The following is a 113,708-nucleotide window of genomic DNA, read 5'->3' as shown; positions in this document are numbered from 1 at the left end:
CCGCCAGTGGGCCCGGCGCAGGGGCGACGACGTGCAGAAGTCGCTGGCGACGGACCTCGCCCGCCTGGTCGAGCTGGCCGGATCTAGGTATACCTAGGCCGCCTACGCACCCCTCCTAGACCACCTCTGAGCTGGGAAGATAGGCAATCGCTGCCGATGTGGCAGGGCTCCCGTCAGCCGAAGATGGATACATCACCGGATGACGAAGGAGATAGGCCATGTTGATCCACGCGGACCTGATGCTGACCCTGGCGAACGAGCGGCACCGTGAGCTGATCGCCGAGAACGAGAAGCGGAGCCTGCTGAGCAGCGCCCGCCGGGCCCGCAAGGGCCGGAAAAGCCAAGCGGTGCGGGGACGGCCCACCGGTACGCTGGCGTCGTGCGAGCCATCCGCGGCGGTGCCAGCCCGGTGATGATCGGGAGAGAGAGCGAGCTGCGCCGATTGGCGCGGCTCGCTTCTTCGCGTGAGCCGGCGGTGGCGATCATCGCGGGCGAGCCGGGGATCGGCAAGACCCGGCTGGTGCACGAGCTGCTGGCCACCCTGCCGGCCGAGACCGTGGTGCTGGTCGGGCAGGCCGAGCCCGGGTCGCTCGCCCGGCCGTACGAGGTGCTCCTGGACGCCATCGACGGCCGCCCGGACGTCGACGACGAGCAGCTGGCCGCCCTCACCGACCCGGCGCGCAGCCCGGTCGAGCGCCTGCACACCGGGCTCTCGATCCTGTCCGATCTGGTCGGCGACGCCCGCGCGGTCATCGTCTTCGAGGACCTGCACTGGGCCGACTCGGAAAGCGCCGCGCTGTTCGAGCGCATCGCCGACCAGCGCGGGTCCCGGCTGCTGATCGGGACGTACCGGCCGGACGAAGTGTCCCGCCGCCAGCCGGTGGCCGGCCTGCTGGCGCGCCTGGAACGCCGGCACACCGTCACCCACGTACGGCTGGATCGCCTCACCCCCTCGCAGACCGCGGCCATGCTCGCGGCCGCGACCGGCGCTCCGGCGCCCCTGCGCGCCGCGACGGCGCTGCACCATCGCACCGGCGGCAATCCCTTCTTCCTGGAGGAGCTGCTGCGCGCCCTGCCCGGGTACGACGTGGAGGCGCTGGTCGAGCAGCCGCTGCCCTGGAGCCTCGCCGACGTGCTGCGCCGCCAGGTCGACGACCTCGAGCCGGTCAGCCACCGCGTCGTCGAGGCAGCCGCCGTGCTCGGCCACCGCATCCCGTTCGACCTGCTCGCCGACGTCACCGGCGCGGGCGAGGACGAGCTGATCGCCGTGCTGCGCGACCTGGTCACCCGGGGCGTGCTGGTCGAGTCGGGTGAGGACGAGTTCGCGTTCCGGCACGCGCTGGTGCGCGAGGCGATCGCCGACCAGATGCTCGCCCGGCAGCGCCGCCGGCTGCACGAGGCCGCGCTCGAGGCCCTGCTGCGCGGCGGCGCCTCCGACCCGGCGATGGTGGCGCACCACGCCCGCGGGGCCGGCCGGTACGACGACATGATCGAGGCGGCCCGCCGCGGCGCCGCGCTCTACCTCTCCATCGGCTCCGCCTATCAGGCCCTGCAGCTGGCCGAGATGGGTCTCGACGAGGCGCCCGACGACACCGAGCTGCTCGCCGCGGCCGCGCGGGCGGCGTGGCTGGCCGGCCTGCTCGACGACGCCCTGCGGTACGGCCGGCGCTGGCGGGACCTCGCCACCAGCACGACCGACCGGGCCGAGTCGCTGTACCTTCTCGTCCGCATCGCCTGGGAGTCCCGCGAGACCGACGAGATGCGCGCGCTCACCCACCACATCGAGACCCTGATCGCCCAGCTCCCGCCGGGCGCCGACCAGGCGCGGGCGATGACCGCGATCGCGCAGTCGTCGTACCTGCGCGATGAGTTCGAGGCGGCGCTGCTCTGGTCCGACCGAGCGCTGGCCCTGGCGAGCGAGTTCGACCTGCCGGCCGTGCGCCTGGCCGCCCAGCTGGAGAAGGGCGCGACCCTCAGCGAGCACCCGCAGACCGCCGCCGAGGGCCGGGAGATCCTGTCGGCGCTCGTCGACGAGGCCGAGAAGGCGGGCGAGTGGGTGCTGGCGGCCCACGCCCTCAACCACCTGGTGCAGGGCGAGCCGCCGACCTCGCCGGACGAGCACGCCGCCGCCCTGGAGAGGATGCGCGTCGACGCCGAGCGGGCCGGCTTCGAGTCGCTGGCGGTGGCCACCTACTTCCAGGGCCGGGCCCGGCTCGCGGTGCGCGCCGGCGACCTGCGCGCCGCGATCGCGACCCTGGAGGAGGGCCGCGATCAGGACCGCGGCTTCCAGCGGCGGGGTCGCTGGGCCGACTACCACGGGGTCTTCCTGGCCGGCCTCTATCTGGAGGCGGGCGAGCTGGACCGGGTCGAGGAGCTCATCAACGACCTCGCGCAGCTGACCGACAACCCGGCCACCACGATTCCCGGCCTCTCCTTCCACCTAGCCTGCCGCCGGGGCGACCTGCCCCGCGCGGAGGCGCTGCTGGACGAGCTGCTCGCGGCCCTGGCCGAGGAGAGCTGGCGCAGCGGCGAGCGCGCTCACGACCTGATCTCGGCGGCGCTGGAGATCGGCCTGCCCACGCCGCGGCTCGACCTGATGGCCGCGACGCTGCTCGACGACGACGTGTGGGACGCCTACCGCACCCTCGCCGACTCCCAGCTCGCCGAGGCGCACGGCCGGCACGCCGAGGCGCTGGCCGGCTATCTGTCCATCACCGAGGCCCACGTGCTCGGCCCGGCGACCCGCGGGACCGTACGCGTCGGCGCAGCCCGCTGCCTGCTCGCGGCCGACAAGCGAGTGGAAGCCACGGCCCAGGCGGAGGCGGCGGCGCCGCTGCTCGCCGAGTGGGGCGGCTGGCGGGTGGCCCAGCTCGAACACGTGCGCACCCTGCTGGGCATGGCCCCGGCCGACGCGCCGGCCGCGGTCACCGGCCCGGCCGCGCTGACGCCGCGCGAGCGCGAGGTCGCGATGCTGATCAGCGACGGGCTGACCAACGCGGAGCTGGCCCGGCGGCTCTACATCTCACCGAAGACGGCCGCCGTCCACGTCTCGAACATCCTGCGGAAGCTGGGCGTCGCCTCCCGTACGGAGGTCGGCGACGTCATTGGGTCAGGGCGGGCTCGTACTTGACCCGGACGGGCACCCGCGTCTTCCCGCTCAGGATGGCGAAGTCGACGGCCAGGTGAGGTCCGTCGCCCAGCCCGATCGGGATGTCGTAGGTCCATCCGGGCCCCGCCTCGATCTCGCCCGGCCCCTCAATCACGCCGGACCAGTCGCCGGCCGGCTCGTAGTAACCCACCCACGCGGTCGCCCGCACCGCGATCGTGCCGAGGTCGAGACGCAAAGGGTCGGCACCTCGGTGGAGCAGCCTCGCAACGGAAGGGTCGGCCGGCTCGACCGTCACGGCCGCTCGCGGGAAGTCGGTCAACCGGTCGAGCAGACGCCGGGAGCCGGCGGCGAGACGCGGCCAGTCGCCGGGCCCGTCGCTGATGCCGGCGATCGAGACCGGACCGGTCGCCTCCAGCTCCAGCACCTCGTCGCCCGCGTCGGGTGGCGGCGGCGGAACCGGCGACGGCGCCGGGCCCGCGGCGTCGACGAGCGCGCGGACCTCGGCCAGCTCGCCGGCCGGCAGCTGCCCCGCGAACCAGCCCACCCCGCCGCCGCTCACGCTGCGCCAGCCGGAGATCGTGCCGTCCTCGGCGACCTCGACGCTTTCCGCCACGGCCGGCGACTGGCTGCCGTCCGCGATCACGAGCCGCAGGATCATCGACGCTTCGCCTCCCAGGTGCCGCCCAGTGCCCGGCCGAGAATAGCCATGAACTCGGCGATGTGACGCGGTTGCGCGCCGTGGTCGTGCGGGTCCTTCTCGCGGCCCGGGTCGCCCATGATCGACCCGCTGGAGTAGCTGAAGCGCTGGATGGTCTCGTACCGGTCGTTGTCGTTCGGCAGCGCGGCGTCGAGGTCGCGGAGCAGGTTGCCGGAGAGCGGTATCGCGGGCTGGCCCGGCACCGGCGGCGGCCCGGGCAGCCCCGCCACGGCCGGCACGGTCGCGGTCGGCATCGCCGCGTACGCCGCGACCACCTGCTGGGCGAAGGCGCCCTCCTTGACGCCGGCCCCGACGCTGGCCGCGCGGGCGTTGACGGAGTTGCGGGCCAGCATGGCCGCCTGCAGGTTCGCGGCGATCGTCGCGGCCGGCACGCCCGGCCCGGTCGCGTCGCCGACCGGCGGCTCGTGCCCGGTGACCCGCACGAAGTCGCCGGGGTGCTGCTGGTATTCGTCCTGCAAGCCGATCAGGTGACCGAACTCGTGCGGGATGGTCGTCGCCGCGTTCGGATCGCCCGCGAACCACTTGCCCGCGTTGGCACGCCCGGTGCCGGCCACCACCGAGACCGTGTTCGAGTCGCCGCCGGCCCCGCGCGTCATCTTGAAGTCGATCGGCATCGACTTCTTCGACACCGTGTCCACGCCCATGTACTGGTTCCACACCGACTCCACGTGCCCGAACCACGCGGCCGGCGCGGGCAGCCCGACAAAGTTGATCTTGGCAGTGACGACCATCCGGGTCTTCTGGATCTCCCAGGAGTATCGCGACGCGTTCGCCCCGGTCAGGCCGAACGTGTGACCGCCGACCTCTTCCGTCCACTGCCGCTCGACGGCGCCGGTCATCGAGCCGGGCGCGGCCGCGTCCAGCGCGTCCCACGTCGCCTTGTCGGCCGTGCCGGTCGCCGCCAGCGGCGGCACCCGCCCGCTCTGGAACGCCTGCAACGCGGCCTGCGTCTTGGGCCCGAACGCGCCGTCGTCCTTCAGCGCGGGCGCGGCGCCGGCGCGGTTCAGCTTTTGCTGGAGCTCGTGCACCGCCGGGCCGCTGGTCAGCCCGCCGACACCGGTGACCGGGTGCAGCGAGGTGCCGGCGACCTGGGTGCCCAGCGAGTTGGCCGTCCCGCTGCCGGTGTGCTGCTCGACCGGGGTGGCGCTCGCGCCCTCGGCCGCGACGAAACCGCCCTTCACCTTCGTGTCCAGGTCGGCCCACATGGCGGCGTCGACCGTTCCGGTCGGGAACCGGCTCAGCGTGCCGACCTCGTACTTGAGCACCGCGATCAGCATCGCGCCGTCGAACTGCGCGTTGATCGCCAGCCGCGGGCTCGCGCCGAGGGCGTTGAGCTTCTGCTGGGCGAAACCGACGTCGGCGCCGGCGGAGCCCAGCGAGAGCGGCGTGCGCGCCGGAGGCGGCAGGGCCGCGAACGCCGCGTCGAGCCGGGTCTTGGTGGCGGCGTCGAGCACCCCGGTCGGTGGCGCGATGCCGACGCTGGTCTGGAAGGTGCGCACCGCCGCCTCGGTCAGCGGGCCGAACCGGCCGTCCTCGGTCAGCGGCAACGCGGAGGCCTGCACCCGGCTGAGCTTGATCTGCGCGTCACGGACGCCCTCGCCGTGCGCCCCCGCCGTGAGCGGCCCGGCCGGAGCGCCGCCGCCACCACCCGGCGCGGGCGGGGCGACGAGGCGCGCGACCTGGGCGTTGCCGCTCAACTCGGCCAGGGCGGCCGGGCCGCCCGGCACGCTCTGGAGCAGTCGGGCGAGGGCGGCGTTGCCACCGGCCTGCAGCAGGGCCGGGCCGGCGGTGTCCGTGCCCGGCGCAGGAGTGGCCGGAAGCTTCGGCTCGGCCCGCTGATCCGGGATCGGCCCCTCCGACAGGTCTGACATAGAGCCAGCGTCGACCGCCGTCCCGCTCCCGCCAAGGGCGTTCGGGCGGTCTTTCGAGCATTTCCGGCTTGACCTTGGGCGACGTGGTCGTTTGGCTACCAGGATGACTACGTCCACCGCGCGCCGCCTGTGGTCGCTCTTCGAGCCGCTGCACGCCGTCACCTACTTCACGCCGCAGGCCGCCGAGGCCTTCGAGGCGGCCGGGCTGACCGGCTTCTGGCGCCGCTACTTCGCGGGCCGGGCCGCCGCCCTCGGCCCGATCGGCCCGGGCCCGGTCACCGCCGCGTTCTTCGGCTTCGCGCCGGCGATGGTGACCCGCGCGTTCCCGAGCGTGTGGTCGCGCATCTCGCCCCAGGACGCCGTCACCGCCCGCGCCGCCGGCGCCGCGGCGGCCCTGAACGACCTGTTCACCGACCTGCCACCGTCCGCCGTGGCCGACGCCGCCGACCTGCTGGAGGCCGCGGCACGCTCGGTGGACACGCCCGGTCGCGTGCTCGCCGCCGCCCACGCCGACCTGCCGTGGCCGACGGATCCGGTCGTGCGCCTCTGGCACGCCGCCACGATCCTGCGCGAGCACCGGGGTGACGGGCACGTGGCCGCCCTGCTCACCGCCGGCGTCGGCGGCTGCGAGTCGCTGGTGTGGCGGGTCGGCCTCGACGGCGGCCGCTTGCGCGAGGTGACCCAGCCCGCTCGCGGCTGGACCGACGAGGAGTGGGAGGCCGCCGCGGGGCGGCTGGAGGACCGGGGTTGGCTCACGGCGAGTGGTGAGGTCACGGCCGAGGGTCTTGCCGCGTACGAGGGGGTCGAGGCACTCACCGATCGGCTCGCCGCCGGCCCGTGGCACCGCTTGGGCGAGGCGGACACCGAGCGCTGCGCCGAGTTGCTGGCGCCCTTGACCGCCCGCACCTGGGCCGTCCTCCCGGACGACAACCCGATCCCGCTACGCCGCCCGGTCCCGGGTCAGTGAAACCCGCCGGCCGCCCACACGACGGCCACCAATACACCCACCACCAAGAGCGGCCCCTCGCCGCTCTTCCACCTTGGTCGCGCCTTCGCCGCGGGAGCCGTCGCATGGTCCGTCGTCGCGGCACGGGACGGGTGTTTGCGGTGGGCGCGGCCGGTCGCGCCTGTCGCGTGGTAGCGCCGGGGGTCCCGCTATGTGGCGGCTGCTATCAGTTGTTGGGCGGTCCCGCGTGCTTTACTCGGCCCACCCGGACCAGGGTGGGGTGGTGGGGTGTCGGTTCCGCGATCTACCACAAGTTGACGCGCGGCAAACGAAGGGCAGCGGACTGACGCCGATCAGCGGCGTGAACGGCCGCCGCGTCAGCGGACCTGGGCGCTCTCCTCCCGAGCCACCACCCGCGCTGCCGACCGCCCACTCCGGCGGCGGGACACCGCGACGCCGGCCAGGCACAGCGCGCCGCCGGCGAGGGTGAGCCAGCCGGGCACCTCGCCCAGGAACAGCCAGGACATCAGGACCACGAGCGCCGGCACCACATAGGTCGTCGCGCCCAGTTTGCCGGCGCTGGTGCGGGCCAATGCGTACGCCCAGGTCGTGAACGCGATCGCCGTCGGGCCGACGCCCAGATAGATCATGTTCAGGGTGGCGGACGCCGGCGCGTCGGCGACCTCGTGGAGGAGCACCCCGGAGAACGGGAGCAGGGCGAGCGTGGCGACCAGCGCGGAGTACGTGGTGATCTGCAGGGCGCTGCCGTAGCGCAGCGCGGGCTTCTGCGAGACGACGCCGATCGCGTACGTGATGGCGGCCAGCACGCACAGCAGGACGCCGAGCAGCGAGGAGCTGCCGCCGCTGGACATCGACAGGCCGACGACCGCGGTGCCGGCGAACGACACCGCAATGCCGAGCCACAGCGAGCGCGGCGCCGCCTCGTGCAGCAGGCGCGCGCTGAGCAGGGCGATCAGGATCGGCCCCACGTTGACGATCAGGGCGGCGGTGCCGGCGTCGACCAGGCGCTCGCCCCAGTTGAGGAAGACCATGTAGCCGCCGAACCAGAGCAGGCCGGAGGTCAGGATGCCGGGCCAGGCGCGGCGGTCGGGCCAGCCGACCCGGCGGATCAGGGCGAACGCGCCGAGCAGGACGGCGGCGGTGGCCAGGCGGCCGAGCGCGAGGGCGCCGGGTGAGTAGGCGGCGCCGGCGCTGCGGATGGAGACGAAGGCCGAGGCCCAGAAGATCACGGTCACGGCCGCGGCCACCAAAGCGCTCATGGGAGGAACCTACGGCCCCGAGACTTCGGTCTCTACCGACAAATGCGGTTGGCAATACGATGGGCGCGTGACGACCGAAGACCTGCACGACCTCGACGCCGTGGCCAGCCTCACCGACCGGGTGCGCAGGCAGGCTTATCAGGTGGTGGCGGACGGGACCGGGCCGATCGGGCGGGACGAGGTCGCCGGGGCGCTCGGCGTGGGGCGCACGCTGGCGGCGTTCCACCTGGACAAGCTGGTGGCGGCGGGGCTGCTCGAGGTCTCGTACGCGAGAAGGTCGGGAAAGAGCGGCCCGGGCGCCGGACGTCCCGCCAAGCTGTACCACCTCGCGGCGGCGGAGCACGCGGTCAGCGTGCCGCCGCGTGCCTACCGCGCGGCCGCCGAATTGCTCGCGGAGGCCCTCGAGCAGGCCGGCGCCGAGGAGATGCTCTACAAAGTAGCGCAGCGGCACGCGCGTAATATCCCGAAGAATCCGGACGTAATGGACCTGCTGGCCGAACACGGCTATGTCCCGGTAAAAGGCGCCCCGGACCGGATCGAGCTACGGAACTGCCCTTTCCATCGACTGGCCGAGCAGTTCCCGCCGGTGATCTGCGGCATGAACCTGGCGATGATCGAGGGCCTCCTGGACGGCACGAGCGAGTGGACGGCCCGGATGGACCCGGCGGCGGGGCGATGCTGCGTCACGCTCTCTAAAAAGTAAATCCGTTGACATTAGAGCGGGCACCTGATGAGGTGAGGTCATGAGCGACTTCCACCTGGCCCAGATGAACACGGCCCGCCTCCGAGCCCCGCTGGAAGACCCGTCGATGACCGACTTCGCCGAGGGCATCGCGCTGATGAACGCGCTGGCCGACCGCTCGCCCGGCTTCGTCTGGCGGCTGGTGGGCGACAGTGGCGACGGCACGATCGCCGCGCCCACCGACCCGAGCCGCATCTACACGCTCTCCGTCTGGGAGTCCCCCGAGCACTTGCGGGCGTACGCCTACCAGTCCGAGCACCTCGAGTACCTGCGCCGCCGCCGCGACTGGTTCCACCCGCACGGCGCCCAGGCCGCGCTGGTGCTGTGGTGGATCCCGGCCGGCAAGGTCCCCACCCTGCGTCAGGGCATCTCCCGGCTCGGCCGCCTGCAGGCCGGCGGCCCGACTCCTGACGCCTTCACCTTCCGCCAGTTGTTCCCCGCCCCGGAGCTGAGCCGCCGGTGAAATAGGGTCGCCGGGTGAGCACCGATCTCTCCGTCACTGTCGCGGACGGCGTCGCCCTGCTGGAGATGCGCCGCCCGCCGGCCAATCACGTCGACGAGTCGCTGCTCGGCCGCGTCGCCGATGCCGCCCTGGCCCTCGACGACGACCCCGCCTGCCGGGTGATCGTCCTCGCCTCCGAGGGCAAGCATTTCTGCGCGGGCGCCGATCTAGGAGACACCGATTTCGTACGCGATCGCGCCGCGGCCGCGCAGGGCATCTACCGGCACGCGATCCGGCTCTTCGAGGTGCGCACGCCGATGATCGCGGCCGTGCAGGGCAGCGCCGTCGGCGGCGGGCTCGGCCTGGCCTGCGCGGCCGACTTCCGGGTCGCCGACGCGTCGGCCAAGTTCGTGGCCAACTTCGCACGGCTCGGCTTCCACCAGGGCTTCGGGCTGACCGTCACGCTGCCCGAGCTGGTGGGCCGTCAGTTCGCGGCCGACATGCTGCTGACCGCTCGACGGGTGGGCGCTGACGAAGCCGTACGCGTCGGGCTTGTCGATCGGCTCGCGGAGCCGGGCCTTCTCCGCGAGACCAGCCATGCACTGGCCCTCCAGATCGCCTCGTCGGCGCCCCTGGCCGTGCGTTCCATCCGCACGACGCTGCGGGGCGATCTCGCCGCCCGGGTGCGGCAGGCGCTCGAGCACGAGCTGGCCGAGCAGAGGATGCTGTGGGCGACCCGGGACAGCGCCGAGGGCATCGAAGCCAGCCTGCAGCGACGCGCGCCGGTGTTCCGCGGCGAGTGAGGCCAAGGGGGTTCTGTTGGTACCCCGCACTCCGGCCGCGACGGGCCTAGCGTCGAGGGCATGACCCCAGAACTTGTGCTCAACAACGGCGTCACGATGCCGGCGCTCGGCCTCGGCGTCTTCCAGAGCCCGCCGGAGGAGACCGCAGCCGCGGTCGAGGCGGCGCTGCGCGTGGGCTACCGGCACGTCGACACGGCCGCCGCCTACGGCAACGAGCGTGAGGTGGGCGAGGGGATCCGCCGTTCCGGCGTCGACCCCGCCGACGTGTTCATCGAGACGAAGGTGTGGGTCAGCGACTACGGGTACGACGAGACGCTGCACGCCTTCGAGAAGGCCACCCGCAAGCTCGGCGTCGACCGCCTGGACCTGCTGATCCTGCACCAGCCGGCGCCGGACCGCTTCGACCGCACGGTCGCGGCCTACCAGGCGCTGGAGAAGCTGCTCGCCGACGGCAACGTGCGGGCCATCGGCGTCAGCAACTTCATGCGCCACCACCTCACCGAGCTGCTCGCCCGCACGACCGTGGTGCCCGCGGTCAACCAGATCGAGCTCCACCCCTACTTCAGCCAGCCCGACGTGCAGAAGGCGGATGCCGAGCACGGGATCCTGACCCAGGCGTGGTCGCCGATCGGCGGCATCACGTTCTATCCCGGGTGGGGCGAGGAGCGCCGCAACGTCCTGCAGGATCCGGCGATCGGCGCGATCGCGGCCGCGCACGGCAAGACCCCGGCCCAGGCCATGCTGCGCTGGCAGCTGCAGCACGGCCGGTCGGCCATCCCGAAGTCGACAAACCCCGGCCGGATCGCCGAGAACTTCGACGTGTTCGACTTCGAGCTGACCGGCGAGGAGATGTCCCGCGTCGACAGCCTGGACCTCGGCGTGCGCAACGGCCCCGACCCGGAATTGGAGCGCGACATCTTCGACCGGGCCATTCCCGAGGCCTGATCCGTTTCAGCATCACGTCAGGTTCGTTCCAGAGCCCGGTGCCATCGTCAGCCGCATGTCCGGAAAGGGATACAAGGCCGGCCTCGCCGCGACCGCGGGTCTCGCGCTCGCGGCGGTCGCCGCCACCCCAGCCAGTGCCGCCACCTCGTGGTCCGTGCTGACCACACCCAACCGCGGCACCATCGCCAACGAGCTTTACGGCAGCGCCGCGCTGTCGGCCACCTCCGCGTGGGCGGTCGGCAGCTGGTACGACACCGCCCGTGCGGCGCCGCGCACCCTGATCGAACGCTGGAACGGCACCTCCTGGTCCACCGTCACCAGCCCCAACGCCACCCAGTACTACAACGAGCTGCACGACGTCGACGCCTCCACGGCGACCAACGCGTGGGCGGTCGGATACGCCAACGGGTCGGCCGGCGTGAACGGCGCCCCGCGCAGCGCCCTCGCCATGCGGTGGAACGGCACGTCCTGGTCGGTCGTCACGACACCGCAGCCCGGCGTCAACTTCCGCCAGCTGTACGGCGTGAAGGCCGTCTCCGCCACCGACGCCTGGTCGGTCGGCTGGTACTACGACACCTCGCTGCACGGCGAGGCGCTGATCCTGCACTGGAACGGCACCGCGTGGACGCAGGTCACCGCGCCGGACCCGGGCACCTCCGGCAACACCCTCGAAAGCGTCGCCGGCACCGCGGCCAACGACCTCTGGGCCGTCGGCTACTACTCGAACATCGGCGAGAAGGGCGTGCTCGCCCACCCGCTCGCGGTTCACTACAACGGCACCAACTGGGTCGAGACCGAGCTGCCCGAGTCGGGCACCGGGACGTTCCTGCACTCGGTGACCGCGCTGTCGGCCAACGACGTGTGGGCCGTCGGCTCGAAGAACGGCTACGCGGCGCCGGTCGCGTACCACTGGAACGGCACCGCCTGGAGCGAGGTGCCCACCGCGCCGACCGGCGGTTCCGGCAACAACATCCTGTACGGCGTGTCCGGCGCCGCCGGCAACGTCTGGGCGGTCGGCTACTCCTCGTCCGCCGGCCAGAGCCAGCCGTTGGTGCAGCGCTGGAACGGCACCGCGTTCACCAGCGAGACCGTGCCGCAGCAGCCGATCGGCGGCCTTCTCTACTCGGTCGCGGCCACCGGCGGGCCCACCGCCTTCGCCACCGGCACGCGCTGGGACCTGAACGAGGCCGGCTCGATCAGCGACCGCACGCTCGCGATGCGCGGCAGCGGCGGATAGGAGGAATCCGATGCGACGCACATTCCTGAAAGTGACCGGATCGGCGCTGGTAGGCGGCCTCATCGTCGCCTCCGGCGGGCCGGCCTGGGCGGCGACCGTGACCCAGGTCCCGGCGGGCCAGGCCGGCACGATCGGCGGTTTCGCCGGGGTGGACGCGGTCTCGGCGACCGACGGATGGGCCGTCGGCGGCAACGGCAACGGGATCGTCCAGCGTTTCAACGGTACGAGGTGGAGCATCGTCGCCAGCCCCGACCTGCTCAACGGCGGCGCCAACAGCTGGGCGTTCCTCGCCGACGTGGACGCGACCTCGGCCACCAGCGCGGTGGCGGTGGGCCAGTCCACGGCGGCGTCGGGCGGGGAGAAGACCGCGGTCGCACTGCGCTGGAACGGGTCGGCGTGGAGCAGGCAGGCCGTGCCGAAGCCGGCCGGCACCGACACCGAGCTCACGGCGGCCAAGGCGTTCTCGGCGAGCGACGCGTGGGCGGTCGGCCAGACCGCGTCGGGCGGGTCGACGTTCCGCAAGACGCTGGCGGTGCACTACAACGGCACCACGTGGGTGACCACGCCGACCACGAGCCCGGGCACCCGCACCAACTTCGTCACCGGGGTGGACGGCGTCTCCGGCAATGACGTCTGGATGGCCGGTTACTCGCTGAACCTGCCTTACGGCAACCGGTTCCGGCAGTCGATGATCCAGCATTGGAACGGCTCGGCCTGGATTCAGGTCGCAACCCCCAACAACGGAAGCACTTTCCTGTACGACGTCGCAGCCGTCTCCGCGTCGGACGCGTGGGCGGTGGGCAGCGCTTCGAACGGTGGCGCGTTCGTCATCCGGTGGAACGGCTCCGCCTGGAACACCGTCGCGGCCCCGCCGCTCGCGTCGCTGAACAGCGTCGCGGCCCGGTCCGGCAACGACGTCTGGGTGGCCGGTTCGGACGCCGCCGGCGCGCCCGCGCTGGCGAACTGGAACGGCACGTCCTGGTCGGTCACGCCGGTGCCCACGGGCGGCGGAACGGGCTCGGTCACGCTCGGAGCGGTAGCGCTCGCGAGCCCGTCCACCGAGTGGGCGGTGGGCGCCCGGCAGGACGCCACCACCGGCAACTCGTCCTTCACAGCGTTCCGCATTGCTTAGATTCCGTCCTGGACGGGGAAGGCACTCCCGGCACGAAGTAGTCGCTCTTCTTGGGCTGCTCCGTGCCGGGAGCGCGCCGCTGGCGGGGGATCTTCGCCAGGCGCGGGATGTGCTTCGCGCAGTGGATGTAGGCCTCGTGCACGCGGGTGACCACCCAGAGGCGGGCGCGCTGGCCGGGCGGGATCCCGGCCTGGTCGGCGTCCGGGTCCTCGACGATCTCGGCGGTGCCGTTCACGTGCAGGCCGATGGTCTCGGCGAAGTCGAGGAAGAGGAGCCCGACGCGGGCGTTCTCGGTGATGTTGCCGAGGCTCGCCATCACGCCGTTGCCGCGCAGCTCGGGCCAGCTCAGATGCTCCTCGTCGAGCACCCGGACGAACCCGGGCGGCCCGGCCCGGAAGGTGTTGTCGCAGCCGCCACCGGCGTCCGCGGTGGCCAGGAACATCATCTCCTGCCGGCCGATGAAGCCGCGCATCGCGTCGTTGAGGTGGGACAGGACCTGCCGTGCGTAGAAGGTGTCGGCCCGTTCCCGGGTACCGAGTCGGTCCTGAAGCTCACGCTCACCGTGGTTCATGCTGGGCTCCTCCCGCCGGGTTCCTCCTCCCCGCTGCGGGACAGTGTCACAACGTGACCGCGCCGTCGCATAGCGTTGCAAGTTGCATTGATCAGGCCCTATAACGCCTGCTGCCCAGGTCGGACAGCTCCTGGGGTTGACGATCAGTCGACCCGTCGTCACCCGATCGGGTGACGCTCACGCGTCGTAGAACATCTGCAGGACCGGGCGGATCACCTGGTCGCGGCGCTCGCAGGTGGTCGATCAGGTAGGCCACCTCGCGCGCGACCTCGTAGTTGTCCTCGACGATCAGGTCGACCAGCCGGGCGGCCTCCTCAGCCTGCTCCGGGTCCGGACCGGTCAGCAGGGCCGTCAACTCGGTCATGCGGGCGCGCTGACGAGTCGCACGCAGCAGCGGCCGGGCTGGGGGTCGAGGACGGCGCGGACGCTCGCGGCCGTGCCGGCGGTGACACCCCTGAGCAGCTCCAGGTTCACGCCGCACACCAACTCGGTGTACTGCCGGGCCAGCCGGTGGAACGGGCAGTTGCGCAGCGCCACCGCCCCGGACTCGTCGGTCTCGGGCTCGTAGCCGGCCTCGGTCAGCGCCGCATCGAGGCCGGCGGCCCGTTCGCCGGTCGCGCGGCCGGCCTCGTACGCGGTGCGGCCCAGCACGTCCTGGACCGCGGCGCCGGTGGCGATCGACTCGGAGACGGCGGCGGCCAGCAACTCCCCCACCACGTCGTAGTGCCGCTCGGGCACCGACACGGCCACCTCGTCGTCGGCGCGCCGGTACAGCTTGGCGGGACGGCCGGCGCCGGGGCCGCCTCGGCCGGCCGGGCGGCGGAACTCGTACTCCAGCAGGCCCTGCTCGGCGAGGCGGTCCAGGTGCATGGCGGCGACCCGGCGGCTGACCCCGAGCGCTTCGGCGGCCGCGTCGCGGCCCACCGGCGTCTCCGACCGGGCGACGAGGTCGAACACGGCCTTGCGGATCGGGTCGTCCAGGGCGGCCAGGGCGGCGACGCGGTCGGGCAGCGGGCGAGTGGCCATGATCCCGAGTGTAAAGCACGGCGCTATTGACTTTAGAAGACGAGCTTTCTAGCGTACGGGAAATGGTATTTTAGAAGAACGGAGAAGTTCATGGTCACCGAGAGCCTCCGCACCAGCACCCCGACCCAGCAGGCGTTCGTGCTGCTGCGCACCGTCTTCACGGCCGCCCCGATCCTGTTCGGGCTGGACAAGTTCTTCAATCTGATGACCGACTGGCCGGGATACCTCGCGCCGTGGGTGGACGACCTGATGCCGGGCACGGCGCAGCAGTTCATGTACGTCGTCGGCGTGATCGAGATCGCGGCCGGCGTCCTGGTCGCCCTGCGCCCGCGGATCGGATCGCTGGTGGTCGCGCTCTGGCTGGCCGGCATCATCGTCAACCTGCTGATCGCCGCGAACTACTACGACGTGGCGCTGCGCGACTTCGGGCTGCTGGTCGGCGCGCTCGCCCTCAACCGGCTGGCCACCCCCGATCACCGGGCGGGGTGACCCACCGCCTTCTCGATCGCGACGATGCCGTCGGCGCGCAGGGACCGGACGAAGGCGCCGAAGGCGCCGCGGACGCCGTTGACGCGCAGGCCGAGCGGCGCGTCGATCCGGTCCTTGACCGTACGGGTGAGCGCGGCCAGCTCGTTGGCGATCCGGTGCTTGCACGTGTCGTCCACCGCCCGGTACGCCGCGTCGCCGAGCTGTCCCCAGCGCCACTCAAGCGGGGCACGGCTGCCGTCGCTCGTGGTCAGCGGCGTGTTCGCGCCGGGCCGGGGATCGGCGCGGGGCACGAACGGCTTCGCGGCGAAACCGGCCGGGCCGAGCGCGGCGCGGACCAGGTCGGCCTTGCGCGCGGTCGTGATCGGCGCCGCGCCCTGGCCGACGCCGGCCCCGCGGACCCGCTCCAGATCGCGCAGCGAGCCGATGACCGCGGCGGTGGCCATCGCATTCGTCGTGATGCCCTGGGAATTGCTGCCGAGGTGACCGTCGCCCATCGCGGTCCAGGAGTAGCCGCCCGGCACCGGATGACCGTCCGGCCCGACCTCCGAGATCACCGCCAGCCCCTTGTTGTCGAGGTCGTGCAGGGCGAGCGACACGATGTCGCCGAGCGAGAACGAGCTCATCGCGGTGCCGCCGAGCGCGCGGATCCGGTCCTCCATGACCGACCGCGTCACCCAGCCGAACCACCACAGCAGCTGCGGCATCTGCTGCCGCTCGTCGAGCCGGTCGAAGAGGAACCTCGCCATGTACTCGACGAAGCGGTCGGTGCCCGGGAAGCGCCGCTCGTACCAGGCGCGGATCTCGGCCCGGGGCATCCGCACGTGGCCGGCCGCGAACAGGTCGGTCAGGAAGTGGTCGCCGAACGCCTCCTTGGTCAGCGCGCGACGCCAGATCGCGTCGTCGCCGTTGCGGCCGGCCTCCAGCGCGTCCGTGATCGCCCGGGCATGCCACAGCGAGTACGCCTGCCACCCGGTGCCACCGGCCGAGAAGTGGGAGACGTTGCGGGCCGCGAGCTCGCGATAGCGGTCGACCGCGCGCTTCTTCGCCGCCTCCGGGGCCGGCGGCTCGGGCTCACCGGCCCGTTCCAGGTCGAGGCAGAGCCAGCGGGTCCAGGTCAGCTCGGCCCGGCCGGCCGCGGTGGCGCCGAGATCACGCATTTCCTCGTACGTCCCGAAGTAGTCCCCCGCCATGCTGAGCACATCGCCGAACGTCAGCTGTTGCGGCGGATCGCCGTACGGGATGGTCGTCAGCTCTTTGCCGGAGGCGGTGTCGCCGATGTTCTTGTGCTCGCCGCCGGCGAACTCGGCCGGCTCGTCGTCCCCCTCCTCGACCTCGTCCATCCCGCAGATCTCGGCCACTAGCTCGTCATCCGACTCGCGCGGCGCGGCCGGCGGGTCGTAGAGGTCGTCGATGGCGGCGTGGGCCGGCAGGTAGCCGCCGGTGAGGAAGCTCTTGTACGCGTCGTTGATCGCGTTGTCGTCGGTGATCGTGCGGCGGACCCGGTCGATCTCGTCGGTGAACTTCTTGAGCTGGCCGTCCACCGCTTCCCGGAGCGCGACGAGCCCCTCGCTGTGGTCCTTTTTGGCCCGCTGCGCGAGCCACTGCGAGATTTCCGCGTACGCCTCGCGCTCGTAACGCATCATCCGCGTGTACGTCTTGGGCCGGCCGGTCTTGCGGAACTGCCGGGCGTGCACGGCCTCGTGCCGCAGCACGACCTCGAGCTTGAGCGGATCGTCGGCGGCGCCGGGCGCCAGGTAGATGCGGGTGGCGGAGTTGGTCCACGCGTCGAAGTCGGCCGTGCGCACCGCCGGGGACGGGACATCGGCGATGTCCAGCATCTCGACCTTGCGCAGCACTTCGTCGCCGCCGAAGATGCGCTTCCATTTCTCGCGCGCAGCCACGACATGCGGCGCGTTGGCGTCCTCCGCCGTGGGCTCTTCAATGAGCGGATTGTCCGACCCGCCGCCGTCGGGCAGTCGGTCTCTTTCGCCGGCGTCGGGCAGAGGGCGCAGCAGCAGGCGGCCGGCGGGCCAGCGCTTGTCGGGCGCCTCGGGCGGCTCGTCGAGGACAACGCAGCGGCCGGGGCCAGGCCAACCCAGCGCCACCTCGAGCAGCAGGTCGCCCCGGCGCGGCGCGGTGGCCGGGGTGTGGCCGGGACGGGCCACGATGTCGTAGCGCTCGCCGACCCAGCGGGCCACCGGCCCTCCCGGCCGGTAGAGGCATTCGCGGTATGTGATCGACGGCGCGGCGGGCAGGTAGCTCATGGTCGACTCCTCCGGGCCGGGCGCGACGAGCCGCCGCACCCTCGAGATCAGCTTCGGGACGTTGAGACAGCCGCGGCCGAGCCGGTCGCCGGCCCCGGTCGCGTCGCAGGTGTCCAGCACGGCTTCGCGCAATTGCGAGGCGGTCAGCCGCCGGCCCGCGAGCTCCAGGCACAGCGCCACCGCGCCGGTCACGTGCGGCGCCGCCATGCTCGTGCCGGACTTGCGGACCAGCAGGCCGCCGTTGCGCTCGTCGCCGGCGGCGGACGATCGGGCGGCGAGGACGCCCACGCCGGGTGCGGCCGCATCGGGCTTGCGGCGGCCGTCGCGGGTCGGGCCGGCGCTGGAGAAGGTGGCCGGTGCCCGGCGCGGGTCGTGCCCGTCGTAGGCGCCGACGATCAGCGGGAGGTGCCCGTTGGCGATCGTGCCGGTCGTGCCGTGCCGGACGCTGTCGCGGGTGGCGAACCGCGCCTGGCAGTGCTTGCAGTCGTCGCGCTCCAGCCAGGCGTCGTACCGGCCGTCCACCACCCGCCGGGCCTCCAGCGTGACGGTCCAGGCGCCGGCCAGGCCGGTCGGGTCGAGGAACGCGTCGATGTGCCGGGCGCGGTTGTTCGGGTCGCGCTCGCGGTGGTAGACGCGCCCGATCACCCGGCCGCCGGCGGTCAGCTCCGCCCGCTCGCCGAGCCGGACCGGCCGGCCCCCGGCGCCGCCCGGCGGGTCGATGCGGACCGTGAGCTCGTCGGTGCCGGCGTACCAGATCTCCAGCTCGTTCGGGGTGGGGTCGCCGGCCTGGCTGTCGAAGGTGAAGGTGTGCGTCTCACCCGGACGCAGCACCCCGGCGGTGTGGGTGCGGGCGCGGTAGTAGTTGCCGGTGCTCTGCACGACCAGGCGGCCGGGCGCCTCCGAGAGCAGGGCGTCGAGGGCCAGCTCGGTCAGCGTCGTGCCGTCGTGCGGTCCGCCGTGCCGGCCGACGCTGACGTTGAGCACCCACGGCCGGTCGCCGGCCGTGCGCCGGACGAAGTCCACGCCCTCGAGCAGCCGCACCGAGTCGCCGAGGTTGGCCAGCCCACCGGTGTCACGGTCGGCGAGGTGCACGAAGACCAGGCCGGCCTCGGGGGCGAGACCGGCCGGGCCGCCGCCCCGGCCGTTGCCGGCGGCGATGTCGAGCACGTGGGTGCCGTGGGTGCCGTTGCCCCGGTCGGCGTCGCCAGGGTGATAGCCGAGGCTTTCGTACGGGCGTGGGGTGCGCAGGGCGGCGTCGATGGCGGCGCTGTCGTGGACGGTGCCGTACCCGTATGGATCCGGTCCGTCGCCGTCGCCGCGCTGATCCCAGAGCGCAAGGAACCGGGTGCCGCCGCCGGCCTCCGGCGGCCGCTTGAACGCGGCGGCATCCACATCGGCGCCCCAGTCGAGCGCGGCCACCACGACCCCGGCGCCGGTCACCCCGATTCCGGGCGGCCGACGTTGGTCGCCCGGACGTTCTGGTCCGGCCGCGCGGCGTAGATCGGCGAGCCGCTCTGATCCGGGCGGCCCGGCCGCGGTCCGGACCGGGCCGACGAGGCGGGCCGCCTTGAGGCTGAAGACCTCCGGGTGGTCGTGCACCGCCACGACGTCGCCGGGCGCGATGCGGCAGGTGGCGATCGTGCCGAACCGGGCGACCATCCGCACGCCCGGGATCTCGGCGTCGGGCCGGCGGAGCCGGATGATCGCCTCGATCGCCCGGTCCTCGCCGGCCCCCTCCTCGGCCCGCAGCCGCTCCCACAGCGCCGGGTCCATGGCGAGCCGCTACGCGGTCCCGCCGGCCGAGCGGCCGCTCCGGGCGCGGCCGCCGGAGGCGTCGCCGTCCCCGGTCGCCTGGGCCTGGTAGTTGTTGCCCTTGGCCTGGATGGTCACGAAGAAGCTCTGCCGCACGCCTTTCGCCTCGGCCGTGATCCGGGCGGTTCCCGGCGCGATCGCCTCGAAGTCGCCGTTGGACGCCACCTTGATCAGGTTCGTGTCGGCGCTCGCCCAGGTGATCGTCGTGTCGACGTCCCGGCCCTTGCCGTCCACCGCGACGCCGACGAACCGGCCCTTGTCGCCCACGTTCGGCGGCGCCGGGGTGTTGATCTCGATGTGGTCGACGCCGGAGTTGCGGTTGCGGAAAGCGCCCACGGCCGCGATCCCGGCGACCGCCGCACCGCCGAGCACCCGCGGGTCGAGCAGATAGCCCTCCACCCCCGGGCGGGTCCGCTGCGGCGACAGGAGCAGCAGCGGCGCGACGCGGATGAGGCTGCGGACCAGGTCGTGGCCGTCCAGGTCGTCGGCGAAGGTGTCTAGCGCCTGGTCGACGGCCACGCTGGTCGCGGTCACGTACCCGGCCATCCGGGCCCGGCGGTTGGCCGCCTCCAGGGACTGGCGCAGCTCGTCCTCGCCGACCTTGGTCTTCAGGTCCAGGTTGCGGATCGCCGCGACGGTCGCCCGCGCGGTCGGCGGCCCGGGCCGGGTGACCGGCTGCGGCAGGCGCCGGCGCTGGGCCAGGCGCTGCCGTTCAAGCAGGACGCGGCGGGCGCGCCGGCGGCGGGCTGCATCCGATCGGGTGTCCTCGCCGTCGTAGTCGGCTTCGCTGTCGAAGTCCTCGGCCTCGCTGTCGAAGTCCTCGGTCTCGTAGTTGTCCAGCACGCTGATGCTCATCGATTTCCTCCACTGGTGAGGTCCGCCGCCGACAGCCGCTCCACCGCGGGGCCGACGAACTTCTGGAACAGCGCCACGTCGGGCTCGGTCCAGCCGGCCGAGCCCTCCCCGTGGCAGCTGGGGCAGGTGACCTGGGCGCCCCAGCAGGCGCAGGCGCCCAGGGCCGCGGCGAGGAGCACACTGCTGTCGTCCTGCTTCGGCGCGAAGGAGGCCATGTCGACCACCCGATCGGCCTCCACGTGGCCGGGCTCGGCGCCCTGGGCGAACCGGGCCACGGCCTGCTCGGCCAGCCGCTGGCCGAAGGCGCTCGGATCGGCGATCACCTGCCCGAGCAGGGCCATCACATCGTCGAGCTCCGCCATGATCAGTCCCATTCCTCGTCGAGGGCCTCGGCGAGCTCGAGATGATCGGCGTCGACGAGGCTCGTGTACACGGTCTGCGGCGTCGGCGGCGGTCCGGACCGGAAACTCTCGCCGTCGTCGCCGGGATAGAGGTAGCTCAGCTCGTCGGCGTCCGCGGCCGCCTGCTCGACGAGCCGGCCGAACGAGCTGAGCAGCTGCGCCACCGGGACGCCGCCGACGGTCTGCTTGCCGTACTGGCCGAGCGCGGCCTGCAGCAGGCCCTGCAGCAGGTCACGCTGGTTGGCCATGATGATCGCCTGAGCGGCGGCCGGCGAGCCGCCGGCCACGGCCGAGCCACCCGGCGCGCCCACCACGCCCGGGGCCGCCACCATGCCCGGCGCGGCCATAACTGGTGCCCCCGCGGCCGGGAAAGGCGCGGCCGGGAAAGGCGCGGCCATGACCGGCGCCGCCATGGCTGGGGCCGCCATGACCGGGGCGGCCGGGACCGGGGCGGGACGCGGCGCGGGCCGAGTGGGCAACGCTCCCGCCGCGAGCGACCCCAGCTGGGTGCCGAGCGCCGTACCGACCGGCCCTCCGATCACCGTTCCGAGCGCGCCCCCGGCGATCGGCGCCGCGGTACGCACCACCGACGCGACCGCCGGATCGGACAGCAACTGCCCCGCGCTGTGGCCGATCTGGTTCAGCGCCTTCGCGAAGTTGAACGCCTCCGCGGGATCCATGCCCGCGACCATCTCGGCGAGGGCGTCCTCCAGCTCCTCGTCGTCGGCGTCCGCGAAATCCTCGCGTAGCGCCTGCCGCAGGACATCGGTGTGCAGGCTCATCGGCTCCACCCCCTTTCGGCGCAGGTTAGGAAGGCACCGTCACCGGGTCGTTCCACCGCGGCGGCCGTTATATGGTTCCGACCATGGCGTCGCTCGGCGATCTTGTTGCTGCGTACCTGTCCCCGGCGGTGACGGCCCACCGGGAGAACTCGTCGGTGGAGCCCGTCGTGGACGGGCGCCGCTGGATGCTGCGGATGCGCGAGATGCTGAGTTCGCTCGAGCCGGGCGACGCGGCGTACATCTGCGGTTTGCAGCTGGAACCGGAGATGGACCTGACCGGGAAGCGCAAGGGCGATCCTGGCTATGAGCCGCTCGGCCGGGTGCTGGCCCGGCTCGCGAGCCGCGGGGTCGACGTGCGGGTCCTGCTGGCCGGCGCGGTGGTGAGCAGCAGCATCGCCCGCCCCACGATCGGCCCGTTCCACCAGAACGTGAGCTCGGCGCACCGGCTGCGGCGCTGGCGCGGCGCCAACGGCTCGCCGCCGCCGCTGGCCAACCGCGTGCTGCTCGACTGGTCCGGCTCCGGCATCGGCTCCAACCATCAGAAGGTCACGCTGGTCCGGCGGGGCACCGAGATCACCGCGGCCGTCGGCGGCATCGACTACGTGGCCAACCGGGTCGACGAGACGCCGCACGACCGGCAGTCCGTGCGCGGCGGCCGATGGGGCTGGCACGACGCCGGCGCGATCATCCAGGGCCCGGCCGCCGCCGACGTCTGGAATGTGCTGCGCATGCGGTGGAGCGGCGCGATCAACCTGCCCCGCAAGCGGTACGTCTGGCCGGCGGTGCGCGGCCTGCAAGTGCTCAACCCGTCGAGCATGCCGCCCGAGATCGCCCCGCCACCGGCCCAGCCCGACCACGCGGCGCCCGGCGAGGCCTGCCAGGTCCTGCGGTCGGTCGGCCCCTGGTACATCGACTCGGTGCTGCCCTGGGAGCGGCGGCACTACAGCGACGTGGCCCCCGAGGGCGTGCACGAGGTCTACCTCACGCTGGTGCAGGCGATCAACGCCGCGCGGCGCTACGTCTACATCGAGGACCAGTACTTCCGCGAGTACCCGGGCGGCGACCGGCGCTTCGAGATGTACGCGCACCTGCGCGCGGCCGCGGCCCGCGGGGTGAAGGTGATCCTGCTCGGCTCGGGCAGCCGCGACCCGGCCGAGGGGTCACCGCTGATCAACGGCACGATCAACGCCGACCTGCAGAAGAAGCTTCTCGAGCCGTTGCCGCAGCCGCTGCGCCGCAACGTCGGCCTGTGGCGGGTCGAGCACCTCACGGTCCACTCCAAGATCGTCATCGTGGACGACCGGTTCGCCGCCGTCGGCTCGGCCAACCTGTTCAGCCGCTCGATGGCGGGCGTCGACACCGAGCTGACGGCGGCGCTGGTCAGCACCGGCGACGCCGTCCGCGACCTGCGGGTACGGCTGTGGGCCGAGCACCTGCGCGCGCCGCTCACCGACGACCTGCGCAAGCATCTGGAAGACCTCGACCTGGCCATGGGGATCTTCCGACCGGAGTGGCTGCCCCCGCACGCGCCGGCCGGCTCGTGGCGAACCCCCGGCATGCCGGACGGGTTCGCCCCGCTCGAGTCGGTGCTGACCCTGGTCGGCCCGCCCTAGAAAGCCACGCGCTCGCGCAGCTCGGCCATCAGGCGCAGGTGGCTCTCGATGCCGTCCGGCGCGACGTTGTAGAACAGCACGTGGTCGACGCCGGCCTCGTCGAGCCGCTTGACGTCGCCGGCGATCTCGGCCGGCGAGCCACCGAGGTACGGCCGCCCGTCGCCGAGCGGGTCGGCGGTGATCGGCACGTTCGCGCGGGCGATCACCGGTAGCGCGTCCGCGTCCCGGCCCAGCTCGGCGGCGGCCGTCCGGAACGTCCGCACGGAGGCGACCATCTGCTCGTACGAGAAAGCGTTGGGGTTGACCCCGTCGGCGATCCTTGCCGCCCGGCGCTGGCCGGCCTCGGAGTTGGATCCCATGATGATCGGCAGGTGCGCCTGGACCGGCTTGGGGTTCAGCTCGGACGCCTCGATCGCGTAGAAGCGCCCCTCATAGGAGACCGGATCCGGCCCCCAGCAGGCCCGCATCGCCGCGACCACCTCGTCGAAACCGGCGCCGCGACGCTTCAGTGGCACCTTGGCGGTGGCGAACTCCTGCGGCATCCACCCCTGCCCGATCCCGGCGATGACCCGGCCGCCGCTGAGCTGGTCGAGCGTCGCGTACCGCCGGGCCAGCACCACCGGCACGTGCAGCAGGGCGTCCACGATGCTGGTGCCCAGCCGGATCCGCTCGGTCAGCCCGGCCACGTAGCTCAGCGTCTCGAGTGGCTCGTAGGTCTCGCGATACTCCGCCGGGATGCGCTGCAGATCCCCGTCCGGTCCGGGCAGGATTTTCGCCATCGGCCGGAGCAATCTTTCGTACGTCCAGAGCGCCGCGTACCCGAGGCGCTCGGCTTCCTGGGCCACCCGTTTGATGTTCGGTACCGAAGCCAGCGATCCGGACGTCGGCAATGCCATCCCCAGTTCCACAACCCGCTCCTCTTCCGTTGCCCAGCCGGTCAGGCCGCGGGGCGGAAGCTGGCGAACACCAGGCGCAGATCCTTCTGGGCGGCCGCCCATTCGGCGTCGCTCGTCTGCCAGTAGATGCCGTATGCCTGATGGGCCGACGTCACCACTCCGCGGTTGTTCACATGCTGCCGCACGCCGGAGCGGTCGAAGGTGAACTCCCAGTCGGCCGCCTTGCGGAAGTAACCAACCTCACGGATGTGGATTTCGTGGTAGCCGGGGAAGTCGCCGCGGGCCACGCGGTAGTCGGCCTTGCCGCGCCAGTCGGCGACCGGGTTCCACTGTGGCTGCTTGGTCTGGTCGATCCCGAGCACGCGACCGGCCCCGCGGAAGTAGACCATGCCGTGTTCCTTGCTGCGCTTCCAGCCCGTGGGCACGTAGAGGGAGAAGCCGGTGGGGTCGCGGTAGAGGTTCCAGCCAGCGGGGAGAGCCGGCCGCTCGCCGCCGGAGCCGGAAGCGGCGGCGGAGGTGGCGTTGACGGTCGCGGGTGCGGCGGCCGAGGTGGCGGATGAGGGCGCGGACGAGGACTCGGCCGACGGGGCGGCAGAGGTGACAGGCGGCGCGGAGGCCGGCGGGTCAGCGGTCGGTTTGTCCGCATCGGACCGCAACGCCCACCATGTGACGCCGGCGGCGACGAGCAGGAGCACGATTCCGGCGGCGATCAGCGCCCGCATCAGGCGCCGCCGCCGGGCCGCCAAAGGCGCCGGTGACACGGGCGGCGCGGCCTGCGGGTGCGACGCCGGCGGCCGGGCGACCTCGGGCGACCGGTCCGACACGGGCGGCGCGGGCGACCGGTCCGACACGGGCGGCGCGGGCGACCGGTCCGACACGGGCGGCGCGGGCGACCGGTCCGACACGGGCGGCGCGGTGACCGGGGGCGGCGCCGGCGACGGGGCGGCCGCAGGCGACGGGTCCGGCGCGGGAGGCGCTTCCATCGGTGCTTCGAGCGCCACTCGCAGCCGCTTCTCCGCCTCTTCCGCGTCGATGCGCTCCTTGGGCGACTTCCGCAGCAAGCCCTCCAGCACCGGGAGCAATTCGCCGGCCTGCTGGGCCGGCCGCGGCTCCTCCGCGACGACCGCGGTGATCGTCTCCATGACCGAGCGGCCCGCATAGGGCGGACGGCCCTCCACCGCCGCGTACAGCGTCGCCCCCAGCGACCACAGGTCGCCGGCCGCGCTGGTCTCGCCGTCGCGCACCCGCTCCGGCGCCATGTACCGCGGCGACCCCATCACCAGACCCGAACTCGTCACCAGGCTCTCGCCGTCCACCGCGGCCACGCCGAAATCCGTGAGCACCACCCGCCCGTCGGTGGCGAGCAGCACGTTCGCCGGCTTGACGTCGCGGTGCCGTACCCCGGCCGCGTGCGCCGTCTTCAGCGCGTCCAGCACGGCCAGCCCGATCTCCGCCACCCGCCGCGGCGGCAGCGGGCCCTCCGCGTCGAGCACCTCCTGCAGCGAGCGGGACGGCACGTACTCCATCACGATCCAGGCGCGCCCGTCCGACTCGAAAGCGTCGTAGACCTGGGCGACACCCGGATGCGACAACCGGGCCGCGGCCCGCCCCTCGCGCAGCGTGTGCCGGCGCAGCGCCTCCTGGTCGGCGTCGAGCAGCTCGGGCGGGAGCAGGATCTCCTTGAGCGCCACGTCCCGGTCGAGGATCTCGTCGCGGGCCTGCCAGACACGACCCATGCCGCCCGCGCCCAGCGTGCGGCCCAGGCGGTACCGGTCGTGCACGTGGACCGGTCCGGCAGTCATGCCCGGCGATGTACCCGGCGGGCCCGCAGATCATTCGCCGGGCGGGCGCCCCCGCAGCACGTACTTCTGGATCTTGCCGGTCGAAGTCTTGGGCAGGTCGCCGAACGTCACCGACTTGGGCGCCTTGAAATGGGCTAGCCGGCTCCGGACGTACGAGATGATCTGCTCCTCGGTCGCGCTTGCGCCTTCCTTCAGCGTGACGTACGCGGCCGGGATCTCGCCCCAGTGGTCGTCGGGGACCGCGACCACCGCGACCTCCAGCACCGCCGGATGGTCGGCGATCACCTGCTCGACCTCGACCGACGCGATGTTCTCGCCACCCGAGATGATCACGTCCTTGAGGCGGTCGCGCAGCTCGATGTAGCCGTCGGGGTGCCGGACGCCGAGGTCGCCGGTGCGGAACCAGCCGTCGGGAGCGGCCGCCGCGGTCGCGTCCGGATCCTTGAGGTAGCCCAGCATCACGGTGTTGCCGCGCAGCGCGATCTCGCCCATCGTCCTGCCGTCGGCGGGCACGTCGGCGCCGTCCGCGTCGACGATGCGCGGCGTCAGGTTGACCATGTTCGCCACGCCCTGACGGGCCTTCATGCGGGCCTGGCCGTCGACGTCGAGCGCGTCCCACTCGGGCCGCCAGTCGCAGATCATCGCGGGGCCGAACGTCTCGGTCAGGCCGTAGAGGTGGGTCACGTCGAAGCCCAGCTCGGCCATCCGCCGCAGGATGGCCGGCGACGGCGGCGCTCCCCCGGTGGCGACCCGCACGACCCGGCCGCCGGGCACGCCGTCGCCCGCCTCGGGGGCGTAGGCCAGCATCGACAGCACCGTGGGCGCTCCGTTGAGGTGGGTGACGCGCTCGTCGCGGATCAGCCGCCACACCTCGGCCGGGTCCATCCGGGGCAGGCACACGTGGGTCGCGCCGGCCGCGGTCACCGCCCACGGGAAGCACCAGCCGTTGCAGTGGAACATCGGCAGCGTCCACAGGTGCACCGACGACGGCGACAGTCCGGTGTGGCCGGCCATGGCGACGGCTTGCAGGTACGCGCCGCGGTGGTGGTACATCACGCCCTTGGGCCGGCCGGTCGTGCCCGAGGTGTAGTTGATCGACAGCAGGCCACGCTCGTCGGCCGGCTCGATCACGCGCGGCGTCGCATCGGCCAGCAGCCGCTCGTACTCCTCCCCCGCGCTGATCCTCTCCACGGGTGTCCGCAGCTGGGCCGCGACGTCGTCGAAGTCGTGGATCAGGATCGAGGCCTCGGAGTGCGCGAGGATGTAGTCGATCTCCCCCGCCGACAGCCGGGTGTTCACCGCGACCAGCGGAACCCCCGCCCACGGCACCCCGAAGTTCGCCTCCAGCAGCACGTGGGTGTTGGGCGTCAGCACCGCCACCGGACGCCCTCGCGCCCGCGTGGCCAGGGCGCCGGCCAGGCGGCGGCATCGGTCGCGCATTTCCGCGTACGTCCACCGGCGCGCACCGTCGACGACGGCGATCCGGTCGCCGTGCGCCTCGGCCGAGCGGTCCAGGAACGACACCGGGGACAACGGCTCGAAGGACAGGCTGTGCTTCATCAATCGAATCCCTGCCACCGCTCCGCCGCGTTCCAAATACGCTCGAAGGCCGAGCAATAAAGATCGAATAGTAGACCGCCGTCGATCCGCTGAAGGCGTATCGCGGGGTTCAGGCTGGCCGGACTGCCGTAGACGTGCGGGTTGACGATCAACTGATCGTCGTACCGGAAAAGGCTGTTGTAAAGAGTTGTATTGTGCAGCCTTATCTCGGCGCCCTCGACGCCGACGAGGCTGCGGTAGTAGATCAAACTCGCACGAATGTGCGCCGACAACGTGTTACCCAGGCCTTCTTCCTCGTCGCGCACCGCCACCGCGGCGCAGGCCGGATCACCGAAACAGAGCCTTACGCGTACGCCTTCGCGGGCCCGCTCGGCGAGCTCGTCGGCGATGCGCGGCTGCACCTGCGCGAAGAAGGTGCCGGAGTGCACCAGAACGTCCACATTGGTGGTTGCCTCGCCGAGAAGCCGCAGCCAGGTCTCGCGCGGCACGCTCGCCCGATCGGGGTACAGCTCGATCAGCTCGGACCGGCCGGCGCCCCGGCCCTGGACGCCCCGGGTCAGGATGCTGGGCCAGAGATAGGTCTCGTCGGCGTCCAGCAATTTCGCCGCTGTCCAGCGATTTTGCCGATGCGGCACGCGCCCGTGCGACAGCCAGCGCTCGACGCTTTTCGTGTCGATGGCGCACTTGGCGGCCAACTCCTCGGTGCTTATTCCGCGCTGGAGCATGAGCGCTCGCAGTCGCTCGTTCGGCAGAGGCTTGGTCACATCGACAACCGTGCCGGTACGTACGGGCACTTTTCAAGTTTTTTCTTTGGACATTTCAGCTGGACGGTACGTCTCCGAAAGATCCCTACAGGGCGGGTGAAACGTCCCATCGACGTCCGTCAAACTAGCAGGCGCTTCGAGACGTTGATCAACATCAACGAAATCGTCAACAAAAACGTCGAGAGGAATGGTCCATGCCTATGGCCGTCCGGGACGCCGGGACACCGTACGCGTTCAGCAACGACCGGCCCACCGCCGCGCCGCTGCTGGACGCGCTCGGGCAGATGCACGACCCGTTCACCACCAGCCGGCTCGCCGAGGCGGGGGTCGCCCCGGGCGCACGCTGGCTGGAGATCGGCGCGGGGGCGGGCACGATCGCCGGATGGCTGGCCGACCGGGTCGGGCCGCGGGGCGAGGTGATCGCCACCGACGTGCGCCCGCAGCACATCCGGGAACACTCCGGAGTGACCGTCCTCGAGCACAACATTCTCGTCGACCCCCTGCCGGCGGGCCAGTTCGACGGCATCCACGCCCGCGCGGTCCTGCAGCACCTGCCGGAGCGGCGCGAGATCCTCGCCCGGCTGGCCGGCGCCCTGAAGCCGGGCGGCGTGCTGGTGATCGAGGAGATGGAGACCAACTGGACCCGGGCCGTCCTCACCACGCCCGACCAGCGCTTGCACGAGATCTTCGCGCACTACGAGACGGCCCTTTCCCAGGTGCTGCGCTCGGCCGGGCAGGACCCCACGTGGTGCCGGGGGCTGTTCGGCGCCATGGAGGACGCCGGCCTCGAAGACGTGGACACGCAGAGCTGGCAGGGCTCGTGGCGCGGCGGCACCGGGGCGGCGCTGCTCGCCTGGGCCGGCTCGACCGAGCAGCGCGAGCGCCTGATCGCCGCCGGCATGACCGCCGACGAGCTGGACCTGCTGGCCGAACTGGCACTCGATCCGCGCGTGGTCCTGCGCGGGATTCTCCTGCTGTCGACGATGGGTCGGAGGAAGGCATGATTTCCGTACGACGACGCGCGCTCGCCTTTGTTGCGGCGCTGACCCTGCTGGCCGCGTGCGACGGCGGCAGCGGCACCGAACAGAAGGCCGCCCCCGCGGCGGGCGGTGCGCTGAAGACGGTCACGTACCTGACCGGCGCCGGTGTGCAGGGTCGCGAGGCGTACATCTACGTGGCCATGGAGAAGGGGTTCTTCAAGGAGGCCGGGCTCGACGTCAAGGTGCAGCCCGGCAACGGCACCGAGCAGAACCTGAAGCTCCTGCAGTCCGGCCGGGCCGATTACGCCATCGTGGACATCACCGCAGCGCTCATCGCGTACGGCGAGAAGACGTTCACCGACTTCACCGTGGTCAGCGCCGTCCAGCAGCTGAACCTCTCGTGCATCATGGCGCTCAGCGACAGCGGGATCTCCCGCCCGTCCGACCTGGCCGGCAAGAAGATCGCCTACATCCCCGGTGGCGTCGTCTACACCCTCTTCGGCGCCTACGCCAAACTCGCCGGCGTGGACGCCAGCAAGATCCAATGGGTGCCGATGCCGCCCGCACAGATGGCGCAGAACCTCGCCGCCGGCAGCATCGACGCCGCCACCCAGTTCGCCGTCGGCAAGCCGGCCGTCGAGAACGCCGCCAAGGGCCGCCAGGCCGTGATCATGCCGTTCAGCACCTACCTCACCGACCTGTACGGCAACGGCCTGGCCGTCACCAAGAAGGCCCTCGCCGACGACCCCAAGCAGGTGAAGGCGTTCAACGACGCCATGCTCAAGGGCCTGCAGTACGCGCTGGAGCACCCCGACGAGGCCGGCGAGATCTACGCCAAGTACCAGAAACTCCAGCCCGCCAAGGTCGCCGCGGCCGAGACCACGCTGATGAAGCCGTACGTGCAGAGCGCCAACAGCGGCGGCGCCATCGGCGTCCTCGACCGCCAGCGGGTCGTCCGCAACATCGCCGTGATCCAGAGCGCCGGTATCATCCCCGCGGGCCTCAGCCCCGACGACGTGGTCACGTACGAGATCCCCACAGCCAAGAAGTAGGCAAACCGATCATCACCCGGATCCTTCTGCCCGCGCTCGGCGCGGTGGCGATGATCGCGGCCTGGTGGGCCGCGATCATCGTCCTCGGCATCGAGTCCTACCTGGCCCCCACCCCGCCGCAGGTGGTCACCGCCCTGGTCAACTCGATCGGCTACCTGGCCTCGAACGCGGTGACCACCCTGCTGGAGGTCATCCAGGGCTACCTGATCGCCGTCGGCCTGGGCCTGGCGGTAGGCGGCCTCCTGGCCACCTCGGAGACCATCGAGCGCGCCCTGATGCCCAGCATCGTCGCCGTCAACGCCGTCCCCAAGCTCGCCTTCGCCCCGCTGCTGCTGGTGTGGATGGGCTTCGGCCAAGGCCCCAAGGTGGTCATGGTCGTGCTCCTGTGCACCTTCCCGATCCTGCTGGCCTGCGTGGCCGGCCTCACCCGAACCCCCGCCGAGATGATCGAGCTGGCCCGCTCGCTCCCCGCGTCACGCTGGCAGATCCTCACGCGCTTCCGCTTGCCGGCCGCCATGCCCCAGATCTTCGTAGGTTTGAAGACCGCCATGCCGCTCGCCGTGATCGGCGCTCTGGTCGGCGAGCTCTCCGGTTCCACCGGCGGCCTCGGCTACGTGATCCAGAACGCCGGCGCCGACACCGGCACCGCTTTCGCCGCAATCACTTTGCTGGCCGCGATCAGCGTCGGCTTGTTCTACGTTTTGGTCGCCGCCGAGCGGATCCTCCTGCCCTGGGCCCGCGCCATCACCGACTGAGCGGTCGTCGGTGGCCCGGGCGCGTGCGTGGCTCGGCGTCGTGCGGCCCCTCGCGGTTGTCGCCGGCTGCGCTGGGCTGCCATGGCCCGGGCGCGTGCGTGGCTCGGCGTCGTGCGGCCCGTCGCGGTTGTCGCCGGCTGCGCTGGGCTGCCATGGCCCGGGCGCGTGCGTGGCTCGGCGTCGTGCGGCCCGTCGCGGTTGTCGCCGGCTGCGCGGGGCTGCCATGGCCCGGGCGCGTGCGTGGCTCGGCGTCGTGCGGCCCGTCGCGGTTGTCGCCGGCTGCGCGGGGCTGCCATGGCCCGGGCGCGTGCGTGGCTCGGCGTCGTGCGGCCCGTCGCGGCAATCGGTGGTTGAGCTGGGCTGCCATGGCCCGGGTCGCGGGCGGTTGCGGTGCTGCGGCCCGTCGCGCTCGCGGTTACGTCCCGCGATGTGGCGGCGCCTCTCACCCAGCAGGATCTGGTCCCGCATGCTGGCCCCACGTCCCGCCAACTGGCCGAGCCGTCCACTGTGCGAGATCCCTCCGGCGCCCGCGCCGGAAATATCCGTTTATAGCCACCAGCAGTTGATCGAGCGCCGCCAACGATGATGAGTTCCCGTTCGCCGCTAACAGGTACTCATCAAGATCTCAGCGCGAGGCCGCCAGGCACGAGGTGTGTCGGGCGCTGAGGTGCGCCGGGCGCGAGATGCGAGGGCGCGAGATGCGAGGGCGCGAGATGCGAGGGCGCGAGATGCGAGGGCGCGAGATGCGAGGGCGCGAGATGCGACGGGCGTTGAGGCCGCCGGGCGCTGAGGTGCGCCGGGCGCTGAGGTGCGCCGGGCACTGAGGTGCGCCGGGCACTGAGGTGCGCCGGGCACTGAGGTGCGCCGGGCACTGAGGTGCGCCGGGCACTGAGGTGCGCCGGGCACTGAGGTGCGCCGGGCACTGAGGTGCGCCGGGCACTGAGGTGCACCGGGCGCTGAGGTGGGAGGCAGGCGGCGGGTGACGGGCCGCATGACGGCCGACCACGCACGACCCCGGGCCATGGCGATCCAGCCCGGCCGGCGACAACCGCCACGGGCCCACGAAGCCGCACCACGCGCAACCCGGGCCATGGCAAGCGTCGCGTCTTCGAGAACGACCGCATCTCGCAGTCCCGCTGGATCTGGACCGCCGGTCGACGACAGGTTCATTCGCCGGCTGTGATCGCCGACGCTCCCGGAAGGGACGCCACCCGCGGCGTCTCCGCCTTTCCCGCGTCGCTGCATGCGCTCGCCGGAATGAGATTTTGAGCCTCTGGATTGTCTCATTTCGCCTGGTTACCGTCCGGTAACACTGCGGTAACCCAGGAGGCTGGACATGTCCGTTCGTCTTCGCATACCCGCTGCGCTGCTGGCCGCGACGCTCGCCGGGGCCGGCTTCGCGCCGCTCCCCGCCTCGGCCGCCGTCGTCTCCCGCGGCGTCACCATCCCCGACTTCTACACGCCGCCGGCGACGCTGCCCACGGCCAACGGCGCGCTGATCCGCAGCGAGCCCCTCCCCCTCGCGCTGTCGCTGCCCGGCATCGACTCCCGCCTCCCGGGCACCGCCACCCGGATCATGTACAAGTCCACCGACGCCGGTGGCGGCCCGGTCGCCGTGACCGGCGCCTACGTCGAACCGGCCGCCTCCTGGCGGGGACAGGGCGCACGGCCGCTGGTGGTTCTCGCGCCCGGCACGATGGGCCAGGGTGACCAGTGCTCCACCTCGCTGGCCCTGCAGAAGGGCCTGATCATCGGGACGGAGGACAACCAGACCACCCTGTCGATCGGGTACGAGGTGCTGGCCATGTACCGGCTGCTCGCCAAGGGCATCGCCGTCGTCGAGACCGATTACGCGGGGCTCGGGGCGACCGACCGGCTGCACACCTACGTCAACCGGGTGGACGAGGGCCACGCCGTGCTGGACGCCGCCCGGGCCGCCAAGGCGCTCTCCGGCACCTCGCTCACCGCGAGCTCGGCGGTCGGGCTCTACGGATACAGCCAGGGCGGCGGCGCGGTCGCCTCGGCGGCGGAGCTGCAGTCGTCCTACGCTCCCGACGTCAGGCTCAAGGCCACGTACTCGGGCGCGCCGCCGGCCAACCTGGCCGCGGTCACCGCCGCGATCGACGGCACCGAGCTGGTGGGCGCGCTGGGCTGGGCGGTCAACGGGTTCGCCCAGACCGAGCCGGAGCTGCAGCCGCTGCTCGACAAATACCTCAGCGCCGCCGGCCGCGGCGCGCTGAAGGACCTGACCACCATGTGCGTCGGCGACGCGCTCTTCGGGTACGCCTACCAGCGCAGCTCCTCGTGGACGACGACCGGCCAGTCGCTGTCCCAGATCATCGCGGCCGAGCCCCGCCTCAAGGCCTTCATCGGCGACCAGCTCATCGGCACGAAGAAGCCCACCGGGGTCGTCCGGGTGGCCACCGGCGTGATGGACAACCTCGTGCCGCACGCCCAGGCGCGCACGATGGCCGTGGACTGGTGCCGCCTCGGCGGCGACGTCGTCTACGCCCCGGTGATCCTGCCCAACGCGATCAGCCCGCTGCTCAACCACTTCGGGCCGCTGCTGAGCGACCAGGGCACGGCGGTGGACTGGCTCACCAACCGATTGGCCGGTCTGCCCTCGATCTCCACCTGCGGAATCCTGCCGATCCAGCCGTAGGCCCTGGGAGTCGCCCGGGGTTCCGCCGGACGGCGGCGGAACCCCGGGCCGGCTTGCGTCAGCCGAGCAGTTGCAGCTCGGCCAGCTGGGTCTCGGCGGCGCCGTGGTTGGCGGAGACGACGAGCCGGTAGCGCGAGTACGAAGCGCTGCCGGACACGGCGAACGGCCGGGTCTGGCGCCGGTCGGCGAAGTCGACGTTGGTGCGGGTGTCGACCGTCGTCCAATTTGTACCGTCGTTGGAGCCCTGCAGGGTCCAGTCTCGCGGGTCGCGGGTGGGGAAGTCGTTGGCGGACGTGAGCGTGTACTGCTTGACCGCCACCGCGCCGGTGAGCTGATCGGTGATGGTGGCGGTGTTCGCGAACGTCAGCCACTTGGTCAGCGATGTGTCGTCGGTGAGCGCGGCGCGTGCCTCGTTGGGGGCGTTCTCGCCGCTGACGGTTAGGGTGCCGCCGGTGGCCCGATCGGTCAGCCGCGCCGGCGCGGCCGTGCCGGTGGTCAGCGACGGCGGGATGGCCGCGTCGCCGGTGCCCCAGGAGGACGGGCTCGACCCCATGGTGAAGGTGAGCGTCCCGCCGGCCGTCAGGTCGGCGTGGGTGAGGTAGTTCTTCGTGTAGGCGGCGCCGTTGAGCGTGGCGCTCTGGATGTAGCGGTTGGTGTCGCTCACCCCGGGCGCGCTGACCGTGAGCGTCCGGCCGTTCTCCAGCGTGATCGTGGCTTTCGGGAAGAGCGGCGCCCCGATCGTGTAGTCGGTGCTGCCCATCCGGGCCGGGTAGAAGCCGAGTGCGCTGAAGACGTACCAGGCCGACATCTGGCCGTTGTCCTCGTCGCCGAGGTAGCCGTTGCCGTTGCCCGCGCCCGAGCTGTAGAGCTTGGTGAGGACGTTGCGCACCTGGTTCTGCGTCTTCGACGGGGTGCCGGCGTAGTTGTACATGTAGAGCATGTGGTGGATGGGCTCGTTGGCGTGCGCGTACTGGCCCATGTTGGTGTCGTAGGCCTCGCGCATCTCGTGGATGACCCCGCCGTAGCAGCCGGGGAGGTAGTCGCGGGAGGCTGCGATCACCGAGTCGATCTTCGCGGAGAGCTGGGCGCGCCCGCCGTACAGGTTGGCCATGCCCTGCGGGTCCTGCGGCGCCGGGAGCGCGTAATGCCAGGCATTGCCCTCGGTGTACTCGCAGCCCCACGACTGCGGTTTGAAGTCGGCGTCACTCGTACGCCAATTGCCGTTGCTCTGTTTGCCGCGGAAGAAGCCGACCGATGGCGAATAGAGGTTGGCGTAATCGAGGGTGCGATTGCGGAAGTACGCCGCGTCGTCGGTCTTCCCGAGCGCGGTGGCCATCTGGTAGATCCCGAAATCGCTGGTGGCGTCCTCGATCGTCCAGGAGAGCGAGTCTCCGCGTACGTCCGAGGGCAGGTACCCCTTGAACGGCGAGACCTGCAGCCCGGAGCGGCCGTTGGCGTTGGACGAGTAGACGGTCGCGTTCTTCACCGCCGACGCGTACGCCGCCTGGTAGTCGAAGTTGCGGATGCCTTTCACGTACGCGTCCGCGAACGCCAGATCCTGATTCGTGCCCGGCATGACGGCCTTGTTCCACGGGCCCGACCAGCTCGGCGTCCAACCGGCGGTCTTGTATACGTTGACGAATCCGTCGAGCATCTCGCCGGTCTTCGTCGGCGACAGCAAGGTATACAGCGGCCACACGGCGCGGGCGGTGTCCCAGAAGCCGTTGTTGACGTACATCTGGCCGTCGCGGAGCTGGTTGTCGTAGGGGCTGAAGTACTTGCGGACCCCGCCGACCATCTCGGAGCGGTTGTTCGGGTACATGTAGACGCGGTACAGGTTGGAGTAGAAGGTCACCAGCTGGTCGGTCGTGGCGCCCTCGATGGCCACCTTGCCGAGGACGGCGTTCCACTGGGCGGCCGCTTCATCCCGTACGGAATCAAGGGTTTTCGAACCCACCTCCTGGGTGCGGTTCGCGGCGGCCTGGGCCACGCTGATCCAGGATGTCCCCATCCGCAGGGTGACCTGTTCGTTCGCGGTGGTGGCGAAGCGGATCCAACTGGTGGCGCCGCCGCCGCTGACCTGGCCGGTCGCGGCGATGGCGTGGTCGACGGCGGCCGAGAAGTAGAGCCGTTGCCCGTTCTGGTCGGTGTATCCGGAGATGGTGCGCCCGGCGGTGTCAACGGTGATCGAGCCGCTCGCGCTGTCGATGGTGTCGAAGAGGATCACCGACTCGGAGGCGGAGGGGAACGTGAAGCGCATGACCCCCGCGTGGTCCGTCGGTGCGATCTCGGCCGTGATGCCGTACGTGTCAAGCCTTGTCTTGTAGTAATGGGCCTTTGCGACCTCGTTGGCGTGACTGAACGTGGACTTGCGGGCGTCCGGCGTGGCCTTGATGCTGCCGGTCATCGGCATCACCTGCAGCTGCCCGTAATCGGCGACCCAGGGGCTCGGCTCGTGGCTGATCGCGAAGCCCTGGACGGTCGTCGCGCTGTACTGGTAGAGCCAGCCGTCGCTGTTGCCGCTGGTCACCGGCGTCCAGAAGTTGAAGCCGTTGGGCACGGTCGCGCCGGGGAAGGTGTTGCCGCGCGAGTAGCTGAAGTCGGAGTTCGAACCGCGGCGGGTGTCGACGTAATCGGCGAGGGAGGCGGCCGCGGCGTCGGCGGTGATGCTGATGTCGTCGAAGTAGCCGCGGAACGTGCCGGTCCCCTCGGGCCGGTCGTAGCCGATGAGCACCCGGTCGATCGTCTTGCCGGCGACCGTGGCGCCGATCGCCGAGGTGACGTAGTTCCAGGTGTTGAAGCTCAGCACGCTGCTGCTGCCCTGGAAGCTCGGGTGCACGCGGACGCCGTGCTGGTCGACCGCGCCCGAGTCGCGCAGGAACGTGCCGTCGGTGAACGCCAGGTCCACGGCCACGTCGAGGTTGCCGCCGCTCTGCGGATACACCCAATAGGACAGTGTGGTGGCGGCGGCGACGGGGATGTCGACGTCGAGGATCCGGTTGTACGAGAAGCTCGAGGTGGCGCTGGTATCCGAGCCGGAATACATGAGCGCGGTGGTGCCGGTGTGGGCGGTCTCGGTGCGGGTGCCGCTCTCCATGCCGGTCAGGCCGCAGCAGTAGCCGCCGACACCGGCGCTGCTCTCGACGCTGTTGGTCCAGGTGGGTTGAGTCTGGCCGGACTCGAATCCGGTGACGAGGTCTCCTGCCGCCGCGGCGGCGCTTGCGGGGATGGTGATCGACGCGGCGGTGATCAGGACGGCGACCAACTGTTTGATCATGGGACTCCTTCAAGGGAGTGGGGATGCCCATGACAACGTTGTCGGCCGCCGCCTGACCAGTCAAGACCTTCGATGTCGCTTTCGGCTACTTCACCTGGATGGTCTTCGATGTCGCAACCGGCGCGAGCGAGGCGTCGTCCGTGTACGGCCGCATCGAGTCGTTCGTGACGGTCACCGTGACCTGGCCGCGGCCCAGCGCGGTCAGCTTGCGCGTCACCGGGTCGAGGATCGCCACCTTGCCGCTGTGGCGGGCCTCGGCGATCGCCCGGTCACCGCTGCCGATCGCGAGGTTGCGCGATCCACTCCAGTGCACCGACATCGGGTAGCGCAGCGGCACCACCCGGGTGCCGGTCGACACGCCTTCGGGCTGGACGATGCTGCCGCTGAGCTCTTTCGTAGTGCCCTTTTCGAGCGTCTCCGGCGCGTTCAGCGTGATCGACTGAGCGAAGGCGCGGACGTCGGCCTCCAGCCACTCGTTTTTGTCGCGGGAGACGGACCAGTCGACCCAGCCGGTGAAGCCGCCCCGGTCCGGCGTGCCGTACGGGTCCTTGCCCGACGACGGGTGCACGAAGTACGGGACGCCCTCGATCCGGTGGACGTTCGCGATCTGCGCGTGCGAGCCGAGCATGACCGCGCCCTTGTCGGTCTTGCTGCGGAAGTCGGTGAGCAGCTTCTCGATCAGCGCGACCTCGGTGCGGTCGCCGAGCTGGCTGGACTTCGTCTCGGCCGGGTCGTCCACCGGGTGGTGGGCGGCCACGACCACGTTGCGCACCGACGGGTCGCGCTGCGCGTCGGCGAGGGCCTGCTGGAACATCGGCCACTGATCCCAGGCCGTGCCGCGCAGCGTGCCGAGCGAGCTGGCCAGCAGGATGAAACGGGTGCCCTTGTGGTCGAAGGTCCGGTACGGCCGGCCGAACTCCTTGGTGAAGTTGGTCAGGTCCGACTGGGTGTTGTTGAGCCCGTAGGACTCGTGGTTGCCCGGCACGTAGTAGCAGGGCACCGTGCCGGGTTTGCCAGAAGGCTCCTGGCCGGCCGGGACCAGGTCGCAGCCCGCGTCGGTGAGCACCTGCCGGGCCAGCGAGAGGTCCTGCGGCAGGCCCCGGTCGGTGATGTCGCCGTTGAGGATCACCAGATCGGGCTTGGTGGCCCGGATCCGCCGGATCTCGGCGGTCGCCACCTGGGCCAGGGCCGGGTTGTCGGCGGTGAACTGCACGTCCGACATCGACGCGAAGTTCCACGTGCTCCTCGACGAGGACAGCGTGCCGTCGGCCGAGATCAGCCGGTCGGCGACCAGGGCGGGCTCGGCCGGCAGGTCGATCGAGGTGGGCACGTCGGCCTCGATGCGGTTGAGCACGAACGTGCCCGCCTTCTGGGCGGCCACGCTGGTGTTGATGCCCTGGAAGCTCGAGATCGAGATCGGGAACACCGTGTTGCCGGGCAGCGTGAAGGTGGCGTACTGCCAGTCGGCGCTGGGGACCAGGGCCGTGCCGTACACGCCGGAGGCCTTGCCGTTGCCGTCGTAGTAGCCGACGTAGGTCAGGCCGCTCGGCACGGCGATGCTCGACTTCATCCGTACGCGCAGGCGCAGTGGCTGGCCCGGAACGGTGACCCGGTTGGCGACCGAGGTCGCGGAGATGCCGACGTTGCGCATCGCGGCGAAGTCGATCTTCAGGCCGTCCGGGTCCTTCGAGAAGGTGGTCGCGGCGGTGCTGTTGTTGCGCCAGCGGGCGAGGACGTCGTCGCTGAACTCGTACGCGGTGACGTTCTGCACGCCGATCGTGATCGGCAGCTGGACCGACTTGCCGGCCACCGTGACGGTCAGGATCGTGCCGGCCGCCTTCAGCGGGACGACCTTGAGGTTGCCGCCGACGGACTGGACTTCCACGACGCTGTGGTCGTACGTCAGCTTGAGGTCGGACGGGTCGATCGGGGCGGTGTAGCCCTGGTTGTCGCGCCCGGTGACGCTGACCGTGGCGGCCTGGTCGGCGGTCGCGTCGGCGATGCTGAGCCGCTCGGCGGAGAGTTCCACCTGGTCGAGCGCGCCGAGCACCTCGATCCTCTTCGCGGCGATCTCGTGCCCCTCACTTGCCGTGACGAAGATCTTCTTGCTGCCGGCCCTGACCACGCCGTCTTTGATCGACCCGCCGACGGCGTGCCAGCGCACCGACTTCTGGTTCACCGCGACCGGGGTCTGGTGGTTGTCGACGCCCTTGGCCACGAGCGGCCGGTGCAGGCCGGGGAAGACCTTGTCGCCGGCCGCGGAATCGATCAGCAGGTCGTGCAGCTTGCCGTCGCCCGGGGAGACGAACACGCCGACGCCGTTGGGGTCGTTGCGCTCGTGGCCGTCGGACGGCACATTCCGTACGGTCGCCTCGGTGTCGCCCAGCTCGCGGGCGACCATCGTGCTGGAGCCGCCGCCGTCCAGGTTGACCGCGGTCTGCACGCCGAGCGCGGCGAGGTCGCGCGCCTCCTTGTCGATGCCGACGCCGCCCTTGCCGGTGCCGCCCGGTCCGTCCCAGGTGGCCAGCACCAGCGTGCGGCCGCCGTCCTTGAAGCCCAGCGCGGTGCGCGGCGCGATCGAGGTGTCGAGGCCCGGCACGACCTTGCCGCCGGAGACCACGGTCCCGCCGTTGCCGAGGGCGAACTTCATCGCCTTGGAGGCGTCGTTGGACAGTCCGTACGAGAGCGTGACCGGGTCGCCGGGGGCCAGCGCGCGCAGCGCGGCCGCCGAGGTGCCCCGCCCGGCCAGCACGAAGCCGTCCGCCGGGATCGCGCCCGAGCCGGCCGGGCCGGTCGGCGCCACCGAGACGACCTTGCCGCCGGCCACCACGACTTCGGCCACCTGCGCGACGTCGACGCTCGTGAAGCCGCCGTTGCGGCCGGCCGTGCCCCACCCCGCGGTGAAGGCGACGAGTCCGTCGGCCGGGACGCCGCCGCCGTTGGCCGCGTTGATCGTCAGGACCTTGTGGTCGGTGCCGGCGAACGTCGCCTTGGCGTCGACGGCGAGATCCACAAGCTGCGCTACGCCGTCCTTGCTGACGCCGACGTGCTGGCGGCCGTTGGCGTCGGCCGTCTTCAGCAGCTGGCCGTTCTGGATCTCGCCGCCCAGCGCCGCGTTGGTGTTGCCGATGTCGAAGAACTCGCCGTTCACGCCGGCCACCGCGCCGGCCTTGTTGGCGGCGGTGCTCAATGGGCCGCCGGACGCGACCGGGCCGGAGGTCAGCAGGTCGGTGCTGACCGCGCGGTTGGACAGGTCGACGGTCAGGAAGCGGGCGTCGTACCAGCCGCTCGCGTCGAGCGCCTGCACGTGCTTCAGGTCGATCCCCGGACCGATCCTCTCGGCGGTGTCGATCAGCGGGATCCCACCGGTGGCAGGCGCCGCATTCGCGGGTGCCGGCGACGCGAGCAGCCACGCGGCCGTGGCGAGGGTGCCCGCCAGCAAGGCCTTTGTTCTCATGTGGTTCCTTCGGTTGAGCTCTTGGAACAAACCGAAGCTAGGGATCTTGACCGACGCGGGCGTGAATCGCGCTCGGACTTCCTGTGAACGGTTGAACTGCGCGAGACGCAGGAGTTGTATCGAGATTTATGGATACGTCCGTGTTCCGCCGCAAGCCGGTCGACGACATCGTGAGCGACGAGGAGACCGGCCTCCAACGCTCGCTCGGCCTGTTCCAGCTCACCGCGATCGGCGTGGGCGGCATCATCGGGGCCGGCATCTTCGCGCTCGCCGGCGCGGTGGCCAACAAGACCGCCGGGCCGGCCGTGGTCATCTCGTTCCTGATCGCCGGCGTCGCGTCCGCATGCGCCGCCCTCTCGTACGCGGAGTTCGCCGGCCTGATCCCCCGGGCCGGATCGGCCTACACGTACGGCTACGCGGTCCTCGGCGAGATCGTCGGCTGGTTCATCGGCTGGGACCTGCTGCTGGAGTACACGGCGATCGTCTCGGTGGTGGCGATCGGCATCTCCGGCTACTTCTCGTTCCTGCTCGACGACGTCGGCATCCACCTGCCCGGCTGGATGCTCGGCGCGCCCGGCACCGGCGACGGGCACGTGGTCGACCTGTTCGCGGTGCTGCTGTGCCTGCTCATCGCGTACCTGCTGAACCAGGGCATCCGCACGGCGGCCCGCGCCGAGACCGTGGTCGTCGGGATCAAGGTCGCGGTGGTGCTGCTGGTCATCGTGGTCGGCGCGTTCCACATCAACACCGCGAACTACACGCCGTTCTTCCCGTTCGGCTTCGGCGGCGCGGTCACCGGCGCGGCCACCGTCTTCTTCGCGGTGTTCGGCTACGACGCGATGAGCACCGCCGCCGAGGAGTCCCGCGACGCCCGGCGGCACCTGCCGAAGGCCATCATCTGGTCGCTGGTCATCTCGATGGTGCTGTATGTGCTGGCCTGCCTGGTGCTCACCGGCATGCAGCACTACACGGAGATCGACCCGGAGAGCGGCTTCTCGTCGGCGTTCGCCTCGGTCGGGCTCTCCGGCCTGGCCGACATCATCGCGGTCGGCGCGATCGTCGGCATCCTCACCGTGATGTTCACCTTCATGCTCGGTGTCACCCGCGTCTGGTACTCGATGAGCCGCGACGGGTTGCTGCCGTCCTGGTTCGCCCGCCTGCACCCGCGGCGGCAGGTGCCCAGCCGGGTGACCTGGATCGCCGGCGTCGTCTCGGCGCTGTTCGCCGGGTTCCTGCCGATCGAGGAGGCCGCCGAGCTGACCAACATCGGCATCCTGCTCGCCTTCGTCGTCGTCTGCGTCGCCGTCATCGTGCTCCGCTACCGCCGGCCCGACCTGCCCCGCTCGTTCCGCCTGCCGGCCATGCCCGTGGTCCCGGCGATCGGCGTGATCTTCTCGATCTGGCTGATCACGTTCCTGTCCCCGATCACGTGGCTGCGGTTCGCCGTCTGGTTCGTGCTGGGCATCATCGTGTACGCGTTCTACAGCTACCGCCATTCCGCCCTACGCTCGGACCGTGATCCGAGCAGTGATCGTTGACGTCGACGACACCCTGAGCCTGACCGAAGCCGCCTCGTACGACCTGGAGAACGAGGTGCTCGCCCTGATGGGCCGCGCCCCGATGACCCGGCAGGCGCACCTCGCCACGTGGGGCGAGCCGCTGCTGGACGCCATGCCGCACCGGTCGCCCGGCGTCGACCTGGGCCGGTTCGCCGAGCTGTTCCCGGCCGCGAACCGGCGCTACCTCGCCGAGGGCCGGCTCGACGTGATCCCGCCGGAGAACCTCGCCGCCCTCGACGCGCTGGTCGAGGGCGGCCGCACGGTCCTGCTGCTCACCTCGCGGGCCGAGGCGGAGGTGTTGCACCTGCTCGCGCCCGACCACGCCCTGGCAAGTCGGGTGACCGGCGCCTACCACCAGGGCAACACCCGCTTCCGCAAGCCCGACCCCCGGGTCTTCGACGAGTTGCTCGCCGAGACCGGCTTCCACCCTGGCGAATGCGTCTACGTGGGCGACTCACCGGGCGACGCGGTGGCCGCCGGCGGGGCCGGCATGGCCTTCATCGCCTGCCTGCAGAGCGGCGTACGCCGGCTCGACGAGTTCGAGGCCGCGCACGTCACCGCCGCCGTCGGCACCTTCCCCGAGATCATTTCCGCGATACGAGCGCTTGAGGAACGCGGCGAAGACCAGCCCGAGAACCATGCCGAAGGCGGCGCCCAGCAGCGGTGAATGCGCGAAGGTCGCGCCGCCGAGGCGGCCCAGGCCGATCGCGTACGCGGCCCAGGCGGCACTCGCCAGCCCGCTGAACAGCCGGAACCGTCCGCGAGGCAGCCGCACCGAGCCCGACGTCATGGCGGTGGCGGTCCGGCCGTACGGGAGAAATCGCCCGACCAGGATCGCGACCCCGCCGTGACGCAGGAGCGCAAGCTCCGCCTTTCGCTTCGCCGCGCCCAGCCGCCCCTTGCGGATCCGGCCGCCCGCCTTGCGCCCGAGCAGGTAGGAGACGCGGTCGCCGGCCATCCCGCCCGCCACCACGGCGGCGGCGAGGGCGACGAGGTGGGGGCGGCCGGTCGCCGTGAGAGCACCCAGACCGATCACCACGGTCTCGGACGGCACGATCGGGATGAAGCCGTCGAGGGCCACCGCCGCGAACACGATCAGATAGAGCCAGGGCGACGAAACAAGCGGCATGAGCTGGTCAAGCATGCCTTCGACCGTACGGATCCGAGCGCGCCCGCCACGATGGTGCGACCACGCCGATCAGGGGTGGGCATAACACCACCGTTGATGGGCGTCTTTCATCGCGCGCCTTCCGTCGGCCGCGGTCATCCCGCTCCTGTCGTCGGGCGCCCTCATCGCCCGCCGTCACCGCCCGCCACCGCCGCGCGCCACCGCCGCCGCCGTCACCGCGCGCTGTCACCGCCCGCCGTCACCGCGCGCTGTCATCGAGCCAGGCAGGCGACGGCGAAGACGGCGGCCACCACGCCGTAGAGGTGGACGGTGTGCAGTCGCTCGCGTAACAGCGAGCGGTTGAGCAGCAGCGTGACCGCCGGGTAGAGGGACGCCACCACCGCCGCCGGGGTGAGCGCGGCCGCGGCGGCCGCGAGGAAGGCGGCGTCGGCAGCGGCGTCGGTCGCGCCGACCGCGATGATCGGAGCCCGGAGCAGCGTGCGGTCGCAGCGGCCGAGGGCGAGCGCGAGGATCAGCGCGCCGATGCCCTCGGTGATGCGGGCGATGGCGAGCGCCCAGACCGGGTCGGTCGCGCCCGCTTCGGGCAGGAGCACGAAATAGACGCCGAAGCCGAGCGCCGCCCCGAGCGCACACAGATTCGCCGACCGCTGCATGCGACGCCGCTCGCCGTCAGGTAGGCGTTTCTCGCCACTGGGTAAGTGGCGCTCGCCGCTGGGCACGTGGCGCTCCCCGCTGGGCACCTGCCGCTCGCCACTGGGCACGTGCCGCTCGCCGTTTGGCACCTGCCGCTCGCCGCTGGGCAGGTGGCGGTCGCCGCCGGGCACGTGGCGGTCGCCGCTGGGCACCGGCCAGCTTGCCATTGTGGCGCCGACCAGGCCCATCGTGACTCCCAGGGCGGCGCCTACGCCCAAGCGCTCGCCGTGCAGGAGGCCCCACCCGACCGGGACCACCGCCGCGACCGCGGCGACCGGCGCCACCACGGCCGGGGAACCGTCCCGCATCGCGCGGTAGAGCAGGCCCATCGACGGCAGCCCGACCAGCCCGGCCGCGACCGCCAGCCACAACCGGTTGTCCCAGACCGGCGGTATACCCCGCACGGCCACCACCAGCAGCGCCAGCAACATAGCGGCGATCCGCGACCCGATCAGGATCGTCAGGACCGGCAAGCGGCGCGCCAGCAGGCCGGCGAGGAAGTCGGAGAGCCCCCACGCGGCGGCCGCCCCCGCGGCCGCCGTCATCACCCAACCCATGCCCGTCAGGAGGCTTCGCCGTCGGCACCGGATACACACGAACTCATGCCGGGGATGATGCCGACCACAAAGCCGCAGGTCAGTCGCCCGCACGTGGGCGTCCGACCGGGCTAACCCGATCGGCGGGCGTGTCACAACCGGCGTCACTGCTCGGTCAAGAGGACATGCTGAGTTTCGAGACGGATATTCGTCCGCTCTTCCGGGAGAAGGACCGCAACTCCATGCTCTGGATGTTCGATCTCTGGTCGGCCGCGGACGTCCGACAGCACGCGGAGCGCATCTTCGGCGCCGTCGCCCGCGGTTCGATGCCGTGCGACGGGTCGTGGCCGGAGGAGAGCGCCACCCTGCTGCGGCGCTGGATCGACGAGGGTGGGCAGGACTAGTCGATCACCACGTCGCGGCAGGCGGTGAACCGCACCTCGGCGGTGGCTGTGGTGGTGGCGGTGGCGGGCAGGCTGGCGTTGGCGTGCAGGCGCAGGCCGCTCGTCGCGGTGGCGTCGACTGCCGGGACCCCGTCGAGCTCGAAGCGGTTCTCCTCGATCAGGATGCCGCTGTGCACCGGCTCGTCGACGCGGGGCGCCCGCGGGTCGACGAGGATCGCGGGACCGCCGGGGTCGATGAACTCGTTCGCGCGGATCGTCAAGTCGCGCACCGGGCCGGACTCCCACCACTCGTTGGCGTCGGCGGAGACGTAGATCGCGGCCATCCCGGGGCGCTCGAAGCGGTTGCGCTCGATCCGGATCGGCCGCCGGGTGGTGACCAGCACGGCCCGGGTCGGGGTGTTCCGGAAGACGTTGCCGGTGATCTCGACGCTCGGGGTGCGGGAGACGTTCTCGACGGCGCTGACGCCGGCGAGCCCGGCCGGCAACGGCACGTCGGCGGTGAGGACGATGCTGGTCAGCGGCTCCCCGGGGTCGCCGGGTTGCCGGACGTCGCGCACGCCGGCCTCGGCGACCGGGCGCAGGGTGGCGCGGTCGACCACTTCGAAGCGCTCGCCCGGCGTGAACTGCGCCAGCCCCGCCGTCTCCGGGTGGGCGAACTGCAGCAGCAACGTGTCGGTCCGCGGCTGCTCCGCCACCCGCAGGTAGGTGCCGTGCACGTTGATCGGATCGTCGTGCGAGCCGTCGAAGACGCTGTCGCGCACCACGACCCGGCCCGAGCAGCCGGAGACCTGCAGGAAGTCGGCGAACCCGGCGCTGTGCCGCCGGGTGCCCGGCGGGGGACGGAACTCGCAGTCCTCGACCGTGAGGTCTCGGCTGTGCTGCGCGACCACCCCGAATCCGTGCAGGTAGCGGAACCGCAGCCGGGACAGCGTGACGTCGGCGCTGCCCGTGATGAGCGCGCCGGGATGATCACGCACGGTCCGGCGCATGGCATAAACCAGCCCCATATCGTACGGCTGCGCGCGGTGCCCGTACTCGATCCGCACCTCCCGCTCCCCCACCCGATGCATCGCCGCGACGTCGCGGAACAGCGGGTTGTCCACCCGCCGCGCACGCCCGGCGGCAACGTCGAAGACCTGTGTGTAGTCGAGCCCGTTCCGTCCCCACCAGGCGAAACCACCGGCGGGAGTGGGTTCGCCGTGCCAGAGGACGGACCGCCCGGTGACGGTGAAGCGGGTGACGGCGGGGACCCGGATCAGCCGGAAGCCCGGGCCGGCGTCGGCCACAGTGGCGTCGACGACGGTGGGCACGGCGTAGTCGAACTCGAGTCCCTCGACGCGGACCCGGGCCGAGTCGAGGACCGCGAACGTGGTCTGCAGACCGTGCACGACAAGGCGGGCGCCCTCCCCAGTGAGAAGGAGGTCGTCGATCGACTCGATGAGTATGGCGACTGTCTTGATGCGATGCCGCGGGTCGGCCCCGACGGTGTTGGAGACGTAGAGCTCGCGCCGGTTCTCCTCCTGCGGCCAGACGTGATATTCGCCGGGCGGGAAGCGGAGCACCACCGGGCCCGGGGTGGCCCTCGCGACGCGCAGGGCCGCACGGATGGCGGGCCCGGCATCGTCGAGGGAACCGAAATCGGTGACATCGAGGAGCACCTAGAACGCCTCGAAGGTGAAGCCCATCCGGACCCGCGACGCCCGGAACTCCGCACTCGGACGCACGGCCGGCCCACAGCTCGCCGACCCCAGCCCGGTCACCCCGGCCGCGAGGTGCAGCCAGAGCAGGCTCCCCTCGACGAGCTCGTTGGTGTGCCGAGCCCGCTCCAGCTCCGCGGTCGACCAGGGGCGCACGGCCACCTCGAACGGACTGTCCCCTTCGATGCGCAGCCCACCCTCGGGCGTGGCCAGGCGCAGCGAGCTGACCTCCGAGCGGTTGCCGTTCTCCTGCGGCACCACGTAGGGGGTCTGCGCCTCGCGGACGGTGAGGCTGTGCCGCCCGTGCCAGTTGGCCGAGCGGGAGTCGGGGTAGCTTTCCCCGGGCCCGAGCCCGAACCACTCGAATCGCACGTCGCCGGGCGCGGGAGTGCGCAGGGCGAGCGCCACGCCCAGGCGGGGCAGCGGCAGCCGCCATTCCCCGAGGCGCTCGATCTCGACATCGAGCCGGACCGCGTCGCCGACGGCCGACCAGCCGTAGGTCATCTCGAACCCGCTGTCGAGCCCCGCCGGCAGATATCGGCCCGCCCTCTCCAAAAGACGGTCCAGCCCGGCGGCCCGCCACGTCTTCTCCAGCGAGAACCGGTCGTTCTCGGTAGGCGCCCGCCACGTGTCGAGGGCGATGCTCGCGATCGGGAAGGGACCGAGCCGCTCCGGCTGGATCGAATGCCCGGCCGCCGGGTCAGAACGCCCCCAGCCCGAAAGCTCCGGCGCGGCGCGCTCGTGGGCCGACTGCGCCGTGGCGGCCGGGCGCTTCTGCGCGCGTGAGAGCACGGCCCCCTCGACCGTCGCCGTCACCATGAGCGCGGCCTTCGGCAGGTGGAGCCGGTGCGACGCCAGCGGCGCCACCACGGGAACCTCGAGGACACCGGCGTCGGCCTCACCTGACCACGAGAAGACCACATCCTTGGTGGTGGTGAAGCTCCACCGGTTCTCGACTACCAGATCGTCCCCGTCGATCCGCAAGCGGACCGGAGTCTTCACGGCGGCCAGCTCGGCGAGGCCGGGTGACGGCGTCCGGTCCGGGAAGACCATGCCGTCGATCACGAACGAGCCGTCGTGCACGGCCTCGCCGAAGTCGCCGCCGTAGCGGTAGGCGCCCTCCGAGGCGATGCCGTGGTCGATCCACTCCCAGATGAAGCCGCCGGCCAGCCGCGGGTGCGCGTCGATGATGGCCTCGTAGTCGGCCAGCCCGCCCGGCCCGTTGCCCATCGCGTGCCCGTACTCGCACATGATCATCGGCAGGCCGCGGCGACGCCGGTCTCGCCCGGGGTCGGCGAGCGCCGGCTCGTCGTGCCGGCCGATCGCCTCCAGCTCGTCGTAGCCGGGATACATCCGGCTGTAGACGTCGACGCTCTCGCACTCGGCGTCGCCCTCGTAGTGGATCGGCCGGGTCGTGTCGCGCCCGGCCGTCCAGCGGGCGTTCGCGGCGAGGTTGCGTCCCCAGCCGGCCTCGTTGCCGAGCGACCACATCACGACGCTGGGCGCGTTCTTGTCGCGTTCCACCATGCGCCGCATCCGGTCGAGGTAGACGCCGGCCCAGGCGGGGTCGTCCGACGGGTTGCCCCGCCAGCCGACCAGCGAGAAGCCGTGCGTCTCGATGTCGCACTCCTCGATCACGTAGAGCCCGTGGCGGTCGCAGAGCTCCAGGAAGTACGGGTCCGGCGGGTAGTGGCTCGTCCGTACGGCATTGATGTGATGTTGCTTCATCAGTGCGACGTCGTGTTCCATCCGCTCGCGCGGGACCGCCCGCCCGGTCGCGGGATCGAAGTCGTGCCGGTTGACGCCGCGGAAAGTCAGCGGCGCGCCGTTGAGCGTGAGCCGGTCGCCCTCGATCCGGACCGTGCGGAAGCCGATGTCGAGCGAGACGGTCTCGGCGTCGGTGCGCACGAGCAGGCGGTAGAGGTTTGGCTGCTCCGCCGACCACGGCCGCACCCCCGCGACCCGATCGCCGTCGAGCTCGACGCCGGGGATCTCCCAGCTGACCGGCAGGCTGCTGGACGCCTCGACCCGCAGAATCCCGTCGCCGGTCAGATGGTCGTAATCGGCCACGACCCGTACGTCATCGATGCCGCCGTCCGGGCGGTGCAGCAGCGCGACGGATCGGAAGATGCCGGACAGCCACCATTGGTCCTGGTCTTCGACATAGCTCGCGAAGCTCCACTGCCGCACCCGCACGACCAGTTCGTCTTCGGCGCCGGTCAGCAGCGCGGTGACTTCGAACTCGACGGTCAGCCGACTGCCCGTGGACCGACCCACGAGCGTGCCATTGATCTCGGCCTCGAACCACGAGTCGACGCCGTCGAACCGCAGCAGCACCCGGCCGCCGTCCCAGTCGGCCGGACGCCGCACGGTCCGCCGGTACTCGCCCACCGGGTTGTCCGCCGGAACGTGCGGCGGATCGATCGGGAAGGGGTAACGGACGTTCGTGTACGCGGGCGCGCCGTACCCGTTGAGCTGCCACTGCCCGGGAACCGGCATCTCGCCCCGCGCACCGTCCAGACTGAACTGCCAGACGCCGTCCAGCGACAGCGCGCCGGCCGTGGTCCTCAGCCGGGCCCTCGGCGGCTCGGCCCCGGTCGGCGGTGCGATGGTCTCGTGCGGTGCGGTCATTTCCAGCTCCAAGATTTCCCGGGTACGAGATCCGCGGTCACGCGCCGATCCCCGCAGCTCACCACGATCGACACCGGCCGCCGGGCACGCAACTCGGCCTCGGCCCGCAGTCGTCCGTCGACGGTTGTCCAGGCCCCGCACGGCCAGGTCCGCCGGGGTGGCGTCCCCAGCCGGAGCCCAGAGCCGCAGTTCTTCCCCGGTCATCGACTCTCCGACCGCAGGTGCAGCGTCCGGATCTCCCAAGGCCGCAGCGGCACCCGCCGCAAGTCAACCTTGGACCCCTCGATCGGCCGGCCGAGCAGGTCGGCATCAACCGCCGAAAGAGTACGGCCCACTGATCGAGGCAACAGTCGTGGACGATGTCATCGCCACCAGCCGCACCTCGACCCCGCCCTCAACCCGCCGCCCCACCGCACAGCATCACCCGCCACCCACCCGCCAGCCACATCCCCGCCGGACACCCGGCCCGCAGCCGCACCCCCGCCGGCCGCTGCGGTGCCGACCGCATCGGTGCCGGCCGCGGGCAGCAGCGTCAGGGCCGGCTCGCCGCCGTCGACCAGCTCGTATTCGGCCAGGCCGGACAGCAGCACCGTCGAGGAACGGCGCAGTGCGGCCGAGGGCACGTCGAGGCTGACCCGCTCGGCGTCGTCGAGCACACGCTCGGCATGCGCCATGGCGTCCTTGAAGCTGCGCCGGATCGAACCCGTCAACTCGCGATGCGGGCGCTCCACCAATTGTTGGGGCTGTTCATCGCGAACGACAGCTTCGGGCACTGGAAACTGCTTCCCGAGGGCGGCGGATTCCCGTACGAATAGGAATTTGATGGTGTCGCCGTCTGCCACGCGCCGTTGAGCTTGACCGAGATCGAGCTGGCGTCGAAGGACTTGCCGGCCATGCCGGCGCAGTAGTAGCCGGCGCCGGTGGACGGGTTGATCGTGCTGTAGATCTCGAACATGTCCCAGCCGAACCACGTCTCGCCCAGGTCGTAGCTGCCCGAGCTGGAATAGAACGTCTCGTACGCGTGGGTGCTGAAGTTGTACAGATACGACGTCCACGCGTTGGTCGACGCGTTCGTCTGGCTGACCTCGAAGCTGTACGCCGGCAGCCCGTTCACCGTCGTCGTGTAGGTCGCGAGGAACGAACTGCCGATGGACACCGCTTTGCCGACGCCGGCGTTCCCGCCGCACCAGTCCCACGCCCAGAGCAGCGGTCCGCTCGGCGTGTAAGCGGTCGTCATCTCGATGCACGCGCCGCCGGGGCTCAGCGAGGTCGGCGAGTAGATGTACTCGCCGCCGCGGGTGGTGGTGCCGGCGCCGGTCAGCACGCTGTGGGTGGCCCGTATCCCCTTGGCTTGCGGCTGGCTGAAGGCGGTGCCCCAGGCGGTGTGGAACTCCTGAGCGGCGACTCGCTGCCGCGTGAGGCTCTCGAATCGGGTGGCAGCGGCCCCCGCCACGCCGGTCGACCCCGCGACCGTGCCCCTGATCGGTGCACGAGCGCCGCGCACTTCGGGGTGATCGGCGGCGGGCCGGGCAAGTGTGGAAGGGAGAGGGGACGTGGGGGGAGCCGCGGCCGCGCCGGTGCCGGCGACGACCGCCGCGATGCCGACGGCGACGGTGAGCAGGCGAGTACGCATGCCCGGAGCCTAATATCGATGGACGTCACTGTCTACGGAAAGCGCTTACCTCAACGGTGAACATGCCGGCGACATGCTGCGGATCCACCTCGGCGAGGCTACGGTCCTCCGATGAAGGTTGTCGTCTGGGTCACGGAAGGGACGTGGCAGGCCGCCGTGGACGCCGTACGCGATCTGCCCTCGGCGGAGCTGACGCTGCTGCACGTGATCGATGTGAACACGGTGCAGGCGGTCGCCGGCGCCCGCGCCGGCCTGCTCGGGCGCGGCCTCAGCTACGACGTCGCCGGCGCCGCCGAGCAGGTCCTGACCGAGGGCCAGACCGCGCTGCTCGACGCCGCCGAGGCCCGGCTGGGCCGGCCGGCCCGCAAGGTCGCCCGCCAGGGCCGCATCGAGCGTGAGGTCATCGCGGCGTGCGCCGACGCCGGCCTGCTGGTGCTGGCCCGCGACGGCGACCACACCCGGCTCGGCCCGCACAGCATCGGCCACCACGCCCGCTTCGTCATCGACCACGCGCCCTGCCGGGTGCTGCTGATCTGGCCGGACGAGCCCCCGGACCTGTCGACGGTGCCACCGCCGCCGCCCCACAGATGATCACCAGTTGATGGACACGCAGGTCGCGCAGTAGTTGGGCAGGATGGTGAACGGCTTGCGCAGGAAGATGACCGGATCGGCGACCAGGCGGTCGTCGATCGCGAGCGGGGCGCTGGTGGCGGCGCCGTCGGCGGCGGTGTCGATCCGCACGCAGGCGACCCGCGTCTGCGTGTCGCGCATCAGGCAGAAGGCGAACGCCGGCACCGGGTAGTCCCGCGGCAGCGTCTCGGCGATCACGTCGGCCGACGCGTACGACTGGAGCTTGTTGCCGGTGACCGTCGGGACCGTGCCGTCGTTCAGGAACAGCGCGATCCCATAGTTGAAGCGCGCCTGGTACGGCTCGCACAGCTCGATGTGCGCGGGCACCATGTAGTGCCCGAGCGCGTCGACGGTGACCGGCCCGAACGAGCCCGTCGCGCAACTCGCCGGGGTCCAGACGGTGGTGGCCCGGGCCACGCCGGGCAGGCCCACCAGCAGGGCGGCGGTCACGGCCGCGATCCACGCCAGCGTTCTTCTCATCATGTCGGCCGGTTCTCCTCGGTGGGCTGCCAGGTCTCGGGCGGGACCGCGCCGGCGGCGCCGAGCGCCAGCGCGAGCTGGAATCGGTTGCGCACGCCCATGCGGTCCATCAGGGCGCGCAGCGTGTACGCGACCGTGCGCGGGCTCAGCCCGAGCTCGTCGGCCGCCGTCTGATCGGTGTGGCCGAGGGCGAGCAGACCGACCAGCGCGCTCTCCCGCGGCGACAGGTCGATCGGAATCACCTCCTGGCGATGGGGGTCGCGGCCCTGGGCCCAGAGCCGCTCGAACAGGGTGCACAGGGCCGCCACGAACGACTCGTCGGCGACCTCGACGTAGCCCCGCTCGAGGTCGAGCGGGTCGGCCGGGAACAGGGCGACCTTGCGGTCGAAGACCATCAGCTTCATCGGCGGCGTCGCCACGTACCGGACCGGGCCGAGCGGCACCGGCGGGCCGGAGGTGGCGGGCAGCGGCGGCCGGTCGCGGTCGATGACCCGCAGCCGTACGCCCCGGGCGGCCAGTCGCCGGTCGACCGGCTGCGCGGCCGACATCGACTCGGCGCTGATCACCGGTTCGTTGTTGATGGTCAGGTGCTCGTGGCGCTCCACGGCGGCCAGCTGCGCCACCCGTTTGCGGGTCGCGGCCCGGCTCGGCCACAGCCGGGCGTGCCGGTCCGGCGGCGCCACCCCGGCCAGCCCCTCGATGGTGGCGAAGTGCTGCCGCCACCGGTCCGCCTCCGGCGGCGGAGGTGGTTGCCGCCGCCGGAGGCGCCGCGCGACCTCGTCCGGGTCGCGCGCCGCCCACGTGCCCCCCGAGGCGGCGATGGCACCGGCGGCCGCGAGCTCGTCCAGCGCCGACTTCGTCCTGGCCTTCGCCAGGCCGAGCTCGCGGGCCAGCCGGTGCCCGTCGGCCGGGCCCAGCAGGGCCAGCGCCCGGAAGACCAGGTCGGCGTCGGCCGACAGGCCCCACCGGGTGAGCGCCGGGATCACCCCCGCATCCGCCGGCATACCCCACCCCCGCCAATGTGGCCGGTCGCCCCCGTGATGACCGGCCGCATCAGAACACCATCCATCAATGCCGAGCGGAACCCTCGCGGGGCAGATTGCGGAATCCTGCAACCGGCAGCACGGCCTCCACCGCCCAGCCGCCGCTCCCGTCCGGTCCGGCCGTCAACCGGCCGTCGTGCTGCTGGATCCGCTCCCGCAGGCCGGTGAGCCCGCGGCCGGTGCCCGGCAGACCGGGTGGCGCGGCGCCGGAAGGGTCGTTCTCCACCCGTACGATCAAATCGGTCTTGGAATCGCGAAGCAGGACCCGGACCGCGGATCCCGGGGCGTGGCGCAAGGCGTTGGTGAGACTCTCCTGGACCACCCGGAAGGCCAGGTGCGCGACCGGCGCCGCCACCGCCTCCCGCGAGCCCTCGAAGCGGCAGGACACGTCGAGACCGCTGCGCGCCGCGCGGGTGACCACCTCGTCGATCAGCGCCAGATCGGGACCGTCGACCTCGGCGCCGCCGAGCAGATCGACCAGCCGCCGCAGGTCCCCGCGCCCCTGCCGGGCCGACTCCGCGATCGCCGCGAACGCCTGCCGCGCGCCGTCCGGATCCCGCTCGACCAGCCGCTGCCCGGCCGCCGCCTGGATGATCATCACGCTGATCGCGTGGCCGATGATGTCGTGCAGCTCGGCCGCGATCCGGGCCCGCTCGTGCCGCAGCGCCAGGTCGGCGAAGAGCTCGCGCTCCTCCTCGAGCTCCCGGCCGCGCTCGGCGAGCTGCGCGGCGGTCTCCCGCCGCAGCCGCAGCACGGTCCCGGCGAGAAACCCGGGCACCCCAAAGATGATCAACGGGACCGGGTTGGAGTCGCCCACCAGCACGAAGAGGGCGACCAGGAAGACGGCGACTCCCAGCCCGGCCCAGCGGCTGCGGAAGCCGAGGGCCGCCACGGTGGACAGCAGCGCCAGGATCACGAACGCGGTGTCCGGGAACCAGCCGTAATCGGCCAATGCGGCACCGGCGAGCCAGAGGGCGGCGCCGGTCAGCGCGACCGCGCGAGGATGCGTGCGCCACCACAGCAGCGCGAGCCCGCTCGCCGCCAGCAGGACGGTCAGCACGCTCCACGACCCGTGCCACGCGGTCGGCAGCACGACCACGAGCAGCACCAGCGGGATCGCGAGCCAGCGCACGGTCTCACCCCAGCACGGGCAGCTGCGCCAGGACGCGGGCCGAGCCCCGGGCGAGCTTCACGTCGACCGAGCCGGCGTGCAGCTTCGCCCTTTCCCGTACGCGTGCGACCGCCGCCCGCAGCACCGCGCCGCGCCCCACCGAGCCCTGCACGACGATCTCCAGAGCGTCGTCCTCGAACCGCACGGTCACCTGCACCGGCCGGTCGTCGAGGGCGTTCACCAGGTACTCCACGATCCGGTACGCGGAGAGCTCGACCGTCGCGGGCAGCGAGCGCGGGTCGCCGCTGACGGTCAGCTTCGACTGCCCCTCGCGACGGCGGGCCAGCAGGGCGTCGAGGTGCGCGACCGTCGGCGCCGGATCCAGATCGACCTCGCCGCCGCGGAGCAGCCCGACGATCTCCCGCATGTCGTCCATGGTCTGCCGGCCGCCGGTCTCGATCGACTCGAGCAGCGCCCGGGCCTGCGCCGGAGCGAGCCCGTCCGCCGACTCGGCCGCCCTGGTCAGCTCGTCGAGCCGCTCCTGCAGCAGGCCGTCGAGCTGCCGCGACAGCCGCGCCCGGTCGTCGGCCACCATCAGCGCCGCCCGGTCGTCGCGCAACTGCCGCAGCTCCTCGTCGCGGGCCCGGAGCTGCCGGTTCAGCAGCGTGCGATGCCGCGCGGCCCGCCCCACGCCGAAGACGATCAGCACCACCGGCAGGGCCAGGATCATCGCCTCGGGCCCCGCCGAGGCGTCCACGATCAGCACCGCCACCGTGAGCAGGGCGGAGATCCCACAACAAATCCACGCTTTCGTACGCCCATAGGACAGCGCCCCGAGGAACGCCAGCACGAACGCCAGCGGCAGCCCCGCCCCGCATCGCGTCACCCAGCCGAACAGCAGATCGTGCAGCACCATCGCGCCGAGAGCGACCGAGGTGGCGGCCAGGACGCTCCGCCGCCACCACAGCACCGGCACGAAGGCCGCCACGAAGACCGGCAGCTGCCAGGCCGAGTGGGTGTCGATCGGGTGGGCCATCGCCGGGTCGTCGCCGGTGGCGGTGACGTTCATCAGAGCCAGCACGGCGCCCAGGGCCGTGAGGGCGCCCGCGAGGAGCCAGTCGCGACCCTTGATGGCCTCACTCATGATCGCGCTCCTTCACACGGTCGCGCGGACGGCCTCTGGCTGCTGCTTCTTGCTGACCCGATTCTGGACCAGCAGCCCGGCGCCGTAGAAGAGGGCGGCGCCCGGAAGAGCGATCGGCAGCGCGCCGGCGAGGTCGGCCGAGGAGTCCCGCAGCAGGATGACCACCAGCAGGACCACCACGCCGGCCAGGCCGATCAGATGGTCGCGCCGGCCGCGGGCGAAGCGGGCGATCGCGTACGACAGCGCGAAAGCCAGCGGCAGCACCACGCCGCAGCGGGTGAGCCAGCCGAAGGCGAGCACATGCCCGGCGGCGGCCGCCGCGGTGACCCAGGTAACCACGGCCGCGTTCTGGCGTCGCCACAGGATCGGGATCGTGACCAGCAGGAAGGCCGGCACGATCAGCCACGAGGTGGTGTCGACCGGGTGGATCAGCGAGGAGTCGTCGCCGGCGACGATGTTCTCCACCATGAGGAACACGCCGCCTGCGGACATGAGAGCCGCGAGCACGTAGTCGAGAGGACGGATCTGCTTCATTGTCTTCCCCCTGTTCGTTTCGGTGCCCTCGACGCTAGGGATCGACGGTCGTGGCCCTCGTCTTCCGCGAGGACGATTTCGGCGCGCCGCATCCTCCTCAGGGATGACCCGGCGACGACGCCGCGGACGGCAGAATCACCGGCGTGATCAGGGTGCTCATCGCCGACGACCAGACGCTCGTGCGCACCGGCTTCCGGGTGATCCTGGAGGCCGAGGACGGCATCGAGGTGGTGGCCGAGGCGGACACCGGCGCCGAGGCGATCCGGCAGGCCCGGCTGGCCTCGCCGGACGTGGTGCTGATGGACATCCGGATGCCCGGGCTCGACGGGCTCGCCGCCACCGAGGAGATCCTCCGGCAGCCCGATCCGCCCACGGTCGTGGTGCTGACGACCTTCGACCAGAACGAGTACGTCTACCGCGCGCTCCGCGCCGGGGCGGCTGGTTTCCTGCTCAAGGACGCGCCGTCCAGCCGGCTGATCGCGGCGGTGCGGGCGGCGGCCACCGGCGACTCGCTGATCGAGCCGTCGATCACCCGGCGCTTGGTCGAGCGGTTCGCGACGCCTGTTCCCGTTTCACCTCCGGCCGAGTTCGATCTTTTGACGGACCGGGAGCGGGACGTGCTGCGGCTCATGGCGCGCGGCCTGTCCAACGCCGAGATCGCGGCCGAGCTGGTGGTGGCCGAGACGACGGTGAAGACGCACGTCGCGCGGATCCTCACCAAGCTGGGCCTGCGCGACCGGGTGCAGGTGGTCGTCCTCGCCTACCGGACCGGATTCGCCCCCTCATAGTGCCTCCAGGGAACTGTCAGCCCACTTCAAGAAAGCGGCAGTACAAGGGAGTGGTGACCATTCCCGAACAGTTCACCTATCAGCCCGCCCCGGGTGGGTGGCCACCGCCGGGGCAGTGGCAGCAGTATCCGCATCCGCCGCAGCCTCCGCAGCGGCACCGGGGTCGTCTGGTCGCCGCGATCGGCGGCGGCGTCGCCCTGCTCGCGATGGTCGGGGCGGCCGGCTTCGCGGCGGGCTGGGCGCTGCACCCGGTCGCCTCGCCGGCCAGCAACTCGTCGCCGGTCCTGCCCTACTCCCCTCCCTTGGGGAGCGGTGGGTCTCAGGGGTCTCCGGGCGGCGGCTCTCCTTTTGGAGGCGGCTCGCAGGGCAGCACCTCCTCCGACGGTCCCTCCGACAGTCAGATCTCCGCCGTCGCGGCCAAGGTCGACCCCGCGCTGGTCGACATCGACACGGTCCTCGGCGCCCAGAACGCGGCGGCCGCCGGTACCGGCATCGTGATCGGCTCGGACGGCGTCGTGCTGACCAACAACCACGTCGTCGCGGGCGCCACCAGCATCACCGTCACCGACATCGGCAACCACCAGGCCTACCGGGCCGCCGTGGTCGGCTACGACCGCTCCGGCGACATCGCCGTGCTGAAGCTCTCGAACGCCTCCGGCCTGGCCACCGCCACGCTCTCGTCGGCCACGGTCAAGGCCGGCCAGCAGGTCGTCGCCATCGGCAACGCCGGCGGCACCGGCGGCACCCCCAGCGCGGTCGGCGGCGTGATCACCGCGCTCAACCAGTCGATCACCGCCGAGGACGAGTCGAGCGGCTCCTCCGAGAAGCTCACCGGCCTCATCCAGGTCGACGCCGACATCCAGGCCGGCGACTCGGGCGGCCCGCTGCTGACCACCTCCGGCGAGGTGATCGGGGTCGACACCGCCGCGTCGTCCGGCTTCCAGTACCAGGCCAGCGGCGGCCAGGGCTTCGCGATCCCGATCGCCGCCGCGACGACCATCGCCGACCAGATCCGCGCCGGTAAGGCGTCCGACGTGATCCACATCGGCGCCACCGCGTACCTCGGCATCCAGACCGCCGGCAGCAACAACCGCGGCTTCACCGGCTCGAGTGGCCCGGTCGTCCTCGGCGTCGTCGAGGGCTCGCCCGCCGAGTCGGCCGGCCTGACCCGCGGCGACGTGATCACCTCGGTGGCCGGGACCACGGTCGATGATGCGACGGCGCTGACTTCGGTGCTCGACCGCTACCACCCCGGCGACAAGGTCAAGATCGGCTGGACCGACTTGAACGGCCAGTCCCACTCCGCCTCGGTCAAGCTCGCCTCCGGCCCGGTCGGCTGAGCCTGTGGACAGCGGCCAGAAAGTGTCATACTGCCGTGCTTTCCTGGCCCCTCCCTACCGGGGTGGGGGTGGGCCGGGGACGCCCACCGTGATCAACAACTTCCGTTGATCACGGTGATCGGCGTTCGCTACGCCGTCCCGCTATCTGGGTGGCCGCTCTCAGTTCGTGGGAAGCAGGCCCCACATGCCGACATCGTGTCTCAGCAGCTGAGCGTGCCGCTCATTGCGTGGGACTCCTGCGCCACGCCAGCCAGGAATGTCCCCTTATATCGGGCGGTGACGGAGGACACGCGGCCAAGGTTGGTGAGTTCCTGTCCGCATTGAACGGGGACTCATCAAGATCCCGCCGGGTCGAGCGCCGGCTGTGGATAGCGGCCGGAAAATGTCGGTGCCGAGTGCTTCACTCGTCCCCACCCAAACAGGGTGGGGGACGGTTTGTGGCAAAAAAGATAGCGCCACTTTGCGACAGACAACCTCGCACGCAACGGCCCCACCCCTGTCCCCCGCGCGAGCTACAACCAGGTGTCCACCGCGCGGTGATTATTTGAGCTCGCCAAATCCATAGCGTTCGACGTGTCCGCAGCACCCCGCCGCGGGATCTCCCAAGGAGTCGTCATGCGCCTGGTAAAGCAGCTCATCGTAGTCGCGATCGTCGCCCTCGCCGGCGGCCAAGCCGTAGCCGCCGCCAACTGGAACACCCCGCTCACCCTCATCCTCGGCCTGGGCACGGCGGTGCTCGCGCTTCTCGCGTACCGATGGGTCGTCGGCCGGACCGAGAAGCGCCCGGTGACCGAGTTGGCCCGCAAGGGCGCCGCCGGCGCCCTGGGCCGGGGCGCGCTGCTCGGGATCGGGATGTTCGCCGCGGTGATCGCCAACATCGCGTTCCTGGGCGGCTACGAAGTGGTCGGCTGGGGCTCGGCGGCCGGCGCGATCGCACTGTTCGGCTTCTCGGCGGCCGCGGCCGTGACCGAGGAGCTGCTCTTCCGGGGCATCCTCTTCCGGATCACCGAGGGGCGCTTCGGCACCTGGATCGCCCTCGTCTTCACGTCGCTCCTGTTCGGAACCTCGCATCTGTTCAACGCCCACGCCACCTTGTGGGGCGCGATCGCCATCGCCATCGAGGCGGGCGGCATGCTGGGCGCCGCCTACGCCGCGACCCGCAGCCTGTGGCTCCCGATCGGCCTGCACTTCGGCTGGAACTTCGCCGAGGGCGCGATCTTCGGCACCCAGGTCTCCGGCAGCAACACGCCGCAGGGGCTGCTGGACAGCGCGATGTCCGGGCCGACCCTGCTCAGCGGCGGCGACTTCGGCCCCGAGGCGAGCATCTACACCGTGCTGGCCGGCACGATCGCGACGATCGTCTTCATGTGGCTGGCCCGCCGCCGCGGCCACATCGTCCCCCGCCGTCGCGCCGGCGAGGTCGCGGCCGCTACGGTCGTCCGGTGATCGACCTCCGGCGCATCCCGGACCTGTGGCGTCGCCTCGACGTCACGGTCCGGGATCTCCCGTTGGGGCTGGCGCTGGTCATCGGGTCGGTGACGCCGGGGCTGCGCGGCAAGGGCACGCAGCTCGGCGACCTGCCGGACCGGCCGTGGGACGCGCTGACCGCCCTGGTGATCGCCCTCGAGTGCCTGCCGCTGGCCGTGCGCCGCCGCTGGCCCCTGCTCTGCCTCACGCTCGTCTCGGCCGGTTTCGCCCTCGACCAGCTGCGGGGGTACCACACGGCGGCCGGCGCGGCGCTGCCGATCGCGCTGATGAGCACGGCGGCCCACCTCGAGCGGTTCCGGCGCACCACGATGGTCGTCGCCTCGCTCGCCTACGTGCCGCTGGCCGTGGCGCTCGACCGCAAGGGATCGTCCGAGGGGCTGGCCGGGTTCGTCACGTTCTACCTGATCCTGGCGATCGCGTGGGGCATCGGGGCGTGGCTGCGCACCACCCGCGCCGCCGAGGACGAGCGCCGCCGCCACGTCGCCGAGGCCACGCGTACGGCCGAGCGCACGCGCATCGCCCGGGAGCTGCACGACGTGGTGACCCACCACGTGACGGCGATGGTGGTGCAGGCTGAGGCGGCGCGCTACCTGACCGCCGCGCCGGAGCGCCTCGACGAGACGCTGACCGCCGTCACCGACACCGGCCGGCGGGCCATCGCGGATCTGCGGCACCTGCTCGATTTGCTCAAGCCCGAGCACGACGCCGAGCCGCGGACCCCGTCGGTCGGCGAGCTGAGCGAGCTGGTGGAGCAGACCCGGCGGGCCGGGCAGCCGGTGCGGCTCACCGAGGAGGGCAGTTCCCGCCCGGCGGCCGGCAGCGCCGAGGTTGCCGCCTACCGGGTGGTGCAGGAGGCTCTCACCAACGCTCTGAAGTACGCCCACGGCAGCAACACGGAGGTGCGGGTGCGGCACGGCGCCAGGGAGATCCAGGTCGAGGTCAGCAACGACGGCTCGGGATCGGACGCGGCGTCGCCGGGCGGGAGCGGGCGCGGGCTGGCCGGCCTGCGCGAGCGGATCGACCTGCTCGGCGGCGAGTTCAGCGCCGCGGAACGGCCCGGTGGCGGCTTCGTGGTCCGGGCGACGATCCCGGCCGGGAGCGCCGCGTGATCAGGGTCCTGGTCGCCGACGACCAGGCGCTGATCCGCACCGGCTTCGCGACGATCATCGACGCGCAGCCGGATCTCGAGGTGGTCGGCGAGTGCGGCGACGGCCGGGCGGCGGTCGATCTGGCGGTCCGGCTGCGGCCGGACGTCGTGGTGATGGACGTACGGATGCCGGTGCTCGACGGCATCGAGGCGACCCGCCTCCTGGCCGGCTCGGGGGTGGCCGAGCCGGTCAAGGTTCTGGTGGTGACGACCTTCAACCTCGACGAGTACGTCTACGAGGCGCTGCGCGCCGGCGCCAGCGGTTTCCTGCTCAAGGACGCCCCTCCCCCGCAGCTGCTGCAGGGCATCCGCACCGTCGCCTCCGGCGCGGCCCTGCTGGCGCCCGAGGTGACCCGCCAGCTGGTCGGCCGGTACGCGGCCCGGATCCGCCCGACCGGCGGCACGCCCGACGACATCCCGCTGACCCCGCGCGAGCTGGAGGTCCTGCGCCTGATCGCCGACGGCCGCTCCAACGGCGAGATCGCGGCGACCCTGGTGATCAGCCACGAGACCGTCAAGACGTACGTGTCGAGGATCCTCACCAAGCTGGACCTGCGCGACCGCGTCCAGGCCGTCGTCTACGCCTACCGCCGCGGCCTGGTGACTTAGCCCGAGCTGCCCGACGGCGTCCGAGCCGGCGTTTACCTCTGCCGGCGCGGCCTGCTTACATGGGGCATGACCCAGCGACCGGTCTGGCTTCGCCGAGAGCCCGCGTACCGCGCCTACATCCGCGGCCTGCGGTACACGCTCCTCGCCGGGCTGTCGATGCTCGTCGTGGGCTTGCTCGGGGTGACGCGGCTGATCCCGCCGGCTCTCACGCGCGGTCTCATGATCGCCTGCTTCCTGGTGGTCTGCCTCTCGACGCTGATCGGCGGCGTCGGCTGGCTGCTTGTGCCCGACAAGCGGAGGGCGAACCTCCATCAGTTCGCGTTCCTCGCCATGGTCGGGCACGACGTCTTCAAGGGCATGCCTCGCGACAAGCAGCCGCAGAACGGCGTGGTCGTGCGCTAGGCGGGTCAGGGGGCGAGGCAGACGCGGTCGCGGCCGGTCTGTTTGGCCTCGTAGAGCGCGCGGTCGGCGCGGGCCAGCAGCTGCCGCAGGTCCTGGTCGCTGCCGTCGGGGCAGGCCAGGCCGACGCTGATGGTGACCGGCAGCGTGCCGGCCTCGGTCGGCACCGAGTGGCCCGAGACCGCCAGGTGCAGCCGGCCGGCCAGGTCGGCGGCGGGCATCGCGGACTGCGGGGTGACCACGGCGAACTCCTCGCCGCCGTACCGGCCCAGGACGTCGCCGGCGCCGATGGTGTCGCGCAGGCGCTGGGCCACGACCCGGATCACCTCGTCGCCGACCGGATGGCCGTACGTGTCGTTGATCCTCTTGAAGTGGTCGATGTCCACCATGATCGCCGCGATCTTCCGCGGCGCGGTGTCGAGCAGCCGGCCCGCCTCGCCGAAGAAGTGGTTGCGGTTGTAGAGGCCGGTCAGGCCGTCCCGGGTGGCCATCCGGCGCACCTGGCTGAACAGCCGGGCGTTCTCGTACGCGGTCATGCCCTGCCCGGCGATGGCCGCGGCGATCTGGATCTGCGCCTCGGTCATCACGCCCTCGCCGGTCGCGCCGACCAGCAGGATCCCGTACGGCTCGCCGCGCTGGGCCACCTGGACCGCCCACCAGATACGCGGGACGCCGAGCAGCCCGCCGAACGGCGGACGGTCGCCCGGGAACACCGAGCGCACCCGCGGCGCGGTCAGCTCCAGCAGGTCGGGTGGCGGGACGGGCAGCCGGGAGCCGACCGCCGCGGCCGGGCCGTGCGAGGCGGCGACCACGAGCCCGTCGGGGCCGGGCCCGGTGAGCAGCACCGCCGTGTCGCCGCCCAGCGTCCGGGTGAGGCTGGTCAGCAGGCGGCGCATCACCTCGTCGGGGTCGAGTGACGAGCTGTGGTCGGCCATCGCCGCGTTCAGGGTCTCGGCCACGTTGCGCTGCCGGCGCGCGGCCTGCACCTCGACCTCGAGCTGGGCTGCCCGGGCGGTTTCGAGCGACACCGCGACGTGGTTGGTGATGGCCTTGAGGATGTCGACGTCGGCGCTGGTGAACACGCCCTTGGCGATCCGGCTGTCCAGATAGACCACGCCGCGCAGGATGCCGTTGAACTTCAGCGGCGCGATCATGATGCTGCGCAGGCCGTGGACCTGCACGCTGTGCGAGCCGAGGGCCACGCCCTCCTCGCTGCCGGTCACCACCAGCGGCTCGCCGGTGTGCCGGACCCGGTCGACCAGCGTCGTGCTGTACCCGGTCAGCTCGTGGATCTCGTTGCCCCGGGCGTCCCGGCCGACGTGCGGGACCAGCTCGTCGCGGTCGCGGTCGAGCAGGAACAGGTACGCCCGCTCGGCGCCCAGGATGCGCAGGGTCTCGTCGAGCGCGACGCGGGACAGCGACGCCGGATCCAGCACCGTCGCCGACGCGAGGCTGACCTGCTGAAGGGCCTCCAGCCGCCGCTGGTAGCGGCCCGGGTCGCTGCCGGGGGTGCGGGGCCCGGCGCGGCCGGCGCTGCTGACGGTGACCGACCCGGGCTGCGTCGAGGCGTGGGCGCTGACCCGGAACTCGTCGGAGACCCACTGGGACCGCTGCGGCCAGTGCTGCTCGATGGCGATCATCTGGGCGAGTTTGGCCTGCTGCACGGCCGAGGCCCGCTGGTCGAGGGCGGTGAGCGCGCGGGCGCGGACCCGGGCCGTCTCGTACGCGATGAGCGGCGCGTCCAGCGGCACCAGCGTCACCTCCACGCCGCCGAGGGTGCGCAGCGCGTCCTCGGGCCGGCCGTCGAGCACTTCGAGGTCGGCGCGGGTCACCAGATGGAAGGCGCGCAGCGGCTTGGTGTCGGCCATCGTCGCCAGCGCGGCCACGGCGGCCTGTGCGGGAGCACGATCAGCCCCGTCGGCGCGGCACTTGGCGAGGCGGCCCAGCGCCTCCCACACGTAGTAGACCCGCTGCTCGGGGACCATCGCCTTCGGCTTCAGCCCGAGCGTCGCGAACTCGGCGGTGAGCCGCTCGAACGGCTCACCCAGCTGACCCTGCTCGACCAGGGCGACCATCTGGGCGCCGTACAGATTGATCAATTGCATGGGATTGTCGGGGTTGGCCCGCAGGAAGCGCCGCATCTCCTCGATCCGGGCGCCGGCCTCCTCGGGCCGTCCCCGCAGCGCGGCGAGCACGGCGGCCACGGCCCCGATCGCCGCGCCCTCCGCCTCCGCGCCCGGGCCCAGGCGCGCCCGGCCACGCTTGTACCAGGCCTCGGCCTCGGCGGTGCACCCGCGCTTGAAGAACTTCATGCTCATCGTGGACACACCGGTGAGGTAGTCGCCCAGCTCGAGCCATCGCTCGTGCTCGATCAGCGCTCCGCTCCACACCTGACTCTCGTCGTCGCGGCCGCTCAGATAGCCGCCGGCGCCGCGCTTCCACTCCACGAACCCGACCAGCTCGGGGTCGCCGACCTGGGCCGCGACCTCGGCGGCCCGGTCGTAGAGGCCGGTCGCGAGCTTGCGCCGGCCGGCCACGTCGGCGATCACGCCGAGGCCGGCCATGTGCTGGGCGTACTCCCGGCCCGGACCGAGCCGGTTGATCGGGTGCAGGGCGCGCAGGCTCAGCACCGCGCGCATGATCCGGCGCATCCGCATCGACAGCGCGAGCGTCGCGATGTCGCAGAGCACCGCCTGCAGCCGGTAGCGCTCCCGGGCGCGCCCGCTCGCGTTGCCGAAACCCAGCTTGGTGCGGCCGATGAACAGGCCGACCAGCACCGACCAGAGCGTGGTCAGGGTGAGGCCGACGCGGCCGCGGGGCAGCGGCGAGCCCAACTCGGCGAGACCGCGGCGGCATGCTTCGAAGGCGCGGTCGGGGTTCCACGCGCTGTTGTGGACCATCGCCTCCTGGGCGAGGATCTCGGCCCGGCCGAGCCGGTCGGGCTCGCCGCGCAGCGCCTGGTCGAGGTGCTGGTGTGCCTCGCCGAACCGGCCGGCGCGGGCGCAGCTGGTGCCGAGCGTGAGGAAGAAGTCGGGTGGCGGGGTGACCCGCGCGCCGGCGGCCGCCCGCGCCGCGACCTCCAGGAACTCGCGGGCCTCGGCGGGAGCATGCTCGGCCAGGGCCAGCTTGCCGGCCGCGAAGCCGCTGAAGTAGACCCGCTGCGGCCGGCGGCCGGTCTCGCCGAGCGCATAGTGCCGGGCGACGGCGTAGACGTAGCGGGGGTCGCCGGGCGCGGCGGCGTCCAGGACCTCGGCGATGCGCTGGTGCAACCCGCGGAGCGCGGCGTCGTCGAGGCCGACCAGCAGCGCCTCACGGATCCGGTCGTGCAGGAAGCGATAGCCGTCGGTGCCGGCGGCCGCCACCAGCCGCCGGGACTCCGCCTCGGCGAGCAGGGACCGGGCCCGGCGCGGGTCGATGTCGCAGACCGCCGCGGCCAGCTCGGCCGGGAACCACCGGCCCGCCGCCGCGCCGGCCGCCAGCAGCCGGTGGCTGTCGCCGCCGAGGCCGTCGATGCGCTGCAGCACCAGGTCGACCGCGTCGCCGGAGAGCTCGAGGCGGTCCAGGCTCGCCAGGTCGAGCCGCCAGCCGTTCCACGACGGGGCGACGAGCCCGGCGTCGAGGACGGCGCGGACGTACTCGCCGATGGTGAACGGGTTGCCGCCGGCCCGCGCGGCCAGCTCGGCGATGTGCTCGGTGGGCAGCCGGACGGCGCCCAGGTGCTCGGTGACCAGCTGCTCGACCGCGTCCTGCTCGAGCGGGCCCAGCGAGATCCGGGTGTCGAGGGCGGCCTCCATGTCGGTGCGGTACCGCTCGAGCGCGGTCTCGTTGCCGTCGTCGTCCCGGCTCGTCGCGATGACCAGCAGCGGGGTGACGGACAGCCGGCCGGTCAGCCGCTGCAGCACCCGCCGGGTCGGCTCGTCGAGCCACTGCACGTCGTCGATGTGCAGGACGGCCGACCCGAACTCCTCGGCCAGGCCGAACAGGAACGCCGCGACCGCGTTGACGAACTGCTCGTGACGGTTCTGCTCGCCCAGCTCGGGCGCCTGCACCAGGTCGGCGAGCAGCGGCGACAGCGTCCGCAGCAGCGGGCCGCCGCGACCGGCCGCCCGGCGCAGCTGCTCGACGGCACGTTCCCGCTCCGGCGAAGGGAGCCGGTCCACGCTGCGCAGGTGCCGCTCGACCGCGCCGCGCAGGGGCGCCAGCGGCACCGGGTCGTCGAGCACGCACTTGCCGTACAGGGTGAGGTCGCCGTCGGAGGCGACCGCGTTGGTCAGCTCGCGGACCAGCCGGGTCTTGCCGGCGCCGCCCTGGCCCTCGACGACCACGGCGCCCCCGCCGCCGTCGCGGGCCTTCAGCCAGCGGTGGGCCAGCGTGACCACCTCGTCGTCGCGGCCGACCAGGCGCTGCGGGCCGCTCGGCTGCACCCCGCGCTGGTCGGAGGCCACCGCGAACGTGGCGCGCGGTTGCTCGGCCAGCCGGCGCAGGTCGGCCAGCAGGCTCTCGCCGCTCTGGTAGCGGTCGTCGGGGTCCTTGGCCATCAGCGTCGCGACGATCGCGGCCATCGTGGCGGAGAGCTCGGGGCAGTGCGCCCGCGGGTCGGGGATCGGCGCGGTGGCGTGCAGCCGGATCAGCTCGCCGGCGTCCTTCGCGTAGTACGGCACCTGGCCGGTGACGGACTCGTAGAGCAGCACGCCCAGCGCGTACAGGTCGGAGCGGCCGTCGACCGGGCGCTTGAGCATGCCGGTCTGCTCGGGGGCGCTGTAGAGCAGGGTCCCGGCGACACCCTCGTGCGCGCCGCCCCGCGCGGCGAGTCCGAAGTCGATCAGCCGGCCGGTCCCGATCGGCTCGACGATCACATTGTCCGGTTTGACGTCACGATGGACCAGGCCGGCCCGGTGCGCCGCGGCGAGCGGCTCCACCACGTCGATGGCCAGCCGCACGGCGGTCTGCTCGTCGAGCCGGCCGCCGCGCAGGGTCTGCGACAGGGGGAAGCCGTCGATGTACTCGAGGATCAGATAGGGACCCGTCGAGGTCTGGCCGACCTCGAAGATCCGCGGGAGCAGGGGGTGGCCGACCGAGCCGAGCAGCGCAGCCTCGCGGCGCACGGTGGTCAGGGCCTGCGCGTCGGTGGAGGTCAGCATCTTCAGCGTGTACTCCGCGCCGAGGCGGCGCACGCGGTAGACGACCGTGTCGGCCCCGCGCCCGAGCTGCGAGATCACCTCGAGATCCGAGAGTGACCCCGGCGACGTGCCGAAGATCGCGGTCAAACGGGTCCTTCCATCCACGCGAGCTAATCGGAAGCTACGCCAGCGACCACCCGTGATGCCACCTGTGAACCGCCGGTAACTTCAGCCCGCATGTGGGAAGCGGCGAGTTACCCGCTGCCAGAGCCACCCGGCCGGCACCGTGCGGTCATACAGCACGTATTCGCTCACTGCACGGTTGGTCATGGTGTCGGTCAGGGCGCGCCGCGATGCCGGGCTGCCCACGAACAGAATCTGATCACCCGCGGCCAGCCGCTCGTCGTCGTCCGGGCCCAGCACCGCGCCGTCGCCGCGCAGCACCAGCAGGGGCACGGCGGCGACCGGCCGGTCCCGGTCCCGGGGGCTGCGGAGCAGGTCACCGAGGCGGGCGTGGCCGCGCTGCAGCCAGGGGCCGAGCGCCGGGGTCTCCGCGTCGCTCAGGGTGGACTTCCAGACGCTGCCCAGGCGGCTGCCGCAGTGCGCCTGGAGGCGGTCGAGCAATCGCTTCGCCCACGCGTCGCCACGGCCCGGCATCTCCTGCAGGAAGCGCCACAGCAGCGGCGTGCTCAGCTGGGCGTAGATCTCGCGGGCCACCACCTCGGCCGGCACGACCACCCAGTCGACGCCGGCCGCCTCGAACAGCGGCGCGCTGGCCGGACGATTCTGCCGCGCGGCGACGAACAGGCCCGGATTCACCCGGCGAGCCGCGGCGACCAGGGAGAGATTGGTGGTGTCGTTGTCCGTCCCGGCCACGAAGCCGACCGCCTCGCCGGGCCGCGCCTGGCGCAGCACCGCGGGGTCGGAGGCGTCGCCTTCGATCACCGCCGGCTCGTCCTCGTGCTCGCCCAGGTCGATGATCGTGACCTCCAGGTCGTCCGCGCGGAGGTCCTCGACGACCTTGCGGCCGAACCGGCCGTACCCGCAGATCACCCAGCGGCCCGCGGTCGGCATGCGCACCGGTTCCGGAAGCTCCGCGCCCGGGCCGCCGACCAGCCAGGACATCAGCTGGTACGAGGCGGGCGCGTGCAACGCCAGCCGGACGTGATCGCCGAACCGGTCGAAGGGGTTGACCACGGCCGGCGAGCCGAACGCCTGCATCCGATGCTCAATCGCCGGCGACACGGTGCGCGCGATGACCGGCAGACCCGGGCGGATCAGCGCGGCGGTCATCGCCACGACCAGGTTGACCTCGTCGTTGTCGGTCAGCGCCAGCACACCCTCGCAGCGCGGGTGGTTCAGCCCGGCGAAGTCGAGGGTGCGCGGGTCGGCGGCGTCGCCCACCAGCCCCGGCACGTCCGCGTGGTAGGCGTCGATGTCGAGGGCGTCGACCCGCTCGGCCTGCAGGTCCAGCACGACCAGGCGGTGGCCGAGCGAGTCGAGCGCCCGGCCGAGGATCCGCCCGGTCTGCCCGTACCCGGCGAGCAGCAGGAACGGCTCACGGAGCCGGGTCACCGTGCGGGAGAAGCGGCGCAGCGCGATGGCCTGGCGCAACGTGCGGTCCTGCAAGAGCGAGAGCAAGGAGCCGATCGCGTACGCCCAGCCGATGACCGTCAGATAGATGGTGGCCATGACCCACAGCCGCTGTGCGCCGGTGAACGGGTGCGGAAGCTCCCCGTACCCGATCGTCGTGGCCGTGTAGCTCATGAAGTAGAACGCGTCGAAGAAGCTCATCCGGGTGGGCTGCCCGGCCGCGTCCTGCCCCGGGATCATCGTCAGGCCGAGCACGCTGACCGAGAAGATCACGATCAGCACGATCAGCGGCGCCCGCATCCGCCGCAGCAGCAGAAAGATCGTCGGCGACGTCTCGGCGTACCGCGGGGAGAAACGGCGGCGCCGCGACCCCCTCATCGGCGGTGGAAGGTCGTGGTCTCGATCACCAGCAGGACGACCGAGACCAGGTTGGCGAGCAGCGCGCCGCCGGAGAGCGACACCACGCCCGCCATCGCCTCGGCGTCCGGCCCCGCGGAGGAGATCTGCGTGGCGTACGCCCACATCAGCGCGGCCGCGATCAGCTGCAGGTCGGCGACCAGGCTGGTGGCCAGGTGGACCGCGCCGATCTGAGTGCGGTCGCCGAACTTCAGCACGGTCGCGATCAGGCTGACCACCACGGCCGCGAACAGCTCGTAGACGTTGTGCATCGCCGGATCGGAGATCGGGCCGATGAAGAACCCGAGGTTCAGGGTCGCCGCCAGCAGCACGAAGAAGCCGAAAACGACCTTTTCCAGACTCATGAGCGCCCTTCCATGCCGCACAGTATCCCTGCCGGTAGCACGTACGGCAGGCGACACCGGTGATCACCTACGACCGACGCATAGGTGGCGGCGTTTGCGGGTAATCCGCCCCTATGATCCTGAATCTGTTTCGACGCTTCGTCATCATGGCGATCGCCCTTCCCCTGGCCGTGGCCGGCGCCCGCAAGCTCAGCGACGTGATCGAGGCCCGGCGCGGCCCGAGCCGGGGCACCCGGTGGCTGCGGCAGGGTGCGGACACCCTGCAGGGCTTCCGTCCACAGAAGAAGCGCCGGTTCTCCTTCGGGCGCTAGGTTTGTTTGCGTGAGCACAACACAGGGCACCATCGACCTGGGCGGTGACCTCACGGTCAACCGCCTCGGGTTCGGCGCGATGCGCATCACCGGGGACGGCATCTGGGGCGAGCCCAAGAGCCGCGACGAGGCCAGGGCCGTCCTGCGCCGGGTGGTCGAGCTCGGCGTCAACCTCATCGACACCGCCGACTCGTACGGGCCGGACGTCAGCGAGACGCTGATCGCCGAGGCATTGCATCCGTATCCGGAAGACCTGGTGATCGCCACCAAGGGCGGTCTGGTGCGGCCCGGCCCCGGCCAGTGGGTGCCGGACGGGCGGCCGGAGCACCTGCGGCAGGCGCTCGACGGCAGCCTGAGACGGCTGCGGCTCGAGCAGATCCCGCTCTACCAGTTCCACCGGCCCGACCCCAAGGTGCCGCTCGAAGACTCGATCGGGGCGCTGGCCGAGCTCAAGGCGCAGGGCAAGATCCGGCACATCGGCGTCTCCAACGTCACCGAGGAGCAGCTGCGCGCCGCCCAGAGCGTCACTCCGATCGTGTCGATCCAGAACAGGTACAACGCCGACGATCGCCGGTCGGAGTCGCTGGTCGACCTGTGCGAGCAGGAGAGCCTGGTGTTCCTGCCGTGGGCGCCGATCTCCGGCCACGAGGACCAGCCCGCGGTGCGCGCGGCCGCGGAGAAGTACGGCGTCACGGCGTACCAGATCGTCCTGGCCTGGCTCCTGGCCCGATCGCCCTCGATCCTGCCGATCCCGGGGACCGGCTCGGTCGCCCACCTGGAGGAGAACGTCGCGGCGGCGGGCCTGGAGCTGACCCCGGCCGAGGTCGCCGCGATCAGCGGGCTCGGCTAGCGCACCACGACGCCGTTCCGGGGCTGCCTGTCGCGGGGCATGCCCCGGACGATGTCGTTCGTCCCCGAGCCGCACCGCCGGCGGGTGAACGCCCTCCTGATCGCCGGCGCCGGCGGCGTCTGCTTCACGGGCGGGCGGTCGCTCATCGGAAGAACAGCCGCTCGCTCCGGTCCGGGTCGTTGACTACCTTGCAGGTGGCGTCGATCCGCATGGTGGCTCGGTCTCTCGGGGTGTAGGCGGGCCACCTCGGCACCTGGGCCGCGACCGGGTGGCCGTGGCGGGCGAAACCCGCCCACAGCCCGCTCATGTGCCGCGCGGTCGCGAGCTTGCCCGGCAGCTGGCCGGCGGCGACGTTGGCGAACTTCATCGGGATGTCCGAGGCGTGCGGCGAGCCCAACGGGAAGTCGGTGCCGGGCACCAGGGTCGGGTCCGGGTAGGCGAGCTGGTACATGAACACCGGCGCGGCGTGCTGGGCCGCCTTGGCCTCGGCGATCTTGATGGCGTCGCGCCAGATGGGTGCGGTGGTAATGGCGAAGTAGAGCTGTGCGGGGGTCGCGCCGGGGCGGGAGCGGCGGAAGGTGTCGATGACCCGGTCGAGCTCGGCGCCCTGGTAGGTGCCGCCGAGCTCACGGCGCAGGCCGGCCTCGTCGATGCGGAAGATGTCGGGCGGGCCGAAGAGGCTGAAGAACACCATCTCGTCGCGGCAGGTGCCGACCATCAGCGGCTTGCCCGCGGCATAGGGCGCGGCGCCGTCGGCGAAGGGGTGCCGGGGGATGACGTGGCCGTCGACGAAAGCGCCGAAGCCAGGGAGCGGGCCGGGGTCGCCCCAGGGGGCGACGCCGTTGGCGGCCTCCGAGACCTGGATCTCGAGGAGCCGCGACGCCGGGATGTCCCGCAGCTGGGAAACGGTCGCTCCCAACAGGTGCAGGGTGCGCTCGGAGCGGGCGATCGCGCCCTCGCGGGTGGGGAAGCGCAGCGGCGCGGCGCTCTCGATCGACGCCTTGTGGAACAGCGGCGCGGCGGCCGGCATCGTGTAGACGGCCGCGGTCTTGGCTCCGCCGCCGCTCTCGCCCCAGACCATGATGTTGCCGGGGTCGCCGCCGAAGTTCTCGATGTTCTCGCTGGTCCAGCGCAGCGCCGCCAGGATGTCGAGCATCCCCTGGTTGGCGGCGTGACCGTCGCCCAGGTACAGATAGCCGAGCAGGCCCAGCCGGTGGTTGGACTCGACCACCACCACGTCGTAGAGCCGGGCCAGGTGGGTGCCGTCCTGCCCCGTGGCGGAGCCGGAGCCGATCATGTAGCCGCCGCCGTGGTTGTAGAACATCACCGGCCGGCGCTTGCGGTCGGCGGCGGGGGTCCAGATGTTGAGGTAGAGGCAGTCCTCCGAGGGCGCCGGCATCCGGCGGCCGGGTCCCATTTCCGCGCCGGCCACCTGGTACGCCGGGTTGGGGAAGTCCACGGCATCGCGCACACCGGACCAGTGCCGGGGCGGCCGCGGCGCCTGGAACCGGAGTTTGCCGAGCGGCGGGGTGGCGTAGGGCACGCCGAGGAACTTGATGATGCCGTCCTGGCGTCGCCCGCGCACTTTGCCGTGCCGAGTTGCCGCCACGTCCGCCGGCGTGGGCAGCGGCATCGCGGCGGCGATGGACAGCGCCCCGCCGATCATCGTTCTACGCGTTAATCCCATCGGTCCTCGCTTTCATGAAGGCATATGCGCTGGGCTTGGGAGTGCGGGTGAAGTCGTCGCCGATGGCGATCAGGCCGAAGCGAGGCCGGTATCCCTCGCTCCACTCGAAGTTGTCGAAGGCGGACCAGTGCAGGTAGCCGCGCACGTCGACGCCCTCACCGATCGCCTGCCGGACGGCGGCCAGGTGGGTGGTGAGGTAGTCGACGCGCTCCTCGTCGTCGGTGGTGGCGATGCCGTTCTCGCTGACGATCAGCGGCAAGCCGGTGCGGGCGGCCCGGTGCAGCATCTGCCGCAGTCCGTCGGGGTACACCGCCCAGCCCATCTGCGTCAGTTGGCTGCCCGGCGGCGGTGGCGCGAAGAAGGTGGGCACGGCCGGGTCGACCCACTGCTTGCGGTAGTACTGAACGCCGAGCCAGTCGCCGCCGTCGGGAAAGGACAGGGCGTCCAGGTGGCGGTCGACGATCTCGTGCCGCATCACCCGGCACAGCTCCCGGCACGCGTCGTCGTCGCGGGCGGGCGCCAGCAGCGGCAGCTGGACCGCCAGTCCGACACGGCTTTCCGCGTACGCCCGGACGGCGTGCACCGCGGCCAGATGCGCCTCGGTCAGCACGCCGCCCACGCGCTTCCACAGCACCGGATTGGTGATCCCGGGCGGGTGGTAGCCCTCGAGATACCCGTGCAGGGCGACCATCTGCGGTTCGTTGATCGTGCACACGTACGGCATGAGGTCGCCAAGCTCGGCCGCGACCCGGGCGCAGTAGTGGGTGAAGGTCGCGACCGCGTCCGGGCCGAGCCACCCGCCGCGGGCGGCGAACCACCTCGGCAGGGTGAAGTGGTGCAGGGTGACCAGCGCCGTCATCCCGGTGTCGCGCAGCGCGGTCAGCACCCGCCGGTAGTGGGCGAGGGCGGCCCGGCTGAACTCCCCCGGCGCCGGCTCGATGCGCGACCATTCGAGGGAGAGCCGGTGCGCGTTGTGCCCGAGCGACGCCAGCAGCGCGAAGTCGTCGGCGTAGCGGTGGTAGTGGTCGATCCCGTCCCCGGACGACTCCCGGGCGGCCGTTGCCGGGTCGTGCTCGAAGTCCCACCAGTCGTTGTTGACGTTGCCGCCCTCGACCTGGTGAGCCGCGGTGGCACTCCCCCACGGGAAGCCGTCCGGGAAGCCGGTCACGGCGTCAGGACCCGGCCTTGTAGTCGGCGTCCATCGCGGTCAGAACCTTGTCCGGGCTGGACTGGTTGCTGAAGATCTCCTGCAGGCCGCTGAGCATGGTCTGCTGGACCTTGGCGTTGGGCCACAGCTGGTCCATGAACGGCACGGTCTTGTTGTCCTTGACGTACGTGGTGAGCTCGGCCAGGCCCGGGTCGACGGTCGTGCCCGCGCCGGTGAGAGTGGGCAGGCTGCCCTGGGCCTCGTTGAAGGTCTTCATGCCGGCGGGCGACATGACGAACGTGATGAACTTGAGCGCGAGCTCCTTGTTCTTGGCCTTGGCGTTCACGCCGTAGCCGGCGCCCGCCGCGGCGGGCATCAGGAAGCCGGCCGGGTCGTCGGTGGCCGGCAGCGCCTTGATGGTGAACTTGCCGCTCGGGTTCTTTCCCTTCAGCAGCGCGACGACCCAGTTGCCCTGCACGATGCCGAGCGTCTTGCCGGTGGCGGCGAGCGTCTGGCTGGCCTCGTAACTGGTGCCGAGCGGGTTCTTCTGGAAGCAGCCGGCCTTGCTCATCTCCTGGTACTTGGCCATCGCGGTGGTCCACGGCGAGTTGGCGAAGGTGGCCTGGCCGCCCTGCATCTTGGCGTCGAAGTCCTTGTCGGCGCCGTAGACGGTGGTGGCGACCAGCGAGTACAGCACCAGCTGGGTGACCCAGTTGTCCTGGATGCCGAGCGCGTAGGCGGGGGTGCCCTTGGCCGCGGCCGCCTTGCAGAAGGCGAGCAGCTCGGTCCAGGTGCCCGGCGCGGTGAGCCCGGCCTTGGTCATGGCGTCGTCGTTGTAGACCGCGCCGATGCCGTTGAGGCCGAACACCGCGTTGTAGGTCTTGCCGTCGTACTGGGCGACCTTCTTGAACGAGTCGGGCAGCTGCGCGGCCCACGGCTGGTCGGAGAGGTCGAGCAGATAGCCGGGCTTCGCCAGGACGTACGTGGCGCCGGGATTGCCGTTGCCGGGCCAGACGGTCATCACGTCGGGGGCGGTGCCGGAGGACAGCTGCGTACGGATCTGCTGCTGGTACTGGTCGGCGCCGGCGGTGGTGAGGTTGACGGTGACGCCGGGGTTGGCGGCCTTGAAGGCGTCGACGACCTTCTCGATCGAGCCCTGGTCGACCGAGGCGATGGTCAGTGTCTTGTTGTCGCCGCCACCGCCGGAGTTGGCGTTGGTGCCACCACTGCAGGCGGCAAGGGTGGCGGCGGTCAATGCGGCCACAAGGATGCGTGCTCTCATGATTTCTCCTAGGTCCGAGCGGTGAAGGTGAAGCGGCCGGACGTCAGCCGGAGGGTGGCCCCGGCGGTCGGTGCCCCGTGCTCGTCGCGGATGCTGCCGGGGTCGGAGGCGGGGATCTCGAGGACGGCGGTGCTGCCCGGCGGCACCGTGGCGGTCACGGTGAGCCGGTCGCCGGCGATCGACCAGCCGCAGGCGGGGTACGGGATCATCCTTTGAGTCCTCCGGCGAAGCCGTTGATGATGCTGCGTTGCAGGGCGAGGTAGACCGCCAGCACCGGGACGATGCTGATCAGCAGGGCGGCGAAAACGAGGTTCCAGTCGGAGACGTACTGGCCGAAGAAGCCGGCGATGGCGACCGGCATGGTCTGGTTGGTGCTGCCGGACAGGTAGAGCAGCGGCGTGAAGAAGTCGTTCCAGACGCTGACCGCGTTCAGGACCAGCGCGGTGACCGTGATCGGTTTGAGCATCGGGAAGACGACGTACCGGAAGCTCTCGAGCGGGGTGCAGCCGTCGATGAAGGCGGCGTCCTCGAAGTCGCGGGGCAGGGCCCGGAGGAAACCGACGTAGAGGAACGTCGTGAACGGGACCTGCAGGCCGGAGTAGAACAGCACCAGCGCCCACACCGAGCCGAGCAGTCCGAGATCGCGGATCGTCTGGTAGAGCGGCAGCGAGGCGAGCTGGAACGGCAGGATCAGGCCGAGCATGATCAGCAAGAAGGTGCCGCGGGACCAGTGGGCGGTCGACCGCGCGAGGGGGTAGGCCGCGAGCGCCGACACCGCCAGGACGATCAGCACGCTGACCGCGGTGACCACCAGGCTGTTGATCAGGGCGCCGCCGAGGCCGCCCTGCTGCCAGGCCTGCCCGAAGTTGTCCAGCGTCGGCGAGGTGGTCGGGCGGATCGGCGAGGACGTGTCCGACGACGGCCGCAGGGCCAGGTTGACCAGCACGTACACCGGGAAGGCGAACGCGATCGCGACCGCGGCCATGACGATCTCGAGGAGCAGGGTGCGCTTGGTGTAGCGGTTCACGACGCCGCCCTCTCGTTGCGGGACAGGACGGTGTACTGGCCCGCGGAGGCGATCGCGACGATGACCGTCAGCACGACGGCGAGGGCGATGCTGTAGCCGAACTCGCCGAGCGTGAACGCGTCCTTGTAGATCAGGGTGGAGATGGTGTCGGTCGCGTGCCCGGGGCCGCCGCCGGTGAGCGCGTACACCTGGTCGAACAGCTTGATCCCGCCGATGATCGACAGCATCAGGTTGATCGTGATGGCCGGCGCGAGCAGCGGGCGGACGACGTACCAGAAGCGGCGGAAGGGCCCGGTGCCGTCGAGCGCGGCGGCCTCGTAGATCTCGCGGGGGATCGACTGCAGCCCGGCCAGGAAGATCACCATCGAGTAGCCGGCGAACTGCCACACGATGACCAGCACGATCATCCACAGCGCCAGGCGCGGGTTGCCGAGCCAGTCCTGCTGCCACGAGCTCAGCCCGACCGCGCCGAGCAGGCTGTTGACGGCGCCGTCCGGGCCCAGCAGGTTGCGCCACAGGTAGGCGGTGACGATCGGGGTGACCACGGCCGGGGCGAACAGCAGCACCCGCAGGAAGTTCCTGGTCTTGATCATCGTGTTGACCCCGAGGGCCAGCAGCAGGCCGATCCCGTTCTGGATGATCGTGATGGCGACCGCGATGAGGATCGTGTGCCACACCGCCTGCAGCGCGTCGGCATCGTCCAGCATGTCGGCGAAGTTCTGAAGGCCGACGAAGGCGAACGAGGGGTCGAGGCCGTCCCAGTCGGTGAAGGCGTAGTAGACGCCCCGGGCGCTCGGCACCAGCACGACGAACGCGAACAGGAGCATGGCCGGGAGGACGAACCACCAGGGCGGAACTGTCCGGCGCCGCGATCGCGTCGCGGGCACGGCCCGGGCCGTGGGTGGGGCTTTCAGATCGATTGTCACGGGAACCCACTTCGTTGAAGCGTTTCACGACGGGCGGCCGCAGCGGCCGGCGGAGTGTGGGTAACGTTTTCCAAAATGTTTCGCCGACCTTAGAAGCAGATGACGAAAATCGTCAAGAGGAGGGTGTGTAACGTTTTACAAGACGGGGTGATCAGTACGCTCAACCCGGTAAACCCCCGCAGCACGAGGAGGTCCGGTGCCGAGATCAGCGCCCCGGCGGGTCACGATCATCGACGTCGCGCGGCACGCCCAGGTGTCCACCACGGCCGTCTCCAAGGTGCTGCGCAACGCGTACGGGGCCAGCCCCGCCATGCGCGCCAAGGTGCAGCAGGCCATCACCGAGCTCGGGTACCGCCCGTCCGCCGCGGCCCGGGGGCTGCGCGGGCAGACGTACACGATCGGCGTGATGTTGCCCGAGCTGCGCAACCTGTTCTTCGCCGACATCCTCGACGGCATCACCGCCCAGCTCGGCGGCACCGACTACCAGGTGCTGCTCGCCCCCGGCTGCAACGGCGAGAAGGAGGAAGCCCGGGTCATCGAGGCGATGATCGACCGCAACATGGACGGGCTGGTCCTGATCGCCCCGGTCTCCTCGCGAACCCGGCTGAACTCGGTCGCGCGCAGCGTGCCGACGGTGGTGGTGGGCCGGCACGGGTCGTCCGCCACCTACGACACGGTCACCGACGACGACGTGGCCGGCGCGGCCCTGGTCGTGGAGCACCTCGCCGGCCTGGGCCACCGCCGGATCGCGCACATCGAGCATCACGAGACCGACCCGGTGCGGCTGGTCGAGATGCCCAACGCCCAGCGCGCCAACGGCTACCGGGAGTCGATGCGCGCGCACGGCCTCGCCGACGAGATCGACATCGCCTCGACCACGTACACCCATGAGGGCGGCTACCTCGGCGCCAAGGAGCTGCTCGCCCGCCCGCGGCGGCCCACCGCGATCTTCGCCGGCGCGGACGTGGTCGCCCTCGGCGCGCTGGAGGCCGTCGCCGAGGCGGGGCTGTCCGTGCCCGGCGGCATCTCGGTGGTCGGTTACGACAACAGCGCGCTCGCGGCGTTCGGCCCGGTCTCGCTGACCAGCGTCGACCAGGACGGCCGGCAGATGGGCGCCAACGCGGCCCGGCTGCTGGTGGACCGGATCGGCGAGCACGACCGCCGGACGGTGCAGGTCAAGCTCTCCCCCACGCTGGTCGTCCGACGCACGTCGGGCCCCGTTGGGTAACGTTGCCCTTGACTGGCAGCGTCATCTCCCCCTAACTTCCAAGGAACTTGGGAAACGTTTCCCATCCGAGTGAAACGTTACAAGAGAAGGGAACGACGTTGTCTCGTCATGCCCTCATTCCCGCGCTGGCCGTCGGGCTGGTGCTCGCCGCAGCGCCGCCCGCCACGGCCTCCCCACACTCCTGGAAGTCCTACGTCCTCGGCCCGGCGTCGACCCAGGTCACCGCGATCCGCACCGAGGGACGCGGCCTGGTGACGCACCACGGCCGAACGACGACCTTGACCACCGTCGCCGGCCGGACTCCCGCGTCGATCGTGCTCGACTTCGGCACCGACATCGCCGGCACTCCCCGCCTCGACATCGCCAAGGTCAGCGGGCCGGCGACACTGTCCCTGATCACCGGCGAGGCCCGGCAGTACCTGCGCCGCCCGGCCGCCACCACGACCACCGCCGACGCCCCGGCCGGCGCCACCCAGGTGACGGTCGCGTCCGCCACCGGCCTCGAGGTCGGCAACACCATCACGTTCGGCGGTGCTCAACCTCGTACGATCATCGGGTTTGACGCCACCGCTCGCACCATCGACCTGGACCGATCGCTCGACCAGGCGGTCGCCGCAGGCGCCGCCGTCGCCACCACGCCCGGAGCGCCGGCCTCCGACGAGTCGCGCGGGCTGGCCGGCGTCGGCGGACCCGACACGCTGCAGGTCACCGCGCCCGGCCCGATCGCCGGCGGATTCCACGGCGGGTTCCGGTTCATCCTGCTCACGCTGACCACGCCCGGCACCGTCACGCTGTCCGGGCTCACCGTCGACTTCCAGGCCTACCACGCCACCGCGCGCGACTACCGCGGCTGGTTCCTGTCGAGCGACGACCAGCTCAACCGCATGTGGTACTCCGGCGCCTACACCCTGCAGCTCAACATGAAGCCGGCCGGCCTCAACGGGCTGCCCGACGCCCGCATCTACGACGGCGCCAAGCGCGACCGCAGCATCTGGACCGGCGACCTGCTCGTGCAGGGACCCACCATCATCAACACCCTGGGCGACGTCGGCGCCGCGTACCTCAAGTCCTCGCTGGACGCGCTGTTCGCCACCCAGCGCGCCGACGGCGCCCTGCCCGGCTCGCCGGACTTCGCCAAGCGCACCTCGCCGGCCGGGTCGCCGCTGTTCTATTCGAACAACTACTCCGGGTACGGCGCCCGCGCAGCCATCGACTACTACCGCTACACCGGCGATCGCGACTACATCGTGGGGCTGCTGCCGAGCCTGCGCCGCGAGCTGGCCTACAACGACACCTTCCGCACCGCGAACAACCTGGTGGCCTCCAACGACCGCGACTTCTGGCAGGCCACTCAGACCGGCGAGGTCACGAAGTACAGCATCGACTACTACATCCTGCTGCGGGAGATGGCCTGGCTCGAGCGGACCGTCGGCTCCCCTGCCGACGCCACGATCTACGACGCCAAGGCCGACGCCATCAAGACCGCGGTCAACGCGCGCCTCTGGAATCCGGCCCTCGGCGCCTACGGGCAGAGCACCGACCACCCGGGCGTCATGGTCGAGGACGCCAACGCCCTCGCCCTGCAATACGACTTCGTCCCCGCCGACCGGCGGGCAAGCGTGCTGCGAGCGCTGCATTCCTTGTGGACGCCGTACGGCGCGATCCTCGGTCCGGGGCTGCAGGACCCGACCGGGCACACGATCGAGCCGTTCGGCAACGGCATGGAGACCGCCGGCCGCTTCGCCGTCAACGACGTCGACGGCGCACTTTCTTTGATGCGCCGCACCTGGGGGCCGATGGTCGACCCGCGGAACCCGCTCTACACCGGCGGGCTGTGGGAGTTCAAGAACAACGACGGCGGCGTCAACCGCGCGACCGCCAGCCTCGCCCACGGCTGGGCCGCCTCCCCGACGGTGCAGCTGACCCAGCAGGTGCTCGGCGTCAGCCCGGTCGGCGCCGGCTACTCGACCTGGCTGATCCAGCCCCGGCCCGGCCGGCTGGCGTGGGCCAAGGGGGTCGTGCCGACGAAGTACGGCGACATCAGCGCCGCCTGGACGTCGAGCGGTCATCGGTTCGAGCTGCGCGTCACCACCCCGCGCCACACCTCCGGCACCATCGCGGTCCCGGCCGGCAAGGTCTTCGTGAACGGCCACGCCGTGCGGCCAACGGTCATCGACGGCTACGCCCGGCTGATCGTGCGCGGCGGCACCTGCACCGTGACGGTCCTCCGATGACCGCCGGCGCCCTCGACCTCATGCGCCGCCTCTGGGGGACCGGCGGCCAGGTCTGAATGCCACTGTCCTCGGCGTCGGCGGCCAGCACGGCCATGAGGCCGGGCGCCACCTATCTGCAGCGCGACGGCCTCTTCGACGTCTACTCCGTCGGAGCGGGCACCTTCGAGTTCAGTTCCACCGCGTGAGCGTCGTGGGGCTTCCGGAGTCGCAGGCCCCGGAGGCCCCATGCCATCGCCGTGATCAGGGTGATCAGCTCGATCAGCGGCAGCCGGTCGGCCGGGAAGAACGACAGGCAGACCAGGCCGGCCATGCTCGCCCACGCCCACAGGCTCACCGCGTACGGCAGCCGCCGTGCCACCACGAACAGGATCACCACCTGCTCGGCCAGGACGGCGGGATGCCACGAGAACGGGGTGTGGTGATGGGCCTGGACCGCGGCGCCCGTGATCACCGAGGCCAGCCAGACCAGCCGCCAGGCGAGCAGCGGCCGCGTCACGACCAGCGCCATGGGCACGGCCAGGGCCAGGCCGCCGAGCGCGCACAGCACCCAGGGCAGGCCGGACTTCAGATCCAGGTACGTCGTGCCGCCGTACGCGAGATAGGCCGCCGCCGCGACGGCCGGAACCATGGCGATGCGCCAGCGGCCGGGCCGCGGCGGATCGGCGCCGATGAGGAAAGCAACAAGGGATCTCATGCCGCGGAGCGTAAGTACCGGATCCGGTGCCGGTCGTCACACCGCGGAGCCAATCTCTACCCCCTACCGCAGAGCTAGGGTCGGGATCATGCCTCTTGTCCTCTCCCTGCTCGATCTCGCGCCGGTGCAGCGCGGCCGGTCGGTGCGGGAAAGTTTCGCGGCCTCGGTGGAGCTGGCCCGGGCGGCCGAGCGCAGCGGTTTCCGCCGGGTCTGGTACGCCGAGCACCACAACATGCCGACCATCGCCTCGTCGGCCACGAGCGTGCTCATCGGCCACATCGCCGACCGCACCGAGTCGATCCGGCTCGGCGCCGGCGGCATCATGCTGCCCAACCACTCGCCGCTGGTGATCGCCGAGCAGTTCGGCACGCTCGCCGCGCTGCACCCCGGGCGCATCGACCTGGGCCTGGGCCGGGCGCCGGGCAGCGACCAGAACACGCAGTTCGCATTGCGCCGCGACCCCACCGCGGCCGACACGTTCCCCGACGACGTGTTGGAGCTGCAGGGCTACCTCACCGGCAAGAGCCGGGTGCCGGGCGTGCAGGCGGTGCCGCGGGCCGACGAGGTGGTCCCGCTGTACATCCTCGGGTCGTCGCTGTTCGGCGCGCGGCTCGCGGCCCAGCTGGGCCTGCCGTACGCGTTCGCCTCGCACTTCGCCCCCGACGCGCTGCACCCGGCGGTGGAGCTCTACCGCGACACCTTCAAGCCGTCCGAGCAGCTCGCCGAGCCCTACGTGATCGCCGGCGTGAACGTCTTCGCCGCCGAGGACCGCGACGTCGCGGCCGAGCAGATGAAGGTGGCCTACCGGGCGCGCACCCGGGCGTTCATCTCGCGCGGCGGGGTCGGGCGCAACTTCACCGACGCCGAGATCGACGAGTTCCTGGCCTCGCCGAACGGCGCCCAGCTGGCGTCGATGACCCGTTACAGCGTCGCCGGCACCCCCGAGGAGGTCCGCGACTACCTGACGGCTTTCGCGGCCGGCGTGCACGCCGACGAGGTGATCACGACGCATCAGGCGCCCGAGACGGCGGACCGCGTGCGCTCGATCGAGCTGACCGGCGCGGCACTGGCGGCCATTGACCGGGTGTGATGCCATGGGCCGGTGTTACGGGGGGCTTTCGAGTGCCGCGCGCTGGTCGAACCGGTCGCGCTGGCGGAGGCCAAAGGGCTTCAGGCTGACGCGTACGTCCGGAGCGGGCACCTCCCCGCGGCGGCGCTGACGCGCGAGGGCTGGCTGCCGTGGCACGACCGCGCGGCCGCCCACCGGGTCCGCTGGTTCGGGACGTACGACGCCGGCGGCCGGCTCGTCGCCGTGGCCACGAAGGTCAGCGGCGGGTCGCTGCCCACTCTGCGGTTGATGGGCGACGACCGGCCGGCGGCGCTCGACGGGTGCCCGTCCGAGCTGATAGCCGAGCCGTCCGGGGTGGCCAAGGCGCCGCACGTGCCGCTGATCGCCACCCTGCACCTGTACCGGGCGATCTATCACGACAGCGTGCGCCGCGGCGACCGGCTCTGGGTGATGAGCGTGATCCCGGCGGTGCGGGCGACCCTCGAGCGGGTCCTGCCCGGCGCGGTCACCGTCGGGGCCCGGCCGATCCGGCTCGCCGGCGCCTATCCCGGCGTGCGCGCCGAGACGGTCGTCTATCCGGCGTGGGGCGCGGTGGACGGCTTCACGGCGCAGATCCGGGCCGCCGGCAACGACGAGGTCGCGGACTTCATGGACGACGGGATCCGGGTGTGAACACCGCCCTGTGGGACGTCTATGCCCGCTGCTACGACGCGGTCGCGCGGCTGCGCCCGTACGAGAAAATGGTCTTGGAAATTGCCCGGGAAGTGCCGGAGCGGCCCGGGCGCGTGCTCGACGCGGGCTGCGGCACCGGAAACCTGACGCGCGCGCTGGCCGCGAAACACCCCCGCGAAATCGTGGCGGCCGATCTGTCGGCTGCGATGCTGCGCCGCTCGCAGCGCAAGAACCCGGGCGCCACGTACGTGCGCGCCGACCTCGACGGCGACCTGGCCGAGGTGAGCGGCGTCTTCGACGTGATCGTCTGCGGGCACGTGCTCTACGCCCTCGCCGACCCGGCACGCACGCTCGCCACGCTGAAGAGCCGCCTCGCGCCGGGCGGCCGGCTGGTGCTCACCACCCCGCGCGCCGGCGCCCGGATGGGCCCGATCGTGCGCGAGCACGGCATCCTCGCGCTGTGGCGCTTCATCCTGCCGCTGCTGGTCGTGGGCGTCATCAACGCTCGGATCCTGCGCACGTCGTCCTACCATTTCCTGACCCGAGACGAGCTGAGCGGCCTGCTCGGGGCCGCCGAGATCCGCCCGACCTACAGCGGACAATCGTGGCTAGCGGTCTACTCGACCGGGCCGGAATTGGACCTGACGAATGGCTCGCGGTTGTCCTAGCGTCGTGGGCATGCCGATCGGATATGCCATCCCCGTCGCGCTGCTGGCGTTCTGCACCGCCACCGCCATCGTCGCGCCGCGGCCGCCGCACACGACGCCGTCGCACTGGAGTTTCTGGGTGACGCTCCAGATCAACGAGCTGCCGTTCGTCGGCATCTACATCCTGGTGGCGATCAGCGCGCTCGCCTTCGCGCAGGGCGACCTCGACTCACCCGGCGGGCTGGAGGTGCTCGGCTTCGCGGTGCTCACCGTGGTGGGGCTGGCGGTGCTGATCGAGCGGGCGTTGCGCACCCCGGCGGCGTTCGGCCTCACGTTCGGGCGCCGGCCGTGGGCGCACATCCTGCTCGCGCCGACGGTCAAGCGCCGCCGGGACGTCGCGCTGGTGCGCAATATTCCGTACGGCGACGCCGGCAAGCACAACCTGCTCGACGTGTACCACCGCCGGGATCGCCGCGGCGGCGGGCCGGTCCTGGTGTTCTTCCACGGTGGCGGCTTCCGCATGGGCAGCAAGAACCGGGAGGCGCGCGCCATGCTCAACCAGCTCGCCGCGCGGGGGTGGGTGTGCGTGAACGCCAACTACCGCCTCGCGCCGGCGAGCTTTCCCGACCACCACGTCGACGGCAAGAAGGTCGTCGCGTGGGTGCGGTCGCACATCGGCGAGTACGGCGGCGATCCCCGTACGATCATCGCCTCCGGCAGCTCGGCCGGCGGCCACATGGCCGCGATGCTCGCGCTGACGCCGAACGACCCGGCGTTCCAGCCCGGCTTCGAGGGCGAGAACACCGCAATCGACGCGGCGATCGGCTTCGGCGGTTACTACGGCCGCATCGCCGGCCCGGGATCGTCCCCTTTGGACCACATCGGAGAGGCGCCGCCGTTCCTGGTCGTGCACGGCGCCAACGACAGCCTGACGCTGGTCGAGGATGCCCGCGACTTCGCCGGCCGGCTGCGCGCGGCGAGCTCGCAGCCGGTCCGATACGTCGAGCTGCCCGGCGGCCAGCACGGCTTCGACCTGTACTACTCGCTGCGCTACAGCTACGTCATCGAGGCGGTGGCAGCGTTCGGAGAAAGCGTGCGACAGCCTCCGTCCAGCTAGCCCGCGCCTCGTCGTTGAGCTCCGGCGACGGCAGGCCCAGCTGGGCCGCGATGAGCGAGGCGGTGCCGTTGGGCTTCGGCTCGCTGGTCACGATGATCTGCGAGCCGCCGGCGCCCTTGACCCGCCAGGTGATGCGGCGCTCGGTGCCGCTCACCTTGGGCTCGCCCTCGATCGCGCCGGCCACGAACTCGTCGGCCGGCGCGAAAGCGACCCAGGCCTCCATCAGCTCCGGCATGCCGAGCTTGGTGGACCGGCTGACGCTCATCTGGAACGTTCCATCGGGGCGCTGGCCGGGGATGCGGCGGCCGATGTACTGCTCGTACGCGGTAGTCACCGCCTGCGTCCACCAGCCGAGCGGCTCGATGCCGGTGCCCTCGAGCTCGTAGAACACCTTGACCGCGATGGCCTTGTGGTCGAGCTCGCTCGCGCCGGCGCGCTCCATGAACGCCAGCCACTCGTCCCACGAGCGCTTGGTGGCCCGCTCGACGGGCCCGATCCGGGAGTTCATGCCCCGCATTGTTACACCGTCCGCTTATATAAGTCACGTCTTAACTAATAATCGACAGGTATCTTTAGCGAATGCCTGCCGCTCGCCGCTTCGCCGCCCTCTCGACGTCCGAGCCTCCGACCGGCCAGCAAGTGCTGTTACGGCAAGCCGTGGTGCTGGGCGGCAGCGTCGCCGGGCTGATGGCCGCCCGGGTGCTCAGCGACCACGCCGAACAAGTCCTCATCGTCGAGCGGGACGACCTCGATCTGCCCGGCGACGAGCCGCGACTCGGTGTGCCGCAGGGCAGCCAGGTGCACGCGCTGCTCCCCTCCGGCCTCAACCAGCTGAAGCGCTGGTTCCCCGGCTTCTACGAGGAGGCGCTCGCGGCCGGCGCGGTGAACCCGCCGCCCCGCACCAACCGCTTCTACCTGGACGGCCGGCTGCGCCAGGATCCGCCGTCCGAGTCCCCGCCGGCCGCCCTCATCTCCAGCCGCCCGTTCCTCGAGTCGCTGATCCGCCAACGCGTGCGGGCGTTGCCAAACGTGCGCTTCCTCCGGGCCCGGGCCGAGGGCCTGGTGTTCGAGGGCGACGCGGTGGCCGGCGTGCGCCTCGACGGCGGCGAGGAGCCGGCCGACTTCGTCGTCGACGCCACCGGCCGGTCCTCCCGGCTCGGCGACTGGCTGGAGGCGAACGGATTCCCCAAGCCCGAGATGAAGCGCATGGGCATCAAGCTCAACTACGCCACCGCTCTCTTCCGCCGCCCCGCGAACCCGTCGGTGTGGTCGTGCATCTCGGTCGCCAACCCCGGCCCCGGCAAGGTCGCCCGGATCGGCGGCTTCACCCCGATCGAGGGCGACCGGTGGACGATGCTGGTCTCCGGTTACGCCGGCGACCGCCCCGACCGCGACGACCTCGACTTCCGGCGGCGCTGCGTCGAGGACTTCCCACCCGAGTTCGGCGAGGTCGCCACGACGGCCGAGCAGGTCGGCGAGGTCATCACCTACCACCAGGCCGACAGCCGACGCCGTGAGTTCCACCGGCTGCGCCGGTTCCCGTCGCGCTTGGTCGCGGCGGGCGACGCGGTGGCGTCTTTCAATCCCGTGTACGGCCAGGGCATGACCTCCGCGATGCTGCACGCGTCGGCCCTGTCCGAGTACCTGCGCGGCGACCCCGACCTGGCCCGCCCGGCCCGCTCCTACTTCGCCGACGTCAAGGTGATCGTCGACGCCGCGTGGCAGGTGTCCACGATGGCCGACCTGGCGCTCCCCCACGTGGACGGGCCGTATCCGCGCGGCTACAAGGCGATCCAGTGGATCAGCGGCCGCATCTTCAAGGCGTCGATGCGCGACCAGCGGGTGAACCAGCAGCTGGGCAAGGTGACGGCGATGCTGGCGCACCCGAGCGCATTGGCCGAGCCCCGGTTCCTGGCCCGCGCGCTCGCGATCGGGGCGCGCTCAACCGCCTAGCCGCGCGTGGGGTCGTGGCTTGATGCTTCCACCTGGCGCCGGGCGTCGCGCACGATTCGACGTGCCTCCTCCAGGCTCGGGGACGGCGTGCGCCAGCGTCGGGTCCGCCGGAGCCATGAGGTTGCCACCTTTCTTCAGGCACGAACACCGCGCCCACCCCCAGCAACATCGTGTTCACGACCGCGACGACACCACGCGGCGACCAAGGATCGCGCGTCGGGCGGCGGTGGGAAAGACGGTCGGCGGGTCCAGCATCGTCTGTCACATCAGATCCTTCAACGAGGTCGTCGTGGCCTACACAGATGAGTGCGATGAACGCGCGTCGACGTGATATCGGTTCACCCGATCGAGTGGTCAGCCGCTCAGCAGGGCGGCGAGACGGTCGCGGAGGGCGCCGGCGTCGGGGCGGCTCAGCTCGTCGAGGATGGTGAGGGCGTCGGACCAGGCCGCGCGGGCGCCCAGCGGGTCGCCGGAGGCGAGGCGCGCCTCGCCCAGGTGGGTGAGCGCCTCCGTCTCGTTGAAGCGGTCGCCCACCTCGCGGAACATCGCCACCGCCCGGCCGTAGCAGGCGACCGCCTCCGCGTGCCGGCCCAGATGGTGGTGGGCGTGGCCGACGCTGTCCCAGGTGTTCGCCTCCCCGACCCGGTTGCCGATCTCCTGGTGCAGGGCGAGCGCCTCCTCGCACCGGGCCAGCGCCTCGGCGTAGCGCCCGAGCCCGGTCAGCGACCACCCGATGTTGTTGAGCGCACGGGCCTGCCCGGCCCGGTGTCCCAGCTCGCGGTAGGCGTCGAGCGCGCCCAGCGCCTGCTCGAGCGCCTCGGCGTGCCGCCCCTGCCGCTCGTGGACCTGGCCCAGGTTGAGGTGTGTGCGGGCCAGCCCGGCCCGATCCCCGGCGTCGGCGAACAGCCGCAGCGTCTCGTCGAAGTGCTCGGACGCCTCGTCGTAGCGGCCGAGCCGGGTGTAGGCGCGGGCCAGGCCGCGGTGCGCGTGCGCCTGACCGCCCGGATCCCCGAGGCGGCGAGCCGCAGCCAGCGCCACCTCGTGGGTCTCGATCAGGTCGCTCCACCGGCCGAGGCGGTCGAGCACGTTGGTCAGCGCCCAGGCGAGCTGCCAGGCATGAGTGTCGAACCCCTGATCGGCCGCGTGCCGGATCGCGCCGAGCAGCACACTGCGCTCGGCCGCAAACCAGTCCGCCGCATCCGCCTCAGTGCCGGGCAGCCCCGCGCCGGGCGGATCGGCCGGCGGCGGTGGGAGCTCCAGCGGATCCCGGTGCGGGTCGAGCAGCAGCGCCGCGGCGTGAGCCTGCCGCAGGTAGTGGTCGAGCAGCCGGTGCGCGGCGGCCCGGTTGTCGTCGGCCGCGGCCAGCCCGGCCGCGTATGCCCGCAGCAGGTCGTGGAAGGCGTATCGCCCGTCCCCGCTGAGCAGGTTCGCCGACAGCAGCTCGGCCAGCTCCTCCTCCACCGGCCCGCCCGCCAGCGCCGCCGCCGCGGCCGCCGTGAAGTCCGGCCCCGGGTGGGTGCCGAGCAGCCGGAACAACCGAGCGGCCGCCGGCCCGAGCCGCTCGTAGGACCACGAGAACACCGCCCGCAGGTCGGTCGCCGGATCGCTCTCGGCCAGCGGCGCCAGCTCGGCCAGCCGGTCGACCAGCGCGTCCAGGGGCAGGTCCGGCTGCATCGCCGCGCGGGCCGCGACGATCACCAGGGCGAGCGGCAGACGAGCCGTACGATCGATGATCTGCTCGGCCGCGGCCTGCTCCCGGGCGATCCGGTCCGCGCCGAGCCGCCGCACGAGCAGGTCACGCGCCTCCGCAGCCGGCATCACCGCCAGCGCCAACGGCCGGGCACCCTCGATCGCGACCAGGCCGGCGAGCTGGTTGCGGCTGGTCACTACGGTCCGGCAGCGCGGCGAGCCGGGCAGCAGCGGGCGCACCTGGTCGGCGTCGCGGGCGTTGTCGAGCAGCAACAGCATCCGCCGCTCCGTCATCAGGCTGCGGTAGAGGTTGACCTGCTGCGGCAGCTCGTCCGGCACCCGGGCCGGCGCCACCCCGAGCGCGTCGAGGAAGCCGCGGATCGCCTCGGCCGGCGACACCGGCGAGCCCGCCGGGTCGAAGCCGCGCAGGTTCACGTAGAGCTGCCCGTCGGGGAACTTGGCGGCCACCCGATGCGCCCAGTGCACCGCCAGCGCGGTCTTGCCGACCCCGGCCGTGCCGCCGATCGAGATGATCGCGGCGTCGCCGTCGAGCTCGCTCAGATGCGCCTCGCGGCCGACGAACACCGGCGGCGCCACCGGCAGGTGCGCCGGGGTGACGGAGAGGCGGGCCGGGGCCGCCAGCGCCGGGTCGTCGCGCAGGATCTCCTCGTGCCGGCGGCGCAGCCCGGCGCCCGGGTCGAGGCCGTACTCGTCGGCCAGGTGCCGGGCCACCCGCCGATAGGTCTCGAGGGCTTCGGTGCGGCGGCCGGCGCGGTGCAAAGCCAGCATCAGCGCGGCGGTGAGCCGCTCCCGCGCCGGGTGCTCGTCGACCAGCCCGGTCAGCGTGGGGATGACGTCGTGGTGCCGCCCGCACGCCAGCTCGGCCTCGACGCGCATCTCCCACGCGGCCAGGCGCAGCTCGGCCAGGCCGGTTCCGATGCGGTCGCGCAGCCGGTCGGAGGCGAGGCCGTCGAGCAGCGGCCCGCGCCACAAAGCCAGCGCCTCCCGCAGCACGGCCGAGCGCGCCGCCGGGTCGGCCGACTGCCGGCCACGCTCGACCAGCGTGTGGAATTGGTGGGCGTCCACCCGCTGCGGGTCGACCTCGGCGACGTAGCCCTCGCCACTGCGCAGCAGCCGGATGCCGTGGGCACCGTCCCGCGCAGGATCGAGCACCGCGCGCAGCCGGGCCAGGTGGGTCTGCAGGATGGCCGCGGCGTTGGGCGGCGGCTGGTCGTCCCAGAGCATGTCGAGCAGCCGGTCGACGGCGACCAGACGGCCCGCCTCCAGCAGCAACAGTCCCAGCAGCAGGCGCTCACCACGACGCCGCCCAAGCGCGACGATCGAGGACCCGTGCGCGACCTCCAGCGTCCCCAGCAGCCGGAACTCCATCCATCGAACCCTACCGATCAAAATAAGAAAGCCGTGTCAAGTTCGTGTCAAGACACCCCGGAGATGCTCGGTCCACACCAAACGGGGAGGCACAAATGATCAGCACACTGCTAGCGCTCGCCACCACTCTGCTCGTCGCCGGCCCGCCGTCCGCCGCGCCGGACAGCCCCGGGAGCTCGGGCAAGGTGGACTTCGCCGCGACCGCGCCGGCGTCCAGTGTCCGCGCCGATTTCGCCGGCCAGGCCCGCTCGGCCGGCCTGACCGCCAAGCAGTCGGCCTCGCTGCAGGGCAAGGCAAACGCGTACCTGGCCAAGCTCGGCAAGGGCGCCACCCAGAAGAGCTTCAACACGATCGCGCTCAAGGGCGCCGACCTCTACCTCACCGTGCCGGGCGAGGCCCAGCCGCGGGGCCTCGCCGCCTCCTACTGTGCCTACTACTACTTCTGCGCCTACAGCGGTGAACGGCAGACCGGCGACTCCATCCACATGTATGACTGCGGCGTCTACAACTACATCCCGTGGGTCACGATGGGCTCCTGGGTGAACAACCAGACCCGTGGCACCCGCCCGTGGCTGTACTTCTGGACCGACGGCAGCTGGTGGAACATGCCGGCCGCGTACGCCCAGCAGCTGACCGGGGTCGGCTGGTCCCCGGTGGACGGCATCATTCCCTGCTGATCTTGCCAAGTAAGGGGGGCGGTCAGCCTCCACTGCGGACGAACACCGGCATGGTGTCGAGCGTGGTGGTGATCTGACCGGTGGTCCCGCCGGCGTAGCGCTTACCGGTGAAGTAGTCGGTCCAGGTGCTGCCCGGCGGGAACCAGACTGTGGTGGTGGCGGAGGTCCCGGGCGTCGTGACCGGGGCCACCAGCATGTCGGGGCCGTAGAGATATTCGGCGCCGGCCGTCGCGTACGCCTCCTGCTCGGTCGGATAGGCCAGATAGAGCGGCCGGACGATCGGGGTGCCGGTGCGGGTCGCCTCGGCGGCGGCGCTGTACGTGTACGGCTGCAGCGTCTTCCGCAGGTTCAGGAACTTCTTCGCCGACGCGTTGGCGGCCGGCCCGTACTGCCAGGGGAGGCGGTCGCTGTGGTTGGAGTGCAGGCGGTCGATCGGCTGGAACGTTCCGAACTGGACCCAGCGGGCGTACAGGTCGTCGGGGAGCTTGGTGCTGCCCGGCTCGGTCCCCGGCTGTTGCAGGCCGTTGGTGTGCCCGCCGATGTCGTGGCTGACCGCGGCCAGCCCGGTCGCCACCGACTCGCCGCCGGTGTAGCCGACCTCGAACTGCAGGGTCTCCCAGTTCGACGTGGTGTCGCCCGTGAAGTGCAGGGTGGTGCGCTTGTCGGCCCACGGCCCGGTCGGCACCGCGGTCGGCCCGCTGTAACCGCCGGCCTGCAGCGACCCGTACGCCCGGGAGAACGCGAACCCGGTCTCGTCGGCGTACTTCTGGTTGATCCACGCGTCCGGCGTGACGTCCGCCTTCGACGACCGCGACCCGTCGCAGCACCAGTCCAGCCACCAGAAGTCGGGCTTGCCGGGAAAGAGCTGCCGGTGCAACTGGAGGTACGCGGCGAGCTGGTCCGGGTCGCCCCAGTCGAAGACGTAGCAGTCCGCGCCGCCGTTGCAGCCGACCCGCTGCAGCTTGCCCTTCGCGGTGGCCTGCGCGGCGGCGAAGCGCGGGTCGGAGCCGAGGATGCTCGGGTGGATGTTGAAGCCGGTGCGCACGCCCTGCGCGTGCAGCCAGTTGACGAAGCCTTGCGGGTCGGGGAACTTCGCCGGGTCGATCGTCCAGCCGTTCCACTTGTCGGGCGCCTTGAAGTCGGTGTCCACCACCATCACGTCCAGCGGCACGCCCTCGGCGCGGGCGCGCTGCACGATCTGCTGGAAGCCGGCGGCGGTGCGGTCGTAGTACTCGGAGTACCAGACGCCGTACGCCCATTGCGGCAGCAGCTTCGTCGGGCCGGTCAGCGTCGAGAGGTCCTGCAGGCCGAGGGCGTAGTTCTGGCCGTACCCGAAGACGTACGCGTCCTGGTGGGTGAGCGAGTCGTCCAGCAGCGACCAGCCGTCCTGGTAGAGCAGGCCGGGCGCGGTGAGCGCGCCGCCGTCGACGCCGTCGAGGCCGCGCCGGTAGCCGCCGAGCGGCGCGTGCGGGGCGAGCAGCGGCGCGTCCGCGGTGGTGACGGCGACGGTGTCGAGGTTGACGTTACAACTGGCGTCGGTGGGACAGCCCAGCGTCACCGTGTTGGTTCCGGCCGCGAGAGAGACCGGGATCGACACCGTACGCCAGTAGTCCCAGCCACTCGTGGGCGCGAGCGTGGCGGTCGCCCCGTTGACCGTGATGGTCCGCGATTGCACGGGCTGCGCCCCGGCTTTCCCGTTGGCATAGCGCAGTTGCACGCGGTAGGTCCCCGCGCTCGGCACTCCGGTGACGGTGATGGCGTCGCCCGCTCCGGCGCGTTCCAGGCCGGCGAGGAAGCCGCTCCCGGCGTACCCGTTATGGTTCTGAGCCGGCGCCGCGCCGCCCGCGAGTGACCCGGTTTCCGCCTCGCAGAGCGTGCCGAACGCACAAGGTTTGGGCCGCGGCGTGGTCGGCGCCGGGAAGGCGCCGCCGGGCTGGACCACCGCCAGGCTGTCGATGTTCACGTTGCCGGAGTCGGCGGCGGTGCGCGCGATGGCGATCTCGTGCCGGCCGGCAGCGAGATCGAGCGAGGCGGTCGCGACGGCCCAGGTATCCCAGCTTCCGGTCGGAGGCATCGATATCGTACGGGCGGAGCCGCCGTCCACGGTTACGGTCAGGGTGCGCGTGGTGTTCTGCCCATCGCCGCCGGTCGCGTTGGCGTAGCGGAGGCTCAGCTGATACGTGCCGGAGGCGGTGACCGCGAAGCCCAGGGAGTCGCCGGTCGACTGGAATCCGGCGGCGAAGCCCGATCCGGTGTAGCCGCCGTGGTCGTTCGCCACGCCCGGGCCGCGCAGCGCGAGCGACTCGGCCTCGCAGAGCGTGGCGAGCGCGCAGTCGGGGGTGACGTGGCCGGCCCAGGGCGCGGCCTGCACGACCTGGCGGCCGGCGTTGAGGCGCACGGTGAGGTTGCCGGTGGTGAACGCGCCCGATCCGACCTGGTAGCGCAGGGTCACCGCGCCGGTGTCGATGGTGAGCCACCCGTTCGTGGTGCTGCTGCGGAACGTCGTGGGCGTGAACTTGTCGCGGCCGATCACGTTGAACGTCGCCGCGTCGGTGAACTTGCCGTCCGGCGCGTACTCCGTGCGGATCAACGTGGGCGAGAGCACCTCAAACCGCGCATTACCAGAAATAACAGCATTTTGAGGGGCGGCACCGTGCGGCACCGCCGCGAAGCCCGCAACCAGCATGAGACCGACAAACCCGCGACCGACCATGCTGACAACGCTGTCGGGCGCGAGTCATCGATGTCAATGAATTACCGGGCGAACAAGGTACGTTGTCTTGTCGTGCCTGCCCCATTGCGCCCTACCGACCCTCGGTACATCGGCCGTTACCGGCTGTTGTCCCGGCTGGGCGAGGGCGGCATGGGTTCGGTCTTCCTGGCGTCGGCGCCGACCGGCCGCCCGGTGGCGGTCAAGGTGATCCGCCCCGAGTACGCGCACGAGCCCGAGTTCCGCGCCCGCTTCCGCGGCGAGGTCGACCGGGCCCGCCAGGTGCCGCCGTTCTGCACCGCCGAGGTCCTCGACGCCGACCCCGAGCACGTCACGCCGTACCTGGTGGTCGAATATGTCGACGGGCCCAGCCTCAGCGAGGTGGTCGACGACCGCGGCCCGCTGACCGGCGGCAGCCTGCACGGCGTCGCGGTCGGCGTGGCCACCGCGCTCGCCGCCATCCACGGCGCCGGCGTCATCCACCGCGACCTCAAGCCGCGCAACGTGCTGTTCGCCCTCGGCACCCCGAAGGTCATCGACTTCGGCATCGCGCGCCCGCTCGAGCCGACCTCCTTCCACACCCGCGCGGAGGAGATGGTCGGCACCCTCGCCTATATGGCGCCCGAGCGCTTCGACACCGACGCCGACCACCACCTCACGCCCGCCGTCGACGTGTTCGCGTGGGGCGCGCTGGTCACGTACGCCGGCACCGGCCGCACCCCCTTCGGCGGTGACATCCCCACCGTCACCGCCGCGCACATCCTCACCCAGCCACCCCGCCTTGGCGACCTCCCGCCCTACCTCGCCGAGCTGGTCCTGGCCGCGCTGGAGAAGTCCCCCTCGAACCGCCCCAGCGCGCCCGAGCTGCTCGACCGCCTCCTCGTCTCCGGCTCCTCGCCCAGCGCTCCCTCGCTCCCGATCGAGCTGCGCCGCGAGGCCGAGGCCGCCGCCCACTACCGCACCGGCACCGGTTGGTCCCTCGAAAAGCGGGGCCGCAAGCGCCGCACCGCCGCGATCACGGCCATCGCCCTCGCCACCGTGGCCGCCGTCGGGGCCGGCACCGTCCTGCGCAACCGCGAGCCCACGCCGGCGGAGGCCCCTCCCCCGCCGTCGGCGCCCGCCGCGGTCGCCGGCCCGTCCCTCTTCGACGCCCTGCGCGGCCCCGGCTTCGTCAACACGTCCACCGACCAGTACGGCACCTGCACCTACCGCAACGGCTTGCGCGTAACGGCCAAGACAGCCGACGCCGCGATGTGCGCCCTCACTCCCTACGTGGTCTTTCCACCCACCCAGACCATCGCTGTCAGCGCGACCTTGGCCGACGCGCGCTCCTGCGCCGCGATCGTCTTCCGCGCCGTGGGCGAGGACGGCAACCTGGTCAACTACTTCCGCGACGGCTACCTCGCCACCATCTGCCCCGGCGAGGTCCGCCTGGCCAGCACCATCGGCGGCGCCGTGAGCCCGATCGCGGCCGCCAAGCGCCCCACCGCCCCCGGCAAGGCCCATCGCATCTCGCTGGCGACCACCGACCGCTCCGCAACTGTCGCGATCGACGGTGCCGACGTCCTTGACGGCATGCTGACCGAGTCCGCCTTGGTCAGCGGCCGAGTCCTGCTGGGCGCCTCCACCGGCCGCGTCACCTACACCGACGCCGAGCTACGGTCCGGCGCCGACCCGGCCGCCCCCGCCGTGCCGCCCTTCGCCACCGGCGACGCGCAGTTCACCGCCGGCATGTGGACCCTTTACGACGCCGGCGGCGTGGCCATCGTCGAACCCACCGAGTTCCTCTCCGGCCGTGAGTACTGCCGGCGCTTCGCCCTGGCCGACAGTTCCCCCAGGTGCTCCCAGAAATACGTCCCGGCCACCAGCTCGCTGGCCGTGAGCCTGCCCCTGGCCGACAAGCCGGCCTACCTGGACTACCGCAGGAACCCCCAAAAATGCCGGGATTCCCGTACGCGTGCCGGCACGTGCCCGGTGAGCTTCCGCGAGTTCTCCACCACCACCGACGGCACCTCCCCCTGGCCCGCCGTCGTGACGATCAAAGCCGGCAAGGTGACCTCGGTGGCCCGCCTGGATCTGGCCTAGCGAGCTGTCGCTACTCGATCAACGACCGCACCGGGGCAGAGGTCTTGAGATGATCAAGCTTCCGATCCTTCAAGGCAAGGCGCGTGTTGCGTGTGATGATCTCGGCTACCTGCCGGCCAGTCATTCTCTTCGCCGGGTCGGCATGCAGCCGTACGAACAAGGGCCCGGATCGATGCCCGGCTGCTGCCAAATGCCGTTTCCAGGCGAGTAGTGCCGCAGCTGGGCAGATAGCCTGGTCGCACCTGGCCGCCACGGTGACGTATTGGGTCGGCCGGGTCGCCTTCCGAAATAACCTCACCTCCAGGCCCCCCGCTTTGCGAACCACATCTTCGACGTCGAGCGCTGCGATGTCCGCGGAAGTCAGCGCGATGTCACAGCCGAATCCCAAGAGCACGACAGCTCGTTCGTACAGCTGACGGCCGGTGATCCGGGCGAAGTCGTGCCGCCTTCCCAGGTCGAGGGGCCGCCTCAACTGGTGAAGCAACAAATCCGACGAAGGCGCAAGCTTGACCGGGCCGACCGGGCGGTCAATCACCGAAGCACTCACGCTGGTCTTGCCCTTCGCGCGCGAAAGCCTGACTCGGCACCTGCTCCCGCAAGTTCGCCGCGGGCGGCCAAGTTCGGATTGCACCATGAACGAGCCGCATGCAGCACAGAACCAACGCTGCAGTCCGAGCCGAACCGCGAGGGTCAGGAAGTTCTCGACTCGGCCGGCACGGCGAAGATCTCGCAGTTTTGCCGCCATCTCCGGGTCCTCGCGCAACATACTGATCAGTTCAGCGAAGCGCGCGCTCAGGCTTGCCCTGTCGGTATTAAGCGCGAGAGCCAGGTTTCGATGAGACATCTCCAGTCCGACGGCGCCGAGGATGATGTCCCGTCCGGTCTCGTCGGCGATCCGCAACTGGAGTTCGGCCAGGAGGGCTTCGCCAACCAGATCTCCGACGGCGGACTCGCCGGTCTCATCCGACAGACGCCTGCTCCCGCTGCTCACTTCCGGTCCTCCGTGGAAGGTGTGGGCTTTTCCTTCTTCGGCCGACGCACCCGGAAACCTCGCGCCCAGGGTAGGAACATCCGGAGCGGATCAATCAGCGTACCGAGCGCATGGATGACGGATTCAACGCCGTCCGGAGTGGTCTTGTCGAGCGCCCGCCTGGCGATCTGGTTGAGCAAAAAAGCAGTGATGGCGATGGCGATGAGCGCACTGACGGCGATCACCACGGCCATGACGACCGGCGTGGGGATGGGGAACTGGGTCCCTTCGGACATCGAAACCTTCCTCCATAAACACGAAAGGCCCCGCTCGCGAGATGCGAGCGGGGCCTCGAAGACCAAAAGAAAAAGCCTCGACGTCAGTCGAGGCCTTGTGCGGGCACAGTACACCCGCAGAGAGAGCCTAGGGCAAGATCATTCACATCGCAAACACGCAGGTCGCGACCGGTGTTCAGGATGTGAGTTCGCCACGCAATTTCGTATCACGCAGAACATGAGGCTTCAGTGGTTTTGCTCATGTTCTGCGTGCGCACCGAATCGGAAGGGTCAGCGGGCGCGGTGGCGGTAGTGGTGGACGATCAGCGTGGTCGCGCAGGCCAGGGCCACCAGCCCGAAGGCCGAGCTGACAAAGGGGTTGGCGACCGACGAGAGCACGGCGTTGGTGGCGGCGCTCAGGATCAGGAGCACCCACAGGATGGGGCGCAGGGCGCCGCCGCGGCGCTCGGAAGGGGTCTGGCTGATGCTGTAGTCGTCATTCATGCCGATGACGCTACGAAGCGCGCCGGCCGGGGCCAATCCACCTGGCACCACTCTTCGGGTACAGCCTGCTGTACCTCCGATTCGGTATCTGGCTGGATGGTTGCGGGCCGGCCGCCTCCCTAGCGTTTTCCGTGCGCCACAACGACGACACGGAAGGCATGACGATGTCCGCGGTACGCGTGGAGAAACTCAGGCGGGTCTACGGTCCGGTCACCGCCCTGGACGAGGTCGACGCCGCCTTCGAGCGGGGCACCTTCACAGCGGTGATGGGGCCGTCCGGCTCGGGGAAGAGCACGCTGCTGCAGACCGCGGCGGGGCTCGACCGGGCCAGCTCGGGACGGGTGTTCATCGGTGACACGGAACTGTCCACATTGTCGGAGACGAAGTTGACCGAGCTTCGCCGTACGCGAATCGGCTTTGTGTTCCAGGCTTTCAACCTCATCGGCGCGCTGACCGTCGAGGAGAACATCGTGCTGCCCCTGCGGATGGCCGGCGTGCGGCCGGATCACGCGTGGCTGCGGCAGGTGGTCGAGCGGGTCGGGCTCGGCGACCGGCTGCGCCACCGGCCGTCGGCGCTCTCCGGCGGGCAGCAGCAGCGGGTCGCGATCGCGCGGGCCCTGGCCACCCGGCCCGAGGTGATTTTCTGCGACGAGCCGACCGGTGCGCTCGACACGCGGACCGCCGCCGATGTGCTGGCGCTGCTGCGGGCCGCCGTCGACGAGGCGGGGCAGACCGTCGTCATGGTGACGCACGATCCGGTCGCCGCGTCGTACGCGGACCGGGTCTTGATCCTGGCCGATGGCCGCATCGTCGGGGACATGCCGCAGCCGGGCGCCGCCCGCATCGCGGAACACCTGGCCTCGCTCGATCGGAGGGTCGCGCGATGACCGCCCTCGCCGCCAAGCTGCTGCGTCACCGCGCCGGGCCGGCCGTCGCCACACTCATCGCGCTCGTGGCCGGCGTGCTCATCCTGACCGCGCTGGGCACGCTCGTCGAGTCGGGCGTGCGCTACCACCCCGCGCCGACGCTCTTTCGCGCCGCCGACCTCGTCGTCGCGAACCGGGAGGTCAGCCACACCTACAAGGAGTTCGGCGGCGACACGACCACCGCCACCGCCGCTCTGCCCGAGGGCACCGTCGACGCCGGGCTGGTCGCGAAGCTCCGCCAGGCGCCGGGGGTCACGGCCGTCGCGGGCGACGACCGGATCATCATCGACTCACCGCAGGCGATCGGTCATTCCTTCGACGTGTACGCCTTCGCAGGCGGCCCGCCGGTAGCCGCACCGAAGACCGACGACGAGGTGGTGGCCGACTCCCGGCTCGGCGCCTCGACCGGTGACCACCTCAAGCTGATGGTCGCTGGAACGATCCAGTCCTACCGGGTGACCTCGACCGTCGACACCGGCGCGCCGCAGGTCTTCTTCACCGGCGCCCAGGCGGCCCGGCTTTCCGCGCATCCCGGACGGTACGACGCGATCGGCGTCCGCACGTCCGATGTGGACGCCGCCGCCCGGGTCGCCGGCGCCGGGACGTACACGGGAGATCGGCGCGGCGACGCCGAGCAGTCGGACGGCCTCGCCGCTCGCACCCTGCTCATCGAGGCCGGTTCCGCGTTCGGCAGCTACGTGGTCATGCTGATCGTCTTCGTCGTCGCCGGCACGATCGGGCTGTCGGTGCGGCATCGACGCCGCGATCTGGCCCTGCTGCGGGCCGTCGCCGCCACGCCGGGCCAGCTGCGCCGCATGCTGATGGCCGAGACCGCGCTGCTCGCCCTGGTCGCCGCCGTGGTCGGCGTGCCGGGCGGGCTGCTCGCCGCCCGCTGGGCGCACGGCGAGCTCATCGACCGCGGGTTCATCCCGGCCGGCTTCCCGCTCGCGGGCGGGCCGATCGCCGGTCTCGTCGCGGTCGGCACGGCGGTGCTGGTGGCGGTGCTCGCCGCGCTGATCGCCGGCCGCCGGGTCACCCGCATCAAGCCGGTGGAGGCGCTCGGCGAGATCGCCGTCGAGCCCAAGAGCAGCGGCGTGGTGCGGCTGGTCTTCGGCGTCCTCACGCTGATCGCGGCGGGCGCCGCGGGCGGGTTCACCGCCGCGCTCACGGGAGCCACCGCGGCGCTGGCCGGCGCGGTCGGGATGCTGTATCTGTTCGTCCTCGCGGTGGCGCTGCTCGCGCCCTGGATCAACGCCTTCGCGGCCCGGCTGCTGACCCCGGTGCTCAACCGGGTGTGGCACGCCAGCGGTTACCTGGCCGCCAAGAACCTGCGGGCCAACGCGCAGGGCATGGCGACCGTGCTGACCGCGCTGGTGCTGGCGGTCGGCTTCGGCGGGTCGGTGTGGTTCCTGCAGAACAACCTCGCCCGGCAGACCACCACGCAGAACCGGGTGGGCACGCTCGCCGACCGGGTCGTGGTGGGCGGTTCGGCGGCCGAGATCCGCGCGCTCGGCGGCGTGCAGGCGGCCACCGGCATTCGCCGTACGTCGATCGTGGTGAAGTCCTTCGACGGCATCGAGCCGGTCGCGGCGCAGGCGGTCGACCCGGCGGGCGTCGCTGCCACGATGGACCTCGGCGTGCTGGAGGGCAGCCTCGCCGCGCTGGGCAAGGGAACCGTGGCGCTCTCGGCGATGCAGGCGTCCTCGTCGGGCTGGCACGTCGGCGACACGGCGACGCTGTGGCTCGGTGACGGCACGCCGGCGTCGCTCGAGGTCGTCGCCATCTATCGCCGCGGGCTCGGATTCGGCGACGTGACGCTGGCGAAGGAGACGGTGGCGGGCCACCTCCCGCGCGACGCCGACGACGAGGTGCTGGTGCGCACCGGGCCCGGCGGCGCGGCCTCGCTGGCCGCGTGGAGCGCCGGCCACCCACGCAGCGCGGTGCTCGACGCCGCCACCCGTACCCGGATGATCGGCACCGACCTGGCGATCGGCGCGTGGCTCAACCGGATGTTCATCGGGGTGATGCTCGGGTACGCGGCGCTGGCCGCGTCCACCACGATGGTGATGGCCGCGCTCGCCCGGCGGCGCGAGCTCGCCCTGCTGCAGCTGGTCGGGGTGACCCGGCGGCAGATCCGCCGGATGGTCAACGCGGAGCAGGCCGGGCTGCTCGGCACCGCCGTCCTGATCGGCGCGACCATCGCGGCGCTCACGCTCGGCTCGATCGTGCTGGCGCTGACCGGAAACCCGATCCCGTACATCCCGCCGCTCGGGTGGGTGGCCGTGCTGGGCGGGGTGACCGCGCTGGCCCTGGTCTCGACGATCTGGCCGGTGCGGCGGCTGCTGCGCACCCCGCCGATCGACAACATCGGCATCAAGGAATGACCTGACTTTTCTCACCCGGGCCCGCGGGCTGCCGATCGGACGCTGCATGGCCGAAGACCGGTTGATGGATCCCGCGGGCAGGGATGCCGTCCTTGCCGCCACGCTCGCCCAGCACTCCGACGCGTACATCGCGGCGGTGTCGTCGACCGGGTTGTTCGTGCCACTGCCGGACGAGCTCGCCTCGACCGGCCTGCGGCCGATCGAGGGGCCGACGTCGATGCTCGGCCTGGTGATCACCGAGGACCAGCGGATCGTCATCGAGACCTGGCATCGGGCGCTGCACGAAGGCGTGGGCAACTGTCTCATACGCCTGCTGGCGGCGCCCGACCACCAGGTCCGGCTGCACCTGATCGACGTCACGCACCGGCTCGGCGTCTACGCCGGCCTGATCACCGGCATGGAGGACCACTCCGCCGAACTCACGCTGACGCATGACGAGGTGCGGCCGCGGCTGGTGACCGTGCACAAGGACCAGACCGCGGTGATCACCGAGGCCGGGCCGGAGGTCGCGCCGCTGCTCGGCTATTCGCCGGCCGAGCTGGCCGGGGTGCGCAGCCTGGAGATCGTGCACCCCGACGACCACGAGCGGGCCATCGCCAGCTGGATGGACATGCTGAGCACCCCGGCCGGCTCGGCCCGGCGGGTGCGCCTGCGCCACCTGCACCGCGACGGGCACGCGGTCTGGTTCGAGATCACCAACCACAACCACCTGGCCGACCCCGAGCGCCCCGGCGTGATCGCCGAGATGCTCGACATCTCCGACGAGATGGCGGCCCAGGAGGCGGTCCGCGCCGCCGAGCAGCTGATGCGCAGGCTCACCGAGACGCTGCCGCTGGGCATCCTGCAGATCGACGCCGAGCGCCGGATCACCTACCTCAATGACCGCGCGGCCCGCGCCCTGCGCGCCCGGGCCGGCGACGTGCTCGGCGACCAGCTCGACCCGATCCTGCCGGCCGACCGCCCGGCCGCCGACTACGCGATCGCCGAGGTGCTCGGCTCCGGCAACGACGTCGACATCGAGTACGGCAGCCGCGAGCCCGGCCGGGGCGTGCGCCGGATCCGGGCCAACCTGCGCGCGCTGACCGGCGACGACGGCGCGGTGACCGGCGCGATCATCTGCCTCGCCGACGTGACCGAGGACGTGCGCCTGCGCGAGGAGCTGCGGCACCGGGCCACCTTCGACCCGCTGACCGGCTGCCACAACCGCGCCGCGACGATGGCCGCCCTGCAGGAGGCGGTCGAGGCCGCGCAGTCCGGCACGGCGGTCGTGTTCCTCGACCTCAACGGCTTCAAGCAGGTCAACGACCGGTACGGCCACGCCGCCGGCGACCAACTGCTCACCCAGGTCTCGTCCCGGCTGCGCCTGGCCGTGCCGCCACCCGGCGTGGTCGGCCGCATCGGCGGCGACGAGTTCCTGGTGATCCTGCACGACGTGCCCGGACCGGCGGAGGCCGCGCGGATCGGCGCCGGCCTGATACCGGTCGTGGGCAAGGACGACGGCGGGGTTCCCCGGGCCAGCGTGGGCGTCGCCTGGTCGGCGCCGGGCACGGACACCCCCGACGAGCTGATCGCCCGCGCCGACGCCGCTATGTACGAGGCGAAGGCCATACATAAGGAAGGTCATCCGGCACATCGGTGAAGACGTCCCGGTAGTAGGCGGCATCCTTGCGCAGCAAAGCCGACCGGTGGCTGCGGTGCAGCTCGGCTTCGCCGAGCCAGGGCGGCAGCGCGCCGGCTGCCGCGAGCTCCCGCTGAGTGCGCACGGCCGTGATGCCGGTGCCCGGAGCACCTGGATGGTCTCCACCCGCTGCTTGCCGAGCCGCCGCGGGTCGAGCGCGGCGGCGCTCTCCCGGAAACCCGGGTACGGCAGGAACGTCTGCACGGCACCACCATGCCCGTTTGAGAACCGGCAAAACGGTTACCTGAGGGGCGGAGGTGATTCGATGAAGTTCGTGGTGAAGAAGACCACCAATGGAGAGTTCCGCTTCAACCTCGTGGCCACCAATGGGCAGGTTGTCGCGACCAGCGAGTCCTACAAGCAGAAGGCGTCCGCGCTGAACACGATCGATTCGATCCAGAAGAGCGCGGGTGGCGCGTCGGTCGACGACCAGACCGCCTGACCCCTCAGGTGCCGCTTGGCGCCGCCCTTAAGATGCACTTGCGTATCTTACCTTAGCGACCTATGGTTGCGTTGTAAGATACACTCGCGCATCTTAAGGGCGGCGCCCCATGTCCACTCCGAAAATCGACCCCACCGCGCTGCGCACCGCCGTCGCGGTCCTCGCCGGCGGCATCGCGGTCATCCTCGACTCCACGATCGTCAGCGTCGCCCTGCACGAGCTGGGCACCGACCTCGGCGCCGGCGTCGGCACGATCCAGTGGGTCAGCACGGCGTACCTGCTGGCGCTCGGCGTCGTCATCCCGACCGTCGGCTGGCTGCAGGGGCGCCTCGGCGCGAAGCGGCTCTGGATGACGGCGCTCACCCTCTTCCTGCTCGGCTCGGTGCTCTGCTCGCTGGCCTGGAGCGCGGAGAGCCTCATCGCGTTCCGCGTGGTCCAGGGGCTGGGCGGCGGCGCGATGATCCCGCTGATGACCACGATGATCATGCAGGCCACCTCGGAACGCGACCGCGGCCGGATGATGTCGGTGGTCGCGCTGCCGATCGCGGTCGGCCCGATCCTCGGCCCGGTGATCGGCGGCCTGATCCTCGGCGTCGGCGACTGGCGCTGGCTGTTCCTCGTGAACGTGCCGCTCTGCCTGATCGGCCTGGTCCTCGCCGCCCGCCTGATCCCGGCCGATGAGCCCGGCCGCCGCGGCCGCCTCGACCTGGTGGGCCTGGCGCTGCTGTCGCCGGCACTGGTCGCGCTGCTCTGGGGCCTGTCCAACGTCAGCGGCGACGGCGGCTTCGCCCACACCGACGTGCTCGTCCCGCTGCTCGGCGGCGCCGCGCTGCTGGTCGCGTTCGTGTTCTGGGCCCTGCAAAAGGGCGGCCGTGCGCTCGTCGACCTCGAGGTGCTGCGCTCGCGCTCGACCTGGGCCGCGACCGCGCTGATGTTCCTCTCCGGCGCCTCGCTCTACGGCGCGATGCTGCTGCTCCCGCTCTACTGGCAGGAGCTGCGCGGCATGGACGCCCTCGCCGCCGGTGTGCTGCTGATCCCGCAGGGCGTCGGCTCGTTGCTGAGCCGCTCGGTTGCCGCGCGCCTGCTGGAACGCTTCAGCGCCCGCTGGGTGTCGATCCTCGGCTTCGTGCTGGTCGGCCTGGCCACCGTGCCGTTCGCGCTGGCCGGCGCGCACACCGCGACCTGGGCGCTGATGGTGACGCTGTTCGTGCGCGGCCTCGGCCTCGGCATGGTGATGATCCCGCTGATGACGGCGGCGTTCGTCGGCCTCGAGCGCGAGCAGGTGCCGCACGCCAGCATCGTCACCCGCATCGCGCAGCAGGTCGGCGGCTCGGCCGGGGTCGCCCTGCTGGCCGTCATCCTGGCCACCTCGGCGGCCGGGTCGGGCTCGCTCACCGAGGCGTTCGACACGGCGTTCTGGTGGACGGTCGGCTTCACCGGGGTCGCGGTGCTGCTCTCGTTCGTCCTCCCGGGGCCCGCCAAGACGACGGCTCCCACGCCCGAGCTGGTCAAGGCTTAGCGGAGGGCGTGCCCGTAGGCGGCCGCCATCGACGCGACATCCGGTTCGCCGTACTCGGCGACCATCGCGGCGAAGGCGGCCGCCTTGCCCGCTCCGAACCGGCTCACGTCCAGCGCATAGGTCGCCGCGGTGACGAACGCCGGCGGGCTGGTCTTGCTGTGGAACTTGTCCGCGTACATCACCAGCCGCTCCTCCCCGGTCTCCGCGACATAATCGCCGGCCGGCAGCGGCAGACCCTGACCCACGATGTCCTCCCGGGTGATACCCACCCCCGTGTGGCGAGCGCAGAACCGGCTCAGCACTTCCGAGAAGCCAAGTTCGCGCATCATCCCGTACCCGATAACCCCATGCCTGATATATGCGCCGTCAAGACGATAAACACCAATATCGTGTACGAGGCAGCCGGCGCGCACCAGGTCAGCGTCGAGCGAGGGGCCGGCCAGCCCGGCCGCGATCTCCGCCACGATCTCGCAGTGCGTGTACACCGATTCCAAGGCAGCGCTGTCCGGCGCGAGACGCTCGTGCAGGGCTCTGATCTCGGCATCGCTCGGGAGGAAACTCATCCGAGCAGTTCCGGGCGCCGCCACTCCTCCCCCCGCACGTGGTGGTCGAGGAACGCGAACACCGTCTCGTACCAGACCTTGGCGTTGCCGGGCTTGAGGATCCAGTGGTTCTCGTCCGGGTAGTACAGGAACTTGTGCGGGCTCGAACCGTCCTCGTTCCTGGCCCGCGACAGCAGGTCCCACCACAGCCGCAGCGCCTCGCCGATCGGCACGCGGTAGTCCTTGTCGCCGTGGATGACCAGCATCGGCGTGGTGATGGCGTCGGCCGAGCGGTTCGGCGAGTTCGCCTCCAGCCGGGCCGCGTCGAGCTCGCGCGCCCAGTAGAACGCCGCGTCCGTGGTGGTCATCATCTGCTCGAGCGACCACAGGGAGGCGTGGGTGACGATCGCGTCGAAGCGGTCGGTGTGCCCGGCCACCCAGTTCGCCATGTAGCCGCCGAACGAGCCGCCCATCGCCGCGGTGCGCCCGGCGTCGATGCCCGGGCGCTGCAGGGCGGCATCGGTCAGCGTCATCAGGTCGGTGAAGGGCTTGTCGCCCCAATCGCCCCACCCGCGCTTGATGAACCCGTGGCCGTAGCCGGTGGACAGCGCCGGGTCGGGCAGCAGCACCGCGTAGCCACGGGCCACCGCCAGCCACGGGTTCCACCGCCAGGACCAGCCGTTCCACGAGCTGAGCGGCCCGCCGTGGATCCACAGCAGCAGCGGCTTGTCGCCTTCGCCCTCAGGGACCGCGAGCCAGGCGCGCAGCGGCGTGCCGTCGGCGGCTTCCGCCGCGATTTCTTCCAATTTCCCGGGTACGGCTAGCGCCGGCGCCGGACCGTTCAGCGGCTCGGCGTCGCCGGCGCCCGCCAGCGGGATGCGGACCGGGGTCGGCGGGCTGTCGATGGCGCTGCGCAGCGCATAGGCCCACCGCCCGTCCGGCGAGATGCGGACGTCACCGTACGCGCCGTGGTCCTGGGTCAGCCGGGTGACCTCGCCGGTCGCCACCTCGACCCGCCACAGCGGCGCGCGCCCGCCGTCGTCGGCCGACACGATCAGCGCCGCGCCGTCCGGCGTCCACCGGGCGTTGTGCGGATGCCTGTCCCAGCCCGCGGTCAGGTCTTCCGGCTTGCCGCCGTCGACCGGGAACAGGGCCAGCCACTCGTCGCCGGGATCCTCCAGTGTGGACCGCCGGTAGACGACGACCACCACCCGTGTGCCGTCCGGCGAGACGCGCGGCTGCGCGTACTCGTGGTCGGGATCGTCGGCGAGCACCCGCCGCTCGCCGGTCGCCACGTCGATCGCCACCAGCGTCGGCCGCTCCGAGCCGCCGCGCTCGGCCACCGTCCACACCGCGACCACCGTGCGGCCGTCCGGCGTGATGTCCCAGCCGTACTCGTCGCTCACCGCCCGCCCGGCGTATCCCGTGAGGTCGCGAAGCTCGATCGCCTCGTCGTCCTCGCCCGCCCCCGCGCCGTCGCCTGCGCCCGCTCCCGCGCCCTCGCCTGCGCCCGCTCCCGCGCCGTCGCCTGCGCTCGCTCCCGCGCCGAGCTCGCCCGCGACCAGCCGCGGCCGGTCCGGGCCGAGATCCTGGTCCCAGAGCCGGATCGGATACTCCTCGTGCAGGATCGCCGAGACGCCCGCCTCCTTGCGTTTCTTGCGCAGCTCCCGGTCACCGTCGAGGCTCTCGGCCGACGGCAGCAACGCCGAGCCGGCCACCACGGTGCCCGACTCGCTGACCACCAGGCCCTGCACGCCGCCGCGCGGCTTGGCCACCACCCGGGCGTCCCCGCCACCGGCCGGCAGCAGCCACAGCGCCGACCGCGGCTCGTCGTCGTCGTCCTCCCCCGGGTCGGGCTCGGGCCGGGCCGACGTGAAGAGCAGGTCGCCGGCCGGCGTGAAAGCCGCCGCCGCCTCACCCTTGGCGCTGCGGGTCAGCCGCCGCGCCGGCCGCTCACCGGCGGGGTCGATCTCCCACAGCGCGGTGACGTAGCGGGTGTTCTTCCGGTCGGGCGTGCCCACGCCGACAACGAGCCGCCGCCCGTCCGGCGACAGCCACAGCCCGCCGAGGCGAGGCAGCCGGACGTACGCGTCGAGGTCGTGGAAAGGCTGGGGGACGCTCATCGGGCCTTTCTACACCCGTACGCGTGAGCCCGCTGCCCGACCGCGTGTGTGGTGGGCGGCACGGTTCGCATCTCCCGTGATCGGCATAGGGTCGGGCACATGACGCGAGCTGTGATGCTTGACGGGTTCGGCGGGCCGGAGGTGCTGCGCCTCGGTGAGATCGAGGTCGCGGCGCCGGGTGCCGGGCAGATCCGGGTGTCGGTGCGCTATGCCGGTGTCGGGCCGACCGATCTGGCGATCCGGGCCGGGCACCTCCAAGGCGTCTTTCCGGCCGGGGCCGGGTCGGTGCTGGGCTTCGAGGCCGCCGGCGTGGTCGAGAGCGTCGGTGAAGGGGTGCGCGACGTGGGCGCCGGCGACGAGGTGGCCGTCTTTCTGCCGCGTCTCGGCGGCTATGCCGGCCTGGTCGCGGCCGATTACTGGGTGCGCAAGCCGGCCGGTGTCTCCTGGGCCGACGCGGCGGCGCTGCCCGCTTCCGGCGAGGCCGCGGCACGCGTACTCGATCAATTGAATCTCGGAGCGGGCGAGACCCTCCTGCTGCTCGGCGCCGCCGGCTCGGTCGGCCGGATCGCCACCCAGCTGGCGGTGGCCCGCGGCGCCACGGTCGTCGCCGCGGTCCGTCCGGCCGACTTCGCCGTGGTCGAGCAGCTCGGCGGCGTGCCGGTCGACTACGCGAAGCCCTACGGCGAGCGGGTCGACGCGGTCTTCGACGCCTCCGGCCGGACCGACCTCGGCGCCGCGATCACCGCGGCCGGCGGCCCCGAGCGGGTCATCACGCTCTCCGACCCGCGTGGGCCGCAGCTCGGCGTGGAGCTCTCCAACGTCGTGCCCGAAGGCGTCCCGGGCGCCCTGCGGCAGGTCATGGACCGGCTCGCCGCCGGCGACCTCGCGCTGCAGCCCCAGACGATCGCGCCACTGGCCGGCGTCGCCGAGTTGCACGCCCGCCTCGAGAGCGGCGATCTGCGCGGCAAGGCCCTACTCGAACTTTAAAACCCGTAACGCGATGTCGACTGTGGCGTACAGGCTCGCCCGGTCGACGCCGGCGCTCGCCGGCCAGCCGACTGGCGGCGAGGAACCGCGCGGCGCCGCCGTCGTCGCTGCCGCTCGCGAGGCCGCCCTGGATCGACAGGCAGCCGTGCGGCCGGTCCGGCCGGGTGAGCGCGTCGGCGTTCGCCCGCAGAAACTTCTCGATGACCGCGTACGCGGTGGGCTCGGCGAGCGCCTCGCGGGCGTACGCCATGTCGGCCTCCGCGTAGCGCGCGACCGCCCGCCGGAAAAGCTCCTCCTTGTTGCCGTGCGCGGTGTACATGCTCGGCCCGCCGGCTGGCCGCCGAGGGCGCGCACGTCTTCCTCAGCAGCCGCCGGAAGGACGCCCTCGACGAGGCCGTCGCCGCGATCGGCGCGAACGCCACCCGGGGTCCGGGCCGACGTCGCCGACCTCGACGACCTGGGCCGGGTGGCGGCCGCTGTCCGGGACCGCGGCAACGGGCTCGACGTCCTGTTCGCCAACGCGGGCGGCGGCGAGTTCGCCTCGCTCGGCGACATCAGCTGGGAGCACTACGCCGCCACGTTCAATACCAACGTCGGCGGGACGCTGTTCACCGTGCAGGCCGTGCTGCCGCTGCTCAACCGCGGCGCCTCGATCGTGCTGACCAGCTCGAACATCGACGTCAAGGGGGCCGCGGCCTTCAGCGTCTACGCCGCCGGCAAGGCGGCGCTGCGCTCGTTCACGCGCAGCTGGGCCGCCGAGCTAGCCGGGCGGGACATCCGCGTCAACAGCATCGCGCCCGGCCCGATCGCGACGCCCGGCCTGAGCGGGCTCGCCCCCGACCCGGAGGCGGCCGAGCAGCTGCTCGAGGGACTGGCGTCGGGCGTGCCGATGAACCGGCTCGGCCGGCCCGAGGAGATCGCCGACACCGTGGCCTTCCTGGCCTCGGGCGCCAGCACCTTCATGACCGGGACCGAGATCTACGTCGACGGCGGCGCCGGCCAGGTCTGAGGTACCACCCCGATCACCACCCGTGGGTGGTACGCGAAAAGGGCTGGGAAGCCGACTCTCGAGGCATGACCACAAGCGCTCTGATCAACCTCGGCATCGGCCTCGTCATCATCGCGTACATCTGCTCCAAGCAGCTCTCCTGGCGCCCGGTCGACCCGGCGCGGATGTGGAAGCTGCCGCTCATCCTGGGCGTCGCCGGTGTCCTCTCGATGGCGCAACAGAACACCACGGTCCACCCCGTCGACGTGGTGATCCTCGGGCTTTCCGGCCTGCTGGCGGTGGCCTCCGGCACGCTGATGGGGCGGATCGCCCGGTTCCGCCCCTCACCCACGAACCCGGGGATGATGGAGAGCCGCACCGGGTGGCTCGGCGTCGGCATCTGGATCGGCCTGATCGCGGTCCGGGTGGTGCTCGACGTCGCCGGCCACCGGATGGGCTCCGTGCTGGCCGTCTCCACCGGCACGATCCTGCTGGTCCTCGCGCTCAACCGGGCCGCGAGCGCGCTGGTGGTCTCGGCGCGCCAGCCGCGCCGCACGCCGCAGATGGCCGGAAGATAAGTCCGTGCCCCAGTTCCCGGCGCGTCGCCCCTGGGCGGTGATGCTCAACCTGGCCGGCGTCGCGCTGATCGGCGCCGACCTCGCCCAGCGGTCGCTGCGCGACGCGCCGGCGGCACTGGCGGTGGCGGCCTGGGTGGCCTGGTCACTCTGGCCGCTGGCCGTTCTCTGTCCCGAGCGATGGGTACGGGTCCGCACGGCGCTCTACCTCGGCATGATCGCCGGTGGCTCGCTCGCCGGGGTCACCACCGACGTCATCGCGTTCGTCCCCGCCGCCGTCGCCCTGCTCGCCCTGGCCGGCGCCCCGGTGATCCCGCTGCGCCTGGTCGGGGCGGCCACGGCGGGCTCGCTCGTCCTGGTCGGCGTGGGCCTGCTCATCGAACCGGCCGAGCGCGGCGCCGTCTTCGGCGTGGTGTCGCTGCTGTGCGTCTGCGGCTTCGGCGGGCTGAGCCGCCGGCAGTACCGCATGTCGGAGCAGCAGTCCCGCGCCCTGCTCGAGGAACGGCTGGCGGTCGAGCAGGAGCGCGCCCAGGTCGCCGCCCTGACCGAGCGCTCCCGCATCGCCCGCGACCTGCACGATGTGCTCGCGCACTCGCTCGGCGGGCTGGTCATCCAGCTGGAGGCGGTCGACGCGCTGCTCGAGTCGGGCCAGGCCGACCAGGCCCGCGACCGGGTCCAGGCCGCGCGCAAGCTAGCCGTCTCCGGTCTGAACGAGGCGAAGCAGGCTGTCACCGCGCTGCGCGAGCCCGACGAGCCGCTCTCCGCCGTGGTCGCCACCCTCGCCGAGGCCCACCGCGCCCTGGGCGGCCAGATCGCCGTCCGCGGTGACGCCGACCGCGGCACCCTGGACGCCGCGTCCCGCACCGCCGTCCGCCGCGCCGTGCAAGAGTTGCTCACGAACGCCCGGCGCCACGCGCCCGGCGCCGCCACCACCCTGGATCTGGACTGGGACGACACCATGCTGACCATCACCGCGACCACGCCGACGGTCCACGACGCGGGCGCCTCGCCCGGCGGTGGTCACGGCCTGGCGGGCATGCGCGAGCGCGTGACCGAGGCGGGCGGCACTATGACCGTACGAGATGGGCCGTCTTTTGAAGTTGTCCTGCGCCTGCCCGGGAGGCCGGCGGAATGATCCGGGTGCTCGTGGCCGACGACCAGGCAACCGTGCGGGACGGATTGGTCACGCTGCTGGGCCTCGCCGAGGGGATCGAGGTGGTCGGCGATGCGGCGGACGGCGAGGAGGCGGTGCGCCGGACGCTGGCGCTGCGGCCCGACGTGGTCCTGATGGACCTGCGCATGCCCCGGTTGGACGGCGCCGGCGCCACCGCCAGAATCGTGGCCGAGGCGCCTGGGACCGCGGTTCTGGTGCTGACCACCTACGCCGACGATGAATCCCTCGCCGGCGCCCTGCGCGCGGGGGCCCGCGGCTATCTCACCAAGGACGCCGGCCGGGCGGAACTGGCGGCCGCGGTGCGATCGGTGGCGTCCGGGCAGGCGACGTTCGCCAAGGAGATCGCGGACCGGCTGGTGCAAGGGTTCGCGCCGCGGCCCGGCCTGCGGGAACGGTTCCCGGCGCTGACGGCTCGCGAGACGGACGTGCTGGAGGCCATCACGCTGGGGCACAACAACGCCCAGATCGCGGCGGAGTTGTTCCTGAGCGTGGCCACGGTGAAGAGCTACATCAACTCCATCTTCGCCAAGCTGGGCGCCCGGGACCGCGCCCACGCGGCGGCGATCGCCTCGGGCCGCTCCGACGGATAGATGGTGACCATGGCGCCCGGAGGAGCAGACTGGGCGGCGTGACGCAGTCGCAACGCACCGCCGAGCGGTCTCATGTGGAAGCGGGTCCGGAGGATCCGCGGGCCGTCTCTGCCGCGCGTCGCCGGTTCATCCTTACGCAGCCGCCACCGCCGCATCCGAAGCCACGGCGCCCCGAGCGCGACGACGAAGAGCCGTCGCCTCTGCCCAGCGGCGGGACGGAGGCCAATGATCGCTGCGACGAGCTGCTGGCCGAGATCGACGAGCTGGTAGGCGACCGCTGACATTGCTCAAGCGTTGGCGGCCTCGGTCAGGGCGGCCAGCAGCGCCGCTGTCGCTGGTGGGTCGGGGGGCTCGCCGTAGGTGGCGGCGTAGATCTGGCGGGGTGGGACCGGGAGGCGGGTCGCGGTGATCGCCGGGTGGCGGTGGGCCCGCAGGGCCAGGCCGGGGATCGTGGTGACGCCCATGCCGGCCGCGACCAGGCTCTGCATGACCACCATGTCGTCGGTGGTGTAGGACAGGCGCGGGGTGAAACCGGCGCCCTCGCACAGCTCGACCAGGTGGCTGCGGCAGCGTTCACAACCGGCGATCCACGGGGTGCGGGCGTGGTCGGTCAGTGCCGTTCCGCCGGTGGTGGTGAGCAGGTAGAGCGGGTCGTCGAGCAGGTGGGTCAGGCGGATGGAGTCGTCCTCGGGGGTGGTGTCGTCGTAGCGGAAGATCAGCGCGACGTCGGCGCGGCCGGACCGTAGCTGCTGCAGCGCCTCCTCGGGGTGCACGTCGGTCAGGCCCAGCTCGAGGCCGGGATGCCGCCGGGCGAGGACCGTGGCCGCCTGCGGCACCAGCGAGCTCATGACCGAGTTGAAGCCGGCCAGCCGGACGCGCCCGGCGTTCAGACCGACCAGGGCGGCGAGCTCGGTGGTGGCCGAGTCGACGCGACCGATGATCTCGGACGCGCGGTCGGCCAGGAGGCGGCCGGCGGGAGTCAGGCGGATGCCGCGGCCGACCCGCTGCACCAGCTGGGCGCCGAGCTGCGACTCCAGCCGGGACAGCTGATGGCTGATCGACGGCTGGGTGTAGAGCAGCTCCTTCGCGGCGGCGGTGACCGACCCGTGCCGGCCGACGGCGTCGATCACCCGGAGCTGTACCAGGGTCACCATCCATAAATTTTAGGCATGCATCGGGGCGAAGACTGGCATTGGACTTATCGATTGGCGGGCGGCAGGGTCGAGCCATGATGACGTTCGCAATCGCGGCCCTGGTACTGATCATGCTGCCCGGGCCGGATCAGGCCCTGATCACCCGCAACGCACTGGTCGGCGGCCGGGCCGGCGGGCTGCTGACGATGGTCGGCGGCGTCCTCGGGCTCAGCGTGCACGCCGGCGCCGCCGCGCTCGGGCTGTCGGCGCTGCTGCTCGCCTCGGCGACGGCGTTCACCGTGCTGAAGATCGTCGGTGCGGCCTACCTGCTGTTCCTGGCGGCGCAGATGTTGTGGTCACGCCAGTCCGCGGTCGCCGAGGAGCGGGGCGCGACGCCGGCGAGACGGACCGCGTACCTGCGGCAGGGATTCCTGTCCAACGCGCTCAACCCCAAGGTGGCGCTGTTCTTCGTCACCTTCCTCCCGCAGTTCCTCAGCACCGACAGCGGCTCGCCGCGGGCCGAGGCCGCCCTGCTGTCCGTGATCTTCGCGGCGCTGTACCTGACCTGGTTCGGCCTGTACGTCGCCGCCGTCGAGCGGCTCGGCCGCTGGCTGAAGCGCCCGCGGGTGAAGGCCCGCATCGAGCGGGTGACCGGCCTGATCCTGGCCACCGTCGCGATCAGGCTGATCACCGCCACTCACTGAACAGGGCGGTGCTCACACCGTACGGGATAGGGGTCTTTGTCCTTGTCGCGTTTCTCAGCGAGGCATGCCGCGCGGCGGGAATGATCGTTAGTTGCGATGAAAACGCAGGCCAAGGTCAGGAGTCGGACATGCTTCCCCAACTCGCCGCCGCCGGCGCGGCCCTCGCCGTCGGCCTCGCGCCGGCGCCGGTGACCTTCGACCCATCGACGAACTCGGGCTATGTCGGCGCGACGGAAGTCCGGGAGGCGTTCGGCTGGTCCGCGACGACGCTGTCCGCGCGGGCGGCCGGCGTCGCCTTCCAGCACGGGTTCTGGGGCGAGGACACCTACACGGTCTCGTGCGGCGGGAGCCCGTTCCGCATGGTGCACCAGCACGACTACGGGCACTACGAGCTGAACGTCAGCGTGACGCGCGCCAGTTCGGGCTACCGCGACGTGACCGGTTTCCGGATCGACGGCGCGCACGCCGGGATCTCGGGCACCACCCCGGCGCCGTCGCCCGGCGATCCGTGCCCGCAGGAGCACGCCGGCGGCTCCAAGGTCACCAGGTCGTCGCTCGTGACCTCGGTCAGCACCTGGTCGCTGGCGGCCGTCTGGAAGGACGTCCACCGCGTGTTGCTGCTGCGCAAGACCCGGGCATAACTTCGCGGTCCTCCGCGTTCGACCTGCCGATCGCATGATTGACATGTCAATTACAGGAGGACAGCATCATGAGTGATCTCGTGCTCGGTCTCGACACCTTCGGCGACGTGCCGGTCGACGACTCCGGCGTACCCGTCTCCCACGCCGCCGCGATCCGGCAGGTCGTCGACGAGGCCGTGCTCGCCGATGACCTCGGCGTCGACGTGATCGCCCTCGGCGAGCACCACCGCCCGGAATACTCCATCTCCACCCCCGAGACGGTCCTGGCCGGCATCGCCACCCGCACCAAGCGCATCAGGCTCGCCTCCGGCGTAACCGTGCTGAGCTCGGACGACCCGGTCCGGGTGCACCAGCGGTTCGCGACCGTCGACGCCCTGTCCCACGGCCGGGCCCAGGCGATTCTGGGCCGGGGGTCGTTCACCGAGTCGTTCCCGCTGTTCGGGTACGACCTGACCGACTACGACGTGCTCTTCGAGGAGAAGCTCGACCTGTTCGTGCGTCTGCTCGACGAGGAGCCGGTGACGTGGAGCGGCACGACCCGGGCGGCGCTCGAGAACGCGGACGTCTTCCCCAAGACCGAGTCGGGCCGGCTGGACGCGTGGGTCGGCGTCGGCGGCTCCCCGCAGTCGGTGGTCCGCACCGCCCGTTACGGCCTGCCCCTGATGCTGGCGATCATCGGCGGGCAGCCGGACCGGTTCGCGCCGTACATCGACCTCTACAAGCGGGCCGCCGACCAGCTCGGCACGGTCGCGCACCCGATCGGCATGCACTCGCCCGGCTTCATCGCGGACACCGACGAGGAGGCCAAGGAGTTGTTCTACCCCGCGTACAAGGTGATCCGGGACCGGATCGGCAAGCTGCGCGGATGGCAGCCGCTGCGGCGTGCGGAGTTCGACGCCGAGGTCGCGCACGGGTCGCTGTACATCGGCTCGCCCGACACGGTCGCTCGCAAGATCGCCAAGGCGGTCAAGGCGCTCGACGTCGGGCGGTTCGACCTGATCTACACGGCCGGGGCGCAGAGCGTCAGCGCCCGGACCCGGGCGGTCGAGCTGTTCGGCACAAAGGTCGCTCCCATGGTGCGCGAACTCGTGGCTTAGTGGCCCCCTTTTCTGCTGTTGGCAGACGCCTCGAGGCCCTCATCTGCTGATGGCAGATCGGCTTGGCCCGGAGCTTCCCCCCGCCGGAAGGTGGACCCAGAAGTTCCGGCCAAGCACGAGGGAGACGTCATGCAAACACCGACCGGGGTGCCCGTCGACGACCAGGTGGTCTCGCGGCTCCTGCACCAGCGCATCATCGTTCTCGGCGCCGAGGTCGACGACCCGGTGGCCAACCGGCTGTGCGGCCAGTTGCTGCTGCTGTCGGCGGAAGACCCACGTGCGCCGATCAGCCTGTACATCAATTCCCCCGGCGGTTCGGTGAGCGCCGGCCTGGCCATCTTCGACACGAT

Annotated in this window: 97 protein-coding genes and 2 pseudogenes (2 of these 99 only partly in view); 52 read left to right on the top strand and 47 right to left on the bottom strand. The window is 71.7% G+C overall.

Annotated elements, in window-relative coordinates:
- The 3 genes from ACQPZX_RS12940 to ACQPZX_RS12930 all read left to right on the top strand — a co-directional run.
- Positions 1-97: the 3' portion of a hypothetical protein gene (locus ACQPZX_RS12940; RefSeq protein ID WP_433379136.1), read on the top strand. Its footprint begins 29 nt before the window's first position; 97 of the gene's 126 nt are visible here — the last part of the coding sequence; the start codon falls outside the window, past its left edge; its stop codon occupies positions 95-97.
- Positions 98-218: 121 nt separating this feature from the next.
- The gene (locus tag ACQPZX_RS12935; protein ID WP_433379133.1) at positions 219-413 is read left to right on the top strand and encodes a hypothetical protein; all 195 of its coding nucleotides are present in this window, start codon (positions 219-221) and stop codon (positions 411-413) included.
- Positions 380-3,130, top strand: coding sequence for an ATP-binding protein (locus tag ACQPZX_RS12930; RefSeq protein WP_433379130.1), 2,751 nt, complete (start codon positions 380-382; stop codon positions 3,128-3,130). The genes ACQPZX_RS12935 and ACQPZX_RS12930 overlap by 34 nt, the downstream gene beginning before the upstream one ends.
- Here the strand turns inward: ACQPZX_RS12930 and ACQPZX_RS12925 are convergent.
- Both ACQPZX_RS12925 and ACQPZX_RS12920 read right to left on the bottom strand, forming a co-directional pair.
- Positions 3,102-3,767, bottom strand: a complete 666-nt coding sequence (locus ACQPZX_RS12925; protein ID WP_433379128.1) for a hypothetical protein — start codon at positions 3,765-3,767, stop codon at positions 3,102-3,104. The two genes, ACQPZX_RS12930 and ACQPZX_RS12925, sit on opposite strands and share 29 nt — an antisense overlap.
- Positions 3,764-5,698: a peptidoglycan-binding domain-containing protein gene (locus ACQPZX_RS12920; protein WP_433379125.1), complete on the bottom strand. Its 1,935-nt coding sequence runs from the start codon at positions 5,696-5,698 to the stop codon at positions 3,764-3,766. Before ACQPZX_RS12920 ends, ACQPZX_RS12925 begins: the two co-directional genes overlap by 4 nt.
- 103 nt (positions 5,699-5,801) lie before the next feature.
- Between ACQPZX_RS12920 and ACQPZX_RS12915 the strand changes: the two genes are divergently transcribed.
- The gene (locus ACQPZX_RS12915; RefSeq protein WP_433379122.1) at positions 5,802-6,665 is read left to right on the top strand and encodes an SCO6745 family protein; all 864 of its coding nucleotides are present in this window, start codon (positions 5,802-5,804) and stop codon (positions 6,663-6,665) included.
- A gap of 356 nt (positions 6,666-7,021) precedes the next feature.
- On the opposite strand, the gene ACQPZX_RS12910 is transcribed toward ACQPZX_RS12915, so the two are convergent.
- Positions 7,022-7,924, bottom strand: coding sequence for a DMT family transporter (locus ACQPZX_RS12910; RefSeq protein ID WP_433379119.1), 903 nt, complete (start codon positions 7,922-7,924; stop codon positions 7,022-7,024).
- A gap of 67 nt (positions 7,925-7,991) precedes the next feature.
- Here ACQPZX_RS12910 and ACQPZX_RS12905 point away from each other — a divergent pair, with 67 nt between their 5' ends.
- The 6 genes from ACQPZX_RS12905 to ACQPZX_RS12880 are packed head-to-tail and all read left to right on the top strand — an operon-like array spanning position 7,992 to position 13,225.
- The gene (locus ACQPZX_RS12905; protein WP_433379116.1) at positions 7,992-8,627 is read left to right on the top strand and encodes a helix-turn-helix transcriptional regulator; all 636 of its coding nucleotides are present in this window, start codon (positions 7,992-7,994) and stop codon (positions 8,625-8,627) included.
- 40 nt (positions 8,628-8,667) lie between these two features.
- On the top strand, positions 8,668-9,129 hold the full coding sequence (locus ACQPZX_RS12900) for a DUF3291 domain-containing protein (RefSeq protein WP_433379113.1): 462 nt from the start codon (positions 8,668-8,670) through the stop codon (positions 9,127-9,129).
- A 14-nt stretch (positions 9,130-9,143) separates the two neighbouring features.
- Positions 9,144-9,911: an enoyl-CoA hydratase/isomerase family protein gene (locus ACQPZX_RS12895; protein WP_433379110.1), complete on the top strand. Its 768-nt coding sequence runs from the start codon at positions 9,144-9,146 to the stop codon at positions 9,909-9,911.
- Positions 9,912-9,971: 60 nt separating this feature from the next.
- On the top strand, positions 9,972-10,856 hold the full coding sequence (locus ACQPZX_RS12890) for an aldo/keto reductase (protein WP_433379107.1): 885 nt from the start codon (positions 9,972-9,974) through the stop codon (positions 10,854-10,856).
- A 55-nt stretch (positions 10,857-10,911) separates the two neighbouring features.
- Positions 10,912-12,093, top strand: a complete 1,182-nt coding sequence (locus tag ACQPZX_RS12885; RefSeq protein ID WP_433379104.1) for a hypothetical protein — start codon at positions 10,912-10,914, stop codon at positions 12,091-12,093.
- Between the two features lie 10 nt (positions 12,094-12,103).
- Positions 12,104-13,225, top strand: a complete 1,122-nt coding sequence (locus ACQPZX_RS12880; RefSeq protein WP_433379101.1) for a hypothetical protein — start codon at positions 12,104-12,106, stop codon at positions 13,223-13,225.
- Here ACQPZX_RS12880 and ACQPZX_RS12875 read toward each other — a convergent pair.
- The 3 genes from ACQPZX_RS12875 to ACQPZX_RS12865 all read right to left on the bottom strand — a co-directional run bounded on the left by ACQPZX_RS12875 (position 13,203) and on the right by ACQPZX_RS12865 (position 14,822).
- Complete coding sequence (locus ACQPZX_RS12875; protein ID WP_433379098.1) at positions 13,203-13,796, bottom strand: pyridoxamine 5'-phosphate oxidase family protein; 594 nt, start codon at positions 13,794-13,796, stop codon at positions 13,203-13,205. The genes ACQPZX_RS12880 and ACQPZX_RS12875 overlap by 23 nt on opposite strands.
- A 91-nt stretch (positions 13,797-13,887) precedes the next feature.
- Positions 13,888-14,160 (bottom strand): hypothetical protein, encoded by a 273-nt coding sequence (locus ACQPZX_RS12870; protein WP_433379095.1) that lies wholly within the window; start codon positions 14,158-14,160, stop codon positions 13,888-13,890.
- Positions 14,157-14,822 carry a helix-turn-helix transcriptional regulator gene (locus tag ACQPZX_RS12865; RefSeq protein ID WP_433379092.1) on the bottom strand — a complete coding sequence of 222 codons (666 nt, stop codon included), beginning with the start codon at positions 14,820-14,822 and terminating at the stop codon, positions 14,157-14,159. Before ACQPZX_RS12865 ends, ACQPZX_RS12870 begins: the two co-directional genes overlap by 4 nt.
- Before the next feature lie 90 nt (positions 14,823-14,912).
- On the opposite strand from ACQPZX_RS12865, the gene ACQPZX_RS12860 reads away from it, so the two are divergent.
- Positions 14,913-15,311, top strand: coding sequence for a hypothetical protein (locus ACQPZX_RS12860; protein WP_433379089.1), 399 nt, complete (start codon positions 14,913-14,915; stop codon positions 15,309-15,311).
- Here ACQPZX_RS12860 and ACQPZX_RS12855 read toward each other — a convergent pair.
- From ACQPZX_RS12855 to ACQPZX_RS12840, 4 genes are read right to left on the bottom strand one after another with little or no spacing between them, the layout of a single operon-like run.
- Positions 15,296-19,348, bottom strand: a complete 4,053-nt coding sequence (locus ACQPZX_RS12855) for a S8 family serine peptidase (protein ID WP_433379086.1) — start codon at positions 19,346-19,348, stop codon at positions 15,296-15,298. The genes ACQPZX_RS12860 and ACQPZX_RS12855 overlap by 16 nt on opposite strands.
- 9 nt (positions 19,349-19,357) lie before the next feature.
- A complete protein-coding gene (locus ACQPZX_RS12850; protein WP_433379083.1) occupies positions 19,358-20,242 on the bottom strand; it encodes a hypothetical protein in 885 nt (294 codons plus the stop codon).
- Positions 20,239-20,604: a hypothetical protein gene (locus ACQPZX_RS12845; protein ID WP_433379080.1), complete on the bottom strand. Its 366-nt coding sequence runs from the start codon at positions 20,602-20,604 to the stop codon at positions 20,239-20,241. Before ACQPZX_RS12845 ends, ACQPZX_RS12850 begins: the two co-directional genes overlap by 4 nt.
- Before the next feature lie 2 nt (positions 20,605-20,606).
- Complete coding sequence (locus tag ACQPZX_RS12840; protein WP_433379077.1) at positions 20,607-21,425, bottom strand: hypothetical protein; 819 nt, start codon at positions 21,423-21,425, stop codon at positions 20,607-20,609.
- Between the two features lie 83 nt (positions 21,426-21,508).
- Between ACQPZX_RS12840 and ACQPZX_RS12835 the strand changes: the two genes are divergently transcribed.
- Complete coding sequence (locus tag ACQPZX_RS12835) at positions 21,509-23,038, top strand: phospholipase D-like domain-containing protein (protein WP_433379074.1); 1,530 nt, start codon at positions 21,509-21,511, stop codon at positions 23,036-23,038.
- Here ACQPZX_RS12835 and ACQPZX_RS12830 read toward each other — a convergent pair.
- The 4 genes from ACQPZX_RS12830 to ACQPZX_RS12815 all read right to left on the bottom strand — a co-directional run bounded on the left by ACQPZX_RS12830 (position 23,035) and on the right by ACQPZX_RS12815 (position 28,060).
- Complete coding sequence (locus tag ACQPZX_RS12830; RefSeq protein ID WP_433379071.1) at positions 23,035-23,883, bottom strand: TIGR03619 family F420-dependent LLM class oxidoreductase; 849 nt, start codon at positions 23,881-23,883, stop codon at positions 23,035-23,037. The genes ACQPZX_RS12835 and ACQPZX_RS12830 overlap by 4 nt on opposite strands.
- Before the next feature lie 92 nt (positions 23,884-23,975).
- On the bottom strand, positions 23,976-25,736 hold the full coding sequence (locus ACQPZX_RS12825; protein WP_433379068.1) for a protein kinase domain-containing protein: 1,761 nt from the start codon (positions 25,734-25,736) through the stop codon (positions 23,976-23,978).
- Between the two features lie 30 nt (positions 25,737-25,766).
- On the bottom strand, positions 25,767-27,296 hold the full coding sequence (locus ACQPZX_RS12820; RefSeq protein ID WP_433379065.1) for an AMP-binding protein: 1,530 nt from the start codon (positions 27,294-27,296) through the stop codon (positions 25,767-25,769).
- The gene (locus ACQPZX_RS12815) at positions 27,296-28,060 is read right to left on the bottom strand and encodes an XRE family transcriptional regulator (protein ID WP_433379062.1); all 765 of its coding nucleotides are present in this window, start codon (positions 28,058-28,060) and stop codon (positions 27,296-27,298) included. Before ACQPZX_RS12815 ends, ACQPZX_RS12820 begins: the two co-directional genes overlap by 1 nt.
- A gap of 194 nt (positions 28,061-28,254) precedes the next feature.
- On the opposite strand from ACQPZX_RS12815, the gene ACQPZX_RS12810 reads away from it, so the two are divergent.
- From ACQPZX_RS12810 to ACQPZX_RS12795, 4 genes are all read left to right on the top strand, one after another.
- Positions 28,255-29,064 carry a methyltransferase gene (locus ACQPZX_RS12810; protein ID WP_433379059.1) on the top strand — a complete coding sequence of 270 codons (810 nt, stop codon included), beginning with the start codon at positions 28,255-28,257 and terminating at the stop codon, positions 29,062-29,064.
- Entirely contained in the window at positions 29,061-30,092 is a 1,032-nt protein-coding gene (locus ACQPZX_RS12805) for an ABC transporter substrate-binding protein (RefSeq protein WP_433379056.1), read from the top strand. Before ACQPZX_RS12810 ends, ACQPZX_RS12805 begins: the two co-directional genes overlap by 4 nt.
- 50 nt (positions 30,093-30,142) lie before the next feature.
- Positions 30,143-30,847, top strand: a complete 705-nt coding sequence (locus ACQPZX_RS12800) for an ABC transporter permease (protein WP_433385210.1) — start codon at positions 30,143-30,145, stop codon at positions 30,845-30,847.
- Between the two features lie 1,336 nt (positions 30,848-32,183).
- Complete coding sequence (locus ACQPZX_RS12795) at positions 32,184-33,509, top strand: lipase family protein (RefSeq protein WP_433379053.1); 1,326 nt, start codon at positions 32,184-32,186, stop codon at positions 33,507-33,509.
- Positions 33,510-33,567: 58 nt separating this feature from the next.
- Here the strand turns inward: ACQPZX_RS12795 and ACQPZX_RS12790 are convergent, their stop codons facing one another.
- Complete coding sequence (locus ACQPZX_RS12790; protein WP_433379050.1) at positions 33,568-36,786, bottom strand: GH92 family glycosyl hydrolase; 3,219 nt, start codon at positions 36,784-36,786, stop codon at positions 33,568-33,570.
- Between the two features lie 85 nt (positions 36,787-36,871).
- Entirely contained in the window at positions 36,872-40,243 is a 3,372-nt protein-coding gene (locus ACQPZX_RS12785) for a phosphodiester glycosidase family protein (RefSeq protein ID WP_433379047.1), read from the bottom strand.
- Between the two features lie 128 nt (positions 40,244-40,371).
- On the opposite strand from ACQPZX_RS12785, the gene ACQPZX_RS12780 reads away from it, so the two are divergent.
- Entirely contained in the window at positions 40,372-41,781 is a 1,410-nt protein-coding gene (locus ACQPZX_RS12780; protein WP_433379044.1) for an amino acid permease, read from the top strand.
- Positions 41,759-42,469, top strand: coding sequence for an HAD family hydrolase (locus ACQPZX_RS12775; RefSeq protein WP_433379041.1), 711 nt, complete (start codon positions 41,759-41,761; stop codon positions 42,467-42,469). Before ACQPZX_RS12780 ends, ACQPZX_RS12775 begins: the two co-directional genes overlap by 23 nt.
- A gap of 84 nt (positions 42,470-42,553) precedes the next feature.
- On the opposite strand, the pseudogene ACQPZX_RS12770 reads toward ACQPZX_RS12775, so the two are convergent.
- Positions 42,554-42,931: pseudogene (locus ACQPZX_RS12770) on the bottom strand (DedA family protein); the annotation flags it as partial.
- Between the two features lie 251 nt (positions 42,932-43,182).
- Complete coding sequence (locus ACQPZX_RS12765; RefSeq protein ID WP_433379039.1) at positions 43,183-44,169, bottom strand: EamA family transporter; 987 nt, start codon at positions 44,167-44,169, stop codon at positions 43,183-43,185.
- 176 nt (positions 44,170-44,345) lie between these two features.
- On the opposite strand from ACQPZX_RS12765, the gene ACQPZX_RS12760 reads away from it, so the two are divergent.
- Positions 44,346-44,564: a hypothetical protein gene (locus ACQPZX_RS12760; RefSeq protein ID WP_433379036.1), complete on the top strand. Its 219-nt coding sequence runs from the start codon at positions 44,346-44,348 to the stop codon at positions 44,562-44,564.
- On the opposite strand, the gene ACQPZX_RS12755 is transcribed toward ACQPZX_RS12760, so the two are convergent.
- The 4 genes from ACQPZX_RS12755 to ACQPZX_RS12740 form a co-directional block, all read right to left on the bottom strand.
- The gene (locus ACQPZX_RS12755) at positions 44,561-46,222 is read right to left on the bottom strand and encodes a right-handed parallel beta-helix repeat-containing protein (protein WP_433379033.1); all 1,662 of its coding nucleotides are present in this window, start codon (positions 46,220-46,222) and stop codon (positions 44,561-44,563) included. The genes ACQPZX_RS12760 and ACQPZX_RS12755 overlap by 4 nt on opposite strands.
- Positions 46,223-48,892 carry a glycoside hydrolase family 2 TIM barrel-domain containing protein gene (locus ACQPZX_RS12750; RefSeq protein WP_433379030.1) on the bottom strand — a complete coding sequence of 890 codons (2,670 nt, stop codon included), beginning with the start codon at positions 48,890-48,892 and terminating at the stop codon, positions 46,223-46,225.
- A 362-nt stretch (positions 48,893-49,254) separates the two neighbouring features.
- The gene (locus tag ACQPZX_RS12745; protein WP_433379027.1) at positions 49,255-49,602 is read right to left on the bottom strand and encodes a hypothetical protein; all 348 of its coding nucleotides are present in this window, start codon (positions 49,600-49,602) and stop codon (positions 49,255-49,257) included.
- Positions 49,599-50,525, bottom strand: a complete 927-nt coding sequence (locus ACQPZX_RS12740; RefSeq protein WP_433379025.1) for a hypothetical protein — start codon at positions 50,523-50,525, stop codon at positions 49,599-49,601. The genes ACQPZX_RS12745 and ACQPZX_RS12740 overlap by 4 nt, the downstream gene beginning before the upstream one ends.
- A 111-nt stretch (positions 50,526-50,636) precedes the next feature.
- Here ACQPZX_RS12740 and ACQPZX_RS12735 point away from each other — a divergent pair, with 111 nt between their 5' ends.
- Positions 50,637-51,116 (top strand): universal stress protein, encoded by a 480-nt coding sequence (locus ACQPZX_RS12735; protein ID WP_433379022.1) that lies wholly within the window; start codon positions 50,637-50,639, stop codon positions 51,114-51,116.
- Here ACQPZX_RS12735 and ACQPZX_RS12730 read toward each other — a convergent pair whose 3' ends face one another.
- From ACQPZX_RS12730 to ACQPZX_RS12710, 5 genes are all read right to left on the bottom strand, one after another.
- A complete protein-coding gene (locus tag ACQPZX_RS12730; RefSeq protein WP_433379019.1) occupies positions 51,117-51,638 on the bottom strand; it encodes a hypothetical protein in 522 nt (173 codons plus the stop codon). It lies immediately after the preceding gene.
- Positions 51,635-52,639 (bottom strand): LuxR C-terminal-related transcriptional regulator, encoded by a 1,005-nt coding sequence (locus ACQPZX_RS12725; RefSeq protein ID WP_433379016.1) that lies wholly within the window; start codon positions 52,637-52,639, stop codon positions 51,635-51,637. The genes ACQPZX_RS12730 and ACQPZX_RS12725 overlap by 4 nt, the downstream gene beginning before the upstream one ends.
- Positions 52,640-52,703: 64 nt before the next feature.
- Positions 52,704-53,810 carry a sensor histidine kinase gene (locus ACQPZX_RS12720; protein ID WP_433379013.1) on the bottom strand — a complete coding sequence of 369 codons (1,107 nt, stop codon included), beginning with the start codon at positions 53,808-53,810 and terminating at the stop codon, positions 52,704-52,706.
- A gap of 4 nt (positions 53,811-53,814) precedes the next feature.
- The gene (locus ACQPZX_RS12715; RefSeq protein ID WP_433379010.1) at positions 53,815-54,933 is read right to left on the bottom strand and encodes a sensor histidine kinase; all 1,119 of its coding nucleotides are present in this window, start codon (positions 54,931-54,933) and stop codon (positions 53,815-53,817) included.
- Between the two features lie 12 nt (positions 54,934-54,945).
- The gene (locus tag ACQPZX_RS12710) at positions 54,946-55,467 is read right to left on the bottom strand and encodes a hypothetical protein (protein WP_433379007.1); all 522 of its coding nucleotides are present in this window, start codon (positions 55,465-55,467) and stop codon (positions 54,946-54,948) included.
- Between the two features lie 143 nt (positions 55,468-55,610).
- Here ACQPZX_RS12710 and ACQPZX_RS12705 point away from each other — a divergent pair, with 143 nt between their 5' ends.
- From ACQPZX_RS12705 to ACQPZX_RS12680, 6 genes are all read left to right on the top strand, one after another.
- Positions 55,611-56,255 (top strand): response regulator, encoded by a 645-nt coding sequence (locus ACQPZX_RS12705; RefSeq protein WP_433379004.1) that lies wholly within the window; start codon positions 55,611-55,613, stop codon positions 56,253-56,255.
- Positions 56,256-56,308: 53 nt separating this feature from the next.
- A complete protein-coding gene (locus ACQPZX_RS12700) occupies positions 56,309-57,595 on the top strand; it encodes a S1C family serine protease (RefSeq protein WP_433379001.1) in 1,287 nt (428 codons plus the stop codon).
- Positions 57,596-58,210: 615 nt separating this feature from the next.
- A complete protein-coding gene (locus tag ACQPZX_RS12695; protein ID WP_433378998.1) occupies positions 58,211-59,041 on the top strand; it encodes a lysostaphin resistance A-like protein in 831 nt (276 codons plus the stop codon).
- The gene (locus ACQPZX_RS12690) at positions 59,038-60,192 is read left to right on the top strand and encodes a sensor histidine kinase (RefSeq protein ID WP_433378995.1); all 1,155 of its coding nucleotides are present in this window, start codon (positions 59,038-59,040) and stop codon (positions 60,190-60,192) included. The genes ACQPZX_RS12695 and ACQPZX_RS12690 overlap by 4 nt, the downstream gene beginning before the upstream one ends.
- On the top strand, positions 60,189-60,839 hold the full coding sequence (locus ACQPZX_RS12685) for a response regulator (RefSeq protein WP_433378992.1): 651 nt from the start codon (positions 60,189-60,191) through the stop codon (positions 60,837-60,839). Before ACQPZX_RS12690 ends, ACQPZX_RS12685 begins: the two co-directional genes overlap by 4 nt.
- A gap of 66 nt (positions 60,840-60,905) precedes the next feature.
- Positions 60,906-61,241 (top strand): hypothetical protein, encoded by a 336-nt coding sequence (locus tag ACQPZX_RS12680; protein WP_433378989.1) that lies wholly within the window; start codon positions 60,906-60,908, stop codon positions 61,239-61,241.
- A gap of 5 nt (positions 61,242-61,246) precedes the next feature.
- Here the strand turns inward: ACQPZX_RS12680 and ACQPZX_RS12675 are convergent, their stop codons facing one another.
- From ACQPZX_RS12675 to ACQPZX_RS12665, 3 genes are all read right to left on the bottom strand, one after another.
- The gene (locus tag ACQPZX_RS12675; protein WP_433378986.1) at positions 61,247-66,505 is read right to left on the bottom strand and encodes a diguanylate cyclase; all 5,259 of its coding nucleotides are present in this window, start codon (positions 66,503-66,505) and stop codon (positions 61,247-61,249) included.
- 81 nt (positions 66,506-66,586) lie between these two features.
- Entirely contained in the window at positions 66,587-68,329 is a 1,743-nt protein-coding gene (locus tag ACQPZX_RS12670; RefSeq protein WP_433378983.1) for a potassium channel family protein, read from the bottom strand.
- Positions 68,326-68,712 carry a DUF6394 family protein gene (locus ACQPZX_RS12665; protein ID WP_433378980.1) on the bottom strand — a complete coding sequence of 129 codons (387 nt, stop codon included), beginning with the start codon at positions 68,710-68,712 and terminating at the stop codon, positions 68,326-68,328. The genes ACQPZX_RS12670 and ACQPZX_RS12665 overlap by 4 nt, the downstream gene beginning before the upstream one ends.
- 146 nt (positions 68,713-68,858) lie before the next feature.
- Here ACQPZX_RS12665 and ACQPZX_RS12660 point away from each other — a divergent pair, with 146 nt between their 5' ends.
- Together ACQPZX_RS12660 and ACQPZX_RS12655 are read left to right on the top strand one after the other, a co-directional pair.
- Positions 68,859-69,023 carry a hypothetical protein gene (locus ACQPZX_RS12660; protein ID WP_433378977.1) on the top strand — a complete coding sequence of 55 codons (165 nt, stop codon included), beginning with the start codon at positions 68,859-68,861 and terminating at the stop codon, positions 69,021-69,023.
- A 10-nt stretch (positions 69,024-69,033) separates the two neighbouring features.
- Positions 69,034-69,873 (top strand): aldo/keto reductase, encoded by an 840-nt coding sequence (locus ACQPZX_RS12655; protein ID WP_433378974.1) that lies wholly within the window; start codon positions 69,034-69,036, stop codon positions 69,871-69,873.
- A 142-nt stretch (positions 69,874-70,015) separates the two neighbouring features.
- Here ACQPZX_RS12655 and ACQPZX_RS12650 read toward each other — a convergent pair whose 3' ends face one another.
- The 6 genes from ACQPZX_RS12650 to ACQPZX_RS12625 are packed head-to-tail and all read right to left on the bottom strand — an operon-like array spanning position 70,016 to position 75,942.
- A complete protein-coding gene (locus tag ACQPZX_RS12650) occupies positions 70,016-71,560 on the bottom strand; it encodes a carboxylesterase/lipase family protein (protein ID WP_433378971.1) in 1,545 nt (514 codons plus the stop codon).
- Complete coding sequence (locus tag ACQPZX_RS12645) at positions 71,544-72,728, bottom strand: glycoside hydrolase family 1 protein (RefSeq protein ID WP_433378968.1); 1,185 nt, start codon at positions 72,726-72,728, stop codon at positions 71,544-71,546. The genes ACQPZX_RS12650 and ACQPZX_RS12645 overlap by 17 nt, the downstream gene beginning before the upstream one ends.
- A gap of 4 nt (positions 72,729-72,732) precedes the next feature.
- On the bottom strand, positions 72,733-73,989 hold the full coding sequence (locus ACQPZX_RS12640; RefSeq protein ID WP_433378965.1) for an ABC transporter substrate-binding protein: 1,257 nt from the start codon (positions 73,987-73,989) through the stop codon (positions 72,733-72,735).
- A gap of 8 nt (positions 73,990-73,997) precedes the next feature.
- Positions 73,998-74,198: an alpha-L-rhamnosidase C-terminal domain-containing protein gene (locus ACQPZX_RS12635; RefSeq protein WP_433378962.1), complete on the bottom strand. Its 201-nt coding sequence runs from the start codon at positions 74,196-74,198 to the stop codon at positions 73,998-74,000.
- Positions 74,195-75,016 (bottom strand): carbohydrate ABC transporter permease, encoded by an 822-nt coding sequence (locus tag ACQPZX_RS12630; protein ID WP_433378959.1) that lies wholly within the window; start codon positions 75,014-75,016, stop codon positions 74,195-74,197. The genes ACQPZX_RS12635 and ACQPZX_RS12630 overlap by 4 nt, the downstream gene beginning before the upstream one ends.
- Positions 75,013-75,942, bottom strand: a complete 930-nt coding sequence (locus ACQPZX_RS12625) for a carbohydrate ABC transporter permease (RefSeq protein WP_433378956.1) — start codon at positions 75,940-75,942, stop codon at positions 75,013-75,015. The genes ACQPZX_RS12630 and ACQPZX_RS12625 overlap by 4 nt, the downstream gene beginning before the upstream one ends.
- 196 nt (positions 75,943-76,138) lie before the next feature.
- On the opposite strand from ACQPZX_RS12625, the gene ACQPZX_RS12620 reads away from it, so the two are divergent.
- Both ACQPZX_RS12620 and ACQPZX_RS12615 read left to right on the top strand, forming a co-directional pair.
- Positions 76,139-77,170 carry a LacI family DNA-binding transcriptional regulator gene (locus ACQPZX_RS12620; RefSeq protein ID WP_433378953.1) on the top strand — a complete coding sequence of 344 codons (1,032 nt, stop codon included), beginning with the start codon at positions 76,139-76,141 and terminating at the stop codon, positions 77,168-77,170.
- A 98-nt stretch (positions 77,171-77,268) separates the two neighbouring features.
- Positions 77,269-79,404, top strand: a complete 2,136-nt coding sequence (locus ACQPZX_RS12615; protein ID WP_433378951.1) for an alpha-L-rhamnosidase C-terminal domain-containing protein — start codon at positions 77,269-77,271, stop codon at positions 79,402-79,404.
- Between the two features lie 139 nt (positions 79,405-79,543).
- Here ACQPZX_RS12615 and ACQPZX_RS12610 read toward each other — a convergent pair whose 3' ends face one another.
- Positions 79,544-80,098, bottom strand: a complete 555-nt coding sequence (locus ACQPZX_RS12610) for a hypothetical protein (protein WP_433378948.1) — start codon at positions 80,096-80,098, stop codon at positions 79,544-79,546.
- Between the two features lie 88 nt (positions 80,099-80,186).
- Between ACQPZX_RS12610 and ACQPZX_RS12605 the strand changes: the two genes are divergently transcribed.
- Genes ACQPZX_RS12605 through ACQPZX_RS12590 form a run of 4 tightly spaced genes read left to right on the top strand, consistent with a single transcriptional unit; the run spans position 80,187 to position 83,603 of the window.
- Positions 80,187-81,188, top strand: coding sequence for an LLM class flavin-dependent oxidoreductase (locus ACQPZX_RS12605; RefSeq protein ID WP_433378945.1), 1,002 nt, complete (start codon positions 80,187-80,189; stop codon positions 81,186-81,188).
- 12 nt (positions 81,189-81,200) lie between these two features.
- Positions 81,201-81,839, top strand: a complete 639-nt coding sequence (locus tag ACQPZX_RS12600; RefSeq protein ID WP_433378942.1) for a hypothetical protein — start codon at positions 81,201-81,203, stop codon at positions 81,837-81,839.
- Positions 81,836-82,507 carry a class I SAM-dependent methyltransferase gene (locus ACQPZX_RS12595; RefSeq protein ID WP_433378939.1) on the top strand — a complete coding sequence of 224 codons (672 nt, stop codon included), beginning with the start codon at positions 81,836-81,838 and terminating at the stop codon, positions 82,505-82,507. Before ACQPZX_RS12600 ends, ACQPZX_RS12595 begins: the two co-directional genes overlap by 4 nt.
- A gap of 10 nt (positions 82,508-82,517) precedes the next feature.
- Positions 82,518-83,603, top strand: coding sequence for an alpha/beta hydrolase (locus ACQPZX_RS12590; RefSeq protein ID WP_433378936.1), 1,086 nt, complete (start codon positions 82,518-82,520; stop codon positions 83,601-83,603).
- On the opposite strand, the gene ACQPZX_RS12585 is transcribed toward ACQPZX_RS12590, so the two are convergent.
- Entirely contained in the window at positions 83,548-84,111 is a 564-nt protein-coding gene (locus ACQPZX_RS12585; RefSeq protein ID WP_433378933.1) for a hypothetical protein, read from the bottom strand. The genes ACQPZX_RS12590 and ACQPZX_RS12585 overlap by 56 nt on opposite strands.
- A 71-nt stretch (positions 84,112-84,182) precedes the next feature.
- On the opposite strand from ACQPZX_RS12585, the gene ACQPZX_RS12580 reads away from it, so the two are divergent.
- The gene (locus ACQPZX_RS12580; RefSeq protein WP_433378931.1) at positions 84,183-85,556 is read left to right on the top strand and encodes an FAD-dependent oxidoreductase; all 1,374 of its coding nucleotides are present in this window, start codon (positions 84,183-84,185) and stop codon (positions 85,554-85,556) included.
- A 354-nt stretch (positions 85,557-85,910) separates the two neighbouring features.
- Here the strand turns inward: ACQPZX_RS12580 and ACQPZX_RS12575 are convergent, their stop codons facing one another.
- The gene (locus ACQPZX_RS12575; RefSeq protein ID WP_433378928.1) at positions 85,911-88,634 is read right to left on the bottom strand and encodes a BTAD domain-containing putative transcriptional regulator; all 2,724 of its coding nucleotides are present in this window, start codon (positions 88,632-88,634) and stop codon (positions 85,911-85,913) included.
- Between the two features lie 95 nt (positions 88,635-88,729).
- Between ACQPZX_RS12575 and ACQPZX_RS12570 the strand changes: the two genes are divergently transcribed.
- Positions 88,730-89,311 carry a hypothetical protein gene (locus ACQPZX_RS12570; RefSeq protein WP_433378926.1) on the top strand — a complete coding sequence of 194 codons (582 nt, stop codon included), beginning with the start codon at positions 88,730-88,732 and terminating at the stop codon, positions 89,309-89,311.
- Between the two features lie 22 nt (positions 89,312-89,333).
- Here the strand turns inward: ACQPZX_RS12570 and ACQPZX_RS12565 are convergent, their stop codons facing one another.
- Positions 89,334-91,901 carry a TIM-barrel domain-containing protein gene (locus tag ACQPZX_RS12565; protein WP_433378923.1) on the bottom strand — a complete coding sequence of 856 codons (2,568 nt, stop codon included), beginning with the start codon at positions 91,899-91,901 and terminating at the stop codon, positions 89,334-89,336.
- A gap of 195 nt (positions 91,902-92,096) precedes the next feature.
- Here ACQPZX_RS12565 and ACQPZX_RS12560 point away from each other — a divergent pair, with 195 nt between their 5' ends.
- A complete protein-coding gene (locus ACQPZX_RS12560) occupies positions 92,097-94,106 on the top strand; it encodes a serine/threonine-protein kinase (RefSeq protein ID WP_433378920.1) in 2,010 nt (669 codons plus the stop codon).
- Positions 94,107-94,116: 10 nt separating this feature from the next.
- Here ACQPZX_RS12560 and ACQPZX_RS12555 read toward each other — a convergent pair whose 3' ends face one another.
- The 3 genes from ACQPZX_RS12555 to ACQPZX_RS12545 form a co-directional block, all read right to left on the bottom strand.
- Positions 94,117-95,097 (bottom strand): hypothetical protein, encoded by a 981-nt coding sequence (locus ACQPZX_RS12555; RefSeq protein WP_433378917.1) that lies wholly within the window; start codon positions 95,095-95,097, stop codon positions 94,117-94,119.
- Entirely contained in the window at positions 95,094-95,372 is a 279-nt protein-coding gene (locus ACQPZX_RS12550) for a hypothetical protein (RefSeq protein WP_433378914.1), read from the bottom strand. The genes ACQPZX_RS12555 and ACQPZX_RS12550 overlap by 4 nt, the downstream gene beginning before the upstream one ends.
- A 270-nt stretch (positions 95,373-95,642) precedes the next feature.
- Complete coding sequence (locus ACQPZX_RS12545) at positions 95,643-95,855, bottom strand: hypothetical protein (protein WP_433378911.1); 213 nt, start codon at positions 95,853-95,855, stop codon at positions 95,643-95,645.
- A 164-nt stretch (positions 95,856-96,019) separates the two neighbouring features.
- Here ACQPZX_RS12545 and ACQPZX_RS12540 point away from each other — a divergent pair, with 164 nt between their 5' ends.
- From ACQPZX_RS12540 to ACQPZX_RS12530, 3 genes are read left to right on the top strand one after another with little or no spacing between them, the layout of a single operon-like run.
- A complete protein-coding gene (locus tag ACQPZX_RS12540) occupies positions 96,020-96,742 on the top strand; it encodes an ABC transporter ATP-binding protein (RefSeq protein WP_433385208.1) in 723 nt (240 codons plus the stop codon).
- The gene (locus ACQPZX_RS12535) at positions 96,739-99,165 is read left to right on the top strand and encodes an ABC transporter permease (protein WP_433378908.1); all 2,427 of its coding nucleotides are present in this window, start codon (positions 96,739-96,741) and stop codon (positions 99,163-99,165) included. The genes ACQPZX_RS12540 and ACQPZX_RS12535 overlap by 4 nt, the downstream gene beginning before the upstream one ends.
- A 46-nt stretch (positions 99,166-99,211) precedes the next feature.
- The gene (locus tag ACQPZX_RS12530) at positions 99,212-100,804 is read left to right on the top strand and encodes a diguanylate cyclase domain-containing protein (RefSeq protein ID WP_433378905.1); all 1,593 of its coding nucleotides are present in this window, start codon (positions 99,212-99,214) and stop codon (positions 100,802-100,804) included.
- Here the strand turns inward: ACQPZX_RS12530 and ACQPZX_RS12525 are convergent.
- Positions 100,752-101,047: pseudogene (locus ACQPZX_RS12525) on the bottom strand (pyrimidine dimer DNA glycosylase/endonuclease V). The gene ACQPZX_RS12530 and the pseudogene ACQPZX_RS12525 overlap by 53 nt on opposite strands.
- Before the next feature lie 61 nt (positions 101,048-101,108).
- Between ACQPZX_RS12525 and ACQPZX_RS12520 the strand changes: the two are divergent.
- The gene (locus ACQPZX_RS12520) at positions 101,109-101,285 is read left to right on the top strand and encodes a YegP family protein (protein ID WP_433378902.1); all 177 of its coding nucleotides are present in this window, start codon (positions 101,109-101,111) and stop codon (positions 101,283-101,285) included.
- 109 nt (positions 101,286-101,394) lie between these two features.
- Positions 101,395-102,804 carry an MDR family MFS transporter gene (locus ACQPZX_RS12515; protein WP_433378899.1) on the top strand — a complete coding sequence of 470 codons (1,410 nt, stop codon included), beginning with the start codon at positions 101,395-101,397 and terminating at the stop codon, positions 102,802-102,804.
- On the opposite strand, the gene ACQPZX_RS12510 is transcribed toward ACQPZX_RS12515, so the two are convergent.
- On the bottom strand, positions 102,801-103,367 hold the full coding sequence (locus tag ACQPZX_RS12510) for an HDIG domain-containing metalloprotein (protein ID WP_433378897.1): 567 nt from the start codon (positions 103,365-103,367) through the stop codon (positions 102,801-102,803). The genes ACQPZX_RS12515 and ACQPZX_RS12510 overlap by 4 nt on opposite strands.
- Positions 103,364-105,469, bottom strand: a complete 2,106-nt coding sequence (locus ACQPZX_RS12505) for an alpha/beta fold hydrolase (RefSeq protein ID WP_433378895.1) — start codon at positions 105,467-105,469, stop codon at positions 103,364-103,366. Before ACQPZX_RS12505 ends, ACQPZX_RS12510 begins: the two co-directional genes overlap by 4 nt.
- Before the next feature lie 99 nt (positions 105,470-105,568).
- Here ACQPZX_RS12505 and ACQPZX_RS12500 point away from each other — a divergent pair, with 99 nt between their 5' ends.
- The 6 genes from ACQPZX_RS12500 (at position 105,569) to ACQPZX_RS12475 (ending at position 110,064) form a co-directional block, all read left to right on the top strand.
- Positions 105,569-106,456, top strand: coding sequence for an NADP-dependent oxidoreductase (locus ACQPZX_RS12500; RefSeq protein ID WP_433378893.1), 888 nt, complete (start codon positions 105,569-105,571; stop codon positions 106,454-106,456).
- Between the two features lie 22 nt (positions 106,457-106,478).
- Positions 106,479-107,465 carry an SDR family NAD(P)-dependent oxidoreductase gene (locus tag ACQPZX_RS12495; RefSeq protein WP_433378890.1) on the top strand — a complete coding sequence of 329 codons (987 nt, stop codon included), beginning with the start codon at positions 106,479-106,481 and terminating at the stop codon, positions 107,463-107,465.
- A 65-nt stretch (positions 107,466-107,530) separates the two neighbouring features.
- Complete coding sequence (locus tag ACQPZX_RS12490; protein WP_433378887.1) at positions 107,531-108,022, top strand: hypothetical protein; 492 nt, start codon at positions 107,531-107,533, stop codon at positions 108,020-108,022.
- A 4-nt stretch (positions 108,023-108,026) separates the two neighbouring features.
- Complete coding sequence (locus tag ACQPZX_RS12485; RefSeq protein WP_433378884.1) at positions 108,027-109,154, top strand: sensor histidine kinase; 1,128 nt, start codon at positions 108,027-108,029, stop codon at positions 109,152-109,154.
- Positions 109,151-109,783, top strand: coding sequence for a response regulator transcription factor (locus ACQPZX_RS12480; protein WP_433378881.1), 633 nt, complete (start codon positions 109,151-109,153; stop codon positions 109,781-109,783). Before ACQPZX_RS12485 ends, ACQPZX_RS12480 begins: the two co-directional genes overlap by 4 nt.
- Before the next feature lie 38 nt (positions 109,784-109,821).
- Positions 109,822-110,064, top strand: a complete 243-nt coding sequence (locus tag ACQPZX_RS12475; protein ID WP_433378878.1) for a hypothetical protein — start codon at positions 109,822-109,824, stop codon at positions 110,062-110,064.
- Between the two features lie 6 nt (positions 110,065-110,070).
- Here the strand turns inward: ACQPZX_RS12475 and ACQPZX_RS12470 are convergent, their stop codons facing one another.
- On the bottom strand, positions 110,071-110,937 hold the full coding sequence (locus ACQPZX_RS12470; protein ID WP_433378875.1) for a LysR family transcriptional regulator: 867 nt from the start codon (positions 110,935-110,937) through the stop codon (positions 110,071-110,073).
- 74 nt (positions 110,938-111,011) lie between these two features.
- Between ACQPZX_RS12470 and ACQPZX_RS12465 the strand changes: the two genes are divergently transcribed.
- The 4 genes from ACQPZX_RS12465 to ACQPZX_RS12450 form a co-directional block, all read left to right on the top strand.
- Positions 111,012-111,620, top strand: coding sequence for a LysE family translocator (locus ACQPZX_RS12465; protein WP_433378872.1), 609 nt, complete (start codon positions 111,012-111,014; stop codon positions 111,618-111,620).
- Between the two features lie 128 nt (positions 111,621-111,748).
- Positions 111,749-112,261, top strand: a complete 513-nt coding sequence (locus ACQPZX_RS12460; protein WP_433378869.1) for a hypothetical protein — start codon at positions 111,749-111,751, stop codon at positions 112,259-112,261.
- Positions 112,262-112,329: 68 nt separating this feature from the next.
- Positions 112,330-113,358, top strand: coding sequence for an LLM class flavin-dependent oxidoreductase (locus ACQPZX_RS12455; protein ID WP_433378866.1), 1,029 nt, complete (start codon positions 112,330-112,332; stop codon positions 113,356-113,358).
- 129 nt (positions 113,359-113,487) lie between these two features.
- A protein-coding gene (locus ACQPZX_RS12450; protein ID WP_433378863.1) for a ClpP family protease crosses the window boundary here: on the top strand, positions 113,488-113,708 show its 5' end (the start). The gene runs 388 nt beyond the window's last position; the window shows 221 of its 609 coding nt (coding positions 1-221); its start codon is at positions 113,488-113,490; its stop codon lies beyond the right edge, outside the window.

Origin of the sequence: Actinoplanes sp. CA-142083 (assembly GCF_050942195.1) — a bacterium.
Lineage (GTDB): Bacteria > Actinomycetota > Actinomycetes > Mycobacteriales > Micromonosporaceae > Actinoplanes.
This window is presented reverse-complemented; position numbering and strand designations above follow the sequence as displayed.

Bases quoted from the DNA above. Each gene is read 5' to 3' on its own strand.
- ACQPZX_RS12935 (WP_433379133.1), top strand. From the start codon at position 219: ATGTTGATCCACGCGGACCTGATGCTGACCCTGGCGAACGAGCGGCAC.
- ACQPZX_RS12925 (WP_433379128.1), bottom strand. From the start codon at position 3,767: ATGATCCTGCGGCTCGTGATCGCGGACGGCAGCCAGTCGCCGGCCGTG.
- ACQPZX_RS12920 (WP_433379125.1), bottom strand. From the start codon at position 5,698: ATGTCAGACCTGTCGGAGGGGCCGATCCCGGATCAGCGGGCCGAGCCG.
- ACQPZX_RS12915 (WP_433379122.1), top strand. From the start codon at position 5,802: ATGACTACGTCCACCGCGCGCCGCCTGTGGTCGCTCTTCGAGCCGCTG.
- ACQPZX_RS12910 (WP_433379119.1), bottom strand. From the start codon at position 7,924: ATGAGCGCTTTGGTGGCCGCGGCCGTGACCGTGATCTTCTGGGCCTCG.
- ACQPZX_RS12900 (WP_433379113.1), top strand. From the start codon at position 8,668: ATGAGCGACTTCCACCTGGCCCAGATGAACACGGCCCGCCTCCGAGCC.
- ACQPZX_RS12890 (WP_433379107.1), top strand. From the start codon at position 9,972: ATGACCCCAGAACTTGTGCTCAACAACGGCGTCACGATGCCGGCGCTC.
- ACQPZX_RS12885 (WP_433379104.1), top strand. From the start codon at position 10,912: ATGTCCGGAAAGGGATACAAGGCCGGCCTCGCCGCGACCGCGGGTCTC.
- ACQPZX_RS12880 (WP_433379101.1), top strand. From the start codon at position 12,104: ATGCGACGCACATTCCTGAAAGTGACCGGATCGGCGCTGGTAGGCGGC.
- ACQPZX_RS12875 (WP_433379098.1), bottom strand. From the start codon at position 13,796: ATGAACCACGGTGAGCGTGAGCTTCAGGACCGACTCGGTACCCGGGAA.
- ACQPZX_RS12870 (WP_433379095.1), bottom strand. From the start codon at position 14,160: ATGACCGAGTTGACGGCCCTGCTGACCGGTCCGGACCCGGAGCAGGCT.
- ACQPZX_RS12865 (WP_433379092.1), bottom strand. From the start codon at position 14,822: ATGGCCACTCGCCCGCTGCCCGACCGCGTCGCCGCCCTGGCCGCCCTG.
- ACQPZX_RS12860 (WP_433379089.1), top strand. From the start codon at position 14,913: ATGGTCACCGAGAGCCTCCGCACCAGCACCCCGACCCAGCAGGCGTTC.
- ACQPZX_RS12855 (WP_433379086.1), bottom strand. From the start codon at position 19,348: ATGGACCCGGCGCTGTGGGAGCGGCTGCGGGCCGAGGAGGGGGCCGGC.
- ACQPZX_RS12850 (WP_433379083.1), bottom strand. From the start codon at position 20,242: ATGAGCATCAGCGTGCTGGACAACTACGAGACCGAGGACTTCGACAGC.
- ACQPZX_RS12845 (WP_433379080.1), bottom strand. From the start codon at position 20,604: ATGGCGGAGCTCGACGATGTGATGGCCCTGCTCGGGCAGGTGATCGCC.
- ACQPZX_RS12840 (WP_433379077.1), bottom strand. From the start codon at position 21,425: ATGAGCCTGCACACCGATGTCCTGCGGCAGGCGCTACGCGAGGATTTC.
- ACQPZX_RS12835 (WP_433379074.1), top strand. From the start codon at position 21,509: ATGGCGTCGCTCGGCGATCTTGTTGCTGCGTACCTGTCCCCGGCGGTG.
- ACQPZX_RS12825 (WP_433379068.1), bottom strand. From the start codon at position 25,736: ATGACTGCCGGACCGGTCCACGTGCACGACCGGTACCGCCTGGGCCGC.
- ACQPZX_RS12820 (WP_433379065.1), bottom strand. From the start codon at position 27,296: ATGAAGCACAGCCTGTCCTTCGAGCCGTTGTCCCCGGTGTCGTTCCTG.
- ACQPZX_RS12810 (WP_433379059.1), top strand. From the start codon at position 28,255: ATGCCTATGGCCGTCCGGGACGCCGGGACACCGTACGCGTTCAGCAAC.
- ACQPZX_RS12805 (WP_433379056.1), top strand. From the start codon at position 29,061: ATGATTTCCGTACGACGACGCGCGCTCGCCTTTGTTGCGGCGCTGACC.
- ACQPZX_RS12800 (WP_433385210.1), top strand. From the start codon at position 30,143: ATGATCGCGGCCTGGTGGGCCGCGATCATCGTCCTCGGCATCGAGTCC.
- ACQPZX_RS12795 (WP_433379053.1), top strand. From the start codon at position 32,184: ATGTCCGTTCGTCTTCGCATACCCGCTGCGCTGCTGGCCGCGACGCTC.
- ACQPZX_RS12790 (WP_433379050.1), bottom strand. From the start codon at position 36,786: ATGATCAAACAGTTGGTCGCCGTCCTGATCACCGCCGCGTCGATCACC.
- ACQPZX_RS12785 (WP_433379047.1), bottom strand. From the start codon at position 40,243: ATGAGAACAAAGGCCTTGCTGGCGGGCACCCTCGCCACGGCCGCGTGG.
- ACQPZX_RS12780 (WP_433379044.1), top strand. From the start codon at position 40,372: ATGGATACGTCCGTGTTCCGCCGCAAGCCGGTCGACGACATCGTGAGC.
- ACQPZX_RS12765 (WP_433379039.1), bottom strand. From the start codon at position 44,169: ATGACGGCGGCCGCGGGGGCGGCCGCCGCGTGGGGGCTCTCCGACTTC.
- ACQPZX_RS12760 (WP_433379036.1), top strand. From the start codon at position 44,346: ATGCTGAGTTTCGAGACGGATATTCGTCCGCTCTTCCGGGAGAAGGAC.
- ACQPZX_RS12750 (WP_433379030.1), bottom strand. From the start codon at position 48,892: ATGACCGCACCGCACGAGACCATCGCACCGCCGACCGGGGCCGAGCCG.
- ACQPZX_RS12740 (WP_433379025.1), bottom strand. From the start codon at position 50,525: ATGCGTACTCGCCTGCTCACCGTCGCCGTCGGCATCGCGGCGGTCGTC.
- ACQPZX_RS12735 (WP_433379022.1), top strand. From the start codon at position 50,637: ATGAAGGTTGTCGTCTGGGTCACGGAAGGGACGTGGCAGGCCGCCGTG.
- ACQPZX_RS12730 (WP_433379019.1), bottom strand. From the start codon at position 51,638: ATGATGAGAAGAACGCTGGCGTGGATCGCGGCCGTGACCGCCGCCCTG.
- ACQPZX_RS12725 (WP_433379016.1), bottom strand. From the start codon at position 52,639: ATGCCGGCGGATGCGGGGGTGATCCCGGCGCTCACCCGGTGGGGCCTG.
- ACQPZX_RS12715 (WP_433379010.1), bottom strand. From the start codon at position 54,933: ATGAGTGAGGCCATCAAGGGTCGCGACTGGCTCCTCGCGGGCGCCCTC.
- ACQPZX_RS12710 (WP_433379007.1), bottom strand. From the start codon at position 55,467: ATGAAGCAGATCCGTCCTCTCGACTACGTGCTCGCGGCTCTCATGTCC.
- ACQPZX_RS12695 (WP_433378998.1), top strand. From the start codon at position 58,211: ATGCGCCTGGTAAAGCAGCTCATCGTAGTCGCGATCGTCGCCCTCGCC.
- ACQPZX_RS12680 (WP_433378989.1), top strand. From the start codon at position 60,906: ATGACCCAGCGACCGGTCTGGCTTCGCCGAGAGCCCGCGTACCGCGCC.
- ACQPZX_RS12670 (WP_433378983.1), bottom strand. From the start codon at position 68,329: ATGAGGGGGTCGCGGCGCCGCCGTTTCTCCCCGCGGTACGCCGAGACG.
- ACQPZX_RS12665 (WP_433378980.1), bottom strand. From the start codon at position 68,712: ATGAGTCTGGAAAAGGTCGTTTTCGGCTTCTTCGTGCTGCTGGCGGCG.
- ACQPZX_RS12660 (WP_433378977.1), top strand. From the start codon at position 68,859: ATGGCGATCGCCCTTCCCCTGGCCGTGGCCGGCGCCCGCAAGCTCAGC.
- ACQPZX_RS12650 (WP_433378971.1), bottom strand. From the start codon at position 71,560: ATGGGATTAACGCGTAGAACGATGATCGGCGGGGCGCTGTCCATCGCC.
- ACQPZX_RS12640 (WP_433378965.1), bottom strand. From the start codon at position 73,989: ATGAGAGCACGCATCCTTGTGGCCGCATTGACCGCCGCCACCCTTGCC.
- ACQPZX_RS12635 (WP_433378962.1), bottom strand. From the start codon at position 74,198: ATGATCCCGTACCCCGCCTGCGGCTGGTCGATCGCCGGCGACCGGCTC.
- ACQPZX_RS12610 (WP_433378948.1), bottom strand. From the start codon at position 80,098: ATGAGATCCCTTGTTGCTTTCCTCATCGGCGCCGATCCGCCGCGGCCC.
- ACQPZX_RS12605 (WP_433378945.1), top strand. From the start codon at position 80,187: ATGCCTCTTGTCCTCTCCCTGCTCGATCTCGCGCCGGTGCAGCGCGGC.
- ACQPZX_RS12590 (WP_433378936.1), top strand. From the start codon at position 82,518: ATGCCGATCGGATATGCCATCCCCGTCGCGCTGCTGGCGTTCTGCACC.
- ACQPZX_RS12585 (WP_433378933.1), bottom strand. From the start codon at position 84,111: ATGAACTCCCGGATCGGGCCCGTCGAGCGGGCCACCAAGCGCTCGTGG.
- ACQPZX_RS12580 (WP_433378931.1), top strand. From the start codon at position 84,183: ATGCCTGCCGCTCGCCGCTTCGCCGCCCTCTCGACGTCCGAGCCTCCG.
- ACQPZX_RS12575 (WP_433378928.1), bottom strand. From the start codon at position 88,634: ATGGAGTTCCGGCTGCTGGGGACGCTGGAGGTCGCGCACGGGTCCTCG.
- ACQPZX_RS12570 (WP_433378926.1), top strand. From the start codon at position 88,730: ATGATCAGCACACTGCTAGCGCTCGCCACCACTCTGCTCGTCGCCGGC.
- ACQPZX_RS12550 (WP_433378914.1), bottom strand. From the start codon at position 95,372: ATGTCCGAAGGGACCCAGTTCCCCATCCCCACGCCGGTCGTCATGGCC.
- ACQPZX_RS12545 (WP_433378911.1), bottom strand. From the start codon at position 95,855: ATGAATGACGACTACAGCATCAGCCAGACCCCTTCCGAGCGCCGCGGC.
- ACQPZX_RS12540 (WP_433385208.1), top strand. From the start codon at position 96,020: ATGTCCGCGGTACGCGTGGAGAAACTCAGGCGGGTCTACGGTCCGGTC.
- ACQPZX_RS12535 (WP_433378908.1), top strand. From the start codon at position 96,739: ATGACCGCCCTCGCCGCCAAGCTGCTGCGTCACCGCGCCGGGCCGGCC.
- ACQPZX_RS12530 (WP_433378905.1), top strand. From the start codon at position 99,212: ATGGCCGAAGACCGGTTGATGGATCCCGCGGGCAGGGATGCCGTCCTT.
- ACQPZX_RS12520 (WP_433378902.1), top strand. From the start codon at position 101,109: ATGAAGTTCGTGGTGAAGAAGACCACCAATGGAGAGTTCCGCTTCAAC.
- ACQPZX_RS12515 (WP_433378899.1), top strand. From the start codon at position 101,395: ATGTCCACTCCGAAAATCGACCCCACCGCGCTGCGCACCGCCGTCGCG.
- ACQPZX_RS12510 (WP_433378897.1), bottom strand. From the start codon at position 103,367: ATGAGTTTCCTCCCGAGCGATGCCGAGATCAGAGCCCTGCACGAGCGT.
- ACQPZX_RS12505 (WP_433378895.1), bottom strand. From the start codon at position 105,469: ATGAGCGTCCCCCAGCCTTTCCACGACCTCGACGCGTACGTCCGGCTG.
- ACQPZX_RS12500 (WP_433378893.1), top strand. From the start codon at position 105,569: ATGACGCGAGCTGTGATGCTTGACGGGTTCGGCGGGCCGGAGGTGCTG.
- ACQPZX_RS12490 (WP_433378887.1), top strand. From the start codon at position 107,531: ATGACCACAAGCGCTCTGATCAACCTCGGCATCGGCCTCGTCATCATC.
- ACQPZX_RS12480 (WP_433378881.1), top strand. From the start codon at position 109,151: ATGATCCGGGTGCTCGTGGCCGACGACCAGGCAACCGTGCGGGACGGA.
- ACQPZX_RS12470 (WP_433378875.1), bottom strand. From the start codon at position 110,937: ATGGTGACCCTGGTACAGCTCCGGGTGATCGACGCCGTCGGCCGGCAC.
- ACQPZX_RS12465 (WP_433378872.1), top strand. From the start codon at position 111,012: ATGATGACGTTCGCAATCGCGGCCCTGGTACTGATCATGCTGCCCGGG.
- ACQPZX_RS12460 (WP_433378869.1), top strand. From the start codon at position 111,749: ATGCTTCCCCAACTCGCCGCCGCCGGCGCGGCCCTCGCCGTCGGCCTC.
- ACQPZX_RS12455 (WP_433378866.1), top strand. From the start codon at position 112,330: ATGAGTGATCTCGTGCTCGGTCTCGACACCTTCGGCGACGTGCCGGTC.